Source organism: Stenotrophomonas sp. FR012 (assembly GCF_047520565.2).
In the GTDB taxonomy this organism is placed as follows: domain Bacteria; phylum Pseudomonadota; class Gammaproteobacteria; order Xanthomonadales; family Xanthomonadaceae; genus Stenotrophomonas; species Stenotrophomonas sepilia.
In genome coordinates this window covers 57,437-172,779 of sequence record NZ_JAXBQL020000003.1, presented here as the reverse complement: position 1 = coordinate 172,779, position 115,343 = coordinate 57,437, and the positions used below count along the sequence as shown (strand labels likewise).

Sequence of the window (115,343 nt, the reverse complement as noted above, 5' to 3'; positions counted from 1 at the left end):
CTCACGGCAGTACATGCGCTTGTGCTTGAGCAGGTGGCGCAGGTCCTCGCGGGCCAGCAGGCGCATCCAGCGCGAGCGCGGGTTGCCGATCACTGCCAGCTGGAAGTCGATCAATGCCGGGCGGCCGTCTTCGGTCACCAGCCAGTTGGCTTCCTTGGCCAGGTCGTTGTGGGCCACGCCGCGCCGATGCAGCTGCTGCAGCAGCCGACGCGCGGCGCGGAACCAGGCCAGGTCGCCACGCGGTGGGCGCTGGTACATGGCGTCGCCGGCCATGAAACTGCGGTCGAGATGATGCCCATTCCACGCCAGCAGCTGCGGCACGTCGGCCATGCCATGGATATGGCGCAGCGCGCGCGCTTCGCGGCGGGCCAGCCACCAGGCCGGCAGGCGCAACCACAGCGGCGTGGCGCCCAGGTCACGGCGTACGAAGGGGCCGGCAGGCCCTTCCACACGGAGGATGCGACCGAAGCTGTCGGCCTTCAAAGCATGTGGTGGCGTGTCTGGCGTATGCGGCATGGGCCCATTCTAGGCGATGGCGCCGGTTGCAAACGGTCACCAAGCGGCTGGGAACCAGTCACCTTCACGCCCCTATAATCGGGCAATGGACTCTTCATGGATCGACGCCACGCTTGCGTGGATTGCCGCTCACCCCGTGCTGGCGGGTGCCGTTATCTTCCTCATCGCCTTCTGCGATGCGGTGATCATTCTCGGCGCCATCGTGCCGGCGCTGCCGCTGCTGTTTGCGGTGGGCGTGTTCATCGGCCTGGGCCAGATCTCCGGACCGTACGCGGTGGCGGCGGCCGCACTGGGCGCATTCGCCGGCGATGGCATCAGTTACTGGATCGGGCGCCGCTGGGGCGACCGCCTGCGTGGCGTGTGGCCGTTCAGCCGTTACCCGCAGCTGCTCGACCGCGGCGAGAACCTGTTCCGCCGCAACGCGTTCAAGAGCATTCTGGTGGCACGCTACGTCGGCGCGATCCGGCCGTTCGTGCCGGCCATCGCGGGCATGATGAAGATGCCAGCCAGCCGCTATGTACAGGCCAGTGGTATCGCCAGCATTTCATGGGCGGTGCTGTTCCTGGCCCCCGGCTGGATTCTTGGCGAGGCCTATGACGCGGTGGCCGCAGTAGCCGGTCGGCTGGTGGTGGTGGTCGGCCTGCTGGCGGTGATCCTTGGCCTGGTCTGGGCCATCGTGCTGTACGGCTACCGCTGGTCGGCCGCGCGCATGGACAACTGGCTGGCACGCCTGCTCGACTGGTCCAACCGCCATCCGACGCTGGGCCGCTACACCGTCGGCGTGCTGGACCCGAAGCGGCGCGAGTCGGTGCCGCTGGCGATGCTGGCGCTGATGCTGCTGGTGCTGGGCTGGGGCTGGTTCGCGCTGCTGACCGTGGTGGTCGCGCATGGCGAGCCACTGGCGATCGACCTGCTGGTACACCAGGCAATGCTGGCCCTGCGCAACCCGCTGGCCGATTACCCGATGGCCGCGCTGGCGTCGCTGGGCGCCTGGCAGGTCCTGCTGCCGGCCACGGCGGCAGCGATGGGCTACCTGATCTGGCGCCGGCGCTGGATGGCGGCCGCGCACTGGCTGGCCGCCCTCGCCTTCGGCCTGGCACTGACCATGCTGCTGGGTGCCACCGTGGATGTGGTGCGCCCGCTCGATGCCAGCAGCGGCTTCGGCTTCCCGTCGGTGTCGGTGACGATGGCCACCATCACCTTCGGCTTCTTCGCGGTGCTGATCGCCCGCGAGATGCCCGGCCGTACCCGCGTCTGGCCGTACCTGGTGTCGGGCATCGTGGTCAGCCTGATCGGTTTCTCGCGCCTGTACCTGGGCGCGCATTGGCTGAGCGATGTGATCGGCGGCATGCTGTTCGGCACGTTCTGGCTGCTGGTGCTGGGCATCGCCTACCGCCGCCGCTTCAACCGCTCGTTCTGGGTGAAGCCGGTGGCATGGCTGTTCTACGGCGTGTTCGCCGTCGCCGCGATGTGGTACGCACCGCGCAACATCCCGGTGAAGCTGGAACGCTTCGAGCCGACCTTGCCGGCCCCGCAGGCAATGGACACGCAGGCCTGGTGGCAGCACGACTGGGCGACACTGCCGGCGCGCCGCAACGAGTTCGATGACGACCAGCGCTGGCCGTTGGACGTGCAGGTGGCCGGTCCGCTGGCACCGCTGCAGGCGCAACTGGAAGCGCGCGGCTGGAAGCGGCAGGAGCAGGCCGGCTGGCAGCAGGCGCTGCTAATGCTGGACAAGAACACCGGCGCCGATGAACTGCCGGTGCTGCCGGCGACGCTGGAAACCCGCGTGGAAGCGCTGTTGATGGTACGCCCGGGTACACACCGTGATGAGCGCTACGTACTGCGCCTGTGGCCGGCCCCTGCGCAGTTGCAGCCGGGCAACACGCCGCTGTGGCTGGGCAGTGCACAGACCCTGCGCTACGAACGCCATTTCGAGTGGATCGGCATGTGGCACCCGCTGCGTGGCGTCGACCCGGCATTGAATGCCGTGAAGGACGCCGTGCAGGACCTGCCGCAGCGCGAGGACGTGCACAGCGAAACCGGGTTGCCGGTGCTGCGGTTGAAGACCACCACGCCCTGACCGGTACCGGTCGCGATCACCCAGTGTAGAGCCGAGCCCATGCTCGGCTGCTCTTCGCGGGATCCATCAAGCCGAGCATGGGCTCGGCTCTACAGCAGATCCACGCCCTACGTGGATGGCTTCTACGGCATCCAGCCCAGCAGCTGCTGCAATCGCTGGTGCGGATCGTCCATCTGCAGCAGCTGAAGGCGCTGCTGCTCGCTCAGCGGCAGCAGCTCGGCCAGCCGCCAGCCGACCCAGCTGGCCTGGTCCAGCAGCGCCGGATTGGCCGGCGCATAGGCCTCGCCGGCCTGCTCGATGATGTGCCCCAGCACCGTGGCCAGCAGTGCATGCTGCGGCCGCAGTTCGTCATCGGGGTCTTCCTCGCACCAGCGCACATCAGCCACCACCAGGCCGTTGTCGCGCACGCGGGTGCGCTCGACATGGAAGCGACGGGTACCGCGCAGGCGCAGCTGCAGCACGCCGTCGGCGCCGACATCGAAGTCTTCGATGCGTACCTGCACGCCAAAGGCGGCCGGTGTCGCCGGTGCGCCCACCTCCTCGCCCTCGAGGATCAGGCAGACGCCAAATCCCTCACCACTGCGGCCGCTGTCGCGGACCAGGTCCAGATAGCGCCGCTCGAACACGCGCAGGCCTACCGCTGCACCCGGTACCAGCGCGGTGTGCAGCGGGAACAGCGGCAGCGAGCCGTCGCCGCTCATCGGGCCTGCAGCGCGGCGAGGAAGCGGCGCGGGGCACCGTCGAAGCCACCGTTGGACATGAATACCACGTGGTCGCCGCTGCGCGCGCTGGCCTGCAGCTGCGCCAGCAATGCGTCGGTATCGGGCACCGCGTGGGCTTCGCCACGCACCGCGGCAATCACCGCCGCAGCATCCCAGGCCAGTTCCGGGCGATGCAGGAACACCACTTCATCGGCCAGCGCCAGCGAGGGAGCCAGCGCCTGCGCATGTGCGCCCAGCCGCATCGAGTTGCTGCGCGGCTCCATCGCGACCACGATGCGCGCATCACCCACCTTGGAACGCAGGCCCTCCAGCGTGGTGGCGATCGCAGTCGGATGGTGGGCGAAATCGTCGTAGACGGTGATGCCGTCATGGCTGCCGATCACTTCCATGCGGCGCTTGACGCTGCGGAAGCGTGCCAGCGCCGGAATAACCTGGGCAGGTGCCACGCCCACTGCATGCGCGGCGGCCAGCGCGGCCAATCCATTGAGCACGTTGTGGCGGCCCAGCAGCGACCACTGCACATCACCCAGCGCCTGCCCACGATGGTGCACGCGGAAGGCGCTGCCATCAGCGGCCAGCAGCTCGGCATGCCATTCCAGCGACGGATCGAATCCGAAGCGCTCGACCGGGGTCCAGCAGCCCATCGCCAGCACTTCGGCAAGGTACTGATCCTCGCCGTTGACGATCAGACGCCCACGTGCGGGTACGGTACGCACCAGATGGTGGAACTGGCGCTGGATCGCGGCCACGTCCGGGAAGATGTCGGCGTGGTCGTACTCAAGGTTGTTGAGGATGGCCACCAGCGGCCGGTAGTGCACGAACTTGCTGCGCTTGTCGAAGAAGGCCGTGTCGTACTCATCGGCTTCGACCACGAACTCGCGCCCCTGGCCCAGGCGGGCGGAGACACCGAAATCCTCGGCGACACCGCCGATCAGGAAGCCCGGCGAGCGCCCTGCACTTTCCAGCAGCCAGGTGAGGATGGTGGTGGTGGTGGTCTTGCCGTGGGTACCGGCCACGGCCAGCGTGTCGCGGCCCGGCAGCACCTGCTCGGACAGCCACTGCGCGCCGGAGATATAGCGCTGGCCGGCATCGAGCACGGCTTCCACGGCGGCATTGCCGCGCGACAGCGCGTTGCCGATCACCACCTCGTCGGTACCGGCCGGCACGCTGTCGGCACGGTAGCCCTGGTCCAGTGTGATGCCCAGCTGTTCGAGCTGGGTCGACATCGGCGGGTAGATGGCCTGGTCGCTGCCGCTGACGGAATGCCCAAGTTCCCGCGCCAGGGCGGCCACGCCGCCCATGAAGGTGCCGGCAATTGCAAGGATATGTACGCTGCTCATGACCGAGGATTGTGACCGATGACGGCTGTATAGGGCCAATGTCCGCTATCGGGTAAGACAACCCCTACACGGGATGTGAGAAAACTCCAATCAGCTGTCAGGGAATTCCCGATAGCGATGTTCTGTGAACCCGGACACAATTCGAACTGCCAGCCGCAGTACCCGAACCGGTCCTACTCCCCAAGAGGCCATCCCCAAGGGAGCTCATGCTGCGGGGCCCTGAGCAAGCCCTTCGCTGGCGCCTATCAAACGACACAGGCCTGATCCTCGCGGACCAGGCCTGTGTTTTTTGCGCCTGAAGGACCGGACGCATGCCGGCCCCGCCGGATCAGGCCTTGATCGCTGCCAGGATGCGGGCTTCGATCTCGTCCAGCTCACCGACGCCATCGACGCGGGCCAGGGTGCCACGGCCGGCGTAGAAATCGACCACCGGGGCGGTCTGGTCGTTGTAGACCTGCAGGCGCTGGCGCACCGCTTCCGGGTTGTCATCGGCGCGGCCCTGCTCCTTGGCGCGGCCGGCGATGCGGTCCACCAACAGCTCGGTGGGCACATCCAGCTGCACCACCGCGTCCAGCGGCTGGCCGATCTTGGCCAGCAGGCCATCCATCGCATTGGCCTGGGCCACATTGCGCGGGTAGCCATCGAGGATGAAGCCCTTGGCGACATCAGCCTGGGTCAGGCGCGACTCCAGCATGCCCAGCAGGATGTCGTCCGACACCAGGTTGCCGGCATCCATCACCGTCTTGGCCTGCTTGCCCAGCTCCGTGCCGGCGGCGATTTCCGCGCGCAGCATGTCACCGGTCGAAATGTGGGCGATCCCCAGCTTTTCCTTCAGGCGCGTCGCCTGTGTCCCCTTGCCCGAACCGGGCGGTCCCAACAGAACCAATCGCATTGACCTGACTCCAACGTGTTGAAAACAAAGAAGGTTCGCGTCCCGGACGGTCCGGTATCGCTGCACCGCAATAGCGCCACTTTACCGCATCCGGGTAATGTCCCTGCAATGTCCCCTCCCCCGAGCAGGTAGAAGCATGCGCAACGGTACTCTCCTTTATGCCCAGTCCGGCGGTGTCACCGCCGTCATCAATGCCACGGCGGCAGCGGTGATCGAGCAGGCCCGGGCCAAGGGCATCAAGGTCCTGGCGGCCCGCAACGGCATCCTCGGCGCGCTGCGCGAGGAGCTGATCGACACCAGCAGGGAGAGTACCGCCGCGATCCGCGCCCTCGCCCATACCCCGGGCGGCGCCTTCGGATCGTGCCGGGTCAAGCTGAAATCGCTGGATGCCGACCGCGCCCGCTATGACCGCCTGCTGGAGGTGCTGCAGGCCCACGACGTGCGCTGGTTTCTCTACAACGGCGGCAACGACTCGGCCGACACCGCACTGAAGGTCTCGCAGCTGGCCAAGGCCTCCGGCTACGACCTGACCTGTATCGGCGTGCCCAAGACCATCGACAACGACCTTGCCGTTACCGATACCTGCCCCGGCTTCGGGTCAGCGGCCAAGTACACCGCGGTCTCGGTGCGCGAAGCAGCACTGGACGTGGCGGCGATGGCCGAAACGTCCACCCGTGTCTTCATCTACGAAGCGATGGGCCGCCACGCCGGCTGGCTGGCCGCCGCCGCCGGCCTGGCCGGCAACGGTGATGACGAAGCGCCGCACATCATCCTGCTGCCCGAGCGCGCCTACGACGAGGCCACGTTCCTGGCCAAGGTGAAAGCCGTGGTCGAGCGCGTCGGCTACTGCGTGGTGGTGGCGTCGGAAGGCATTGCAACCGCCGATGGCCGCTTCGTTGCCGATGCAGGCGGTGGCAAGGACTCGTTCGGTCATTCGCAGCTCGGCGGCGTGGCGGCGCACCTGGCCGGCCGGGTCAAGGATCAGCTGGGCCTGAAGGTGCACTGGGCACTGCCCGATTACCTGCAGCGCTCGGCCCGCCACCTGGCCAGCAGGACCGACTGGGAGCAGGCGCAGGCGGTGGGCAAGGCCGCGGTGCAGCTGGCCCTGAAGGGCCAGAATGGCGTGATGCCGGTGATCGTGCGCAGCAGCGATGCGCCCTATCGCTGGAAGATCGAAGCGGCGCCGCTGTCGAAGATCGCCAACCACGAGAAGAAAATGCCGGCCGGCTTCATCCGCCGCGATGGCTTCGGCATCACGCCCAGGGCGCGCGCCTACCTGTCGCCATTGATCAAGGGCGAAGCACCGCTTCCCTATGGCACCGATGGCCTGCCGAAGTACGTCACCCTGAAGAACGTAGCGGTGAAGCAGAAACTGCCGGCCTTCGAAGGCTGACCTGAAAAAGGGGACGGAGGGGATTAAGTCGCATACGCCCCTCTGTCATCTCCAACAGCATCAGCAGTGGATCGGATACGACTTAATCCCCTCCGTCCCCTTTTCATGGAGATCAGCATGGCACTGCGTGTTGTCCGACTCGGTACGCCGCGCCAACCCGGCGAGGGACTGCGCATCGGGACCGTTCGGCGCCCACCGCGCGGCGTGCCGCGCAGCGAGTTCGCCCGACAGGACTGGTACGACGTCTGGTTTCCTACGCTGTCACCCAGCGCGGAGCTGGTGAAGCGGGCACATGAGGCAACGACGGCGGCCGATTGGACCGCCTTCTTCCGCCATTACAAGGCCGAGATGAAGGCGCCCGATGCCGCCCACGCGCTGGACCTTCTGGCCGCGATGTCGCAACACAGCGACATCAGCGTGGGCTGCTACTGCGAGGATGAAGCGCACTGCCACCGCAGGGCATTGCGCGAGCTGCTGGTGGCGCGCGGGGCAATGCTGGCGGATTGATCAGCCGGATGTCGGCCGTGGATGACGGCACGGGTGCACCAGCCACGCGACTTCAATTGCAGGCCTTGCCTTCCATCTGCAGCTGCGCGGCGAACATCGTCACCTGCGGAATCTGGCCGGCGGCGGCCTGCTTCTTCGCCTCCTCCAGGTAAATGCGCGATTGGCCCTGCCCGTCCAGCTCGACCTTGTGGCTCGACGGCAGGCGCCACACCCGCACCACCGCCTGCTGCGCCGGGCACGCGGCGTTGGGCACGCGGATCACATCATTGAGCTTCCAGCCCTTGTCGGCACTCGGCTGCGCCTTGGTGTAATCGACGAAGCGCGCGCGTGGCTGGCATTGCTCGCTGGTCCGGACGGCGGAGAAGCGATATGGCGCGGCGGCATCACCGGTGAACGCACCTTCCAGCCGCGCGCAGGCCTCGGGGATCTGCCGCAGCGTATGCACCGCGCCCACCGCCTGCGGCGCACCGACCGCACGCTGCAGTTCCGGCGTTTCCGCAGCGAAGGCCGGTGCGGCCGGGACCAGGGCGGCAAGCATCAACAGGGACAGGCGCATGGGGAATCTCCTACGGGGCTGTGCGCAGGCTTGCAGAGGCTGCCTTAACGGGGTGCAAAGGCCGTTGGCTCGCCAATCATGCCCAGGGCCCGACGGCATGCGCCGCGGCTCCCACGAGCCAGTCGAGCATGGCTCGACTCTACAAGTGGCGGCACGCATACTGCGGGCACCAGGGAATGCTGAACACCGCCATACGTCGGACGACCACCAAGGTCGGTACGGGTTGGTTCCAGGCTGCAGCCCGTCGTCCCCCTCGTGGTGCCGTTCATCGCCACTGGATGCCTACATCCATTCTGCGGAGGGGTCTAATGCTGGAACGTCACGGGCTGTCACTGGCGCTGGGCTGCGCCATTCTCGCGATCCTGTTCGGAATCGTCTCGGCGCGCTGGATCCTGCGCCAACCCACCGGCAATGCGCGCATGATCGCGATCGCCACCGCGATCCAGGAAGGTGCGCGTGCCTATCTCAACCGCCAGTACCTGACCATCGGCATCGCCGGCGTGGTGCTGTTCGTGCTGGTCGGCATCTTCCTCAGCTGGTACACCGCGATTGGTTTTGCAGTCGGCGCGGTGCTGTCCGGCGCCGCCGGCTACATCGGCATGAACGTGTCGGTACGCGCCAACGTGCGTACCGCAGAGGCGGCGCGCAACGGCATCAGCGCGGCGATGGACGTCGCCTTCCGCGGCGGCGCGATCACCGGCATGCTGGTGGTCGGGCTGGGCCTGCTGGGCGTGGCCGGCTACTACGCACTGCTGTTGCAGATGGGCCTGCCGATGGAACAGGCGCTGCACGCGCTGGTCGGCCTGGCCTTCGGCTCCTCGCTGATCTCGATCTTCGCGCGCCTGGGCGGCGGCATCTTCACCAAGGGCGCCGACGTCGGCGCCGACCTGGTCGGCAAGGTCGAAGCCGGCATTCCCGAGGACGATCCGCGCAACCCGGCGGTGATCGCCGACAACGTCGGTGACAACGTCGGCGACTGCGCCGGCATGGCGGCCGACCTGTTCGAGACCTACGCGGTGACCGTGATCGCCACCATGCTGCTGGGCAGCCTGATGCTGGCCGAAGCCGGTGCCAACGCGGTGCTGTATCCGCTGGTACTGGGCGGCGTGTCGATCATCGCTTCGATCATCGGCGCGCTGTTCGTCAAGGTGAAGCCAGGCGGCTCGATCATGGGCGCGCTGTACAAGGGCGTGATCGTTTCCGGCGTGCTGGCCGCCATCGCCTTCTACCCGATCACCACCGGACTGATGTCCGACAACGTGCATGGACCGATGGCGCTGTATGGCTGCGCGCTGATCGGCCTGGTCCTGACCGGCCTGATCGTGTGGATCACCGAGTACTACACCGGCACCCAGTACAAGCCGGTGCAGCACGTGGCGCAGGCGTCGACCACCGGCCACGGCACCAACATCATCGCCGGACTCGGCATCTCGATGAAATCCACCGCGCTGCCGGTGGTGGCGGTGTGTGCGGCGATCTGGGGTGCGTTCGCGCTGGGCGGCCTGTACGGAATCGCCATTGCCGCCACCGCGATGCTGTCGATGGCAGGGATGATCGTCGCCCTCGATGCCTACGGCCCGATCACCGACAACGCCGGTGGCATCGCCGAAATGGCCGAGCTGCCTTCGGAGATCCGCGACATCACCGACCCGCTGGATGCGGTGGGCAACACCACCAAGGCCGTGACCAAGGGCTATGCGATCGGCTCGGCGGCGCTGGCGGCACTGGTGCTGTTCGCCGACTACACCCACAACCTGCAGGCAGCCAATCCCGGCCAGGAGTTCCGCTTCGATCTCAGCGACCACACGGTGATCATCGGCCTGTTGATCGGCGGCCTGATTCCCTACCTGTTCGGTGCGATGGCGATGGAAGCGGTCGGCCGCGCGGCGGGCGCAGTGGTGGAAGAAGTGCGCCGCCAGTTCCGCGAGATTCCCGGCATCATGCAGGGCACCGGCAAGCCGCAGTACGACAAGGCGGTGGACATGCTGACCCGCTCGGCGATCCGCGAAATGATCGTGCCCTCGCTGTTGCCGGTCGCCGTGCCGGTGGTGGTCGGCCTGCTGCTGGGGCCGCGCGCACTGGGCGGCCTGCTGATCGGCACGATCGTCACCGGCCTGTTCGTGGCCATTTCGATGACCACCGGCGGCGGCGCCTGGGACAATGCCAAGAAATACATCGAGGATGGCCACTTCGGTGGCAAGGGCAGCGAAGCGCACAAGGCCGCAGTGACCGGCGACACTGTTGGTGACCCGTACAAGGACACCGCCGGCCCGGCGATCAACCCGCTGATCAAGATCATCAACATCGTGGCGCTGCTGCTGGTGCCGCTGCTGTAGATCCACGCGACGCGTGGATGGCAGGCTCGACGGGGTCAGAACCCTTTCCTGCGGAAAGGGATCCGACCCCGATGGCGGTCACCGCCCGCGCAGGAAGAACCACACGGGCACCATCACGTTCACCGGGTCGCCGGCCACCTCGGGCGGCGGCGGGCCGCGCGAGGATCGTTGGCGTCGTCCACTTCCACGACCGGATGGGGCTCCGGTCGCGGTGCCGGCCGGCTGAGCACGTAACCGGCGCTGACGGCAAAGAACAGGCCCACGCCGAGCAACAGGCGCCACGACGGATGCGCGCCCCAGCAGAACAGGGCAAAGCCCGCCGCCATGCCTGCGCTGGCAAACGCCTTGCCCTTGCCCGACACGGCACCCTGCTCGCGCCACAGCCGCAGCGACGGGCCGTAGCGTGGATGCGCCAGCAGGCGCTGCTCGAACTTCGGCGAGCTGCGCGCGAAGCAGCCCACCGCGAGGATCAGGAAGATGGTGGTCGGCATGACTGGCAGCAATGCGCCGATCACCCCGAGGCCGACCATCAGCCAGCCCAGCGCGAACCAGAGCCAGCGCATCAGCGCTGCACCTGCGGGCGCGCGCCGCGCATCAGGCGAATTCCACTTCGACGTGGCGGTACACGCTGCGGAACGCAGCGTCGGCTGCATCGATCACCTGCTGGTCCTGCTCGGCACTCAGCGGCACCGCGTCCAGCACAGCGGTGAACTCGCGCCAGTGGCGCGCTGCGCCATCGGGATGGGCGGCCAGGTGGCGGGCGCCGAAATCACGGTGCAGGCCGAGCCTGGCCGCCATCTTGTACAGAAGGGTGCCACCGAGATTGGAGCCTTCGGCCACGTACAGCCAACCCAACGCAGTCGGCAGCGCGAGGTCCGAGGGCAGCGCGTCGATGTCCGCGCCAGGCAGGGCCTGCTCCAGGTCCTGCAGGTCGCGTGCGACCTGTGTCAGGCGCCGGCGCTCTCCGAGATCGGGCAGCAATGCGCCCAGGGCAGGGTTGGCATACAGCGCATCGATGCTGCGGTGGAAGCGATACTGCACGCGCAGGAAACGGGCGAAGTTGCTGCGGTCGGCGAAGATGTCACCGGCCATGATGCGCTTGTCCAGCGCACCGTGGCTGTCGCGGGTGGCGGCCTTGAGCCGCAGGCTGCGGCTGTCTTCGGGAGCGATGTGTGCGTTCATGGGGGAATGCCAGGAGGGTCGTCCTGCTGTAGACGTCTGCCACGGGGCTTTCCCCAAGGCCGTCTACACCGATAATGGGCCATCCCCTTGTCCATCCGGAACCGACGATGATCACCACCGAACCGCGCATGACCAACCTGTTCCTGCAGCTGGGCCTGGATGCCAGCGCCGAGGGTATCGCCCGCTTCATCCGCGAACACCAGCTGGCCACCGACGTCGAAGTCGTCGAGGCGCCCTACTGGAACGATGCCCAGCGCCAGTTCCTGGCCGAGTCGCTGCAGGCCGATGCGGCATGGACTACCGTGGTGGACGAGTTGAACGAGTCGCTGCACGAAGATGCGGTGAAGGCGTCGACCGGGCTGTAAGCAGACGCCGGGCGTGACCAGACGCTGGCGATTGCACGGCAGAAGCGGTGCGGACCGAGGTCCGCACCCACCAAAGGCGCTCTGCGCTGGCGGTCAGTACGTCCAGGTCAACGCCAACCGCGCGGTGCGGCCCGGTGCCGGCATCACGCCCAGGGCCAGCGGGTCCAGGTAGTAACGGTCGGTCAGGTTGTCGACGCCGGCTTCCACCGACAGCTGGTCGTTGAAGCTCCAGCTGGCGAACAGGTCGACCAAGGTGTTCGGCCGGTACAGCTGCTGGATCGCCGACAGGCCCACGTTCCAGTCCTTGTCCAACTTGCTGATCGGGCCAGCGTTGTGGACCATGCGGGTGCCGAAGGTCAGGCGCTCGTCGAACAGGCGCGAGCCCAGGATCAGGTTGACTGTGTAGCGCGGCGGGTTCTGGGTGTTCGTGTACGAGCCCTCGAAGCCACCGTCCACGCAGTTGGGTGTATTGGCCAGCTCGTCGTTCCTGCGCTGCGCACCATAGGCACGACGCTCGGCGGCGATGTCCGGCGCGCAGGTCTTGGCCTTGAAATAGTAATGCGCGGACAGGTCGGCGAAGACCTTGCCGCTGTCATAGCTGGACTGGAATTCCATGCCCGAGACCTTGAACTGATCGACGTTGCGGATCAGGCCGGCCGAAAGCGTGCGGTAGTCACGGGTGATCAGGTCGTCGATGCGGGTATCGAAGTACGCCAGCTTCAGCGCCAGGCGGTCGCCAGCGGTAAACAGGTCGTAGCGGAGGGTGCTGGCACCGATTTCCCAGCTGCGCGCGCGCTCCGGCTTCAGCTCACCGACCGGCTTGGCAGCGGTGAACAGGCCCAGCGTGGTCTCGAACAGGCTCGGCAGCTTGGTGCCTTCGGCGTACTTCACGTAGACCAGGGTGTCTTCGCTGAAACGGTAGGCCACGCTGGCGGTAGGCGAGAACGCGGTGTCGCGACGGCGGATCGGCTGCGACCAGCTCCAGCTGACCGGCACTTCCAGATCCTGCGGCTTGCCGGCGTCGTAGAAGTTCCAGCCGGCGATGTCGCCCACCGTACCCTTCTTGTACGGCGAGGCCAGCAGCGAGGCCTGGGTGAAGTTGCCGTTGGCATCCGGATACCAGTTCAGCAACGCGATGCGCTTGGCGCGCCACGAGGGCAGTGCCGGGTTGCCGTTGAGCAGCTCGGTGTAGCGGTACTGGCCCTGCACCTCGTAGGCATCGGGCGTGGCCAGCCGGTTGCGGTCGTGCACGTCCACCCGGTTCCAGCGGCCACCGGCCAGCAGCTCCCAGTGTTCGTCGGGCTGCCACTTCAGCGCGGCCACGGCGCTGTATTCCTTGCGCTCGGCATTACGCAGGAAGCGGTTGTTGACCAGGTCATCGTGCATGATCGGGCCCGAGCTGCCCGGGGCGATGTCTTCGTCGCTGTAGGACAGGCCGTAGTCGAGCGTGAACGCACCGGCGCGGGTGTCGAACCTGGAGGTATTGCTGGCATCCAGGCCGAAGCGCTTCTGCCGCAACGGATTGCGGTAGGCATCCTTGTAACCGGGATCGCCACTGAAGCTGGGTGCGTCATACCACTCTGTGCGGCGGTCGAAGTACCACGGGGTGATGCCGGTCAGGCTGTTGTACATCACGCTGTCGGTGTCGGTGTACGCAGCGTTGACGCGCAGGTCGATCAGCCCGCTGTCCGGATTGAAGCGATAGCGCAGGGTGTAGCTGTCCATGTCGACGTGGCCCGGGTCCCACTGCGGGATGCGGTCACGGTCGACGCGGATGATCTGCGAGGCCATGATCTCGCCGGCCGTGCCTTCATAGCGGCGGTAGCCGGCTTCCAGGCTCTGCGTGTCATCGATGCGCCAGGTGCCCTTGAGCAGCGCCGACTTCGAACGCGAGGAGGTATTGAACACTTCGGTACGCGGCGGATTCAGCGGCGCCAGCGTGCGCCGCGTCTGCGGGAAATCATCGTAGCCATGCTTGCCGGAGAAGTAGTTGCCGTTGTCCCGGTACGCGTAGGCCGCAACCAGGTCGAAGCGGTCCCAGTGACCGGCACCGGCCACGTTGAAGAACTGGCTGCCGGTAGCGCTGCGATCGCTGCGCGGCGCCGCACTGTATGACGGCAGGTTGTTGGCACTGCCATTGGCCAGGCCACCGCGCACGCGCACGCCGAAGTCGCGGCCCTCGCGCAGCACGTCACCGATCTTCAACGTCTCCATCTCGACCACGCCGCCGATGCCGCCGGACGCGTTGGCCTGCAGGCTCGGGCCCTTGGTGATGGTCAGGCTGGAGATCAGGTCGGGGTCGAGGTAGGTGCGCTGTGACTGGCCCGCATAGCCGCGGTAGGTGTCCATGCTGGACTGGCCACCGTCGATGATCACCGGTACGCGGCCCTGGCCCTGGATGCCACGGATGTTGACGTCGAAGCCGTTGCCCACGCGCGGATCACCGGCGGTGACACCGGCCACCCCCTTGACGATGTCACCGTTGGAGGTGCCGCGGAAACGCTCCAGATGCGTGCGGTCGAGCGTGGTGGTCGAACCCACGCTGCGATAGCTGTCGAGCAGGCGCGCTTCGTCGTTGTTCGCACCGCTGTCGACGCGGTCGCCGGCCACACTCAGCGTGTCGGTGACGATCACACCGCTATCGGCCGGCACCGGCGTTGCTGCCCCCAGAGTGGCCGCATCGGCGCTGACCCGGCGCACCGCCACGCCACTGCCCTGCAGCAGGCGCTGCAACGCCTGGTCGGCCGACAGGCTGCCGCTGACCGCGTGGGAGGTTACGCCGTGTGCCAGCGATGCGGGGTACACCACCTGCACGCCGGATTGGCGCATGTAGCTGCGCAGGGCCTCATCCAGCGGTTGTGCAGGAATATCAAAGCGCAGTACGGCCGCGTGCTCGCTGCGGGCGCTCTGCGCCAGTGCGGGTGGCGTCGTACTGGCCAGCCCGGCGGCAAGCAACGCAATGCACAGACGGGACGGGCGCAGTACGCGGCCCGAGCGGTGGGAGTCGAACATGGAAGAACCTGTCAGGTAATCGGTGCCGCGAACGCGGCGTCATCCGCAACACGGGCGGACACGGCGACGTACGTGGCGACGGCGGGTACGTTCGCCGGGTAAGACGGCTGGGCGCGCGACAACCCCAAGAGCAATTTGCGGTCGTGGGGGATGCCGACGGGGCGCGGCGGGTGCCGACCGTTGGTTGGCCGGTGGTAGCGGTGGGTGCCGACCGATGGTCGGCACAGGGACGCTCATCCACGCGTGGCGTGGAGCTACTGCACGATGGCGACGCCGAATGGAAGACGAGTAACCTGAAGACCTGCCGTTGCCGCCAGTGCATCCAATGCCTGCTCCGGGCGGTCGATGCGCAACGCAGCACTCACTGCAGGCAGACGTGACAGATCACCGCGCACGAAGGTCGGCCCCGCGCGATAGCGCCCCACCCACTGCACGGCATCGGCGACGCTGGCCTGCTCCAGCAGCAGCTCGCCCTGGCGCCAGGCGCCGACGCTGTCGGCGGTCACGTCAGCCCGTCGCATGACCCCGCCACGTTCAGTGTAGACGGCACGCTGCCCCTGCTGCAGGTAGGTCCAGCCACCGTCGGCCGGGCTGGCCACGCGCACCCTGCCCTGCCCAACCTGGGTTTCCACCCCCTCGTCTCCACGCGCCACGGTGAACGCGGTCGAGATGTCCTCGACCAGGCCATTGCCGGCGCGCACGCTGAAACGCCGCTGTGCATCCGGGCTGACCTCGAACCAGGCGCGCCCGCGCAGCAGCTCGACCTCGCGGGCGTTCGCATCGAAGCGCACGGCAATCGCACTGTCCGCATCCAGCACCGCCCGACTGCCATCGGGGAGCCGCACGTGCTGCACCTGATGCGTGCTGCGATGATCGGACTGCAGGCGCAGCCACGCCTCCGGCCATGCCACCAGCATCGCCAGCATTGCCGCCACAGCCATCGCCCAGCGCAGTCGATGCGGCCCACGCCATCGGCTGGCCCCGGCGGCCTGTGGGCGCGGCCCGACACTGCGCCACAACGCGCGCTCGTGTTCGAAGGCCCTGCGGTGCCCCGGCTGTTGCAGCCAGTGCTCGAACGCCTGCATGCGTGCATCGCTGATGTCACCCGAGGCCAGCCACGCGATCCAGTCCCGGGCCTGTTCGGCCAGGGCATCGTCATTGGCAGCGGGCAGCATGTTCGGCGGGCTCATCGGCTGGCGGACAGGCGCATTCAAGCGCAGGCGGGGGAACTAGACCGCATCCACGGTCCAGTGATCAAGACGTCTGCGCGAAGGCCAGCCCCAAGCCGGCGCGCTCATCGACCGCTGCGCGCCCAGGCCAGGCGCTGCAGCGCGGAGCGCACATGATTCTCGACGGTGGTCACCGACACCCCCAAGCGGCGTGCGATCTCGGCCTGGGTGAGGCCCTGCAGGCGGTTGAGCCGGAAGATGGTGCGGGTCGGCTCCGGCAGGTGACCCGCCGCATCGAGCACCCGCTGCAGCTCATCCTGTGCCATAGCCTGCTCCTCGGTGGAGATCACCTCGTCGGCCCCCCACAGGTAGTGGTCGGCCAGCAGCCGGTTGCGGCGGCTCGATTCGCGGCCGTGGTCAGTGGCCAGATTGGCGGCCAGCCGATACAGATAGGCCCGCGGATTGTCGAGGGCCTGGCTGTCATCGACCCCACGGGCCTTGAACCAGACCGCCTGGATCACGTCCTCGGCGCCGTTGTCGCCCCCGAGGATGCGCTGCACCCGGCGCAGCAGCGCGGGCCGCTCGCGGATCAGCAGCTCAGTGAGGGAGGCAGCATTGGAGGACATGCGCGGAGCCGGGACGACAGACGGGAGGCGCCGCGCATGCTACTCCGGTAATGCGAATAAGTCACATTCGTATCGTTGCCGGGGCTACAGGCAATCAACCAGTGCGTCGTACGTATTGGCAGTCGTGCCGGGCAGCGGCGCGTGCAACGCATCGAACCCGTCCCCCGTTTCCCACACCTGCAACAGGGTTTCCAGGCGTGTTCCTGTTGCCAGCGGCAGCACGCAGGCATAGCGTCCGCGGTTGACCGTGATCAGGCCGCTGGGCTTTACCCTGGTGTTGCTACCAGCGAAGGTCCATACACACTGGGCAACCACCCCCGTGGCCTGTTCCACGGAACAGCGCAGGCGCATGGCCCACAGATTGATGTACTCGCCCTCGCAGAAGGTATCGCCACATACCTCATCGAAGCCACGCACCAGTTGCCGCTCGGCAGCAAGGAAACGCTCGTGGCCGCCCCCCGGGCCGGCGTAATCCCGCGCATCGACGAACGCAGGCGCAGCCTGCGCGACACCGGCGCACGGCAGGCTGACAGACAGCACGCCACACAACAGCCAGCATCTACGGAAGCTCCCCATCAGCCCACCCTCCCCTGCGTGCGCAGGCATTCAGGCAACCCATCGAAGATGCCGTGGTCAAGCCCAGGCAAAGGCGCGGTCAGGCCGCCCGGCGCTTCCAGGGAGGCGTAGAACGCGTCGACGGGCACCCCGGGCTGCATTTCGACCGGACAGACCCAGCTCCCGTTGTCGATCCGCACGTGTCCCGTGTCGGGCTCAACCTCCAGCTCGCTGGCGGCCACCACCCAGACACAGCGCTGCACGGTGCCGCGGTGGGCGAGCACGGCGCAGCGGAACTCCATCACCCGGTAGTTGCTGTAATCACCTTCACACAAGGTGTCGGCACACCATGCGGCGAATTCGCCGGCGACCGCGTCCTCCAGCGCAAAGGCACGGTCCCATCCGGCCTCGTCGGAGGGATAGTCAATCAGGTTGACATGCAACCCGCGCGCGAGCGCGGGCAGCGGCGCCAGCAGCAGCAAGGCACAACAGCCCAAGCGGTTCCAGTTCATGGCAAGTCTCCTTGGCAAGGACGTCCAGCCTGCCGCGGGGACCGGGTCGAACCCATCGGGAAAGCCCGCTCTGGCTCCTCCGCCATGGCCGAGCGCCCAGGTCGGCCCTGCCCTACCCTGCACAGCGCCCGGCAAAGGCATAAAATGGTGAGCTATCCGTCTATATCCCCACCTGGAGCACACCATGGGCCTGGAACTCGTCTCGCCCGGCAAGAACCCGCCGGAAGAAATCAACGTCATCATCGAGATCCCGAAGGACTCGGAACCGGTGAAGTACGAAGTGGACAAGGAAACCGGCGCGATCTTCGTCGACCGCATCCTGTCCACCCCGATGCGCTATCCGTGCAACTACGGCTACGTGCCGAGCACCCTGTGTGGCGACGGCGATCCGGCCGACGTGCTGGTGGTGCTGCCGCTGCCGCTGGTGCCCGGCTCGGTCGTGCGCTGCCGTCCGGTCGGCGTGCTGAAGATGAGCGATGAGGCAGGCAGCGACGAGAAGATCCTGGCCGTGCCGGTCTCGAAGATCTTCAGCGGCTACGCCCACGTCGAAGACATCGCCCAGGTCTCGAGCCACTGGCTGGAGCGCATTGGCCACTTCTTCGAGCATTACAAGGACCTGGAGAAGGGCAAGTGGGTCAAGCTGGACGGTTGGGGTGGCGCCGCTGAGGCCAAGCAGATCCTGATCGAGGCGCACCAGCGCCATCTCGACAGCAAGGCCTGAGCCTGAACCGCATCGCTCCGGCGATACCCTGCCGGAGCGATGCGGGTCACGTTTCATGACGACGGCACATCACTCTTGCTGCCGTATTAGGTAAATTGCGTCACTTCACACGTCATCGACATCCATCGTCGAGACAGCCAGGGGAACGTGTCGTGCGTATTCTGCTTGTTGGGGATGCAGCCAGCCTGCCGGCTGAGCTGACCGAATTCATTGCCGATCTTGGGGAAGACTGGCAGCCGCTGACCGCCGCCGATGGCCAAACCGCGATGACCGCGGTGGCCACGCAGGGCGTGGACGCGGTGATCGTCTGCCCGCAGTTGCCCGATCTCAATGCCACCACGCTGCTGGGCCAGATCCGGACACTGCGCCCGGAAACCATCCGCATCGCGCTGGTCGATGCGCACCATGGCAACCGCCCGCCGCCGGCGCGCCTGATCGGTGTCGCCCACCGCTTCCTGCCGCTGCCGCTGGCGCCGGAAGTGCTGCTGGAGGCATTGACCAGCCTGGAAGAACTGCGCGAAGTGCTGGACAGCCCGCGCCTGCGCGATGCCATCGGCCGTATCGAGAAACTGCCATCGCCACCGCACCTGTACCTGAGCCTGACCCAGGCCCTGGAACATGACGACGATACCGACAGTGCCGATGTGGCCAAGCTGGTCGCCGCCGATCCGGCCATCGCGGCCAAGGTGCTGCAACTGTCGAACTCGGCTTTCTTCAGCCAGGGCCGCACCATTGCCGACCTGCGCACCGCGGTCACCCGGCTGGGCCTGGCCACGCTGCGTGACCTGGTGCTGGCCAGCGAAGTGTTCTCCGCGCCGACGCTGTCGGCTGCCGAGCGCAACTCACTGCAGCAGCGCGCACTGCTCGCCTCCCGGCTGGCCGCACGCCTGCTGCCCGAGTCCAGCGCCGAACTGGGGGCGACCGCCGCACTGCTGGCCGACATCGGCCTGCTGCTGCCCGGCGTGCGCAACGAGCGCAGCGAGCCCGCGCTGGCCGGCGATGCCCGCCCAGGCCATGCCGAGGCCGGCGCCTACCTGCTGGGCCTGTGGGGCCTGCCGATGCCGATCATCGAAGCGGTGGCCTTCCACCTGCAGCCGCAGCGCGCCAACACCCGCAGCTTCTGGGTGACCGGCGCGGTGCACGTGGCCCTGGCGCTGGTCAATGGCGACCCGGTGGACGAGGACTACCTGCAGCGTGCAGGCGTGCTGAACAAACTGCCGCAATGGCGCGAGCACGCCAATGCACTGATGGGACTGACACCCACTGACGCCTGAGCGGCACGCGGGCGCCTGCCTCCGCCTCGCATGAGGGCGCGTCCAACGGACGCGCCCTTTTTCCTGTCTCAGCGCTGCGGACAGGCGTCCAGCACGCACAGACGCCATTGGCGCTCGCACAGGGCCGGGGCGTTGCCCTTGGCCAGGCACTCCAGCCGGAATTGCTCGCAGTAGACACCGCCGCCGCAGACGATGATGTTCTGTGCGGACAGCGAGCCCACCAGCGTTGCATAGATCAGGACCGCGGCCGATACCTGGCGGAAAAGCGTGCGCTTCATATCCATCTCCCAGTGTCCGGTATTGGACGCGCCCACTGTGCTGAATGTGACAAGAGCAGACAGTGACTGCACTCACCTTCTCGACATGATCAGAATTTCCTTACAGAAATGAAAAGGGCGGACCCTGCGGTCCGCCCTCCTCGTTCTGCTACCGCACTTCGATGGATCAGAAGCGCTGGGTGTACTTCATATACAGGAAGCGACCCACGTCGAAGCCGCCGTAGTAGGCGAAGCTCGAGTTCGGCTGGGTGAACATGATCGGACCCTTATGGTCGAACACGTTGTTGGCGCCCAGCGCGATGGTGGCATCCCACGGTGCCTTCCAGCTGACCTGCAGGTCGTGGAAGGTGTTGGAGCCGGTCTTGCGCAGCGGCGACTTCTCACCGTTCTGGTAGCGGTCGGCGTCGTCGCACGGACGGTTGGCCACGCAGGCTTCGTTCATGCCCGAGTAGTAACGCGCGGTGTACGCCACGCCGAAGTCACCCTTCGACCAGGTCAGGCCCAGGTTCGAACGCACGCGGAACAGGCCCGGCTCACCCACACGGCCGATGGTGATGTTGTCACCGTCAGCGTTCTGGCCCTGCTCGTCGTACTTGGCCAGGTAGCTCGTCTGCCAGTCGATCGCGAACTGGCCGATGGCCAGCTCCGGCAGGCGGTACTTGATGCCCAGGTCGTAGCCCTGGGTTTCCATCTGGCCGAGGTTGGCCAGGCCGTAGGTCATGCCGTTGATGTGGCCATCGCCTGCACGGGTGTGTGCGGCGCAACGCGAAGCATCGCCCAACACGTAGCAGTCACGCAGGATGCGGTCGACGCTGTCAGCGATGATCATGTCGCTGATTTCGTACTTGTACCAGTCCAGCGAGATGTCCAGGCCCTGCACCCAGCGCGGGCTCCAGACCAGGCCGATGGTGGTGCTCTTGGAGGTTTCCGGGGTCAGGTTCGGGTTGGCACCCGAGATGAACTGGTCCGGCGTCGCACACGGGGTCGAGGTGCACGGAATCAGGCCCTGGCCCAGCTGGGTGTAACCGACCGGGACGCCCGCCGCCGAGCAGGCCGCGTTGCCGTTGACCGAACCCGGCGCGGTGATGCCGCACGGATCGGTGTACGACTCGAAGCTGCTGCTCAGGCCACCGTACAGGTTGTCGATGGTCGGAGCACGGAAGCCCTCAGCCCAGGTACCGCGAACCAGCAGCTCGTCCAGCGGACGCCAGGTGAAGCCGAACTTCGAATTCAGGGTGTCGCCGAAGTTGCTGTAATCCGAGTAACGGGTCGCAGCATTCAGGGTCAGTTCCTTGGCAAACGGCATGTCCGCCAGGACCGGCACGTTCAGTTCCAGGTAGACCTCGTCCAGCGAGTACTCACCCTGAGTGGTCTGCGCGCCCAGGCCGGTGGACTGGCCCGACTGCGCGAAGGCGTCCGGCGAGAAGCGGCCTTCTTCCTTACGGTGCTCGACGCCCACGGCGAAGCCCAGGTCACCGGCCGGCAGGGTCACGATCGAACCCGACAGGTTGGCGGTGAAGCTGGTGGTCTTGGTCAGACCGGTATCGGTGAAGTACGGGAACAGGAAGTCCTGGGTGGCCTGGTCGGCCAGCGAACCGGCACCGGCAACGCCGAACGGCAGCAGCGGGTTCCACGGACGGCAGCCGCTGGTGGCGAGCGGATCGGACATGCTGGTGCCGCAGCGGGCGACGCCATCAGCACCGATGAACGAAGCGCCCAGCGCCTGTTCCGATGCGATCAGGCTCATGTCGCCGTGACCACGCTTGGTGGTTTCGTTGCGGTTCCACAGCGCGCCGACGTCCCAGTCGAAGGTCTTGCCGGCGAAGTCGAAGAAGCCGCTGATGCTCGGGGCGAAGCGCAGGGTCTTGACCTGGCTTTCGGTGGTGCGCGGCACTTCCCACAGACGGCGTCGGAAGGTCAGGTCTTCACCGGTCGGGTTGAACGCGCTGTCGGCCGACAGCGGGGTGCCGAAGGACGCCGACTGGTACGGATAGCCCGCGATCTGCTGGGTGGTGTTGCGCTCGTTGTAGAGCACGTCAGCGTTGAACGAGATCGCGTCGGTGAAGTCGTAGTTGCCGTTGACGTACAGCGACTTACGCTCGATACCGGTCTGCACCATCATCTGCTCGTTGGCATTGACGGCGTCAGCAGAGGTTTCCAGACGGTAGTCGGCGCGGTTGGACGGGTTGCCGCCGTCACGCAGGGTGTACCAGCGCTGGTCGCTCGGGCCGACATAGCCCGGCTCGCCCTGCTTCAAGTTCGGGGTGACGCACGGGTCGCAGAAGCCACCCTTCTGGTTGATCGGGCTGGCGCCCGAACGCGGGTAGTTCGGGCCGGCGTTGCCGTCACGGCTGAACCAACGATCCTTCGCCCACACCGGATCCTGCTTGGAATACTCGGCGGACATGGTGACACCGCCGCGCTCGCCCATGCTGCCGAGGGTGAACGAATAGGTTTCGGTGTCGCCGTCGCCCTTGCCGTACTGACCGACATAGACGCTGGCTTCAGCGCCGTCGAAGCGCTTGCGGGTGATCACGTTGACCACGGCCGCGATGGCGTCCGAACCGTAGATGGCCGAGGCGCCATCCTTCAGGATCTCAATGCGCTCGATGGCCGCCATCGGGATCTGGCTCAGATCCTGGTAACCGGCGGTGGTTGCGCCCAGGCGCTTGCCGTTCATCAGCACCAGGGTGCGCTGGGCGCCCAGGTTGCGGATGTCGACGTAGTAGCCGCCCACGTTCTCGCCCGAAGCCAGCGACTCCGAACGCGAAATGGCCGGGGAACCGGCCGAGGTCAGGTTCTGCAGGACGTCAGCAACCGAGGTGTAGCCCTGCTTTTCCAGGTTCTCACGGCTGAGGGTGACGATCGGCTGCTGGGTTTCAACGGCAGCGCCGCGGATGCGCGAGCCGGTGACCGAAATGCGGTCCAGGTCGGTGGTGCCCTTTGCTTCCTGCGCCGAAGCAAAGGCCGGCGCCAGCGCCAGCGCAATGCCGGCCGGCAGCAAGCCGAACCGCACTGCGGGATTACGAACGTTCATCTATCTCTCCAAGGTACGTGTTAGCAGCGTGTTAAAACACCCCAGCACGTTACGATTGCGTTGCAGCGCTGTATTTGCGCGAACCAACCGGAGACTTTGCGGATTGTGGCGGGAGCAAGCCGCCGTTCTCCCTGAAGCGCGATGCGGACTGGCCGTAGCGGGCGCGGAACGCACGCGCGAAGCTGCAGCAGTTGTCGAAACCGCTGGCGGCAGCGACCTCGCCCACCATCATGTCGGTGTCACGCAGCAGATCAGCGGCGCGTTCGAGGCGCAGCCGTGCCGAAAGCGACTGCGGGCTTTCCTCGTACAGGCTCTGGAAGGTCTTGGACAGGTACCAGCTGGAGAAGTTGGTCAGCTCGGCCAGTTCGCCGATGCGCACCACCCGGTGGCTGTTGCCTTCCAGATAGAGGCGCGCGCGCTGCATGCGGCCGAACACCTGGCGCTTGCGGCTGCGCGAGCGGCCCGGGCAGCGCTGCACGTTGTCGGCCAGGCCGCGCTGCAGGCCCGCGAGGTGCAGCAGCAGCGGGCGCAGGGCCTGCGCCGGCTGGCCGCTGGCCAGCGCGTCGCGCCACAGGCGCAGCGCCACGCGCGCATCAGTGCGGTTCATCCGGCCACGACCTGCATACAGGCCGCAGTCGGCCATCTCGGTCAGCACGCGAAGCGCTTCGATGTTCAGGTTCAGGCCAACGCACAACCCGTTGCGACCGGCCTGCACCAGCGGCCGCGATTCCTTCTCGAACGCGATCCACTCGCCCTGGCGCAGGCGGAAGCGCCCTTCCTTGGCCTCGACCCACGAGCTGCCACGCACCTGCATCCAGACAGTGAAGCTGGAGCCGGCGGTCTGCAGGCTGCCCAGCCGGGCCACGCCCAGGCAGGTCGGTGCGACGTCGTCGAGCGACCGGTCCAGGGAAACAGTTTGGCCGCGATCGGCCAGCGAGAGTTGACGCATGGGGGCACCACGGATTTGCCTAGTACAGGACTCCGTTTTGCCAAATCAGGCGGCACTGCGTCAGGAAGGTCCGACGAGATCGCCACGAATTCGCGACGAGATCCCGACGAAGAAATTACGAAGGCCCATTTCCCTTGAACAACAACAACTTGGAGAATGCGGGGAACAGTGCAGGCGGGCGTTCGGGCAACCGCATCACGCCGATGTCAGCGCCATCGCTGACCGCCATCGCCACGAACAGGTCCTTTCCGTCGGCGCTGGCACTGAGCCCGTTGCCGGCGCTGAGCCGTTCTGCGTCCAGGCAACGTTCCGGCTCCTCGCGGCCGGGCTGGATGCGCACGAAGGTGGTGCCACACGTGGTCGAGGTACCGAGGTAGCCGATGCCGCTGTTGCCGGTCACGGTCCAGGCCCGGTATCGCCAGCGGCTGGGCCGGTCATCGCTGATCTGCTGCACGCTGGCCGGGGACAACGCGGCATCCGCCGACCACAGGCCACCGGCGGCCAAGCGGGTGAACAACACGCGGCCACTGCTCCGGTCAAAGCGCGCCTGCGACACCCCATCGATGCTGGCCAATCGGCGCCAGGGCTGGACGCTGCGATCGAACAGGCTCAACCGCGTGCGCTGGTCGGCATCGCGCTCGACCACAAACAGCTGCTGCGGCGAGGCGCCATACAGTGCCTGCAACGGCTGTTCGGCCGGAACCGGCAAGGGTTGCAGGCGTTCATCGCGTGGCGCGATTTCATAGAGCACCGTGCGCCCATGCGCATCGCGGCCAACCACGAGCAACTGCCGGCTGTCGGCCGACCAGTCAGGCGCCTGCCGCGCTTCCGGCCGCAGCCCTTCGATGGGACGCAGCGAATCCGGTCGCTGCATGTCCGCCCACCACAGGGCGAAGCTGCCGGAACGATCGGAGGTGAAGACCAGCTGGCGGCCATCAGGCGCTGCCATCGGCTGCCCATCGCGGCCACTGGAGGCGAACAGTCGCTCGGGCGTGCCGCTGCCCTGCATCGGCACCTTGAACACGCCGAACTGCGCGCGCCGGTGGACGAACGCCAGCATGCCACCGCGTCGCGACACCGCTGGCCACTGCGCATCATCCAGGCCGGCATCGCGCAACGTGTGCCGCTCGACGTCCAGGTAATAGAGCCGCGCCTCGCTATCGACACGGCGACCGAAGACGATGGTTCGGCCATCGTCCAGCCAGGCCCAGCCGCGCAGCTCTGCCGCTTCGTTGGTCAACTGCTCGGGCGTACCGCCTGCGGCTGGCACCCGCCACAGATCACCCAGCTGCGGGTTGCGCACGAACACCAGCCATTGCCCATCAGGCGAATAACGCGGTGCGTAGTCGAAGTCATCCTGGTCGACGCTGTAGGCCAGCGCGCGCCACTGGCCACTGGCCAGGTCCAGCACGCGGATGCCACGGTGCGCGTAGCGACCGACCATGCTCCCGAACACCAGGCCACGCCCATCTGGCGTCCAGTCGAAACTGAGCAGCTCCGTCCCATCGCAGCGTGTGGCCTGGCGCAGTGCGCCACCGGTGGCGCTGGCGATCAGTACCTGGCAGCCGCCGTCGGCGGAGAACCGCGCGAAGGCGATTTCGCGACCATCCGGCGACCAGTTCGGGAAGCGATCGACGGCACCGGCCGGTGGCGCCAGCAACTGGCGCGCCGGTGCGTTGCCGGAGGTCTGCAGCTTGATCGCGCCACCGCCGTTGCCATCCTCGTTGGCGCCCTCATAGGCCACCAGCGAACCGTCCGGTGACAGCGTGGGGTAGGTTTCAAAGCCGCTGGTTGCGGTGATCAACCGATACGGTCGCTGCGGGCTGCCGATCACCCGCGTACCGTTCTCCACGGCAGCCTCCACCGGCGAGCTGCCGGCCGGTGCACGACGCAGCAGCAGCGTGGTCAACACCAGCAGCGTGGCCAGCATCAACACGCCCAGCACCAGCAGCACGCGCCGACGGATATGGCGCCAGCGGCGGCGCGCTGCCTGTGGATGCGCAGGCAACGCAGCAGTGGTCACCGGCTGCGCGGCCATGCCTTCGTCGTCGGGGACGCCTGCGGCCACGGGCTCGGCATCGTCCAGCACCTGCACCGGGACCAGAAGCCGATAGCCTGTCTTGGCGATGGTTTCGATGTAGGCCTGGCCGTTGTCGTCGTCGTTGCTGAACGCCTTGCGCAGCTGGGTGACGGCCTGGGTCAGCACATCGTTGGTCGGCAGCGTGTCCGGCCATACCTCGGCGAACAACTCGTCGCGGGTGACAACGCGACCCGGCTGCCGCAGCAGCACGCGCAGCACGCCCAGCGCCTTCGGCGTCAGCCGGCGCGGGCGACGCGCGCCGACGACCTCGACTTCGCGCGAGGACAGAGTGACGGTGCACTCTCCTATCCGGATCCGATCGGATACCGGGAACTGGATTTCGCTGCTGTTCATTTTCTGCTACACAGTAGAGACAGGTCCCGGGCAGTGTTTGCCTTCGATACCGCCCCGTCCTGGGAACAGCGAAAAGCCAGACTCCGCACAAAGCATCGGCGCATACCGCAAAAACAATCGAGCGCGCGAATACTAGCCTATGCAAGTTACCTCGCCTATCGCGTGGTCGACATCAGGCTCTCTCTCGCCGACGAATTCACATAATTTGCGACATCATTCGCGCCCTTTCGGGCGCGAAATTTTTATCTGGCGTTCATTTTCACATGCGCCGCAACATGGTCAATCCGACCAGCCGCGAAACCACCAAAGCCACGTACATCACGCCGGAAAACTGCTCCAGCATGACCAGTGCGCGTGCCTGTGGATGCAACGGCACGACGTCACTCAAGCCGACTCCAGACAGCAAGCTGAAGCTGAGATAAAGCAGCTCCATCCAACTGCGCTGCGAGCCTCCGCCGGTGCCCTGGAAGCTGCCCGGGTACCACTGCTGGCATACCGCGAATGCGAACGCAAATGCCCATGCAAGCAAGGTGAATGTCGCGCCTGCGGCGAACAGTTCGTCGCGGGTGACCTTGTGGTCCTGGAGCATGTAGGCAATCAGGGCGCCGGCCGTATAGAAGTACAGCAGGCTCTCCAGCAACTGTGCGGTGGTCAGCAGTGCGCTGCGGTCGAGCAATGCGCCAGCCAGCGAGAACACCACCGACGGGATGGCCAGCAGCAGTGCCAGCCAGGTGCCCAGTGGGCTGCGCTGGACCACCCACAGCGCCAGGCCCAGTACCGCCATGCCGAACATGCCCAGCGCCGCGCGGCCGGCAGCGGTGTCATCCAGCGCGGGGTACAGCAGCACCGCGATCAACTGGGCACCCAGCAGCCAGGCCGAAGGATGACGGCGGGCAATGGCCAGCCAACGGGTGGTCATGGCAACGGGCATGGTGTCCTTCCCCCAGGGTGATGCGCGGAGCATAGCGGGGAGCGGCGTGATGAGCGGTGGTGCCGGCCGCTGGCCAGCACTCCTCCCGGCCCCTGCACAACCGGCCGCCGGCCAGCAGCCGGCACCCGGCTACTCGTCATCCCTGGTGGTAGACCTCTGCGCCAGCCGCGCGGAACTCCTCCGACTTCTCCTTCATGCCGGCTTCGGCGTAGTCACGCACATCCTGGGTGATCTTCATCGAACAGAAGTGCGGGCCGCACATCGAGCAGAAGTGGGCCAGCTTGTGCGCATCCTTCGGCAGCGTCTCGTCATGGAACTCCTTGGCCTTCTCCGGATCCAGGCCAAGGTGGAACTGGTCTTCCCAGCGGAACTCGAAGCGCGCCTTGCTCAATGCGTTGTCGCGAACCTGCGCACCCGGATGGCCCTTGGCCAGGTCGGCTGCATGCGCGGCAATGCGATAGGCCATGATGCCGTCGCGCACGTCCTGGCGATTGGGCAGGCCGAGATGCTCCTTCGGCGTCACGTAACAGAGCATGGCCGTGCCGAACCATCCGATCATCGCCGCGCCGATCGCGCTGGTGATGTGGTCGTAGCCCGGTGCGATATCGGTGGTCAACGGCCCCAGCGTATAGAACGGCGCCTCGCCGCACTCACGCAGTTGCTTGTCCATGTTCTCCTTGATCAGCTGCATCGGCACGTGGCCGGGGCCCTCGATCATGGTCTGCACATCATGCTTCCAGGCAGTCTTCGTCAGCTCGCCCAGCGTTTCCAGCTCACCGAACTGCGCGGCGTCATTGGCATCGGCGATGCAGCCCGGGCGCAGGCCGTCACCCAGCGAGAAGGTCACGTCATAGGCCTTCATGATTTCGCAGATCTCTTCGAAATGCGTGTACAGGAAATTCTCCTTGTGGTGCGCCAGGCACCACTTGGCCATGATCGAGCCCCCGCGGCTGACGATGCCGGTCACCCGCTTGGCGGTGAGTGGCACGTAGCGCAGCAGCACGCCGGCGTGGATGGTGAAGTAGTCCACGCCCTGCTCGGCCTGCTCGATCAGTGTGTCGCGGAAGATCTCCCAGGTCAGTGCTTCGGCGCGGCCGTCGACCTTCTCCAGCGCCTGGTAGATCGGCACCGTACCGATCGCCACCGGCGAGTTGCGGATGATCCACTCGCGGGTTTCATGGATGTGCTTGCCGGTGGACAGGTCCATCACGGTGTCACCGCCCCAGCGGATCGCCCACACCAGTTTCTCTACCTCCTCGGCGATTCCCGAGGAAACGGCGCTGTTGCCGATGTTGGCATTGATCTTGGTCAGGAAGTTGCGGCCGATGATCATCGGCTCGCTTTCCGGATGGTTGATGTTGTTGGGCAGCACCGCGCGGCCGCGCGCGATTTCATCCCGCACGAACTCCGGGGTGATGATCTTCTGGATCGAAGCGCCGAACGCCTCGCCCGGATGCTGCTGCAGCAGGCCCGCATCGCGGATCGCTTCCAGCCGCTGGTTCTCGCGGATGGCAACGAATTCCATTTCCGGGGTGATGATGCCGCGGCGCGCGTAGTGCATCTGGGTGACGTTCGCGCCTGCCCGTGCACGACGCGGCAGGCTGCGCGCGGGGAAGCGCACGGCATCAAGCTTCGGGTCGTGCTCGCGATCACGCCCGAACGACGAACTCAGGCCTTCGAGCTGCTCGGTATCGCCACGTTCCTCCACCCAGCCGCGACGCAGTGCCGGCAGCCCGGCGGACAGATCGATACGCGCGTCCGGATCGGTGTAGGGGCCGGACGTGTCGTAGACCGTGACCGGTGCATTCTCTTCGCCGCCGAACAGCGTCGGGGTGCGGGTCAACGCGATCTCCCGCATCGGCACCTGCAGATCCGGGCGCGAACCGGGCACGTGGATCTTTCGCGAGCCGGGAATGGGCCGGGTCACGGATTCGGAGAGTTGCTGGGCCTGTTGCTGCAGGGCGGAGAGCTGTGCGTTCATCGGGCATCGTCCAGGAAGGTCAGGGACGAAGCGGCGGCGCACGGCACCCGCGCACGGACGGTCCTTGGGCGGAGTCCGGGCACGGCTGCATTGCAAAGCTTCCCTACGCCGGTATGAGCCGGATCAGGTTCCAAGGGACTGTCTCAACCGTGGCCACATGGCCCGGTACCCCCGCTTCTTGGTGTGCATTAGAGCATAGACCGCCCGCCTCCGGATCTGACCCCAATCGCTATTCGTTAACAGAACCATGACGTCGCGTTCAGTAACGTGCACGTCCGTCGCGCTCCCGCGACCGATGCTTCCTTCGCCGCCGACGCGGCCCCTGCCCGGTTCGCGCCGCATGCCGCCGGCCCTTCGCTGCAAGCTCTGCTCGCTCCCCTCAATCCCTTGATCGGAGAAGCTCCTTCATGGTGTTTCGTGTTTCCATCGCACTGGTTCTGATGCTGGTGCTGCTTGCCGGTATTGCACCCGGCCCCTTCAATACCGTGGTGCAGAGCATCCTCGGCGAACTCATCCGCGGTATCGGCTGGCTGTACCTGCTGGTGGTGTTCCTGGCCCTGGTGTTCCTGATGTACCTGGCCTTCGGTCGCTTCGGCAACCTGCGCATCGGCGGCGAAGACGCCGAGCCGGAGTTCTCGCGGGCCAGCTGGATGTCGATGCTGTTCGCCGCCGGCATGGGCATCGGCCTGGTTTTCTGGGGCGCAGCCGAGCCGATCTCGCATTTCAGCAAGCCGCCCGAAGGATTGGCGCCAGAGAGCATGGACGCCGCGCGTGCTGCCATGCGCTATGTGTTCTTCCATTGGGGCCTGCACCCGTGGGCCATCTATGCGCTGATCGGCCTGGCAATGGCCTGGTTCCAGTTCAACCGCAACGGCCGTGGCCAGATCAGCGATATGTTGCAACCGATCATCGGCCGTCACCATCGTGGCTGGATCGGGCATATGGTCAACATCTCCGCGGTCGTCGCCACCGCGGTTGGCGTGGCTACAGCACTGGGCTTCGGCACGATACAGATCGCGGCCGGCGTGGAACGCGTGTTCGGCGTGCAGGCGGGCGTGCCGCTGCAGCTGACCATCATCGCAGTGGCTTTCGTACTGTACATGGCGTCCACGCTCAGCGGCGTCGGCCGCGGCATGAAATGGCTGTCCAACTTCAACCTTGCATTGGCTGCACTGCTGCTCGCGCTGGTGCTGGTACTCGGCCCGACTGGCGCGATCTTCAACACCTTCACGACGACGTTGGGCTCCTATCTCAATCAGCTGGTGACGATGAGCCTGCGCATGTCACCGTTCTCGTCCAGCACCTGGGTCGCGGACTGGACGATCTTCTACTGGGCCTGGTGGATCTCCTGGGCACCGTTCGTGGGTTCGTTCATCGCGCGCATCTCGCGCGGGCGCAGCGTGCGCGAGTTCGTGATCGGCGTGGTGCTGGCACCGACGCTGCTGGGCTTCTTCTGGTTCTCGGTGTTCGGTGGCACCGCGATCTGGATGCAGATCTTCGGCCAGGCCGACCTGCTGCAGGCACTGGGCAACGGCTATGAAACGGTGCTGTTCACCATGTTCGACAGCATGCCGCTGCCGTTGCTGCTGTCGTGCATTGCGCTGGTGCTACTGATGATCTTCTTCGTGACCTCGGCTGATTCTGCGGTACTTGTGCTGGCCAGCATGTCCACGGACGACGCGGGCGAGCCATTGCGCAAGCACAAAGTGGCGTGGGGTGTCGGCATTGCGCTCGTGGCGGGTTCCTTGCTGTTGGCAGGGGGACTGGAGGCGCTGCAGGGCATGATCACCATCGCTGCGCTGCCGTTCGCGCTGCTGATGCTTCTTGTGATGGTGTCCCTGTACCGGGTGCTGGACCAGGAGTACACCCGCGAGCGACGGCAGGCGCAGCGCCAGCGGCACATGATCGATGCGTGGATCGCACGCGAGATGGCGGCGCAGGAGGAGACGCAGGCCGAGGCAGCGCGCGCGCACGATCAGGATTGAGGGTGTTTTGCAGCCTGCGGCTGCACCGCTTTTTCAAGCAAGTGCAAGTGCAAGTGCAGAAGCCAAGGCGGCTCTGGGCTTCTGCTTGCTTGGCGGGGAGGGGGCAGATGGCGGGACACGCCGCAAGTACGTCCCTGTAGGCTCGGCCACGGCATCCATGCCGTGGACGGTCCCGCCATCTGCCCCCTCCCCGCCTCCGACGATCTCCCAGTGACGGTAGTAGATCCACGCCATGCGTGGATCAGGTGTATCGGAAAACAAGAAGGGGTCGGATCCGTTTTCCTTCGGAAAACGGATCCGACCCCAACCCACAGCGCGCGGCTGTCGCTGTTGCCTTTGCTCTTGATCTTCTTCCTTCTCTTCCGTGGCTGACGCGCACGGAAATTTTCGGGGGGCGTGCGGGTGGGAGTGGCGGGGGTATCCGCGCCATGGATGGCGCGGCTAAGCCTACAAGGACGTATTTACGGCGTCCCCCGACACTCCCACCCGCACGCCCCAGCGCATGAACCTGCTCCAGCGCTCAGCCGCGAGGGGGCTCAGCCCGGTGGCCGGGAAACCTCAGTACCCCGCCGCCTGCCCGTCCTTGCGGCTCTCCGAAGCCCCGTAGTACACCCCGGTCTCGGGATCGCGCATGATCGCCTGGTACCCGCCGTACGGACCGTCGGCGAACACGATGCGATGCCCCTTGCGCATCAGCGCGCGCACGGTCTCGTACGGGAAGCCGGTTTCCAGATTCACTTCACCACCGTCGGTCATCGCCGTGGCCTGACCCGTCGGTTCAGTCGAGCCTTCGTGCTGGATGCGCGGCGCATCACCGGCTTCCTGCAGGTTCATACCGAAGTCCACCAGGTTCATCACGATCTGCGCATGGCCCTGCGGTTGCATCGCGCCGCCCATCACGCCGAAGCTGGCATACGGCTTGCCCCCCTTGGTGATGAACGCCGGAATGATCGTCTGGAAGGGGCGCTTGCCCGGTGCGTATCCGTTGGGATGGTTCTTCTGCAGCACGAACATCTCGCCGCGGTCCTGCAGGATGAAGCCCAACCCCGGCGGCGCCATGCCGCTGCCCATGCCGCGGTAATTGGACTGGATCAACGAGACCATCATGCCGTCGGCGTCGGCCACCGTCATGTAGATCGTGTCGCCTTCCTCCAGCTGCTTCGGTGTGCCCGGCTGCACTTCCTTCAAGGCCTTGTCCATCGAGATCAGCGCGCGGCGCTGCGCGGCGTACTCCTTGGAGATCAGCTTCTGCACCGGCGCCGGCTGGAATGCCATGTCGGCGTAGAAGCGCGCACGGTCGGCGAAGGCCAGCTTCTTCGCCTCAACGAACAGGTGCACATGCTCGGGTGAGCCGAACGGGATCTTCGAGAAATCGTAGCCTTCCAGCACGTTGAGGATCTGAAGCGCAGCGATGCCCTGGCCGTTGGGTGGCAGCTCCCAGACATCGTAGCCACGGTAGTTGCTGCTGACCGGCTCGACCCATTCACCGTGGTGGTCGGCCATGTCCTGGTAGCTCAGGTAGCCACCGTTGGCCTTGAAGTAGTCACCGATGGTGCGCGCGATCTCGCCCTTGTAGAAGGCGTCGCGCCCGCCGTCGGCGATCTTCTGCAGGGTGCTGGCCAGGTTCGGGTTCTTCCACATCTCGCCCTTGCGCGGGGCGTGGCCGTTGATCGTGAACTGCTCCTTGAAGCCCGGGTACTGCGACAGCTTGGGCACCGAACGGTCCCAGTAGTAGGCGATCACCTCGGCCACCGGGTGGCCCTCGCGGGCGTAGCGGATGGCCGGCGCCAGGTTATCGGCCATCGGCTTGCGACCGAAACGGTCGTGCAGGGCGAACCAGCCGTCGACCGCACCGGGCACCGACACCGGCAACGGGCCGGTGGCCGGGATGTCCTTCAGGCCACGACGCTGGAACTCGGCCAGGGTGAGCGACTTCGGCGAGCGGCCCGAGCCGTTGTAGCCGTAGAGCTTCTGCGTCTTTGGGTCCCAGACGATGGCGAACAGGTCGCCACCGATGCCGTTGCCGGTCGGCTCCATCAAGCCGAGCGCGGCATTGGCCGCGATCGCCGCGTCGACCGCCGAGCCGCCGCCCTTCATCACGTCCAGCGCGATCTGGGTGGCCAGCGGCTGCGAGGTAGCCGCCATCGCATGCGGGGCGATCACCTCCGAACGGGTGGCGAAGGTGTGGCCGGTGATGCGGTCGGCGGCGATGGACAGTGCAGGCACGGCAGCCAGCACGGCGGCGGCGAGCAGGGAGCGGGCAAGGCGTCGGGACACGGTCGGGTTCCGGTGGAAGGTGGTTCCGCGATCTTCGCCGCTGCGGCCTTCATGCGGTATCGGGCAGAGGTCATGGGCGATGGCCTTTCGGTGGGTGCCGACCAGGGTCCGCCCCAGCATGGCGAACAGCGACCCGGAATCCGCGCAAAAAGCGTGTTGAAAGGAGTGAATTCGGGTTCACTGAAACACTTTCAGTGGCAACCATCCTTGCGGCGCAAGCGATTTCGCTGGACTCACTGGAAACCGATAAAAAAACTGTCGTGAGGGTTGACACCGCCAAAACGCCTGTGTTTCTCTCGATCGCATGTTGCATCACAACACGCCACCGCGAACCCACATCGAAGCCGCCGCCATCGGCGCCGCCTCGCTGCGTTCGATTCTTGTGCTCGTACTTATTACCCAACCCACAGGTGCGGGACGAGCCAGCGTGTAAGCAACAGACACACCGGAACTCTTCAAAAACCCGCACCCGCCCCGGTGCGGGTTTTTTCATTTCAGAACCTGGTTTCAGACGCAACCACCATGACCAACGCTCATCGCACAACCCGGACCTGCAGCACCACGCCTCGTGGTGGCTGTGCCTGTGCGATGCGCGGCGCCCCCTCCACCGCTTTCCCCTGACCGGCCGGCACGTCACCTCGACGACCGGCCGTTCTTTTTTCTTCCCACCGCAAGGAACCTCCCCCATGAGCACCAACGACCTGCCCCAGACCAAGATCGCCGTCATCGGCTACGGCAGCCAGGGCCGCGCCCACGCACTGAACCTGCGCGAATCCGGCTTCGACGTGGTGGTAGGCCTGCGTCCGGGCGGTCCGACCGAAGCCAAGGCCCAGGCCGATGGATTCACCGTGGTCGCGCCCGCCGATGCGGTGAAGGACGCCGATCTGGTCGCCGTGCTGACCCCCGACATGGTGCAGAAGAAGCTCTACAACGATGTGCTGGCGCCGAACATGAAGCAGGGGGCGTGCCTGCTGTTCGCTCACGGACTGAACGTGCACTACGGCATGATCGAGCCGCGCGCCGATCTGGACGTGGTGCTGGTCGCGCCGAAGGGCCCGGGTGCGCTGGTGCGCCGTGAGTACGAGATCGGCCGTGGCGTGCCGTGCATCTGGGCGGTCTACCAGGACGTCAGCGGCAAGGCCGCGCAGCATGCCCAGGCCTATGCGGCCGGCCTCGGCGGTGCCCGCGCCAACCTGATCCAGACCACCTTCAAGGAAGAGACCGAGACCGATCTGTTCGGCGAGCAGGCGGTGCTGTGTGGTGGTGCGTCGGCGCTGGTGCAGGCCGGTTTCGAGACCCTGGTGGAAGCTGGCTACCAGCCGGAGATCGCCTACTACGAAGTACTGCACGAGCTGAAGCTGATCGTCGACCTGTTCTACGAAGGCGGCATCTCGCGCATGCTGGAATTCATCTCCGAGACCGCGCAGTACGGCGACTACGTCAGCGGCCCGCGCGTGATCGACGCCGGCACCAAGGCACGCATGAAGGAAGTACTGAAGGACATCCAGGACGGCACCTTCACCAAGAACTGGGTGGCCGAGTACGAAGCGGGCCTGCCGAACTACAACAGGTTCAAGCAGGCCGACCTGGAGCACCCGATCGAAAAGGTGGGCAAGGAACTGCGCGCCAAGATGGTCTGGTTGCAAGGACAGGCCGCGTAACCGCGCGGCCCTCCCCCACCCGCTTTGCAAGGTTCCCCCATGAACTCTTCCACACACCGCAGCGCGCCGCCCAACGGCGCGCGCTGGCTGACCCAGGCGCTGGAGGCCGAAGGCGTCCGCACGCTGTTCGGCTATCCCGGTGGCACCATCATGCCGTTCTACGACGCGCTGGTGGACTCGTCGCTGAAGCACATCCTGGTGCGCCACGAGCAGGGTGCCGCCCTGGCCGCCAATGGTTTCGCCCGCGCCAGCAACCAGGTGGGCGTCTGCGTGGCCACCTCCGGGCCGGGCGCGTCGAACCTGGTCACCGGCATCGCCGATGCGATGCTGGACTCGGTACCGATGGTCTGCATCACCGGCCAGGTCGGCACGCCGCTGCTGGGCACCGACGCCTTCCAGGAACTGGATGTGTTCGGCCTGACGATGCCGATCGTCAAGCACAGTTGGCTGGTGCGCAGCGTCGATGACCTGCCGCGCGTGGTGGCCGATGCGTTCCGGATCGCCCGCGAAGGTCGCCCTGGCCCGGTGCTGATCGACCTGCCCAAGGACGTGCAGCTGGCCGACGCCAGCCATCTGCCGGCCCATGCCCCCAGCAGCGTCGAACCACCGCCGGCGCCGGCCGAGGCCGCCATTGCCGAAGCCATTGCCGCGCTGGCCGCGGCCGAGAAGCCGGTGGTCTACGCCGGCGGTGGCATCGCGCTGGGTGACGCGGTGCAGGACCTGCGCGATTTCGTCGAGGCCAGTGCCATCCCCACCGTGATGACGCTGCGCGGCCTGGGCGCACTGCCAGCCAGCCATCCGCAGTCGCTGGGCATGCTGGGCATGCACGGGACCCGCGCGGCCAACATGGCGGTGCAGGAAAGCGACCTGCTGCTGGTGCTGGGCGCACGCTTCGACGACCGTGCCACCGGCAAGCTGGCGGAGTTCGCACCGTTCGCCCGCGTCGTTCACATCGATGCGGACGCATATGAGATCTCCAAGCTGCGCAGCGCCGATGTCGCTGTGCCTGGCAATGTCGGCCATGCCATCCGCGCCCTGCGTGCGGCCTTCCCCTCCCCCAAGGCCAACCAGGACGCATGGCGCAAGCGCTGTGCACAGCATCGCGATCGTTTCGCAGCGCGCTACGACGCACCGGGCCAGCACATCTACGCCCCGGCGCTGCTGAAGCGCCTGAGCGAACTGGCCCCGGCCGATGCGGTGATCGCCTGCGACGTCGGCCAGCACCAGATGTGGGTGGCGCAGCACTGCCGCTTCAACCACCCGCGCAACCACCTGACCAGTGGCGCGCTGGGGACCATGGGCTTCGGCCTGCCGGCAGCGATGGGTGCGCAGTTCGCCTGCCCCGATCGCACCGTGGTGCTGGTGTCCGGCGACGGCAGCTTCATGATGAACGTGCAGGAGCTGGCGACCATCGCGCGTTGCCGCCTGCCGGTGAAGATCGTGCTGCTGGACAACAGTTCGCTGGGCATGGTGCGGCAATGGCAGGAGCTGTTCTTCGCCGAGCGCTACAGCGAGATCGACCTGTCCGACAACCCGGACTTCGTGGCGCTGGCGCAGGTGTTCGGCATTTCCGCCACCCGCATCGACGCGCGGGATGACGTCGAGGGTGGCCTGGCCGCGCTGCTGGCCGAACCCGGCCCGGCACTGCTGCACGTGGCCATCGATGCACGCGCCAACGTATGGCCGCTGGTGCCACCGAACACCGCCAACAGCACGATGCTGGAAAGCAACCCCGCCCATGCCCGCCAGGAGATCCCCAATGCACTACCGGCTTGACCTGGTGCTGCACCCGGCCGAAGGCGCGCTGTTGCGCGTGATCGGCATGGCCGAGCGCCGTGGCTTCGCGCCGCGTGCGATCAGCGGTGCGCCGGTGGCCGCCGACGATGGCCGCTGGCACCTGCAACTGGTGGTGGATGGCCAGCGCCCGGCGGAAACACTGTGCCGGCAGATCGAGAAGATCTACGACTGCGTGTCCGTGCAGGTCACCGCCGTGGAAGGAGCATCCGTATGAACACCCGTACCGTAGTGACCACGGTGCCGGTACGGAGGCGTCTTCTTCGCCGCCCGTGCCCGCATGCGGCGGTCGCCTGCACCCCGCTGGTGGCCCATGCCGGCCGCTGATGCCAGCCAGGAAAGCGATGTCGGCGACGTAAGCGTCGCCGACGTACTGGCGGCGCAGGCCCGGCTGCGCCGCTTCCTGCCGCCTACCCCGCTGCACCATGCCGAGCGCTTCGGCACCTGGCTGAAGCTGGAGAACCTGCAGCGCACCGGGTCCTACAAAGTGCGCGGCGCGTTGAACGCGCTGCTGGCCGGCCGCGAGCGCGGCGATACCCGGCCGGTGATCTGCGCCTCGGCCGGCAACCATGCCCAGGGCGTGGCGTGGGCGGCCTACCGCCTGGACGTTCCGGCCATCACCGTGATGCCACATGGCGCGCCGGCCACCAAGATCGCCGGCGTCGCTCACTGGGGCGCCACCGTGCGCCAGCATGGCACCAGCTATGACGAGGCCTACGCCTTCGCGGTTGAACTGGCACAACGCCACGGCTACCGCTTCCTTTCCGCGTTCGACGACGCCGATGTGATTGCCGGCCAGGGTACGGTCGGCATCGAGCTGGCCGCGCACGCACCGGACGTGGTGATCGTGCCGATCGGCGGCGGTGGCCTGGCCTCCGGCGTTGCACTGGCGCTGAAATCACAGGGCGTGCGCGTGATCGGTGCCCAGGTGGAAGGCGTTGACTCAATGGCGCGCGCCATCCGCGGCGACGTACGCGAGATCGCCCCCGTCGCCTCGCTGGCCGACGGCGTGCGGGTGAAGATCCCCGGTTTCCTGACCCGACGCCTGTGCACCTCGCTGCTGGACGACGTAGTGATCGTGCGCGAAGCCGAACTGCGTGAAACCCTGGTCCGGCTGGCACTGGAAGAACACATCATCGCCGAGGGCGCCGGTGCGCTGGCGCTGGCAGCAGGCCGCCGTGTCGCTGGCCGCCGCAAGTGCGCGGTGGTGTCCGGCGGGAATATCGATGCGGGTGTCCTGGCCGGCCTGCTCACCGACATCCGGCCGCGCCCGCCGCGCAAACCACGGCGACGGCGTAGTGAAACCCCGCGCTCGCCCGGCAAGGCCAGCGCCCTCGCGTCCCCCACCTCTTCCCCTTCCCCCCTGCAAGCCGCCGCACCCGCTGTCGAGGAGATTTCCCTGTGACCACCATCGAACGAATTACCACCCCGCGCATCCGCATCTTCGACACCACCCTGCGTGACGGCGAGCAGTCCCCCGGCTGCAGCATGAGCCCGCCGCAGAAGCTGGTGATGGCGCGTGCGCTGGACGAACTGGGCGTGGACATCATCGAGACCGGCTTCCCGGCCAGCTCGCAGTCCGACCGCGAGGCGATGGCGCTGATCGGCCGCGAACTGCGCCGCCCGAGCCTGAGCCTGGCCGTGCTGTCGCGCTGCCTGCAGGCCGACATCGAGACCTCGGCACGTGCCCTAGAGGCCGCAGCCAACCCGCGCCTACACGTGTTCCTGTCCACCAGCCCGCTGCACCGCGAGCACAAGCTGCGGATGACCCGCGAGCAGGTACTGGAATCGGTACGCAAGCACGTCTCGCTGGCTCGCTCCTACATCGACGATGTCGAGTTCTCGGCCGAGGATGCCACCCGTACCGAGCTGGACTACCTGATCGAAGTCTCGCGCGTGGCCATTGCCGCCGGCGCCACCACCATCAACCTGCCCGACACCGTCGGCTTCACCACGCCGGAAGAGATCCGCGCGATGTTCCAGCAGGTCATCGCCGGCGTCGCCGATGTGCCGAATGCCGCCAACGTGATCTTCAGCGCGCACTGCCACAATGACCTGGGCCTGGCCGTGGCCAACTCGCTGGCCGCCATCGAGGGCGGTGCACGCCAGGTCGAGTGCACCGTCAACGGCATCGGCGAGCGCGCCGGCAACTGTTCACTGGAAGAGATCGCGATGGTGCTGAAAGTCCGCCAGGCCTTCTACGAGCAGGACAGTTCGATCAACACCCCGCGTATCGTCGGCACCTCGCAGCTGCTGCAGCGCCTGGTCGGCATGCCGGTGCAGCGCAACAAGGCCATCGTCGGCGCCAACGCCTTCGCCCACGAATCGGGTATCCACCAGCACGGCATGCTGCGTCATCGCGGCACCTACGAAATCATGCGCCCGGAAGACGTGGGCTGGGAGGATTCGCAGATGGTGCTGGGCCGCCACAGTGGCCGTGCCGCCGTTGAAGCGCGCCTGCGTGCGCTGGGCTTCTGGCTGGAGGAAGACGAACTGAAGCTGGTGTTCGAGCAGTTCAAGGGCCTGTGCGAACAGCAGCGCGTGGTCACCGATGCCGATCTGCAGACGCTGATGCAGGGCGGTTCCAACGCACAGGGCTACCGCCTGGCCTCGATGACCATCAGCGATGTCGGCAGCCGCGCCAACGCACTGGTCGAACTGTCCGACCCGGACGGCAACCGCGTGGCCGAGACCGCGCAGGGCGACGGCCCGGTCGATGCGCTGTTCGGCGCGCTGTCGGCTGCCACCGGCGTGCAGCTGATGCTGGACAGCTACCAGGTGCACAGCGTCGGCATCGGCGCCGATGCGCGCGGTGAAGCCAATCTGAGCGTGCGCCACGACGGCGTGGAGTACGACGGCACCGGCACCAGCAAGGACATCATCGAAGCCTCCGCGCTGGCCTGGCTGGATGTGGCCAACCGCCTGCTGCGCCAGCGCCAGGCCACCGCCCACAGCAGCACCGACGTTCCCACCCCTGCCACCGCCTGAGGAACCCGAGATGAGCGCCTTCGACACTCCTACCGCAGCCGCTGGCCAGCAGTGGAACGCCCAGGACTATGCGATCGATGCCGGCTTCGTACCGTTGCTCGGTGGCGCGGTCGCGCGCCTGCTCGATCCGCGCGCCGGTGAGCGCATCCTCGACCTGGGCTGTGGCGATGGCGTGCTCAGCACCGAGCTGGCCCTGAGCGGCGCGTGCATCCACGGCGTGGACGCGTCGCCGGAACTGGTGATCGCCGCCCGTGCACGTGGCGTCGACGCGCAGGTGATGGACGGCCACGCGCTGTCGTTCGACAGCGAGTTCGATGCGGTCTTCAGCAATGCCGCATTGCATTGGATGGGCAACCCGGACCGCGTGCTGGAAGGCGTGCGTCGCGCGCTGCGCCCCGGTGGCCGCTTCGTCGCCGAGTTCGGCGGCCATGGCAACGTGGCCACGATCGTCGCGGCGGTACAGGCCGCACGCGTGGCCCACGGCCATGGCGCCAGCACCTTCCAGTGGTACTTCCCGACCGCCGATGCCTATGCCGACCGCCTGCGCCAGCATGGCTTCCAGGTGCAACTGATCGAATGCACGCCGCGCCCGACCCCACTGCCGACCGGCGTGGCCGGCTGGCTGCGGGTATTCGCCGCGCCGCTGCTGGATGACCTGCCCGCCGAGGCCCGCGCCACCGTGCGCGAGGCTGCCACCGCGTTGCTGGCCGACCTGCCACGCAATGCCGCCGGCCAGGCGCTGGCCGACTACGTGCGCCTGCGTGTGCTCGCCCGCCGTCGCTGACTTGACCGTTCCGCTTTCTTTACTGATGTTCGCTATCTCGTACTTCTGCCAGGCATACGCATGACTTCCGCACCCCGCACCCTGTACGACAAACTGTGGGACGCCCACGTGGTGGTTCCCGAATCCGACAGCGCACCCGCCGTGCTGTACATCGACCTGCACCTGATCCATGAGGTCACCTCGCCGCAGGCGTTCACTGAACTGCGCGAGCGCGGCCTGTCGCCGCGCCGGCCGGACCGCACCAAGGCGACGATGGACCATTCCACGCCGACCCTGCCGGCTGCGGCGGACGGCACGTTGCCCTACGCCAGCGCCGCTTCCGAGGCACAGGTCGCCACCCTGGCGCGAAACTGCGCCGAGCACGGCATCGAACTGTTCGACATGGCCTCGGACAACCGCGGCATCGTCCATGTCATTGCGCCGGAACAGGGCTTCACCCAGCCGGGCATGACCATCGTCTGCGGTGACAGCCACACCTCCACCCACGGTGCATTCGGCTCGCTGGCCTTCGGCATCGGCACCAGCGAGGTCGGCCACGTGCTGGCCACGCAGTGCCTGCTGCAGCGCAAAGCCAAGACCTTCGCGATCACCGTTGACGGTGCGCTGGCACCCGGCGTCGGCGCCAAGGATGTGGTCCTGCACATCATCGGCGTGATCGGCGTCAACGGCGGCACCGGCCACGTGATCGAGTTCCGTGGCAGCACCATCGAAGCGATGGACATGGAACAGCGCATGACCCTGTGCAACATGTCGATCGAGGCCGGTGCACGCGCCGGCATGGTCGCGCCCGACAAGGTCACCTTCGACTTCGTCGCCGCTACGCCGCGCGGCCCCAAGGGCGCCGACTTCGACGCTGCCGTGGCGCGCTGGCAACAGCTGCGCAGCGATGACGGCGCGCGCTTCGACAGCGAAGTGCACATCGAAGCCGCCGACATCCGCCCGACCCTGACCTGGGGTACGCATCCGGGTACCGCGATCGCCGTGGATGCGCCGATTCCCGTCGCCAACGATGCCGCCGCACAGAAGGGCCTGGACTACATGCACTTCCAGGCCGGCAAGGCGCTGGCGGGCACACCGGTGGACGTAGTGTTCGTTGGTTCGTGCACCAACGGCCGCCTGAGCGACATGCGCGAAGTCGCACAGGTGCTGCGCGGCCGTCGTGTTGCCGAGCGCGTACGCATGCTGGTGGTACCGGGCTCGGAGATCGTCAAGCGCGAGGCCGAGGCCGAGGGCATCCATGAGATCGTGCGCGCGGCCGGTGCCGAATGGCGCGAGCCGGGCTGCTCGATGTGCATCGCGATGAACGGCGATCTGGTCGCCCCCGGCCAGCTGGCCGTGAGTACCAGCAACCGCAATTTTGAAGGCCGGCAGGGCCCCGGTTCGCGCACGCTGCTGGCCTCGCCGATGAGCGCCGCATGGGCGGCGGTGAACGGGCACGTTGCCGATACCCGCGAACTGTTCGCACAGGAGGGGGCGTGATGGCCGGTTTCCGTACCCTGACCTCGGCCAGCGTGGTGCTGCGCCAGACCAACATCGACACCGACCAGATCATCCCGGCGCGGTTCCTGTCCACCACCGAGCGTGCCGGGCTGGGTCGCAACGCGTTCAACGACTGGCGCTGGCAAGCTGATGGTTCGCCGGTGGCCGACTTCGCCTTCAACCAACCGCACAACGCCGGCCGCAGCATCCTGCTGGCGGGCCGCAACTTCGGCTGCGGCTCCTCGCGCGAACACGCGCCATGGGCGCTGACCGACCTGGGCCTGCGCGCCATCGTCAGCAGCGAGATCGCGGACATCTTCCGCGGCAACGCGCTGAAGAACGGCCTGCTGCCGATCGTGCTGGACGAGGCCGACGTGCAGGCGCTGATGCAGCGCCCGGACGATGCGCTGACCATCGACGTGGCTGCGCGCGAACTGCGCACCCCCGATGGCCGCGTCTATTCCTTCCCGCTGGATGGCTTCTCGCAGACCTGCCTGCTGGAAGGCGTCGACCAGTTGGGGTATCTGCTGGGCCGTGTCCCTGAAATCGAACGTTACGAGAGTGAGCATGCACGCTGAAATTGTTGTCCTGCCCGGTGATGGCATCGGCCCGGAAGTGGCCGCCGCGGCAGTTGCCGTCCTGAAGGCGGTCGCCGGACGCTTCAACCACACCTTCACCTTCAGCGAGCACGACATCGGTGGCATTGCCATCGACCGCCACGGTGAACCGCTGCCGGCGTCGACCCTCGCCGCCTGCCAGGCCGCCAATGCGGTGCTGCTGGGCGCGGTCGGCGGCCCGAAGTGGTCCGACCCGAACGCCAAGGTGCGCCCGGAACAGGGCCTGCTGGCGATCCGCAAGGCGCTGGGCCTGTATGCGAACCTGCGCCCGGTGCGTACCCACGAGGCCGCGCTGCACGCCTCGCCGATCAAGGCCGAGCTGCTGCAGGGCGTGGACTTCGTGGTGGTGCGTGAACTGACCGGCGGCATCTACTTCGGCGACAAGACCCGCGACGCCGACAGCGCCAGCGACCTGTGCCGCTACACCGTGGCCGAAATCGAGCGCGTGCTGCGCAGCGCCTTCCGCCTGGCCCAGCAGCGTCGCGGCAAGGTCACTTCGGTGGACAAGGCCAATGTGCTGGAAACCTCGCGCCTGTGGCGCGACGTGGCCGCACGCATCGGCCGCGAGGAGTTCCCGGACGTGGCGCTGGAGCACCAGTTGGTCGACTCGATGGCCATGCACCTGCTGGCCAAGCCACGCGAGTACGACGTGATCGTCACCGAGAACATGTTCGGCGACATCCTCACCGATGAGGCCTCGATGCTGGCCGGTTCGCTGGGCCTGCTGCCGTCGGCCTCGCTGGGCGAGCCGGGTGCGGTGGGCATTTACGAGCCCATCCACGGTTCGGCCCCGGACATCGCCGGCAAGGGCATTGCCAATCCGTACGCGACAATCTTCAGCGCCGCGATGCTGCTGCGCCATTCGCTGGGGCTGGAGGCCGAAGCGGCAGCCGTGGAAGCCGCCGTGCATGCGGTGCTGGATGACGGCGTGTTCACTGCCGACCTTGCGGCCAAGGGCCAGGCCGTCAGCACCGCCGCGGCAACCGACGCGGTGCTGGCGAAGCTGGGCTGATCCATCGGGCAACACCTGTAGAGTCGAGCATGGCACGGCTCTACAGGTGGCCCGTGGCCACTGCCCGACTCCGTGCCAACCAAGGTTGGCACCTACCACAGCGGTAGATCCACGCCATGCGTGGATGATTCGGTTCCCGCGCGGTAGGGCCACGCCATGCATGGCTTTGCTTACTTGGTGGTGTACCCACCATTGACCAGAATCGTCTGCCCGGTCATCCACCAGCCATCCGTCACCAGGAAGCGGATCCACGGCACGATATCGGCGATGTCGGTCAGCCCGGTGCGGGTGAACGCCGACAACGCCGCCGCAGTCTTGTGATACGCCTGCGCATCGGCGCTCTCGGCCGGATAGAAGAACGGCGTGTCCATCGGACCGGGACCGATCGCGGTCACCGAAATGCCGCGCTCGCCGAACTCCTTCGACGCCGCGCGGGTGAAGTGCTCGACCGGCGCCTTGGTGCCGGCGTAGCTGGAATAGAACGGCGTGAACGCACCCAGCAGCGAGGTGACCAGGGTGCAGATGCGGCCACCGTCATTGACGTGGCGACCTGCCTCCTTCAGGAAGAAGAACGCGGCCTTGGCATTGACCGCGCTCATCTCGTCGTACTCCACTTCGCTGATGTCCAGCAGCGGTTTCTTCAATACCTTGCCGACCGTATTGATGGCGATGTCGGGACGGCCGACTGCGGCCACGGCATCGGCGAACAAGCGCTCCATCGCTGCCGCCGAGGTCAGGTCGCCCTGCAGGGCCACCGCCTTGCTGCCGGCGGCCTGCACCGCGGCTACCGTCGCTTCTGCATCGGACTGGGTAGCGGCACTGTTGTAGTGGATGACGATGGCTTTGGCGCCCTGTGCGGCGAAGTCGCGGGCGATCAGGCCACCCAGGTTCTTGGCGCCACCGGCGATCAGCACGGTCTTGCCCTTGAGGGAATGCTCGGTCATGGCTTCGGTCTCGGGAGGGGGCTGCCCGGGGTGGCAACCCTGCCCTGACGACGATATCGTGCAGAAAATGCGGATAAAGCCCGCCACTTTGACTTAACTTTCCAGAGCCAGCGAACAATGGACCGGATCGATCGCTTCCGCATCTTCACCCGGGTCGTGGAGTGCGCCAGCTTCACGCGCGCCGCCGACCAGCTGGGCCTGCCCCGTTCCACGGTCTCGGCAGCCATTGCGGAGCTGGAGCAGCGGCTCGGCACCCGCCTGCTGCAGCGCTCGACCCGCCGGGTGTCCACCACCCACGACGGCGACGTGTTCCATGCGCGCTGCCTGCGCCTGATCGCCGAGGTCGAGGACGCCGAATCGCTGTTCCTCCAGGTCGACGCCCAGCCGTCGGGCCTGCTGAAGATCGACGTACCCAGCCGCATCGGCCGCCGCATCATCGCACCGGCGCTGCCCGGGTTCTTCGCGCAGTATCCGCAGGTGGAAGTCGACCTGGGCATGACCGACCGCGCGGTGAACCTGATCGAAGACGGTTGCGATGCGGTGCTGCGGGTCGGCCAACTGGGCGATTCCAGCCTGGTGGCGCGCACGCTGGGCCAACTGGATTTTGTCAACGTTGCGGCGCCGGCCTACCTGCGCGAACACGGCGTGCCGCAGCATCCTGCCGACCTGCCGCAGCACCGCGCGGTGAACTACGCGTCGCCGACCACGGCACGGGTGGAACCGTGGGAGTGGCAGGACGGCGGCCAACTGCGCACGCTGCCGATGCCTGGCTGGGTGCGTGTGAACAGCGCCGAGGCATCGATTGCGTGCTGTGTGGCGGGGTTGGGTCTTTTGCAGATTCCGCGCTACGACGTACAGGCCGAGCTGCAATCCGGCGCGCTGGTGGAAGTGATGCCACAGCACGTCGCACAGCCATTGCCGGTCACCCTGCTGCAGCCGCATCGGCAGCACCGTGCGCTGCGCGTGCAGGTGTTCATCGAATGGTTGCTGCCGGTGCTACGGATCGGTCTGCAGCTGCGGTAGATCCACGCCATGCGTGGATGCATGCATCCGTGCCAACCAAGGTTGGCACCTACCGAGCGATGGCGAATCGCGGTAGATCCACGCCATGCGTGGATGACGGAGCCTGGAAATCCGCAGCCACCCATGGGGTGGCTCTACTGGAAGATGTGCCAGCCAGGGTTGGCACCTACCAGGGGCCGCGGCCGCAGAACCCGGGGCATCACGCCCCGGATTCATCGGGCTTCACCCGGAACCACGCCGCGTACAAGGCCGGCAGGAACACCAGGGTCAGCACCGTACCGACGATCAGGCCGCCCATGATCGAGATCGCCATCGATCCGTAGAACGCGCTGCGCGACAGCGGAATCATCGCCAGCACGGCTGCCAGTGCGGTCAGCACGATCGGGCGGAAGCGGCGCACCGTGGCGTCGATGATCGAATGCCAACGGTCATGCCCGGCATCGATGTCCTGCTGGATCTGGTCGATCAGGATCACCGAGTTGCGCATGATCATGCCGGCCAGTGCGATCGTGCCCAGCAGCGCGACGAAGCCGAACGGCGCCCGGAACAGCAGCAGGAACAGGGTCGCGCCGATGATGCCCAGCGGCGCGGTCACCAGCACCATCGCTGCGCGCGAGAAGCTGCGCAGCTGCAGCATCAGCAGCGTGGCCACCACCACCAGGAACAGCGGCATGCCCGCCTTGATCGAGTTCTGGCCACGCGCCGAATCCTCCACGGTACCGCCGGTTTCCAGCAGGTAACCACTGGGCAGCTCGGCACGGATGCCGTCCAGTGTGGGCAGGATCTGATGCACCACGTCCAGCGCCTGCATGCCATCACTGATGTCGGCGCGCACAGTCACCGTCGGCAACCGGTTACGGTGCCAGATGATGCCGTCCTCGAAGCCGTACTCCATCGTCGCCACCTGCGACAGCGTGATGCTGCCACCGTTGGCGGTGGGCATCGACAGGCTGGACAGCAGCTCCAGCTGGTTGCGCTCATCGGCCGGCCCGCGCAGCAGCATCTCGATCTGGCGATTGCCCTCGCGATACACGCTGACCGATTGCCCGGCCAACGAACTGGACAGGAACTGGCTGACCTGGGCGCTGCTCACGCCCAGCGCGCGGGCGCGCTCCTGGTCGACCACCAGGCGCACCACCTTGCTCGGCTCGCTCCAGTCCAGGTTGACGTTCATCACGTGCGGGTTCTCCCGCACCTTGGCCTCGACCTGGCGCGCGATCGCCTGCACCTTCTCGATGTGCTCGCCGGAGATGCGCATCTGCACCGGATAGCCGACCGGCGGGCCGTTCTCCAGGCGGGTCACGCGCATCTGCACGTCCGGGAACTTCGGGATCACCTCGTGCAGCAGCCAGTCGCGGGTGCTTTCGCGTGACCTGATGTCCTTGGCCAGCACCACGAACTGGGCGAAGTTGGTCGCCGGCAGCTGCTGGTCCAGCGGCAGGTAGAAGCGCGGCGAACCGGTGCCCACATAGGACACGTAGTTGGCAATGCCCTCGCGGCTGGACAGCAGCTTCTCCAGCTTCTCGGCCTGGGCCTGGGTCGAGCGCAGCGAGGCGCCCTCGGCCAGCTCGATGTCCACCATCAGTTCCGGCCGGGTCGAGTCCGGGAAGAACTGCTGCGGCACGAAGCGGAACATCATCAGCGAGAACACGAACAGGCCGATGGTCGCCGCGATCACCCACCAGCGATGCCGCAGGCAGGTATCGAGGAAGCGACGGAAACTACGATAGAACGGGCGCTGGTACGGATCGTGGTCGTGCCCGTGCTGCGGCGGCGCGATCAGGTTGGCCAGCGCCGGATAGCGGTCGGCCCACTGCTGGCGCTTGGCGTGCCAGCGCGCGGACAGGCTGCCCGGCTTCGGCGGCTGCGGATTGAACAGGTCCGGCAGCATCTTGTCGCCCAGGTAAGGGATGAACAGCACCGCTGCGATCCACGACACCACCAGCGCGATGGTCACCACCTGGAACAGCGAGCGGGTGTATTCACCGGTACTCGATGCCGCAGTGGCAATGGGCAGGAAGCCGGCCGCGGTGATCAGGGTGCCGGTCAGCATCGGGAAAGCGGTCGACTCCCAGGCGAAACTGGCGGCGCGCAGGCGGTCGTAGCCCTGCTCCATCTTGGTGGCCATCATCTCCACCGCGATGATCGCATCATCCACCAGCAGGCCCAGCGCCAGCACCAATGCACCCAGCGAGATCTTGTGCAGGCCGATGTCGAAGTAGTGCATGACGAAGAAGGTCATCGCCAGCACCAGCGGGATGGTCACGCCCACCACCAGGCCGGTGCGCAGGCCCAGCGAGAAGAAGCTGACCAGCAGCACGATCACCACCGCCTCGGTCAGCACCTGCACGAACTCGCCGACCGACTCTTCCACCGATTGCGGCTGGTCGGACACCTTGCGCAGCTGCATGCCGGCCGGCAGGGTCTTCTGCAGGCGTTCGAACTCGGCATCGAGGTTGGCGCCGAGCTTGAGGATGTCACCGCCATCCTTCATCGCCACCGCCAGGCCGATCGCCTCTTCGCCCATGAAGCGCATCTTCGGCGACGCCGGATCGGCGAAGCCACGCTTGACCTCGGCGATGTCGCCCAGGTGCACGGTGCGGTCGCCGGCGCGGATCGGGAACTGGCGGATCGCTTCGATGTCGTTGAACTGGCCGGTCACCCGCAGCTGCACGCGATCGGTGGCGGTCTCGAAGAAGCTGGTGCCGGTCACTGCGTTCTGGTCGGCCAGCGCCTGCTGCACCTGCTGCATCGACACGCCCAGCGTGGCCAGCCGGGTGTTGGACAGTTCGATCCACACCTTCTCGTCCTGCAGGCCGACCAGGTCGATCTTGCCGACGTCGGGCACCCGCTGCAGTTCCAGCTGGATGCGGTCGGCGTAGTCGCGCATCACCGCGTAGTCGAAGCCCTTGCCGGTCAACGCATAGATGTTGCCGTAGGTGTCGCCGAACTCATCGTTGAAGAACGGACCGACGATCTCGCGCGGCAGCGTCGGGCGGATGTCGCCCACGCGCTTGCGCACCTGGTACCACAGGTCCGGGATCTGCCTGGAACGCAGGCTGTCGCGCGCCATGAAGATGATCTGCGATTCGCCCGGGCGCGAGTACGAGCGGATGAACTCGTACTCGCCGGTATTCATCAGCGCCTTCTCAAGCGGCTCGGTCACCTGCCGCGAGACCTGCTCGGCGGTCGCCCCCGGCCACAATGTGCGCACCACCATCGCCTTGAAGGTGAACGGCGGGTCCTCGGACTGGCCCAGATGCTTGTACGACCATGCGCCGATCAGCGCGAAAGCCAGCATCGCAAACAGCACCAGCGGGCGGTTGGACAACGCCCACTCGGAAAGATTGAAGCGGCGCACCGGCTTACTCCCTGGCCTTGGCGGCAGCGGCCGGCGTAGCCGGCTTCAGCACGGGACGGTTCTGCCGGTCCACGGCGATCACCGGCTGGCCGGCCCGCAGCAGGTGGCCACCCGCAGCAACTACCCAGTCGCCCCCGCTCACGCCCGACAGTACCGGTACCGTCTCGCTGCCAAACGCACCGGTGGTAACCGTTGCGGCCTTCAGCGTGCTGTTGGCCGGATCGACCACCCATACGCTGGCGGCACCGTTGGCACCACGCTGCAGCGCGCCCAGCGGCAGCTGCAGGGTGCCGTGGCGACCGGCGCTGCTGTAGACGCGTGCACTCTGGCCCAGTTCGACGTCGGCCAGCGCATCGGCGGGCAGGCTGACCCGGGTCGCATAGGTACGTGCCTGCGGATCGGCAGCGGCGGCGATCTCCCGGATCGTGCCCGGCAGGCGCTGGCCGGGGCGATTCCACAACTCCACCTCGACCGGTTGGCCCACAGCATAGTCGCGGATGGTGGCCTCGGGCAGGTCGATCAGCACTTCGCGGCCACCGTCGGCGGCCAGGTTGAAGATGGTCTGCCCGGCGGACACTACCTGCCCGGCCTCGGCCTCGCGGCTGGCGATCACACCGTCGGCCGGCGCACGCAGCTGTGCGTAGCCGGCCTGGTTGCGGAGCACATCGAGGTTGGCGCGGGCGGCGTTGGCCTGGCCCTGCGCGGCCTTGAACGCGGCGGACTGCTGGTCCAGCTGCGAGCGGCTGACCAGCTGCTGGTCGGCCAGCACCTGGTAACGCTTGAGGTCATCGCGGGCGCGCACCAGATCGGCTTCGGCTGCCGCCAGCTGCGCCTGCGAGGCACGGGCCTGCAGCGCGAAGTCGGCCACGTCCAGCTCGGCCAGCACGTCGCCCTTCTTCACCCGTTGCCCGGCATCGACGTGGCGCTTGACCAGGTTGCCGCCAACGCGGAACGACAGCGGGCTTTCCTGTCGCGCACGCACCGTGCCCGGGAACGCCGCCGGCGCCTGCCCGGCCTGCTCGCCGGGGTGAACCACCAGCACCGGTACGGCCGCCGGTGGCGCCTGTTCCTGCCCCGAACAGGCTGCCAGCGCAGCCATCCACACCATACCGCCCATCCAGCGCACGATCTTCATCGGTCAACGTCCTGAAAACGCAGGGTTGCAACTAAGGGAGGAGCCGCGACTGCCGGCCCAATTTAATAAACCGGCCGGTATAGTATAAATATCGAACCGCTTGGTCTAGTATTGTCGCGATGAGTTCCCACATTTCCCGCAAGCCGTCGGCCAAGCCCGCTGCCAAGGCCGCCGGACCCGGGCGCCCCAAGGACCTCGGCAAGCGCGCGGCGATCCTTGAAGCAGCCAAGGCACTGTTCATCGAACAGGGCTATACCGGCGTGAGCATGGACACCATCGCCGCTCAGGCCGGCGTCTCGAAGCTGACTGTGTACAGCCACTTCGGCGACAAGGAGACGCTGTTCTCCGAGGCGGTGCAGTCAAAGTGCATTGAAATGCTGCCCGACGCGCTGTTCGTAGCCGACGCGGACGGCCCGCTGCGCGACCAGCTGATCGGTATCGGCCTGGCCTTCTTCGAGCTGATCACCTCCGACGCGGCGATCTCGATCCAGCGCATGATGATGGCGCCGGAGACCGACGAACGCCTGCGCGCGCTGTTCTGGAAAGCCGGCCCCGAGCGTACCTGCGAGGCCCTGGCCGATTTCCTGCGTGCCCGCGCCGAACGTGGCGAACTGGATATCCCCGACTGTGCTCTGGCCGGCGAGCAGTTCCTGACCCTGGTCAAGGGCGAAGTGCACATGCATATGATGTGCGGCATGCCACTGTCACCCGTGGGATGCGACCCTCTTGCCCACGTGACCGCCAGCATCGACTTCTTCCTGCGCGCCTACGCGCCGCGAGGGGCCGGAACGGCTGAATAACCAAAACTGAACGAACCGGAGGTCGCGATGACTTCCGGCACTGCGACCCCGGCCCCCGGCAGCTGATGCTCTGGGCGCGCCGCCGGCCTCCGGCACCGGTAAAATGGCCGGCCCACTGCGCTGGATTTGAACCTCATGACGATTGATTACGCCCACGCCCGCGAACTGATGGTGGAACAGCAGATCCGTCCCTGGGACGTGCTGGACATCAAGGTGCTCGACGTCCTGGCCCGCCTGCCGCGCGAGGCCTTTGTCGCCGACGCGCACCGGGCACTGGCCTACGCCGATGTCGAACTGCCGATCGGCCACGGCCAGAAGATGATGAAGCCGGTCATCGAGGGCCGTACCCTGCAGGCACTGGACCTGCAGCCGGGTGACGAAGTGCTGGAAATCGGCACGGGCAGCGGCTTCCTGTCGGCCTGCATCGGCGCGCTGGCGCGCGATGTGCTGAGCCTGGAAATCGACCCGGAGCTGGCCGCCGCTGCGCGTGCCCGCCTGGACGCCTCCGGCCTGGGCAGCAACGTCCGCGTGGAAGTGGCCGATGCCCTGTCCTGGCAGACCGAACGCCGCTTTGACGTGATCTGTGTCACTGGTGCGGTCGACGTGGTGCCGTCACAGTTCGCCTCGTGGCTGCGTCCGGGTGGCCGCCTGTTCGTGATCCACGGCCGCTCGCCGGCGATGGAGGCCCTGCTGGTCAAGGCCGACGGTAGCTCCGAGTCCCTGTTCGAGACCGATATCGATTACCTGCGTGGTGCCGCCCCGGCCCCCCAGTTCCACCTCTGAGTCCAAGGAAGCCGCAATGATCCGCCGATCCCTCGCTGTTGCGCTGGCCACTGCCCTGCTGCCGTTGTCCGCCCATGCCGCCGACCTGCTGCAGGTCTACGAAATGGCCCGCAACGGCGATCCGCAGCTGTCGGCCGCCGAATCGACCCGGCTGTACGACAAGGAAGGCGCCGTGCAGGCGCGTGCCGCCCTGCTGCCGCAGATCAATGGCCAGGCCGCGCTGAACCGCACGCGCAGCGAGCCGAACGCCGACGCCAACTCCGGCTCGTTCACCAACAAGCGCCGCACCTACACGATCGACGGCAGCCAGACGCTGTTCAACTGGACCCAGATCAACAACCTGCGCTCGCAGCGTGAGCTGAGCAAGGCGGCGGACTTCACCCTCGAATCGGCCAACGACAACCTGATCGTGCGCACCTCGGCGGCCTACTTCAATGTGCTGGTGGCGATCGAATCGCTGAACGCCGCACAGACCAATGAAGCGGCCGCGAAGAAGCAGTTCGACTTCGCCGACAAGCGCCTGGAAGTGGGCCTGGCGCCGATCACCGACGTGCACGAAGCACGCGCCCAGTACGACCAGGCGCGCGCCAACACCATCATCGCGCAGAACACCCTGGCCGATAACTACCAGGCCCTGACCGAACTGACCGGCCAGCCGGTGACCAACCTGCGTGGCCTGCCGGCGGACTTCCGCCCGGAAGTGCCGGCCAACCGCGGCAACATCGACGAGCTGGTGCAGCAGGCCACCACCCAGAATCCGGCGCTGAAGGCGCAGGAGCTGAAGGTCAGTGCCGCCGAAGCCGGCGTGCAGGCTGCCCGTGGTGGTCATTACCCGACCCTGTCGCTGGGCGGCAGCTGGGGCAAGAGCGCCACCTGGGGCGACAGCACCGGTGCCGGCTCGCTGTCGCCGGATGCGCGCACCAACAGCATCGGCCTGACCCTGAGCGTGCCGATCTTCTCCGGTGGTGCCACCCAGTCCGGCGTGCGCCAGGCGCTGGCGCAGCGTGACATCGCCCAGGACGGCTACGAGCAGCAGAAGCGTGCCCTGGATCGCAATACCCGCAATGCCTACCAGACCCTGGTTCAGGGCATCAGCGAAGTGGAAGCCCGCCGCCTGGCGGTGGTCTCGGCGCAGAGCGCGTACGACGCTTCGCAGGTCGGCCTGGAAGTCGGTACCCGTACCGTGCTGGATGTGATCCAGAACCAGCGCATCCTGTTCTCGGCACAGCTGGACTATGCCCAGGCCCGCTACACCTTCCTGCAGAACCGCCTGCTGCTGAGCCAGTCGCTGGGTGCGCTGGACGTGGCCGAACTGCAGGACGTCAATCGGCTGCTGACCCAGGACGCGGGCAACCCGGCCACGACCACGCACTGAGTCGTCGCCCCTGCAACGAAAAAGCCACCCGCGAGGGTGGCTTTTTTGCAGATGCTGCATCCACACGCGCGCGCCCCGGCGTGGCCCCACGAACCGTCAGCCCGGCCATGCGCGCAGGCGTTCCAACGCCGCGAGCGCGCACAGCACGGCTGCCAAGGGGGCCAGCATCGACATCATCAGCCCGCAGCCGGCTGCGCCTTGCCGGGTGTCATCCCAACGCCGCAGCACCGCCAGGCACAGCGCTGCCATGACCACCAGCGTTGCCGGACCCGGCAGCGCCGGCAAGGTGCCCTGCGGCAGCCCCAGCACCAGCATCACCGCCGGCAGCGCAACCACCATTGCGCTCAGGCGCGTGCGGGATCGTCCCGCCGCGTCAGCTGCGCGGGGCCACAACGATGTGGCCAACCGGAGGGCCAGCATCAGCAGCACCAACTGCAGGGCGGCCAGGCCCGCTGCCCCGGCCAGGGGCAACAATGGCAGCATCCACTGCAGCTGGGGGTGCACCTGCAGCGCAACCGCCAGTGGCCGGGTACTGGCGAGCGCGGAAAACTCGACCAGCCCGGCCTGCAATGCTGCCAGCACGATCAGCAGCAGCATCGCCAGCAACGAGACCAGCGCCAGCACCGCCGGCTGCCACATCGCGCCCTGGCGGCGCAGCGCAGGAAAGCCCAGTGCCAGGCCCACGCTGGCAAATATGCCCAGCAGCGGCACCGCAGTCGCCAGCACGCCCCCCAGCCCGAAACGATACGGTGCGGTCGCCGGAGGCAGCCAGGGAATCCAATGCCCGTAGTGCACGTGACGCGCCGCCAGCGCCAGCAGCAACACCCCCACACCGATCTTCACCGTCAGCAGCGCACAGGCCGCCAGAGCCACACCCCGCGGCGGCAGCAACGCGAGCGCGCTCAACATCAGCAGACCCATGGCCGCCGCTACCTGCACGGGCAGCCAGTCGTTGGCATGGACGCCTCCGGTAGCCAGCACGGCATGTACATGGCGGGCCATGGACTGTGCCGCGCCCGCCGTGGTCGCCGTCAGCTCAAGCAACAGGATCGCGCCCAGAACGATGGCCACCCGTGGCCCCCAGCTGGCGGCCAACAGTCCGTACAGGCCATCGGCCGCCGGCAGTCGCAGCACCAGATCCTGCAGGCAGCACAGCACCAGGCCAGCCCCCAGTGCGGCCAGCAACAGGCTCAGTACGATGGCCGGGCCAGCCTGTGCCGCCGTGTGCTGGCCCACCAGCGCGATCACGCTGCCGCCCACCAGCAGCGTCAGTGCCACCACAGCCAGGTGGTCCATCCCCAAGCGCGCCCCACCGGTGCCGTCCCTGCCCCTGTCGCCGTCCATCGCAAGTTCCCTTGATATCCGCCCAAGCGCGGTCGACAGCAGGCTGGCAGCCTGCGTCGTCCTGCGGAATCGGAATCGGTGCTGCGTGCGCCACGATGTGATGGCAGGCACGCTGCCATCGGCAGGGTCGGTCCAGCAACGACAGAAAAATCGTCGCTAAGCAGAATTGATGAAGTTGATCACGACAACGCAGCGCAGCGCCGCCGACGCCGCGCTGCCGGGATCACTCGCGCGGTGGTGGCAGGTGCGGTGCGACCAGCGCAAGCGTGCGCTGCAGCGCGCCACGGCCATTGCTGACCAACGTGCAGCCCGCACGCGCCATGTCTTCGCGGGCCTGCGCATCTTCAAGCAGATGCTGCAGCAGGTCGCCCACCGCCTGCGCATCTTCGCCGATCAGCAGCGCACCGGCCTCGCGCATGCGCCGGGAGATTTCCGCGAAGTTGTGCAGGTGCGGGCCGGTCACCGCCGCGGTTCCCATCGCAGCGGGCTCCAGCAGGTTGTGGCCACCGATGGCCTGCAGGCTGCCGCCGACGAAGGCGACCTGGGCGCAGGCGTAGAACGGCATCAGCTCGCCGAGGGTGTCGATGACGAACACGTCTGTGGCGGCGTGCGGCCACTGGTCCACGCGGCGGGTCGCCACGCTCCAGCCCTGTTCGCGCGCCAGCGCTTCCACCTTCGGGAAACGTTCGGGATGGCGCGGTGCCCACAGCAGCAGCAGATCCGGATGCTGCTGGCGCAGGCGGCGGTGCAGGTCGATCACCGCCTGCTCTTCGCCATCATGGGTACTGGCGGCGATCCATACCGGGCGCGCGCCCGGCACCCGTGCATGGAACTGTTCGACGAAGCCCTGCACGTCCGGCGTGGTGATGTCGAACTTCAGGTTGCCCAGTGCCTGCACCTGGCCGGGCTCCGCCCCCAGCTGCACGAAGCGCTCGGCATCGTCCTGCGACTGCGCGGCCACGCAGGTGACGGTGCGCAGGGCGCGGCGGATCAATGCGGCCAGCAGCCGGTAGCCGCGCAGCGAACGCGCCGACAACCGGGCATTGAGGATGTAGACCGGAACGCCACGGTCACGGCAGCCGAACAGCATGTTCGGCCACAACTCGGTTTCCAGGATCAGCGCCAGGCTGGGCTGGAAATGGCCGAGGAAGCGGTTGACGCTGCCCGGCACGTCGTACGGCAGGTAGACATGGTCCAGCGCGTCGCCCCAGAGCGCACGCACGCGCTCGGAGCCGGTCGGAGTGATGGTGGTGATGACCCAGCGGATGTCCGGGCGCTGCTGGCGCAGGGCGTTGACCAGCGGCGCGGCGGCATTGACCTCGCCCACCGAGACCGCGTGCAGCCACACCCGTGGCTGGCCGGTCGGCTGCGGATAGGAGGCGTAGCGTTCGTCCCAGCGCCGGAAGTACTCACGGACCCGGAAGCCGCGCCAGACCAGGTGGTACACGGTGATCGGCAGCAGGATGTAGAGCACGACCGAGTACAGGCCGCGCAGGATCCATTCGACAGGGTCTTTACGCATGCGGCAAGGATACGGGAGCCCCCCGGGAAAGACACGCGGCCGCCTTGGTAGAATGGCCCCATGTCAGATGCCTCCACCGCCGTCCGCCCATCGCTGCGCGATCCGCGCAACTGGCCGATGTTCGCCGCCATGTTCGGCGCCTTCGCCATCGCCCGCCTGCCATGGATGCTGCAGCGCGCGCTGGGCCGGGGCGTCGGCTGGATCACCTGGCGCCTGCTCGGCAGCCGCCGCCGCGCCGCCGAGGTCAACCTGCAGCTGTGCTTCCCCGAGAAGGACGAGGCGTGGCGGCAGCGCCTGGTGCGCGACAGTTTCGATGCGCTGGGCGTCGGCGTGTTCGAGTGCATCCGCGCTTGGTGGGGCAGCATCGACAGCATCCGCCCGCAGGTACGGATCGAAGGCCTGGAACACCTGCGGCAGATGCAGGCCGAAGGCCGCGGCGTCCTGCTGGTCTCCGGCCACTTCATGACCCTGGAAATGTGCGGCCGCCTGCTGTGCGACTACGTCGATCTTTCCGGCATGTACCGCAAGCACAAGAACCCGGTGTACGAGTGGGCGGTGAAGTTCGGCCGCCTGCGCTATGCCAAGGCGATGTTCGCCAACGAGGACATCCGCGCGACCGTGCGCCACCTGAAGAAGGGCGGCTTCCTCTGGTACGCGCCAGACCAGGACATGCGGGGCAAGGACACCGTGTTCGTGCCATTCTTCGGCCACACCGCTTCGACCATCACCGCCACCCATCAGCTGGCGCGCATGACCGGCTGTGCGGTGATTCCGTACTTCCACCGGCGCGAAGGCGGAAAGTACTTCCTGAAGATCGGCGCGCCGCTGGAGAACTTCCCCAGCGAGGATGTGGAAGCCGATACCACGCGGGTCAACCAGGCCATCGAAGCGATGGTGCGCGAGGCTCCCGACCAGTACCTGTGGATCCACCGCCGCTTCAAGCGCCAGCCCGGCGGCCGGAGTGATTTCTACAAATAAAGGTGGGGCGGGAGGGTTTCGTCCACGCATGGCGTGAATTTGATGACGCGGAGCATTCTGAAGTAGATCCACGCCATGCGTGGATGCTCTACATCCGGGTGCCGGCACCTACAACGGCCAACGGCACCATGCGTGCGGGTACTCACCCAACGTGCCGGCCAGGCCCGCACGGACCGGATTGGCCAGGATGTACATCGCCTTCTCATGAAGGGATTCATCGCTGCGTACGGCATGATCGTGGTAACCGTGCTGCCACAGCGCCCCTCGTCGCTCCAATCGCCGGTTCAGCAGTCGGCTGCTGCGTGATTTGAGCAGGGCCATACACTCGGCCAGGGTTCCTCCGCGCAGCTCCATCAGCCAGTGCAGATGGTCGGGCATGACCACCCAGGCGAGGCTGTGGCTGAAGCCCTTGCGCTCTACGAAGCGCAGGGTGTCGATAAGGATCGCCACGTTTGCCGCATCGGCGAACAACGGTTCGCGGCCGAGGGTTGCTGTGGTCAATGAATAAACGTTGCCGGATCGGGAATACCGACCGTAGCGAAGTCTGGGGCTGGCCATGCCTCCAGCGTGCGCGAACTGCCGGGGCACCGATAGTGGAGATGTCACCGTGTTCAGGTCGGGAAAGCCTCATCCACGCATGGCGTGGATCTACTGATCGACTCCATGGTTGATCCCTACCATGCGCGGATGCGCGGTCACTTCACCGGCGGGGAATCATCTGCGTCGCGCGCCAGCAGGCTGCCGGCGAACAGGGCTGCCAGCAGCACCGTCAGGCCACCCCAGAAAGCGGAATAGAACGCCAGGTGCGTATTGAGCGGGAACACCGTAACCGCCAGCGCCAGCATCGCCGGTCGGGCGCGATCACGCGCAGCCGCCGGGGCATAGCGCCAGGCCCGCCAGGCCTGCGCCACCGCCGCCAACCACAGCAGCAGGCCCAGAACGCCGGTCTCGGCAAGGATTTCCAGCACGATCTGGTGGGCGTGCAACGCCGGTTGGTTACCCCACACGGCGGGCCCCTCATCTGACACGCAGGCCGGATACGCATCGCGGAAGCCGCGCGCACCGACACCGTTGACCGGATGCTCCTCGATCATGCACACCGCTGCGGTCCAGATGCGCGCGCGCCCCGAAAGCGCCTCGTCAACGCCCTGCCCGTCTTCGTTCCATGCCTGCGCCGTGCGCGCGACACGCTCGCGCAGCTGCGGCACGCCCGCTGTCAGTGCGGCCGTACCCAGCGCTGCCACCAGGGCCAGCAGCAGCAGCCGCTTCCAGCCGAACTGGCGCACGCCGCTGTAGGCCAGCACCAGCACAAAGGTGATCCACGAGGCGCGCGAACCTGCCAGCAGCAGCACGCACCCCAGTGTTGCAGCGGCCAGCAGCCACCCTGCATTGCCGAAACGCTGCGCCATCGGCAGCAGCAGGAACGGTGACAGGCTGGCCAGCACCTGGCCGAATTTCAGATTGCAGGGCCCAAGCGCGCCACTGAGGCGGTCGGCCAGTGCGGCTTCGTCGGCCGGGCACAACGCGTGGCCACTCACGGCCAGCTTCAGGTGTTCCAGCGACCAGAACCACGGGCTGGTGCCAGCCAGCGCCTGCACCAGCGCGTCCAGCGTCCACACGCCGGTGATCAGCGCCAGGCCACCGAAGGTCAAGCGCCGCCGTTCCGGCGTGGCCACCGCGATCGCCACCAGCCACATGAAGGGCAGGTAGCGCAGTCCGGCGGCCGCCTTGGTCCACGAGGCCGAAGGGTCGATCGCATCGATGGCCGAAAACGCCTGCGGCAGCCAGTAGCCGAGGAACAGGATCGAGGTCAGCGCCCACGCCGCCGTGCTCAACAGGTGCGGACGGCGCTGCAGCCGGCGCATCACCATGCGCGCGGCAGCATAGACCGCGCCAAGGCCCAGCACGGTTTCGGCAATGCCCGGCAGCGGCCACATCGCCACGTACGCCAGCACCCACCAGGGCGCCCAGCGCCCGGCACGGTCGTCGCGCACGATGGCAGCGGGGTCAGCCGGCGAAATCGGCATAGAGGCGGAGGGTATCGCGCTGCATGGCCTGCAGGGTAAACGGGATGCGGGTCGGCAGGGACGGCGGCTGCGCCAGCAGGGCCAGCGCACGTTCACCCAGCGCGCGCGCGTCGCCGAGCGGCACCGCACCGCTGGGCTGCAGCTGCAGCAGCAGTTCGCCGACGCCACCGTGGTCCCAGCCCAGCACCGGGCGACCGACCGACAGCGCCTCGACCACGGTGCGGCCAAAGGCTTCCGGCTTGTCTGACAGCTGCAGCACCAGATCGCTGGCGGCGTAGGCCTGGGCGATGCGGACGGTAGGCGTGCTGATCTGTACGGCCTCGGCCACGCCCAGTGCCGCGGCCTGGCGGCGCAGGTCAGCCACGTAGGCCTCGCGCCCGGGTTCGTCGGTGCCCAGCATCCACAGCTGGGCAGGCACGCCGGCGGCACGCACGTCGGCCAGCAGCTGCAGCGCGTGGGTGTGGCCCTTCAGCCGGGTGCCGCGCCCCGGCAGCAGCAGCAGCGGGCCTTCGACCTGGGCCAGCCACGGGTAGTCGGCCGCCAGCGCCAGCCGCGGGCGGCGGTCGGCGCGCGCCACGCGCGGGAACTGGTTGACGTCGACACCTCTCGGTATGACCCGCAGTTTTTCTTCCGGCACCGTCGGGTAATGGCGTTGCACGTAGGCGCGCACGGTGTTGGACACGCAGATCACGCGTTCGCCACTGGTCATCACCGCGCTGTAGCGGCTGGGCGAGTTCAACCCGTGCACGGTGGTCACCCAATGCGGGCGCTGTGCGGCGGGCATGGCGCGGATCGCGTACAGGCCCAACCAGGCCGGCAGCCGCGAACGGGCATGCACGATGTCCGCACCAACTTCGGCAAACAGCCGGCGCAGGGTCGGCAGATGGCGCAGGGTCAGCAGCGACTTGCGGCCGATATCCAGGGTGAGGTGCTCGGCACCACTGTCCAGCAGCGGCTGCACCAGGCGGCCACCGGCAGACACCACCAGCGCGCGATGGCCGGCGGCAACCAGGGCCGCAGCGATTTCCAGGGTCGAGCGCTCGACACCACCGGAGTGCAGCGCCGGCAGCAACTGCACCACGGTCAATCGGCGCATCGAAGGGGCCGCCGTTTAGTCGGCCAGCACGAACACGGAACCGCAGTACGGGCACTGCGCTTCGCCGTTGGGCTCGTCTTCGATCGGCAGGTACACGCGCGGATGCGAGTTCCACAGCGCCATTTCCGGGGTCGGGCAGCTCAACGGCAGATCGCTGCGGTGCACGGTGTAGCGCTTCTCGGCGTTGGCGGGCGCGGTGGCGGTATGGCTCATGGCGGATTCGGTGAACGGGTTGCGAGGCCCGTGATTCTAGCATCTGGGCCGCAACGACATTGCCCCGCAACGGGCCTTTGCACGCCGCCGCCGATGCCTCGCATCTCCCCACCGCGCGCCGGGCGGCGGCGATTCCGGGGATTTCGCGGTCGTTCCGGCAGGTTCGCTCGCCAGAATCGACTCCAGCGATATTTCCCGCATTTGGATCGAACTAAATGGCACTTGCCAGCGCGCGGCGGCTGTTGCAGGATCGGGCCAGGTCGCACCTCGACCCACCCAACCCAACCCGATCGCATGGCCCGCCCCCACCGGACCGGCATCGCCTCTTCCACTGCCAGCCTGGCGGGCGGAGCGATGCTGTCCGTGGTGTCCGCCGATGCGGGTTCGCCCGCCGCCAGCCCTTCCGGGAGACCCTTGCATGACCCTGTCCGATCCGCGCCGCGCCCTGCTTCCGCTCGCCCTGGCCCTGGCCTGTGCGACCACTGCGATGCCGGCGCGGGCGCAGGGGCTGCAGACCTCGTTCGAACCGGGCGAACCTGTACCGGCGCAGGCCACCGGTGCGCTTCAGGTCACGATCGGCAATGGACCGGCCGCGCCCTACGCCGCCAAGCGCAACGCCGGCTACAGCGGCCTGCATGCGCTGCGCTACAGCAGCGAAGGCGGCAGCGCGCGGCGCGAACTGTTCAAGGCCGACCTGCCCATCGAGGCCGATACCACGCTGTCGTGGCTGGTGCTGCCGGAAATCGTCGGCAAGGACACCGTCGCCTCGACCTATGTATCGCTGGACCTGCTGCTGGACGATGGCAGCCGCGTTTCGGCCGGTGCGGCACGCGACCAGCATGGCGTGGCGATCGGCGCACGCGCGCAGGGCGAATCGAAGACGCTGTACCCGCAACAATGGGCCCGCAAGGCAGTGCGGCTGGGCGACGTGCCCACGCTGAAGGGCCGCCGCGTGGTGGCGATCGAGCTGGAGGTAGCCAGTGCCGAGGGCGCGCCGGTCTCTGGCTGGATTGATGACGTGCGCCTGGATGCCCAACCGCGGCAGCGGCCGCAGCGCGTCTCCGATTGGGTGCTGACCACCCGCGGCACCCAGGCCAACGGCACCTTCTCGCGCGGCAACAATTTCCCGGCCACGGCGGTGCCGCACGGGTTCAACTTCTGGACCCCGGTGACCGACGCCGGCGCACTGAACTGGCTGTACCGCTGGAACGAACAGAACGATGCGCAGAACCGCCCGCAGCTGCAGGCACTGGCACTGAGCCACCAGCCCAGCCCGTGGATGGGCGACCGCCAGACCTTCCAGGTGATGCCCTCGGCCAGCCGTGGCGTGCCGGACGCCGACCGCCGCAAGCGCGCGCTGTCGTTCGACCGCCGTCATGAAAGCGCGCGCCCCTACCGCTACGACGTGCGCTTCGACAATGGCATCGCTGCTGCCATCGCACCGACCGACCATGCCGCGCTGTTCCGCTTCGAGTTCCCCGAGGGCGGCGACGCCAACCTGCTGTTCGACAATGTCGATGCGCGTGGTGGCCTGACCCTGGACACGGCCACGCAGACCCTCAGCGGCTACACCGATACGCGCAGTGGCCTGTCCAACGGCGCCAGCCGCATGTACGTGGTGGCCAGCTTCGACAAGCCGTGGCGCAGCAGTGGCCGCCTCGACACCGGCCGCCCGACCGGTTACATCAAGTTCGATGCTGGCAGCGACCGGCAGGTGACGATGCGCATCGCGACCTCGCTGATCTCGGTGGAACAGGCGCGTCACAACCTGGCGCTGGAAATCTCCGCCGCCGACACGCTGGAAAGCGTGGCGGGCCGTGCGCAGGATGCATGGGACGCGCGCCTGGCCCGCTTCGACATCGGCGATGCCACTGACGACCAGAAGACCACCTTGTATTCCAGCCTGTACAGGCTGTACCTGTATCCCAACTCCGGCCACGAGAATGCCGGCAGCGCGGCCGCGCCTGACTGGCGCTACGCCAACCAGGCCAGCGCCAGCGACGACAACACCGAAGGCAGCGCGAACCGCAGCTTCACCGGCGTGCGCGATGGCAAGGTGTTCGTCAACAACGGCTTCTGGGACACCTTCCGCACCACCTGGCCAGCCTATGCGCTGTTCACGCCCGACGATGCCGGGCAGATGGTGCAGGGCTTCATCGAGCAGTACCGTGCCGGTGGCTGGATCGCACGCTGGTCGTCGCCGGGCTACGCCGACCTGATGGTCGGCACCAGTTCGGACGTTGCCTTCGCCGATGCGTGGCTGAAGGGCATCGGCGGCTTCGATCCGGCCGAGGCCTACGCCGCCGCGCTGAAGAACGCGACCGTGGTCCCCCCCGACCGCCATGTCGGCCGCAAGGGCATGGACCGTTCGACCTTCCGTGGCTACGCCAGCGCGGACGTGCACGAAGGCATGTCGTGGACGATGGAAGGCGCACTGAATGACTTCGGCATCGCCAACATGGCCGACGCTCTGGCCAAGCGCGCGACCACGCCGGCCGCACGCGAGCGCTACAGCACCGAGGCCGACTACTTCCGCCATCGCGCCGCCAGCTACGCGACGATGTTCGATCCGGCCGCCGGCTTCTTCCAGGGCCGCAACGCCGATGGCCAGTGGCGCGTGGACGCCAAGGCCTACGACCCGCGCGTGTGGGGCCACGACTACACCGAATCCAATGGCTGGACCTTCGCCTTCACCGCCGCCCACGATGGCGAAGGACTCGCCGCGCTCTATGGTGGCCGTGACAAGCTGGCAGCGAAGCTGGATGCCTTCTTCTCCACGCCGGAAACCGCCGACCCCGCGTTTGCCGGATCCTACGGCGGCACCATCCATGAGATGACCGAAGCGCGCGATGTGCGCATGGGCATGTACGCACACAGCAACCAGCCGGCGCACCACATCCCATGGATGTACCTGTACGCCGGGCAGCCGTGGAAGACCCAGCAGCACGTGCGCGAGATCCTGTCGCGGCTGTATGTGGGCAGCGAGATCGGGCAGGGCTATCCGGGCGACGAGGACAACGGCGAGACCTCCGCGTGGTACGTGCTGGCTTCGCTGGGCGTGTATCCGCTGCGCATGGGCGCCCCGGAGTACGTGATCGGTTCACCGGCGTTCGAACATGCGAGGGTGGAACTGCAGGGCGGTGCGGTGCTGACCGTGAACGCGGCCAACAACTCACGCGAGAACGTCTACGTGCAGTCGCTGAAGATCAATGGCAAGCCGTGGACGAAGACCTGGGTGCCGCACGAGCTGATCGCCAAGGGCGCGACGCTGGACTTCGTGATGGGGCCGCAGCCGTCGCGCTGGGGCAGCGGCGTGGACGATGTGCCGCGCTCGCTGACCGCGCGGGGCCAGCGCCCGCAGCTGCTGCACGACCTGCTCGGCAGTGGCGCCAAGGCGACGCTGGCCGATGGTCGCGCCCTGCCAGCGCTGGTCGACGACGATGCCGCCACGGCCGTCGGCCTGGGCGGCGGCGCAACCATCGCACTGACCGGCCTGGGCGACGGCGTGCCGACCATGTACACGCTCACCAGCGGTGACGGCCGCATCCAGGGCGGCGAATGGACGCTGGAAGCGCGCAGCGGCAACGGCCGCTGGATCGTGCTCGACCAGCGCAGCGGCGAAGCCTTCGAGTCTGCCCGCCAGACCCGACCGTTCCGCATCGCCAAACCCGGTCGTTACAGCGAGTATCGGCTGCGCCTGGCCGCACCGGGCCGGCTGCCGCTGGCGGAGATCGAACTGTTGGCGCCCAGCGCCGTACAATGAGCCCCATGCGCTACCGTCTGCTGCCTCTGGCCCTTGTTGCCCTTTCCTTCTCCAGCTTCGGCCAGACCCAGGCCTTTGATGCGCAGCTGACCCGCGATGGCGTGACGCTGAACTACCAGGACGCCCGTGGCGCCCTGGCCGCGCCGCAGCGAAAGCGGGTGATCGATACGTTCTACTTCGCCTACCTGCGCGAACGTGCGGACTTCCACCCGGCCGCGCCGTCGATGGTGCGCATCGTGATCGACCCGGCCTACACCGGGATCGCCTTCGTCGGTGACAAGGACCAGGCCGCAACGATCACCATCAACCCGGGTTGGCTGGCGCAGCACCCCAACGACATCGACCTGGTCACCCATGAGGCCATGCACATCGTGCAGGGCTATCCGGGCTATGGCGACGCACGGGTGCCGGGTTGGCTGGTGGAGGGCATCGCCGACTACGCACGCGACCGCTACGGCATGGACAATGCCGCCGCGGGCTGGGCACTGCCGGGCAAGGTCGAGAAGGGGCAGAACTTCGACAGCGGCTACCGTGTCACCGGTGCGTTCCTGAAATGGGCCGACGCCGAACATCCGGGCCTGGTGCTGGCACTGGACAAGGCCCTGCGCGACGGCCGCTATGCACCGGCGCTGTGGCAGAAGCACACCGGCAAGGCACTGCCGGCGCTGTGGGCGCAGTACGCCAAGCCGCGTTCCGACGCTCCGCCGCCGGCCCCTGCACGCCGCGGCAAGCGGCGCTGACTGGGCGATCAACTGGGTACAGCCGCGACTGGATAGAGTCGACTGGGTAGAGTCGACTGTTAGTCGACTGACTTTCGTCCAGCCCCCGAAAACCCCGCGCTTCGCGCGATAGTCGACCGACGGTCGACTCTACCTCGCTGGCGTCTACGCCTCAGCGCGACTGCACGAAACCGGCGTACAGCGCGAACAGCTGCTGGAAGTACCGCCGCGTCACTCGATTGCGCATGACACCCTCGCCGATGGGAAGTTGGTCGGGCCCAGGGTGGGAAGGCCGGGCCGGTCCCTTCCCACGGCCGGGCCGCGTGGGCGTATTGGGCCGCAGCGGCGTTGCAGGGAAATGACCGGGCGGCGTAGCGCATGTGGCAGGTTTGGCGGCCGTTGCGGCAAATGAAAACACCGGGCAATGCCCGGTGTTTTCATTTACCCCGCCGTCCCACCGCGCCAGCGCCATCCTTGTTCCGACCAGGAGCCCCTTCTTGTTGAAGGGGCGCGCCGAAGGCGGGGGTAGAGGAAGAATGCGTGGGCAGCGGAAGTGGGAAAGAAGGCTTATGCCTTCTTTTCCGCTTCCAGCTGCTTCCTGATCTGCGCATCGACCGCCGCAATCGCGGTCATGTTCAGGATCCGGCGCGAGGTCGCGCTGGTGGTCAGGATGTGCACCGGCTTGTTCACGCCCATCAGGATCGGGCCGATCGCCACGCCGTCGGTGAACACCCGCACCAGGTTGTAGGCGATGTTGGCCGCTTCCAGGTTCGGCAGCACGAACAGGTTGGCGCGGCCCTGCAGGGTCGAGCCCGGCAGCAGCTTCTGGCGCAGCGCTTCATCCCATGCGGTGTCGCCCTGCATTTCGCCATCCACGTTCAGGCGCGGGTTGCGCTTGAGCAGCAGCTCGCGCACCTGGCGCATCTTCAGCGCATCCTTCGAATCATGGCTGCCAAAGTTGGAGTGCGACAGCAGCGCCACCTTCGGCTCGATGCCGAACAGCTTCATGCGATAGGCCGCCTGCAGGGTCGCTTCGCACAGCTGCTCGGCGGTCGGGTCTTCCTGCACGTGGGTGTCCACGAAGAAGAACACGCCCTGCTGGTTGATCACGCCGGTCATCGCCGAGGTCGAGGTGACCTTCGGCTCCAGCGGCAGCACGCTGCGCACGTAGCCCAGCTTCTTGTGGAAGCGGCCGACGATGCCGGTCAGCATCGCATCGGCTTCGCCACGGGCCACCATCACCGCTGCGATCAGGGTCGGGCGCGAACGCATCAGGTTCTTCGCCGCGGCCACGGTCACGCCACGACGGCCGGTCAGGCCGTGGTAGTACTGCCAGTATTCGTTGAAGCGCGGGTCGTCGTTGATGTTGGTGACTTCAACGTTCTCGCCGATCTTCAGGCGCAGGCCGAGGCGCTCGATGCGCGACTCGATCACTTCCGGGCGGCCGATCAGGATCGGATGCGCCAGGCCGTCATCGACCACGTTCTGCACCGCCTGCAGCACCACTTCCTCTTCGCCCTCGGCGTACACCACGCGCTGCTTGTCGCTGCGCGCGCGGTCGTACACCGGCTTCATCATCAGGCTGGTGCGGTAGACGAACTGGGCCAGCTTGTCGCGGTAGGCGCCCATGTCCTCGATCGGGCGCGAGGCCACGCCCGAATCCATCGCGGCCTGGGCCACGGCGGCCGACAGTTCCACCAGCAGGCGGCGGTCGAACGGGCGCGGGATCAGGTATTCACGGCCGAAGCTCGGGGTCTCGCCGCCGTAGGCCGAACCCATGTCGGTGGCTGCACGGCGTGCCAGTGCAGCGATGGCACGCACGCAGGCGATCTTCATTTCCTCGTTGATCGCGGTGGCGCCCACGTCCAGCGCACCACGGAACAGGTACGGGAAGCACAGCACGTTGTTGACCTGGTTCGGGTAGTCCGAACGGCCGGTGCCGATGATCGCGTCCGGACGCGCAGCGCGCGCCACCTCCGGCATGATTTCCGGGGTCGGGTTGGCCAGCGCGAAGATCACCGGATCCGGCGCCATGGTCTTGACCATGTCGGCGGTCAGGATGCCCGGTGCCGACAGGCCCAGGAAAATGTCCGCGCCGTCGACGATCTCGGCCAGGGTGCGCTTGTCGGTGTCACGCGCATAGCGCTGCTTTTCCGGGTCCAGGTCGGTACGACCGGTGTGGATCACGCCCTCGCGATCGAAGGCCAGGATGTTCTCCGGCTTCAGGCCCAGCTGCACCAGCATGTTCACGCAGGAAATGCCGGCCGCGCCCATGCCCGTGGTCGCCAGCTTCACTTCCTCGATCTTCTTGCCGGTGATCGCCATCGCGTTGAGCACGGCCGCGCCGACGATGATCGCCGTGCCGTGCTGGTCGTCATGGAACACCGGGATCTTCATGCGCTCGCGCAGCTTGCGCTCGACCACGAAGCATTCCGGCGCCTTGATGTCCTCCAGGTTGATGCCGCCGAAGGTCGGTTCCAGCGAGGCGATGATGTCGACCAGCTTGTCCGGGTCGGTCTCATCCACTTCGATGTCGAACACATCGATACCGGCGAACTTCTGGAACAGCACGCCCTTGCCTTCCATCACCGGCTTGCCGGCCAGCGCGCCGATGTTGCCCAGGCCCAGCACCGCGGTGCCGTTGGAGATCACCGCCACCAGGTTGCCGCGGGCGGTCAGCTCGCTGGCCTGCTGCGGGTCGGCCTTGATCGCTTCACAGGCGTACGCCACGCCCGGCGAATACGCCAGCGACAGGTCGCGCTGGGTCAGCATGGGCTTGGTAGCGGAAACCTTGATCTTTCCCGGCGGGGACATCCGGTGGTAATCGAGGGCGGCCTGTTTGAAATCTTCGTTGGACATCGATGTGGGTTACATGAATGGGCAGAAGGGACAGGGGATGATACCCCCGTTGGAGCGTCCGGACCTGTCGCTATCCTGTCGCAACCATGCTGCGACCGCACAATTCCGTGCCGTATGCGACGGTACCGCGATACCAGCTTCGGCGCTGCCCATGACAGCCATGGGACGCCCTGAAACGCCGCGGGGCCGTACCACTGACGTGATCGGCCCCGCGGTACCACACACCTGGATCAGCCCTTGGCCGGCAGCGCCTCGGGCAGCGCATCGACCGGCGGCGGCAGTTCGCTCTCGCGGCCATCCAGCGCCAGCTGCAGGCGGTTGCGGTCCAGCGCGCCTTCCCAGCGCGAGACCACCACGGTGGCCACCGCATTGCCGATGAAATTGGTCAGCGAGCGGCATTCGCTCATGAACCGGTCCACGCCCAGGATCAGCGCCATGCCAGCCACCGGCACCTCCGGCACCACGGCCAGGGTAGCGGCCAGGGTGATGAAACCGGCGCCGGTGACACCCGCCGCGCCCTTGGAGCTGAGCATGGCGACCAGCAGCAGGGCGATCTGGTGGCCCAGGGTCAGTTCGGTGTTGGTGGCCTGGGCGATGAACAGTGCCGCCAGGGTCATGTAGATGTTGGTGCCGTCCAGGTTGAACGAGTAGCCGGTCGGGACCACCAGGCCCACCACCGACTTGCTGCAGCCGGCGCGTTCCATCTTCTCCATCAGCGACGGCAGCGCCGACTCCGACGAGGAGGTGCCGAGCACCAGCAGCAGTTCGGCCTTCAGGTAGCGCGCCAGCTTGAACACCGAGAACCCGCACAGGCGGCAGACCACACCGAGGATCACCGCCACGAACAGGAACGCGGTGAGGTAGAACGAGCCCACCAGCCAGGCCAGGTTGATCAGCGAGCCGACGCCGTACTTGCCGATGGTGAAGGCGATCGCACCGAAGGCACCGATCGGGGCGGCCTTCATCAAGATGTGCACCAGCTTGAACACCGGGGCGACCAGCGCCTCCAGGAAGTTCAGCACCGGCTTGCCCTTGTCGCCCACCATCGCCAGCGCGATGCCGAACAGCACGGCCACGAACAGCACCTGCAGGATGTTGCCATCGACAAAAGCGCTGAGCAGCGTCTTCGGGATGATGTCCATCAGGAAGCCGACCAGGGTCAGGTCATGCGACTTCTCGACGTAGCTGTGCACTGCGGTCTGGTCCAGCTCGGCCGGATTGATGTTCATGCCGGCGCCGGGCTGCACCACGTGCGCCACGATCATGCCGACAATCAGCGCCAGCGTGGAGAAGAACAGGAAGTACGCCATCGCCTTGGCGAACACCCGGCCCACCGTGCGCAGGTGGGTCATGCTGGCGATGCCGGTGACGATGGTGAGGAAGATCACCGGCGCGATGATCATCTTCACCAGGTTGATGAAGGCATCGCCGAGCGGCTTCATCTTCTCGCCGACCAGCGGTTCGTAGTGGCCGAGGATGGCACCCAGGACGATCGCCACGATCACCTGGAAGTACAGCTGGCGATAGATCGGCAACGGCTTTGCAGGCACCGGTGCTGCGGTCGGGATGTGCATGGCGGACTCCGGAAGGGGCGTTTTCAGGCACGTACGGCCCCGGGACTGCACGGGAGCCGTTACCGTGGAAACTGACCGCAGGCCCTGTACTGCACGCACAGGGGGTGCGACCAATGGACGCCTTTGTACGCGCCAGGCACGCCGGCGCAGATAACCTATTGGTACTAGCCCCCCGGTTCAGGTGGCACAGGTGCCTACACTGGCGCCGCACCGCCCAGAAACGGGAAGGCCGGTGGCCCGGGCTGAACGGCTGGGCATGTCCCTGCGAAAGTTTCGGCCCCTGCGGCCGTTGATGTCCTGTCCACACGCAATCTGAGAGAGCCGCACCCAACATGCGCCCGAATCCCACCTTGCTGGCCCTGTCGCTGGCCGCCCTACCCGCCCTCGCTTCGGCTGCGGATTTCGACAACTGGCCGACCAAGTACACCTTCGGCGACGGCACCGAGTTGGCCGCTACCGCCAACATCGCCTACGACTACAACGACTTTTCCTCGGCCAGTGGCCTCGAGGACGACGACGCCGTGCGCCGCAAGGAATTCGGTGCGACGCTGAAGAAGAAGGGCGTGTACGACGCGATGGTCTACTACGACTTCCAGGCCGATACCTGGCTGGACGTGTTCGTGCGCTTCGAGAGCAAGGCCTTCTTCGGCCGTGACGTCGGCCGCTTCCGCTTCGGCTACATGAAGACCCCGGTCGGCCTGGATGCGAACACCTCTTCGCGTGCCGGCAGCTTCCTGGAAACCTCGCTGCCGGTGCAGGCCTTCTACGAAGGCCGCCGTACCGGTGTGGAATGGGTGCTGGAGCGCCCGCAGTACCTGCTGCAGGCAGGCGCCTATGGCGGCAAGGACCTGCAGGGCGACAACCCCGGCACCACCCAGGCGGTGCGTGCGGTGTGGACGCCGGTGAAGGCACCAGGTGACGTTATCCACCTGGGCCTGGCCTACTCGCAGGAGAACCCACGCGGCTACAGCGATGGCCGCGACGTGCACCACGAGGCCAGCGCCCGCCTGCGCGCGCGCCCGGAAGCCGGCCTGACCGACATCCGCTACGTCGATTCCGGCGCGCTGGTCACCGCCGACCAGATCCGCCGCACCGGCCTGGAAGGCATCTGGATCCGCGGCCCGTTCTCGCTGCAGGCCGAAGCGCTGCGCGCCACGGTCACCCGCCATGACGGCAAGCCCGACTTCACCGGCAGCGGCCAGTACGCGATGGCCAGCTGGGTGCTGACCGGCGAATCGCGGCCGTACAACGCCGGCGCGGTGGCCAACATCAAGCCGGCGCACAACTACGGTGCGGTCGAACTGGTGGCGCGTTACAGCCGCCTGGACCTCGACGATGGTGACATCCTGGGTGGCCGCCAGCACGACCTGACGTTGGGTGCGAACTGGTACCTGACCAGCCACTTCAAGTTCCAGGCCAACTACGTGAAGGTCGACGCCAGCCGTCGTGGCGTGCACAGCACGCCGGAGATCTTCGAACTGCGCGCGCAGATGCACTTCTGACCCCTTCCACGTCAGACCCCGGCGGGCGTGCACGCCACGCCCGCCGGCCCTGCGTAGACTGCCGCCATGTACTGGCTCAGCCGCCACCGGATGCTGTTGCTGACGATCCTGGTGATGGTCGGTGGCACCGTGCTGTGCGCGGTCGTCGCTGGCCATTACGCCTGGCGGCGCGCGCTCGGCGACGAAAGCAGCCAGGTGCAACGCCAGCTGCAGCTGTATGGCCAGGGCCTGCAACAGCGCATCGACCGCTTCGGCACCTTGCCGCAGGTCATGGCGCTGGATCCGGATCTGCTGCACGCACTGCGTGTGCCGCCCTCGCCCGGCGAACGGCAGCGACTGAACCTGAAGCTGCAACGTGCCAATGAAGTCACCCGGGCCTCGACCCTGACCCTGGTCGGCCACGATGGTGTGGCGGTGGCGGCCAGCAACTGGGACCAACCGACCAGCAACGTCGGCGAGAACTACAGCTACCGCCCCTACTACCGCCAGGCGCTGGCGCAGGGCCGTGGCCGCTTCTACGGCATCGGCATGACTACCGGCGTGCCCGGCTATTACCTTTCGCAGGCCATCGAGGATGACGGCAAACGGCTCGGCGTGGTGGTGATCAAGGTCGAGCTGTCCGCGCTGGAACAGGAATGGTTGAGCAGCCCGGACGTGGTGCTGGCCAGCGACGACCATGACGTCGTGTTCCTGTCCAACCGGGACAGCTGGCGCTACCGGCTGCTGCGTCCGCTGCGTGCCGGTGAGCGCCGCGAAATGCTCGATGCACGTCAGTACGCCGACCGTGCCCTGCAGCCCTTGCGTGCACGTACCGAAGACGTGCTGTCCGATGGCGGCCGCATGGTGCGGCTGCTGGATCCTGCGCTGCCGCAGCCGATGCTGTGGCAAAGCCTGGCGCTGCCCGCCGAGGGCTGGAACCTGCACCTGCTGCACGACGCCGGCGCCGCTACTGCTGCCGGTCGCGCGGCCGCCCTGACCGGCGGTGCCGCGTGGCTGGCCTTGGGCTTCCTGGTGCTGTTCGTGCAGCAGCGCAGGCGCTTGGCCAAGCATCGCCTGCGCAGCCGCCGCGAACTGGAAACCCTGCTCAAGCAGCACGCACAGGAGCTGCGCACCGCACAGGATGGCCTGCTGCAGGCCGCCACCGACGCCGACAGTGGTCTCAGCCGCAGCCTCGAACACCTGCCGCAGGGTGTGGTGGTGATCGACCGCGACCTGCGCCTGGTCGCGTGGAATTCGCGCTATCTGGAACTGTTCCGGTTCCCGGCAGACCTGGTGCGCGTGGGCCGGCCGATCGAGGAACTGTTCCGTTTCAATGCCCGTCGTGGCCTGCTCGGTCCCGGCCCGGTGGACGAGGCCATCGAGCGCCGCCTGAACCACCTGCGCAGTGGCCGCCCGCACATGCGCGAGAGCGAAAAGGACGACGGCACGGTGCTGGAGATCCGCGGCAATCCCCTGCCTGATGGCGGCTTCGTCACCAGCTACGCCGACATCACCAGCTACAAGAATGCCGCGCGCGAACTGCGCTCGCTGGCCGATGCGCTGGAACACCGCATCGCCGAACGCACCCGTGACTTGGACGAGGCGCGGCGCGAGGCCGAGCAGGCCAACCGCTACAAGACCCGCTTCGTCGCCTCGGCGGTGCACGACCTGCTGCAGCCGCTCAACGCTGCGCGCATGTTCGTCTCGGTGCTGCGCGGCAAGCTGGGCGACCCGGCGCAGCAGCAGACTGCCGATCATATCGATGCCGCGCTGGCGGCGCAGGACGCGATCCTCAACAGCCTGCTGGATATAGCGCGCTTGGAGTCGGGCAGTCTGCCGACCCGTGTGCAGGCGTTCCGGCTCGGACCTTTGCTGCAGACGCTGGCGCGCGAGTTCGGCATCGCCGCACAGTCGCGTGGCCTGGTGGTCGACTGGGTCGATACCGATGCGGTGGTGGTCAGCGATGAAGCCCTGTTGCGCCGCATCCTGCAGAACTTCCTGTCCAACGCGCTGCGCTATAGTGAACGCGGCCGCGTGCTGCTCGGCTGCCGTCGCCGTGAAGGCATGCTGTGGATCGAGGTGCACGACCAGGGCCCCGGCATTCCCGACGCGTTGCAGGGCGAGATCTTCGAGGAGTTCCGCCGCCTGCACGACGGCCAGCAGCGCGGCGCTGGCCTTGGCCTGGCCATCGTCGATCGCATCGGTCGCCTGCTCGGGCATCCGATCCGGCTGCGCTCGCAGCTGGGCCAGGGCAGTGTGTTCGCGGTAGGCGTTCCGTTCGGTGAAGCCAGCGCGATTCCCGCCACGGCACCCGCGCCGGTGCTGGTGCAGGAACCGGCCGCGGACAATCCGCTGCGCGGGCGCCGGGTGTGGGTGATCGACGACGATCCACACGTCTGCGCGGCCAGCCGCGCGCTGCTGGAGCGCTGGGGCTGCGAGGTGGCGCTGGCCGATGGTCCACAGGCGGCGCTGCAGGTGGCAGCAACAGGCGCGGTACCGGAGCTGGTGCTGCTGGATGTGCGCATGGGCGATCACCACGGGCCGGTGCTGTACGAGACGTTGGCCGAATTGTGGCAGGCCCGCCCGCCGGTGGTGCTGGTCACTGCCGAGCGCGATGCGGGATTGCGTGAGATGGCCGTCGAACGCGGCTGGGGAATGATCGCCAAGCCGGTTAAGCCACCGGCGCTGCGGGCGCTGATGAGTCAGTTGTTGATCCGGCATCGCGGGTAGTTTCCAGCCAACGGCGCAGCCCCTCGTGGGTGGTGTCTGGTTGGTCGTGGAAAGCAAAAGCCGTGGGTGGGCCGGTCGGGCTGGGTGCGCGGGGGACGCCGTGAATCCGTCCCTGGAGGCTTGGCAGCCGCATCCATGCGGCTGACACCCCCGCGCACCCGACCCGACCGGCCTCCGACAGATTTCGGTGGCCTGCACCCACGAAGAAGAAAGTAAGATCAAAAGCGGGTCGCGCGCTGCGCTTGCTCGTGTAGAGCCGAGCCCATGCTCGGCTTCACGGACCGTCCAGAAAGCAGCCGAGCGTGGGCTCGGCTCTACAAAAAGCAGCCTGTCAGGCTGTCTTTGCTTTTGATCTTCTTTTCTCTTCCGCGGGTGGACGCGCACGGAACCTGTCCGTGGCCGGGCAGGTGGGCTGCGCAGGGGCGTGAGCCGCATGGATGCGGCGACCGAGCTTACATGGACGTACTTGCAGCGGCCCCTGCGCAGTCCACCTGCCCGGCCTCACCCATGAACTGCTCTACGTGTCCACCCACGAGGGGCTGCGCCGTTGGCTGGAAACTACAACCCGATGCCGGCGTCGCCCTCGGGCTCCAGCGCCTTCACCAGCACCGCTGCCTGCGTTCGGCTATGGCACTCGAGTTTTTTCAGGATGGCGGTGACATGCACCTTCACCGTGTTCTCGGCCAACCCCAGCGTATAGGCGATCTGCTTGTTGAGCAGGCCATCGGCCAGGCACAGCAGCACGCGGAACTGCTGCGGGGTCAGCTGGGCCAGACGGCTGGCCAGCAGCGCATCGGCCTCCGAGCGCTCGGCGGCCATTGCCGGGAACCACAGGCCGCCGTCGAGCACCGCCTGCACGGCCTCGCCGATGGTCTCGGCCGGGGCCGACTTCGGGATGAAACCGGCCGCGCCGAACTGCTGGGCACGGCGGATCACCCGCGGATGGTCGTTGGAGGAGAGGATCACCACCGGAATGTCGGGATGCGAGCCACGCACGTGCAGCAGCGCGGAAAAGCCGTGCGCGCCAGGCATGGTCAGGTCGAGCAGCACCAGGTCCACGTCCGGCTGCGCGTCGAGCGTCTCGGCCAATGCCTCGGCGCTCGCAACCTCGCGCACCTGTGCCAACGGCAGGCTCTGCCGCAAGGACTGCACCACCGCCGAACGCAGCAGCGGGTGGTCATCGGCGATCAGGATGGTGTATTCGCTCATACCGCCATTGTACGGGCAGGTCGCCGCCTCAGCGCCCGGCCGGCTCGACGCTGCTGCGCCAGGCATCGAGAAACTGGCGACGCTTGAGCGCGTCCAGATACACCAGCAGGCCCGGACCCAGCTGGATCGGGCGGCGGCTGCGGCCCGGCGCATCATCGCCGCGCGCGTTGCCGGTCACGATCGGCATCAGCCGTGCCTCGCGCGACAGCACCTGCTGGCCGCGTGGCGACAGCAGGTAGTCGAGGAAGCGCCGGGCCTCTTCCGGATGTGGGCCGGTACGTGGAATCACCGCGGTGCGCAGCACCACCAGCGTGTAGTCCTCGGGCTCCACAATCGCCAGCGGAGCACCCGCGTCGATGCGTGCCTGCGCGTAGGAGCCAAGCACGTTGTAGACCAGTGACAGCTGGCCGCTGGCGACCTGGTCCAGCAGCACGCCGGTGCGCTCCTCGCGCACCACGTCGTTGTCGCCGAGCGCGCCCAGCAGCGCGCCGGCAATGCTGCCGCGCTGCGCGTCCTGGGTCGCCAACAGGTAGCCGACGCTGCTGCGCTCGATGTCATAGGTGCCGACCCTGCCGCGCAGGGGTGCACCTTCAGCACGCAGCCGGTCCAGCAGCTGGCGGCGCGTGTGCGGCACCTTGGCCGAAGGAATCGCGCGGGTGTTGTAGACCATCACCACCGGCTCGTAGCTGATGCCGAACGCCTCGTTGCGCCACTGTGCCCAGGCCGGCAGCGCGGCGGTCTGCGCCGAACGGTGTGGCAGCGCGTGACCGTCATTGACCAGTTTGGTCTGCAGGTCCATGCCGCTGGAGATCAGCAGGTCTGGTGATGCCGGGCCGCCGCGGTCGTGCAGGTAACGTGCGTACAGGTCCTGGGTGATGATGTCCTCGTACACCACCTCGGTGCCGGGGTGCAGGCGCTGGTAGTCGGCGATGACCACCGCGAACACTTCGATATCGGTGGTGCCGTGGATGCGCAGCTGAGCGGTGGCCGCTCCCTGTGCGGGAAAACGGCGCACATCGCCGGGCGCGGCCAACACCGGCAGGGCCAGCAGCAGCGCAACAGTCGTGGCGAACAAGCGGATCATGGACTGCTCCGGGGCAGGCGGATGGTGGCGACCAGCCCGCCCTGCGGGCGGTTGCTCAGGTCAATGCGGCCGCCATGGCTGTCGACCACGCGCTTGACGATGGCCAGGCCCAGCCCGGCACCACCTGAGGGCGCGCCTTCGCCACGGGCGAAACGCTCGAATACGCGCTCGGCATCGGCCGGGGCGATGCCCGCGCCGTGGTCGGCGATGGTCAGCACGGCCTGCTCGCCTTCCACGGTAAGGGCAATCTGCAAGTCGCCGTCACCGCCGTACTTCAGTGCGTTGTCGACCAGGTTCTTGATCGCCTCGCGCAGCAGCAGCGCATCGCCGTGCACCAATGCCGGTTCGGCGGTCATCGCCAACTGCACGCGCGGCGCCGGACCGGCCTGCGGCAGCGCTTCATGCAGGGCCTGGTGCACGGTCTCGGCCAGGTCCACCGCTGCAAAGCGCTGCAGATGCGAACGATGGATCACGCTGGCATCGCTGAGCAGCTGGTTCAGCAGCCGGCTCATATGGGTGGCGTTGCGCTCGATCGCCTGCAGGCTGCGCCGCATGTCCTCCGGATCGTCATCATCCAGCGCCAGCTGTGCCTGTGCGCGCAATGCCGCCAGCGGCGTGCGCATCTGGTGCGCAGCCTCGGCCATGAACGCGCGCAGTGTCTCGTTGCTGCTGGACAGGCGTTCCATGAAGCGGTTCAGCGCCGCCACCATCTGGTCCATCTCGCGCGGAACGCGGGCATCCAGCGGCTTCAGGTCGGACGGCTCCCGTCGCGACAGCTCGCGCTCCACCCGCACCAGCGGCCGGAATGCGCGATGCACGCCGAACGCCACCAGTGCCAGCAGCAGCCCGGACAGCACGCCGATCGCCAGCAACGCGCGATTGACCATGTCCTGCGCGACCGCTTCACGCGCACGCCGGGTCTGGCCGACCTGGACCTGCACCTCGCCCTGCGCCGAGGCAGCGGCGAAGCTGCGGCCGACCACCACGAAGCGCACGGTCTCGCCGCTGTAGGTGGCATCGAACAGCTGCGGCTGGGTACCGGGCCGGCGCGGCGCTGCCGGCAGGTCATCGTAGCCGGTGATCAGCGTGCCGCGGCTGTCGGCCACGCGATAGAACACGCGGTCCTCCGGCGCCATCGCCAGCAGGTCCAGCGCCGCATACGGCAGATCGACCTGCCACTGCCCATCGACCAGCGCCACCGAATCGGCGATGGACAGCGCCGAGGACACCAGCAGGTGATCGTAGGAACGGTTGGCGGCACGCTGGCCGTAATCGCGTGCGGCGAACAGCAGGGCCACCGCGAACACCGCCAGCAGCACGCCGAGATAGAGCAGCAGCGTGCGCCGCAGCGAACCCGGCGCCGCAGTCGCAGCGCGCGCGTCAGCCATCGGCGTCTGCATGGGTATCGCTGGCCTCCAGCAGATAGCCGACACCGCGCACCGTGGTGATGCGCAGCGGTGCGCCCGCCAGCTTCTTTCTCAGGCGGCCAACATACAACTCGATGGCATTCGGGCCCGCTTCGTCATCGAAACCGAACAGGCCGTTGCCGATCTCATCCTTGCCGACCACTTGGCCGAGGCGCCCGACCAGGATCTCCAGCAGGCGGTACTCGCGGTTGGGTAGTTCGATCGGTTCGCCGTCGAGGCTGACCCGGTGCGCAGCGTTGTCGAACTGGAAGCCGCCGATCTGCACCACTTCGCTGGCCTGGCCACGCGCACGCCGCAGCAGCACGCGGCAGCGCGCTTCGAACTCGCGGAAATCGAACGGTTTGCCCAGGTAATCGTCGGCACCGACATCCAGCGCCTGCACGCGATCCTCGATGCCATCGCGCGCGGTCAGCATCAGCACCGGCGTGCTGTCACCGCGCTCGCGCATGCCGGCCAGCACGCGCAGGCCATCGAGCTTGGGCAGGCCGATGTCCAGCACCACCAGGTCGAAGCTCTGGTAACGCAGCACGCTGGCGGCGGCCAGGCCATCGGCCTGCCAGTCCACGGCGTGCCCGCTGCGGCGCATACGGCGGATGATCGCATCGGCCAGATCCGGGTTGTCTTCGACCAGCAGCAGGCGCATGGGCACACGGGTGGGAGGGGAACCGAATGCTACCGCATGCCGCCGCCGCGCTCGCCGGGTGTGGCCCAGTGAGCGCAGCGGCCGGATTTACGATGCACCGCACAAACCACTGACAGGACGATGACAGCTTGCCCGACCCAGACTGCGGCCGCGCACCGTCCGGTGCCCACGATTGCCGCGCGCCTGGCGCGCACCTGGGAGGGTTTGTGGAATTCACGTTTGCCTGGCGGCGTCCTGCCGCCATGATGGCGCTGGCTGCCCTGTCGGCGCCGGCCTTCGCTGCCGAAGACAACCGCCCGGTCACCGCCACCCTCGGTGGCCGCCTGCACCTGGACTTCGCCACCTTCGACAACGACAACCGCGGCACCCCGAACAAGGACGACACCGAGATCCGTCGCGCCTGGCTGGACGTGTCCGGCAAATTCTTCGTGGTCGACTACAAGCTGGAAGCCGACTTCTCCGGCGACCGCGTCGAGGCCAAGGATGTCTACCTGGCACGCAGCTTCGGCGAGGCCGGCAAGCTGACCGTCGGCCAGTTCAAGCAGTACTTCTCGCTGGATGACCGTACCAGCTCCAACTACGGCAGCTTCCTGGAGCGCGGCAACGCCGGCACCACGCTGGCGCCGCTGTACCGCCTGGGTGCGTCTTGGCAGGCCAATCCGGGGGATTTCACCTGGGCGGCCAGCCTCTACAGCCTGGAGAGCATCGACGCCTGGCAGGTGAAGGGCCGCGCGGCGGGTGGTCGCGTCACCTGGGCGCCCTCGCCCAGCGACGGTGACGTGCTGCACCTGGGCCTGTCGCTGGCCCGCGAGGCCTACGACAACCCGGGGGCCAACGGCGTGCCCGGCCTGCGCATCCGTCCGCGCCCGGCCGGCCACCTGTCCGACAACAGCCGCCTGACCCTGGTCGACTTCTCTGCCGGCCGCGATACCGACGTCAACAAGTGGTCGCTGGAATACGCGCAGGTGCGCGGCCCGCTGTCATGGCAGGGCGAGTTCAGTGGCGCCACCTTCGATGATGGCGCCCAACGCGGCGACGTGATGGCGGCCTACGGCATGCTCAGCTGGTTCGTCACCGGCGAAAGTCGTGCCTACGACCGCAGGACCGGCCGCTTCGCACGGGTCAAGGACATCCGCCACAAGGCTGGGGCCTTCGAAGTGGCGCTGCGTTACGACCAGATGTGGGGCGCGCAGCACCTCGATGGCGCGCCGGACCTGCGCCGTGGCAGCACCGAAGCCTGGACGCTGGGTGGCAACTGGTACCTGCGCGACAACCTGCGCTTCATGCTCAACGTGATCGAAAGCCGCAACCGCGACCGCCTGGCCGGGGTCACGGTGGACCGCACGCGCGCGGTCACCGGCCGCCTGCAGTACGACTTCTAAGCCAGCTGTGCCGGGCAAACCACCCGGCCCCCTTCCACTCCCCCACATCCTGTTTTCGCAAGGAGTCCGCAGATGATGCTGAGCATCCTCGGCTTTGGCATGGTCATTACATTCATGTACTTGATCATGAGCAAGCGGTTGTCGCCGCTGGTGGCCCTGATCACCATTCCCATCCTGTTCGCGCTGATCGGCGGCTTCGGTGCCGGCATCGACGAGATGATGCTGGAGGGCATCAAGAAGATCGCGCCGACCGGCGTGATGCTGATGTTCGCCATCCTCTACTTCGGGGTGATGATCGACGCCGGCCTGTTCGATCCGCTGGTAAGGGTGATCCTGCGCTTCGTCAAGGGCGACCCGATGAAGATCGTGCTGGGCACTGCGGTGCTGGCGATGCTGATCTCGCTCGATGGCGACGGTTCGACCACCTACATGATCACCGTCTCGGCGATGCTGCCGCTGTACCAGCGCCTCGGCATGAACGCGCTGAACATGACCTGCGTGACCATCCTGGCCGGCGGCGTGATGAACCTGACTCCGTGGGGCGGCCCGACCGCACGCGCGGCCACCGCGCTGCACGTGGACCCGGCCGATGTGTTCGTGCCGCTGATCCCGTCGATGGTAATCGCCTGTGCCGGCGTGCTGCTGCTGGCCTGGTACCTGGGGCTGAAGGAACGCCGTCGCCTTGGCGTGGTGACCCTGCCCAAGGGCGGCAGCTGGATGGACAACAGCGTGTCCGATGACAGCAATCCGCTGCCGACCGTGGAAGACGCCGAGGACATCAAACGTCCGAAGCTGCTGTGGGTCAACCTGGCCCTGACCGTGGCGCTGATGGCCGCGCTGATCATCGGCGTGCTGCCGATGCCGGTGCTGTTCATGGTCGGCTTCGCCATCGCCCTGGTGATCAACTACCCGAACCTGGCCGAACAGCGCCGCCGCGTGGTCAACCATGCCGGCAACGTGCTGTCGGTGGTGTCGCTGATCTTCGCCGCGGGCATCTTCACCGGCATCCTCAACAACACCGGCATGGTCGAGGCGATGTCACACAGCTTCCTGGCGGTGATTCCGGAGTCGTGGGGCCCGTACCTGGCGGTGATCACCGCCGTGGCGTCGATGCCGTTCACCTTCTTCATGTCCAACGACGCGTTCTACTTCGGCGTGCTGCCGATCCTGTCCGAGGCCGCCGGCAACTACGGCATCACCCCGGTGGAAATGGCGCGCGCCTCGCTGGCCGGCCAGCCGGTGCACCTGCTCAGCCCGCTGGTGCCGTCCACCTACCTGCTGGTGGGCCTGGCCAAGGTCGAATTCGCCGACCACCAGAAGTTCACCCTGAAGTGGGCCATCGCCATCTCGATGCTGCTGATGATCGGCAGCCTGCTGTTCGGCCTGTATCCCCTCGCCGCCTGACCCTTTACCAAGGAGCCTTCTGCAATGACGCTTCGAATCGCTTACGTCACCAGTGGAATGGGCAGTGTCGGCACTGCCATCTGCCAGAGCCTGGCCCGCAGCGGCCACACCGTGGTCGCCGGCTGCGCGCCCAACTCGCCGCGCAAGGCCAACTGGCTGCGCGAGCAGCGCGAACAGGGCTTCGACTTCATCGCCTCCGAAGGCAACGCCACCGACTGGGCCTCGACCAGCGCCGCGTTCGCCAAGGTCCGTGCAGAAGTCGGTGAAGTGGACGTGCTGGTCAACAACTCCGGCGGCAGCCGCGACCTTCTTTTCCGGCAGATGACGGTGGAAGACTGGAACGCGGTGATCGCCTCCAACCTCAATGCGCTGTTCAACCTGACCAAGCAGGTGGTCGATGGCATGGCCACGCGCGGCTGGGGCCGCATCATCAACATCGGTTCGGTCAGCGCCCACAAGGGCCAGATCGGCCAGGTGAACTACGCCACCGCCAAGGCCGCGATGCACGGTTTCAGCCGTGCACTGGCCGCCGAAGTGGCCTCGCGCGGGGTCACCGTCAACACGCTGTCGCCGGGTTACATCGCCAGCCAGGCAATCAGCAGCTTCCCGCCGGATGTACTGGATCGGCTGGCCGCCTCGGTGCCGGTGCGCCGGCTGGGTCGGCCCGAGGAAGTGGCCGGCCTGTGCGCGTGGCTGGCCTCGGATGAAGCCTCGTACGTGACCGGTGCCGACTATCCGGTCAACGGTGGCCTGTACATGGGTTGAGCCCTCCCCCACGGAGTGCGCGGGGCCGGTGAACCGTCGTTCGCGAGGGGGATCCGGCCCCATTTTCTATCGGGTTGCAGGACACGCACGGGGGCCTGCGTCGTTCGTTGGTTTCTCGTAAAGAAGGTTTCATGTTCCGTTCGCATAGTGGCCATGCACCGCGCACGTGTGCCGGTGACCACCCCCCATGCAACGGACCACCATGCAGACCCGACACCTGACGATCGCCGTGGCGATCGCGCTCTCCGCCGCCACCAGCGCCCATGCCGCCACCGCCGCCGATACCGGCGCCAGCACCGATGCCGCGCTGAGCGCGCAGACGCTGGACACCGTCTCCGTGATCGGCCAGGGCGAGACCCGCCAAGTGCAGCGCATCACCACCGTCGACAAGCAGGTGCTGCCGCCGGGTACCAGTGGCCAGAAGATCCTCGACCGCCTGCCGGGCGTGTCGGTGCAGTCCAACGATGCCTTCGGTGCCAATGAGGAATCGCAGACCATCAGCCTGCGTGGCTTCGACAAGAGCCGCCTCGGCTATACGCTGGACGGCATTCCGCTGGGTGACAACAGCTACGGCAACTACAACGGCCTGAGCATTGCCCGCGCGATCATTGCCGAGAACCTGGCCGGTGCCGAGCTGTCGCAGGGCATCGGTTCGCTGGGCGTGGCTTCGACCAGCAACCTGGGCGGCACCATCCAGTATTTCTCGATGGACCCGTCCACTGAATTCGGTGGCCGCGCCAGCGTCACCGTCGGCGACAACAACCAGCGCCGTGGCTACCTGCGCGTGGACACCGGCGACCTCAACGGCTTCTCGGCCTATGTGTCCGGCGTGCACCAGGACCAGGACATGTGGGCCGCGCCGTACCAGAACCAGACCACCCGCCAGTTCAACGCCAAGGCCGTGTGGAATATCGGCGACCACCGTTTCGGTGCGTTCGTGGCGACCTCGCGCGCCAGCCAGGCCAACTACGCCTACCTGTCCAAGGACATGCTGGCCCGCGGCCTGGGCTATGACTGGAACATCTACGCACCGGACTGGGACCGCGCCGTCGCTGCTGCGTACTGCGCGCCGGGCACCTACAACAAGGCGCGCTGCAGGTTCAGCGGCGGCGTCAACAGCATCGACGATGCGTACTACCAGAGCCGTGCACTTCGCGACGACAACCTCTATTCGGTCGATGCCGACCTGCGCCTGGGCGAGCAGGGTCGCCTGAAGCTGCTGGCCTACCACCACGACAACCGTGGCCAGGGCCACTGGTGGGCACCGGGCCAGCCGTCCTACCCGGGCACCGACAGGATGCTGCCGATTTCGATCCGCAGCACCAACTACACGATCAACCGCGATGGTGTGACCGCCGCGCTGTCGTGGACGGTGGGCATCCACGAACTGGAGGCCGGCCTGTGGTACGAGCAGAACGACCATAACGTGTCGCGCAACTTCTACTACATCAGCGGCCCGTTCCTGGACGACCTGTACCTGAAGAACCCGGACCGCCTGCTGTTCAACCAGGATTTCGACATCCGCACGCGCCAGTTCTACGTGCAGGACCGCATGCGCTTCCTCGACCAGCGCCTGACCGTGGACGTGGGCATCAAGAGCCCGAACACCCGCATGCGCGCCACCGCCCAGCCGGGCGTGGAAACCAGCATCGCTTCGGGCACGCTGACCGCCAAGAAGTCGGTGCTGCCGCAGGTGGGCCTGGGCTTCAAGCTCAACGCCAACAATGAACTGTTCGCCTCGTACGCCGAGAACATCGCCGCCTTCGTCGGTGGCGGCAGCGGTGGCCCGTTGCAGGTGTCGCCGGAATCGTTCGCAGCCAGCGCCGGGCTGGAACCGGAGAAGTCCAAGAGCCTGGAAGCCGGCTTCCGTACCTTCGGCGAGAAGTACCAGGCCTCGATCGCGGCCTACAACGTGAAGTTCGACAACCGCCTGCTGTCGCTGAACCCGTGTTCCAGCATCGAAGTCGGCACGCGTCCGGAGTGCGTAACGCGCTTCATCAATGTCGGTTCGGTGAAGAGCCACGGCGCGGAACTGACCTTCATCCTCAAGCCGATCGACGGCCTGCAGTGGTACAACGCGCTGTCCTGGAACAAGACCACCTACGAGGATGACTACACCTCGGGCGGCGCGATCGTGCCGGTGGCCGGCAAGATCACGGTGGATACGCCGCAGCGCATGGCCTCCAGCGAGATCAGCTGGAACCGCGATGGCTTCTTCGCCAGCCTGCGTGCCAAGTACACCGGCAAGCGCTACTACACCTACACCAACGACCAGTCGGTGCCGGGGGTGACCACCTTCGACGCCGGTGCAGGCTACGACTTCGGCCCGGGCCTGGGCCTGCGCAACGTTCGGGTGTCGTTGAATGCGACCAACCTGACCAACAAGCGCTACGCCGGCCAGCTGAGCTCGTTCGCACCGACCGATCCGAAGGGCACGCGCTATGCGATCCACGCGAGCGCACCGCGGCAGCTGTTCATGACGGTGGCGGCGGAGTTCTAAGTCAAAAGCGGGCGCTGCGGCGCGTTGATTGTTCCTGCATGGCGTGGGTAGGCAGGCCCATGCAGGACACGCCGTAAACCCATCCATGGGGGCTCGATGGCGCCATCCATGGCGCCAACGGTCCTGCGCCGGCCCATCCGACCCTGCTCGACGGTTTCCCGCGCCACGGTGCGGAGGACAAAGAAGAGCAAGAGCAAAGAGCCGGGCATTGCCCGGCTCTTTGCTTTTCAAGATTTTCAAGCGCAATCCCTTCGGCGCGCTGATGTGCTGCCGCCCGCGCGGGAAACTGTCTGGCGGCGGTGGCGTACCCTGGCCAGGACCGTGAGGCGCATGGATGCGCCGATCGAGCCCCCATGGATGGGTTTACGGCGTGTCCTGGCCAGGGTGCGCCACCGCCGCCCAGCGATATCAATCGAGGCGCCAGCGCATCATCCCGCCAACGCATTTCATTCCGGCGCCAGCTGGTCCATCCGTATCCGGTTGGCAAACAGCGAAAACGCCAGCATGCCGGCCAGCCCATTCGCCCGGCTCACCCAATGCGGCAGCCAGCGCGGTGGCTTCAGCCCCCCCGCCTCGAACAACGGTGCGAACGCGATCGCATCGGCCAGGCTCATCTTGCCGGCGAACAACCAGCGGCAGACCTGCAGGCGGTCCTCGGCCAGCATGTGGCGGAAGAAGGTATGCACCGACACCAGGCCGCGCAGGTACACCGTGTCCTTGGTGAAGGCCAGGCCGCCACTCGGCGGCACCCCACGGAACACGCGCTGTGCCGACGCAAAGCTCTCTTCGGCGTTCTGCCCGGCATCGCAGAAGTAGCGGAACACCTCGATGAAGTCGGCGCCTTCGCGGGCCATCGCGATCGCTTCAGTGCGCAGACTGATTCGCTTCAGGCGCTCGATGTCGATGCTGCCGGTGATCTGTTCGGCGAAGGTAGCCAGCCCTTCCTGGGTGGCCGTCACCCGCGGCGAGGACAACGCCAGGCTGGGCAGCACCGGTTGTTCGCGGCCATTCAAGGCGGTCAGCGAATGCACCAGCGCTTCGTGGTGGAACAGCTGCGCGCGGTCGTAGGCACTGAAGCGCGCACTGGTGCGCAGGCGGATGCGGGTCGGTCCGGCAGCGGCCTTGGACACCAGCTCTGGATCGAGCTGCACCTGGATGATGCGCGATTCGAAGAACGCATCCAGGTCATTCTGCAGCTGCAGCTGCAGGGCAATGGCCGAGACCGGCACCTGCTCTTCCGGCGCCAGCAGTTCGTGATCGAGTTCGGCAGCAATCTGGATGAAGTGACGCGCCGCTTCGCGCGTGCTCGGGCCATTGCCTGGCAACGGCTGCTCGGGCGCGCCGAACAGCTGCACCGAACAGGTATCGACGGCGGCAGTGCCCAGCCCCTCAAGCAGCTGCGCGGCCAGGTCCCAGCTCTGTGCCGACTGCCGCACGTAGTGGCCCAGCGGATGAGTATCATCGCAGTCGGCGGCGATCGCAGCCAATGCGCGGCGCTCCTCGCTGAAATCCAGCCTCGGGTAATCCACCTTCGGCAGCACCGGCTGGCCACGTGCCACGCTGTCCAGGAACGGGGCCTGCAGCGTGGCCGGCCAGCTGGTCAGCCCCAGCAGGCGGATGCCTCCCACGGCCTCGACCAGGCGCGCATCGAGCGCTGCATGGTGGGCCACCTCACGGTCCAGCGTCGCGGTCGGTTCCATGGGCGGACTATAGCGCCCTGCCCTTGCTTTGGTAGGTGCCAACCTTGGTTGGCATGCGCCGACGGCGGGCTGCGGACAGATTCGTGCCAACCAAGGTTGGCACCCACCCGAAGCAGGCAGACGCGGGTTCAATACAGGGGTCGGAGCCCATTGCGAGGCAATGGGATCCGACCCCGACACCCATCAGCGCCGGCGCGGCTTGGCGGCCGGGCGGAACTGCTGGCCCTTGCCCTTCCTGCCGCCACGTTCCTGCGCGGTCTCGGCCTGGCGCACCGCCAGCTTGGCGGCAGCGGCGGCCACTTCTTCCTTCAGCTTGAAATAGTTCAGCAGCCGGCTCTCTTCGATCTCGCCAGCGTCGATCGCTGCGCGGACAGCACAGCCCGGTTCCTGCTGGTGCTTGCAGTCGTTGAAACGGCACTGCGTGGCCAGCGCTTCGATGTCGGCGAAGCCACCTTCGGACAGCGTTTCTTCGCCGGTCGGTTTCAGCTCGCGCATGCCGGGGGTGTCGATCAGGCAGGCGCCGGTCGGAAGCGGCATCAACGCGCGATGGGTGGTGGTGTGGCGGCCGCGCGAATCGTTGGCACGCACCGCGTTGGTCTTCATCCGCTGCTCGCCGAGCAGGGTGTTGGTCAGCGTGGATTTGCCGGCACCGGAGGAGCCCACCAGCACCACCGTGCGCCCCGGGCCCAGCCACGGTTGCAGCACCGCCACACTGTCGGCATCCAGGCCGTTGATCGCATGCAACGCGATGCCCTGCATCTCCAGTTCTTCCAGCACCGCCAGCGCATCCTCGCTGTACTCGGTCTGGTCGGCCTTGGTCAGCACCACCACCGGTTCGGCGCCGCCACCGCCGACCAGCAGCAGGTAGCGCTCGATGCGGCGCGGATTGAAGTCGGCATCCAGGCCACAAACGATGAACACCGTATCGATGTTCGCTGCGATCACCTGCTGGTGGTAGTGCTCGCCCGCCGCGCCACGCTTGATCGCGGTGCGACGCGGCAGCAGCGCAACGATGCGGATGCCGTCCAGCAGCACCCAGTCGCCCACTGCAGGCCGCTCGTGGCTGGGGAAGCGCGGGCGCTGCCATTCCGGCAGTGACTCCGCTTTGATCGCCGCATCCGGGCCATCGGCCACCACGTAATGGGTCCGGTGCTGCTCGATCACCCGCGCCGGGCGGGCCTGCGGGTGCGCGGCCATCATGGCCTGCCAGTCGGCCTGCTGCGCCGGGCCCGGCCAGGGCCAGCCGATGGTCTGCAGGGCGATGAAATCGGGGGTCTGGGTCATCGCCGCCATTCTACCTGTGACGGCCCCCGGCCAGCCCAGCAATGGCAGGCGCGGAGCCGTTGCCATGCACTGCAGCAATTCCGGTAGGATGGAATCCCCATGCCTTTTGACGGCCCAGCCCCCATGTCCACCCTTTCGCCCAAGCCCCTGGCCATCCGCGAGCGCCTTTCCGAAGTGCGCTACGAGATCCGCGGAGAACTGGCCCGGCGAGCGCGGGAGCTGGAGGCGCAGGGCCGCAAGCTGATCAAGCTCAACATCGGCAACCCGGGCAACTTCGGTTTCCGCGCACCCGAGCACCTGCAGCGCGCGATCGCCGACGACATGGGCCGCACCGACCCGTACACCCACCAGCAGGGCCTGCCGGTGGCGCGTGAAGCCATCGCCGATTACTACGTCCGCCGCGGCGCACCGGATGCACACCCAGACCGCGTGTTCGTCGGCAACGGTGTCAGCGAGCTGATCGACCTGTCGCTGCGCGCACTGCTCAATCCGGGCGATGAGGTGCTGGTGCCGTCGCCGGACTACCCGCTGTGGTCGGCCTCCACCATCCTCAACGATGGCCGACCGGTGTACTACCGCTGCGCCGCCGAAAACGGCTTCCAGCCGGACCCGAGCGAGATCGAGACGCTGGTGTCGTCACGCACCCGCGCCATCGTGCTGATCAACCCGAACAACCCCAGCGGCGCCAGCTACCCGCGTGAACTGCTGGAGCGCGTGGTCGAGATCGCACGACGCCACAACCTGCTGTTGCTGGTCGATGAGATCTACGACCAGATCCTGTACGACGATGCGGTGTTCCAGCCGGTCGCGCCGCTGGCCGGCGACCATCCGTGCCTGACCTTCAGCGGCCTGAGCAAGGTGCACCGTGCCTGCGGCTGGCGCGTGGGCTGGGCCCACCTCAGCGGCGACGACGCGCGCCTGGGCGACTTCCGCGCCGCGCTGGACCTGCTGGGCGCGCTGCGCCTGTGCGCCAACGTACCGGGCCAGTACGCCATCGAGGCCGCAGTGAACGGCCCGGACACCATCTCCGAACTGTGCACCCCGGGTGGCCGCCTGTATGAAACCCGCCGTGCGGTGATCGACGCCTGCGAAGCCAGCGAGCACCTGTCGCTGGTCGCGCCGGCCGGTGCGCTGTATGCGTTCCCGGCCGTGGTCGGTGCCGCTGCCAAGGGCTTTGACGACCACAACTTCGCGCTGGACCTGATGAACAACGAAGGCGTGCTGGTGGTACCGGGTTCCAGCTTCAACGTGCCCTACCGCCATCATTTCCGCGTGACCCTGTTGCCGGAAGCCTCGGTGATGCGCGATGTGTTCGCCCGCATCGACCGCGTGCTGGCCCGGCGTGCCGAGGACGCGACCAAGGTCGTGCCGCTGAAGCCGCGCCGTTCGGTGGCCTGAGCGGTGGCGCTGTCCTACCTGGCGCTGGGCGACTCGTACACCGTCGGAGAAGCCGTTGCCGTCGAAGGCCGCTGGCCGCACCAGCTGGCCGCCGCCCTGCGTGCGCAGGATGTGGCGCTGGCCGACCCTCAGACCATCGCCACCACCGGCTGGACCACCGACGAGCTGGACGCCGGCATCGATGCGGCCGCACCCCAGGGTCCGTTCGATTTCGTCAGCCTGCTGATCGGCGTCAACAACCAGTACCGCGGCCGGCCGCTGGACGAGTACCGCGTACAGTTCCAGGCCCTGCTTCAGCGGGCGATCGGCTTTGCCGGGGGCCGCCCCGGGCGTGTGCTGGTGCTGTCCTTCCCCGACTGGGGCGCGACGCCGTTCGGTGCCGGCAGCGGCCGCGACCTGGCCACCATCGAGATCGAGACCGACGAGTTCAACGCAGCGGCCGAGGTGATCAGCACCCAGCAGGACGTGGCCTTCGTCGACATCACCGACATCAGCCGTGACCAGGGTGACAACCCGGCAATGATCGCCGAAGACGGCCTGCACCCGTCGGCGCGGATGTACGCACTGTGGAGCGCGCGCGCGCTGCCGGTCGCCGCACACCTGCTCGGTGGCACGGACTGACACGATGGATGGTACGCCACGGAACGGCCCGCCCCTGCCCTGCACACCGCTGACCGCCCCGCAGGCCCGCGCGATCGCCGAAGCGTTCCGCCCGGCACGGGCCTGGGGCAGCCGCCGTGACTACTACTACACCCGCGGCAAGCTCGGCAGCGACCCGCTGTATGACGGCGTGCTGCAGCATCTGCCCGACGACGGGCAACCCTTACTGGACCTGGGGTGCGGGCTGGGCCTGTTCGCCCACGTGCTGCGCCAGCGCAGCGGCACCCACCCCTACCTCGGCGTGGACGTGGATGCCGGCAAGATCACCCGTGCCCAGCGTGCCGCCGCCGGCCTGCACGCTGTGCGCTTCGACTGCCTGGACGTGCAGGCGCCACTGCCGGCGCAGCCTGGACACGTCCTGTTGCTGGATGTGCTGCAGTACCTGGACGCGGGCCCACAACTGGCATTGCTGCGTGCGGCCAGCGCGCGGGTGGCCGCCGGCGGCCGCCTGCTGCTGCGCACGCCGCTGGCCACCGGCGATGGTCGCGACCGCACCACGCGGGTGGCGGACCGGTTGGCCTGGCTGGTCGGCTGGATGGGCACGCGGCCGCGCCACTACCCCGACCCGCACGTGCTGCAAGCGACACTGGCCGAGGCCGGATTGCAGGTGACGGCGCCGCGTCCCCTGCATGGGCGCACGCCATTCAACAGCTGGTTGCTGGTGGCCGAACGCCCCGCGCTGTAGAGCCGCGCTGCGACGTTTTTCCGGTGCTTCACACCGCCGCCCGAGCATCGGCTCGGGCGCTACAGCAGCGCCCCCTTGTAGAGCCGAGCCCATGCCCGGCTGCTCTACATCACCAGGGCCGGCGTTACGGGACCGGCAGCCGCGCTTTCAGCCCGCGCTCGTCCAGTGCCTGCAGCACGCCCTCGATGATCGCCAGGTTGTGGCCGTGGGCGGCCCCCTCATGCAGCAGCACGATGGCCCCCGGGCGCAGATCCGGCAGCAGGCGGTCGAGCACCCCCTGCGCCGTGCAACCGATGCCGTCGAAGCCGCGCGCGCTCCAGCCGACCCGGACCAGGCCCAGCCGCTGCAGTACCGGCGCCACGAACGGATTGGTCATGCCCACCACCGAGCGGTACCAGCGCACCGGGCGACCGCTTACCGCCTGCAGCGCGTGCTGGCAGCCCTCGATCTCGGCGCGCATCGCCGCCGGGCCCAGCCGCCAGAAGCGCGCCTGCGGGTGGCTGTGGCTGTGGTTGCCCAGGTCGTGGCCGCGGTGCAGGATCTCCTGCACCAGCTCCGGCTGCGCCAGCGCGCGCTCGCCCACCAGGAAAAAGGTGGCATGGGCCTGGTGGCGGTCCAGCAGGTCGAGCACGGCACGGGTTTCCGGGCCAGGACCGTCATCAATGGTCAACCAGACGCTGTTGCCGACATCCGGCAACCGGCTCAGCACCGGCGCATAGAAGCGACTGTTGGGCAGGAACACCGGCACCATGAACAGTGCGTGGCTGGCCACCATCAGCGGCAGCCCCCAGTGCCAGCCCGCCAGGGCCCAGACCAGGATCACCAGCAGCTGCGACGCCACCAGCCAGGGCAGCCAGCGCCAAGGCCGGGTCGGAATGCGATGCAATGTTCCTGCGTTGCTCATCCCCCATGATGCCATGAGGGGTAGAATTGATGGTTCGAATTCCCGGAACCCCGACGTCCATGTCCCTCGATCCCGCCCTGCGTTCGCGCATCGAATCCATCCTCAACGCCAACCGCGTCGTGCTGTTCATGAAGGGCCAGCCGTCGATGCCGCAGTGCGGTTTCTCGGCCAAGGCCGTGGGCGCCCTGCAGGACCTGGGTGTCGAGTTCGCCCACGTCAACGTGCTGGCCGACCAGGAAATCCGTGAAGGCATCAAGGCCTATGGCGACTGGCCGACCATCCCGCAGCTGTACATCGACGGCGAACTGGTCGGCGGCAGCGACATCGTGCTGCAGATGGCCGCCAGCGGCGAGCTGAGCAGCGTGCTGGGGCTGCCGGCACCGGACCGTACCCCGCCGAGCATCACCGTCACCCCGGCGGCCGTGGAAATGCTCAAGGGCGCGCTGGCCGACGCCCCGGGCGCGGCCCTGCAGCTGACCATCGACGCCGGCTTCCAGCCGAACTTCCAGCTGGCCCCGCACGACGAAGGCGCCATCGCTGCCGAGTCCAATGGCCTGCGCGTGCAGTTCGACCTGGCCAGCGCCCGTCGCGCCAACGGCATCACCATCGACTGGGTGGACGACATCCGCGGCAAGGGCCTGGCCATCGACAATCCGAATGCGCCCAAGCCGGTGCAGGAAATCAGCGTGCGCGATGCCGACGACCTGGTGCGTGCCGGCAACATCACCCTGGTGGACGTGCGCCCGGCCGACGAACGTGAAATCGCCGCTGTGGGCGTACCGTTCAAGACCTTCGACGGCAACGGCCGCGCCGCGCTGGAAGCCCTGCCGAAGGACACCGCACTGGCCTTCATGTGCCACCACGGTGGCCGCAGCGCGCAGGCTGCCGAGCAGTTCCGCGCCCTGGGCTTCACCAAGGTGTTCAACGTGACCGGCGGCATCAACGCCTGGTCGGAAGACGTCGACAACGGCGTGCCGAAGTACTGATTGACGGCGCGGGGTCAGCGCCCTTTCCTGCGGGAAGCGGATCTGGCCCCCGAAAAAAAAGGGGACGGAGGGGATTAAGTCGTTTATGCCACAAACGACTTAATCCCCTCCGTCCCCTTTTTTCAGCCGGCGAATCCGCCTTCGGCCAGGTAGTCCAGTTCTTCCGGCGAGGGAATGCGCCCCAGCACGGCGTTGCGGTGCGGGAAACGGCCGAAGCGGCGGATGATGTCGCGGTGCAGCTCGGCGTACTGCAGGTATTCCTTGTCGCCCAGCACATCGAACATCGCCACCGAACGGTCCTGGTCCAACGGGTCCTCGGAGTGCTCGAACGGCAGGTAGATGAAGGCGCGCAGCTTCGGCACCAGCTGCAGGTCCAGGCCTTCCTCGATGGCGCGCATGGCGTAGTGCCGGGCCAGGCCATCGGTAGCATAGGAATGGGCAGTACCGCGGAAGCAGTTGCGCGGGAACTGGTCCAGCAGCAGCATCAGCGCCAGTGCGCCCTCGGCACTGCCCAGCCAGTGTTCACGCCCACGCGAAGCGGCGGCGAAATGCTCATCCAGGAACAACTGGCGGAACTGCGCGTCGAACGCATCGTCGCGGGCGAACCACTTCGCAGGGCCCGCTTCTTTCCAGAAATCCACCACTTGCGCGGCAACGTCCATCACCTACTCCCCAGGGCCGGCGCGCCGCGCCAGGCCATCATCATCATTCGTCGAAGCGCAGGTGGCGGACCGACTTGCCGTTGCGCCGGATAAGCTTAAGCGCCTCGATACCGATCTGGATATGGTTTTCCACGAACTGGGAGCTGACCTTGGCATCGGAGGCCTCGGTCTTGACCCCGTCGGGGATCATCGGCTGGTCCGAGACCAGCAGCAGCGCGCCACTGGGAATGTGGTTGGCGAAACCGGCTGCGAACACGGTGGCGGTTTCCATGTCGATGGCCATGCAGCGCATCGCCCGCAGCCGCTCCTTGAAGGCCTCGTCGTGCTCCCAGACCCGGCGGTTGGTGGTGTAGACGGTGCCGGTCCAGTAGTCGTGGCCGAGGTCGCGGATCATGGTCGAGACTGCACGCTGCAGCGCAAACGCCGGCAAGGCTGGCACTTCCGGCGGCAGGTAGTCGCCCGACGTACCCTCGCCGCGGATCGCCGCGATCGGCAGCACCAGGTCACCCAGCTGGTTCTTGCGCTTGAGGCCACCGCACTTGCCCAGGAACAGTACCGCCTTGGGCATCACTGCCGACAGCAGGTCCATGATGATCGCGGCATTGGGGCTGCCCATGCCGAAGTTGATCATGGTGATGCCGTCGATGGTGGCACTGGCCATCGGCCGGTCCAGGCCGATGATGGGCGCACCGGTCAGCTCGGAAAAGGTGTGCAGGTAGCCGCCGAAGTTGGTCAGCAGGATGTGCTGGCCGAACTGGTCCAGCGGCACGCCGGTGTAGCGCGGCAGCCAGTTGTCGACGATTTCCTGCTTGCTCTTCATGGGCGGTCCGGTACGGCGTGGGGGCCGCCATTGTAGGCGTGCACGGGCCAACCCACACCTGGGTCGGCAACGAAGAAGGGCGGCCCTGCGGCCGCCCTCCTGGTTTACCTGCGGTAACCGGCGGCTTAGAAGCGCACCGACCAGCGCAGGTTGGCACTGTGGTCACGGCTTTCGTCGCCATACTGGCCGCTATAGCCCAGCTCCAGCTGCTGGCGTGCGGTCAACCATGCCGACAGCCCCAGTTCGGCCACCACCGTCCTGTCAGCCATCGGGGCACCGCTGACCACGAAGCTGTCGCTGCCGGTGGCAAAGGCGAAGCGGGCCGCCGGGTCGCGATCCCCGCTGGCATGGCGGTACCCGACGCCACCGCGCAGGTGCAGCCAGCTGTCCTGCTGGAACGAAGCCTTCAGGCCCTTGTCAAAACGCAGGCCGGCCGTGGCCACGGTGATACGGAGATCGTCCACCTCACCCTGCAGTGCAGCCGCGCCGCCGCGTTCGTTGACGCGCTTCATGTCCACTTCCACACGTGCGAGCTGCAGGTAAGGTTCCAGCCCCGCCTCGGGGCCGCCGAAGCGATAGCTCGCCTCGACGAACGCCTGGCGGGTGCGGCCGTCATAGCGTGCCGCCAGCGTATCGCTGTAACCGGAGAAGGCCAGCTCGCGGGTGCTCTTCACCTCATGCTCGCTCCAGGCCAGGCCACCCCGCAGGCCGAAGGCGCCCCAGTCGTGACTGGCATAGGCCCCCAGGTGCGTATTGTCGACCTTGGCACGCGCACGGCGTCCTTCCTGCTGCTTGGCATCGGTACGGCCGGTACCGGCCAGCATGCCCACCTGCCAGCCGTTGATCTCGCGGTCCACGCCTACCAGCAGGCCGCTGCTGTTGGCTTCGGTGCGTGCGGTGTTGCCATTGCCGTCCAGCGTGGTGCTGCCACCGATGGCCTGTACCCAGACCCCCGTGGCGGCGTCGCCGTCTGCTCCCGGCGCGCGTGCACCGACGCGGCGCGACAGTGCGGCATCACGCACGTAGCGGCTGCCCTCGACCAGGGCCATCGCGGTGGCCGCATGCAGCTCGCCGCTGAGGCCGTCCAGTGCAGCGCCTACCTGTTGAGGGAACAGCAGGGTCAGTGGGCGCGGCAGGCCCTGGTTGACCGCCAGCCGGTCGGCCACAGTGGCCACCGCGCGCTGGTTGTCGGTACTGGCGGCACTGGCGAGCGGATTGCCACGGGTGACTTCAATGCGCGCGCCACCGGTGCCATAGGACAGCCCGAATTTCAGGAACGGCGAGAACGCACTGAAGTCGGTGGTGGCGAACTGGCCACGGATTCCGCCGTCGGCACGGATGAAGTTGAACTGCTCACCCAGGTAATAGGTGCCCGCTTCCGGCAGGGCGATCAGGGTGCCGTCCAGGGTGGCGGTACCGGTGACGCGCAACTGGTCACTGTGCCCGCCCGGGGCCAGCTCGGCCTGGTACACACCGGTGGCGGTCTGCACGTAGTCGCCGTTGATGGTCAGCGTGCCGATCGAGTTGCCCGGTGCAACGATACCGGCCACGGTGGTATCGCCCAGCTGGCCGATGCCCTTCAGCGTGCCGTTGCGGCCAACGAGGGTGTGACCACCGCTCTGCGTGCCGTTGAACGACAGCACGCCACCGTTGACGGTCAGGTCGGAGCCTGCGAGTACCCCGCCTGCATTCACACGGCTGTTGCCCAGGCTGGTCAACGCGCTGTTTTCCAGCCTTCCGTTCAATTCGAACGTCCCCTGCGCGGCCACCGAGGTGTGGGCGCCGCGCTGCACACCGTCGAAGATGACCACGCCACCGTTGACGTTCAGGTCGGAGCCATCCAGCACACCGCGTGCGTTGATATGGCTGGAGCCCCCCTGACTGTTCAGCGCAGTGTTCTTCAACGTGCCATTGAGCAGGAAGCTACCGCCGGCCACGTCCACCGCTCCGGTGAGCGTATTGACGCCATCCAGTTCCAGCACGCCCTCGCGCACCAGCGCACCGTTGAAGCTGTTGTCGCCGCTCAAGCGCAGCCAGCCGATGCCGCTCTTGGTCAGCTTGCCGGGGCCGCCGATGTCGTTGGTCCAGTTGTCCCAGGCATCGCCTTCCCACACTTTCAGGCCACCGGCACGCTGGTTCATCACCACGTTGGTGTCCACGCGCAGCGAACCGTAACCCTCGATGGCCTTGGCCAGGTTCAACAGGCCCCAACCGTAGATGTCGTCGATGCCGGGCGCGCCCAGATCGGTGGTCGTGGTCAGCAGCACATCGCGCACCTGCGCGCTGTCCAGATAGGGGAAGCGTTCAAACAGCAGGCCCAGCGCGCCGGTGACGTGGGGCGCGGCCATGGAGGTTCCACTCAGCAGCGCATAGCCATAGGTAGGCACGCGCTGCTGGATGTCCAGGCTGACATTGCCGTTGGCGTCGATGCCGACGCTGCCGGCCAGGCTGGAATCATCACCATAGGCGGTCGATACGATGTCCGAACCCGGTGCGGCAAGGCACCAGTTGGCACTCAGGCCGCACTTGTTGGAGCGATTGCTCAGGGTCAGGTTGGTACCGACGTTGACCACGCTCAACCAGTACGGCTCGATGTCGGCGAATGCGCGCGGCAGCGTGGCGTAGAGGCCGGCGATGGGGCTCTGCGCCGGCGTCGGAATGAGCGAACTGGTATTGCCGGCCGCCCACACCTGGATCATCCCGCGCGCACGCGATCCGTCGGCAAAGGTGTTCAGGTACTGGCGGTCGTCCGGGTCGTTGTAGATCGCGTCCATGTCCGTCGCTGTCGTCGGTTCCGTGACCAGGCCCCAGCTATGGTTGATGGCACGCACGCCCTGCGCGTTCATCTGGGCATACAGGTCCTGGAAGGCGCTGACTTTCGGGCCGATCGCGCCCAGCGTCGCGACCGAGTAGCCAGTCGCCGTACGCTGCCACTCGCGGATGCTGTCGGAGAACAGCCGGCCAACGGTCAGGTCCGAACCGAAGGACACACCGTGCATGCCGCTTCCGTCCCGGTTCGCCGCGATGGTGCCGGCAACGTGCGTACCATGGATCTCGAACTGCATCCCCGGCTGCACATAGGGGCCCGACTCGATGATCCTGCGGATGTTGTCGGGCACGTTGGCGTTGTACCCGACATAGCTGATCTGGACGTCATCGCCATCACTGGCGAAGCAGGCCGCCGGCCCACGCACTGCGGTGGTGTTGGTGCAGCGCGTGCCGTCAGCCATCAGATCGGCGATGCGGACGCTGCGGTTGTCCTTGCCGGCGAATTCCGGATGGTCCAGACCCGTGCCACTGTCGAACACGCCCAGGCGGATGCCGGCACCGGTCAGCCCGCGCGCATAGGCCACGTCGGCATTGATCGCAGCCAGGCCCCAGTCGAGTTCGAATTCACTGGTGCGCCAGCTCGCAGCATCGCCGGGCCTGCCCATGACCGGCTCCGCGGAAGCATTGACGCTGGGAGCCAGCGCCGCCACCGGAATCGCTACCGAGGGAGCGATCATCGCGGGAGCGGAGGCGCTCACTCCGCCTTGCGCGGCGAACGCCGACTGCAGGCTGCGCTGCAGCTGGTAACGGGCCAGGGCGTCGTCACTGTCCTGGGCCAGGACCGGCAGTGCGGTGGCCACCAGCAAGGAACCGACAATGGCCGACGCCAGCGGCGAGGGCAGGAAGGAACGGCGCGAAACGGTCGAACGGCGGAGCTTTGCAGCAGTCATCGGTTGCGTCCTTGATTCCATGAAAGGTACGGGCCCGGCTCCGTCGTTGGAGCAGGTGCGTAAGCTGGTGATACAGGTCAGCGCAAGACGTAATCAGCCCATTGCTTCATCCAACGTTAATATTTCCTTCACAAATCCTCCATCAGAAAATTCCTACCCCCCCCCACGCCCCTGTCCAAGGTCACTTGGCAAGCCACATCGGCCCCGGCTAGCGTCCGTGGATTCATGTTTCTGGTGAGGGGAACTGCATGGCATCGACGTTGTTGCGCACCGGGGTGGCACTGGCGCTGCTTTCATTGAGCACGGCACCGGCGGTGGGCGCCTCGCGCTTCGTCGCCGATCCCTACCCCAGCACCTACCAGGCACACCCCGATGCACCGGTGCTGATCCAGAACGCGACCGTGCTGACCGGCACCGGCCAGCGCCTGGACAACGCCGACGTGCTGCTGCGCGAGGGCCGCATCGTTGCCGTCGGCCGCCAGTTGCAGGCCGATGCTGGTGTCACCCGCATCGATGCGCAGGGCAAGTGGGTCACACCGGGCCTGATCGACGTGCACTCGCACCTGGGCGTGTACCCCAGCCCGGGCGTCGGCGCGCACAGCGACGGCAACGAGATGACCGCGCCGGTCACCGCCAACGTCTGGGCCGAGCACTCGGTGTGGCCGCAGGACCCGGGTTTCGCCACCGCACTGGCCGGCGGCGTGACCAGCATGCAGGTGCTGCCGGGCTCGGCCAACCTGGTCGGTGGTCGTGGTGTGACCCTGAAGAACGTCCCCGCCATCACCTACCAGGCGATGAAGTTCCCCGGCGCGCCGTGGGGGCTGAAAATGGCCTGCGGCGAGAACCCGAAGCGGGTCTACGGCGGAGGCAAGGGCGTCGCTCCGGCCACGCGGATGGGCAACGTTGCCGGTTACCGCGCCGCCTTCATCGATGCCGCCGACTACATCGCCAAGAACAAACCGAAGCCGGCCAAGCGCAAGGGCTGGTTCGGCAGCGACAAGGGCGACAGCGCCGGTGATGCCGGCGGCAAGCGCGATCTCAAGCTGGACACGCTGGCCGGCGCGATCGAAGGCGACATCCGCGTGCACATCCATTGCTACCGCGCCGACGAGATGGCCACCATGCTCGACCTGGCCAAGGAATTCGGCTTCAAGGTGGCCGCCTTCCACCACGGCGTGGAGGCCTACAAGCTGGCCGACCGGCTGGCCGCCGACGGCGTCTGCGGCGCGCTGTGGGCCGACTGGTGGGGCTTCAAGATGGAAGCCTTCGACGGCATTCCGGAGAACATCGCACTGGTCGATCGGCCGAAGAACAGCTGCGCCATCGTCCATTCCGACTCCCCCGAAGGCATCCAGCGCCTGAACCAGGAAGCGGCCAAGGTGATCGCCGCCGCGCGCCGCGCACGCATGCCGGAGATCCCCCCCGAACACGCCATCACCTGGATGACCGCCAACGCCGCCAGGGCGCTGGGGATTGAAGGCCAGACCGGCACCCTGGAGGCCGGCAAGATGGCCGACGTGGTGGTGTGGAACGGCAACCCCTTCAGCTCGTACGCGCTGGCCGAGCAGGTCTTCATCGACGGCCGCCGCCTGTACGACCGCAGCGCACCTGCGGCCACGCCACGTTCCGACTTCCAGCTTGGCCAGGAGGTGCACTGATGGGCGCGTTGAACAAGCGTCGCCGGGCATGGCTCGGCGCTACGGTCATGGTGCTGGCCTGCCTCTCCGCATCCGTGCAGGCGCAGGACCTGCTGGTGCGCAACGCGACCGTACATACGGCCAGCGCGCGCGGCAGCCTGCAGCACGCCGATGTGCTGGTGCAGGACGGGATCATCCGCGCCGTCGGCAGCGGGCTGTCCGCCCCGGCCGGGGCCAGCGTGGTCGAGGCCGATGGCCGTCCGCTGACACCGGCGCTGTTCGGGGGCATCACCGAGATCGGCATCGAAGAGGTCTCCGGTGAAGCGAGCACGGTCGACAGCACGTTGAAGATCGGCGAACAACCGTTGCGCCCCGAGTTCGATGTCACCCTGGCGTACAACCCGGCCTCGGTGCTGATCCCGGTGGCGCGCCTGGACGGCATCGGCTTCACCGCCCTGGGGGCGGCCACCGGTGGCGGCTTCGTTGCAGGCCAGGGTGGCGTGATGCGGCTGGACGGCAGCGCCGATCCCCTCGGGCCGCGCGCGCTGTTCCTGCGCCTGGGGTCGGCCGCAGTGGAGCTGACCGGGCATTCGCGTGCGGCGCAATGGATGCTGCTGCAGCAGATGGTGGACGAGGCGCGTGGCCAGGTTGCCGCGGACTCACCGCATGCGCTGCTGACGCCGGCCGGGCGCCGCACGCTGGGCCGCTACCTGGCCGGCCAGGGCCGCATCGTGGTAGAGGTGGACCGCGCGGCGGACATCCGCCAGCTGCTGCGCTGGGCCGTCCGCGAAAAGGTGAAGATCGCCATCGCCGGAGGCACCGAAGCCTGGCAGCTGGCGCCGGAGCTGGCCGCCGCACAGGTACCGGTGTTCGTCGATGTGTTGTCCAACCTGCCGGCCAGCTTCGACCAGATCGGTGCCACGCTGGAAAATGCGGCACGCCTGCAGCGTTCCGGCGTGGCGGTCTCGTTCGTGCAGCGAGGCGACGCCTCGCACAACGCCCGCAAGATGCGCCAGCTGGCCGGCAATGCCGTGGCCAATGGCCTGCCCTGGGCCGACGGCCTGGCCGGCCTGACCCGGGTGCCGGCGCAGGCGTTCGGCGTGGCCGACCAGATCGGCAGCATCGAGCCGGGCAAGCGTGCCGACCTGGTGCTGTGGGAGGGCGACCCGCTGGACGTGGCGCACTATGCCGAACAGGTCTGGCTGGGCGGCCGGGCGATGCCGATGCGCTCGCGCCAGACCGAACTGCGCGACCGCTACCTGCAGCGCAACGCGCAGCCCTGACCTCCAGTTATCCAAGGAAACCCACATGGCCACCCTGCGCTGGTACTTCGACTTCGTCTCGCCCTATTCCTACCTGCACTGGCAGAAGCTGAAGCAGCTGCCCCAGTTCGCACAGATCCAGACCGTGCCGATCGCCTTCGGTGCCGTGCTGCATCACCTGGGCAACCTCGGGCCGGCCGAGATTCCGGCCAAGCGCCGCTTCATGTACCGCCAGCTGCTGTGGACTGCGCAGGCCGAAGGAACACCGCTGCGGTTCCCGCCGGGCCACCCGTTCAACCCGTTGTCTGCCCTGCGGCTGTGCCTGGCCGCCGGTGGCAGCGTGCAGGCGGTAGACGTGCTGTTCGACTGGATCTGGCGCGACGGCAATGCCGCCGATAGCGCCGAGGCCCTGCGCGAACCGGCTGCGCGGCTGGGGATCGAGGATGTCGCCAGCGCCACCGCGGCCCCCGCGGTCAAGGAGCAGCTGCGGAGGAACACCGAGGCCGCCATTGCTGCCGGCGTGTTCGGCGTACCGACCCTGGCCATCGATGACGAACTGTTCTGGGGCAACGACGCCCATCCGTTGATGGCCGCCGTGCTGGCCGATCCCGCCCTGCTGCAGCAGCCCGAATGGCAGCGCCTGGCCGAACTTCCGGTGGCCGTGCAGCGCAGTCGCTGAACAGGGCCTGGCGCGTTTCCCTCGCGCGCCACGCCAGAATTTGAGATAGATTTCACGTTTCCGAACCTACAACCGCCCTGGAGGGGGAGCCGCGGATGCGCATCGGAATCGTCGTCGACTCGGCCTGCGACCTGCCGCAGGACTTCATTGCCGAGCACAACATCGTGCTGCTGCCGATCACCGTACGAATCGGTGAAGCGGTTCTGGCCGATCATCGCGATGAGCAGGCCACGCTGAGTTTCCTGCATGCACACGTGGCCGAGCACGGTGCCGAGGCGGAGACCATCCCCTTCAGTGTCAACCAGATCCGCGACCTGTTCCTGCAGCAGCTGGTGATCGATTACGACCACGTGTTCTGCATGACCATCACCAAGACCCGCAGCCCGATCCACGACAATGCGCTGCAGGCCAGCTTCGCCATCCTCAACGATTACAAGCCGGTGCGGCAGGCAGCGGGCTACAACTCGCCGTTCGCCCTGCGCGTGCTCGATACCCAGAACCTGTTCGCTGCGCAGGCCGTGACCGCAGTGGAGGCGGTTCGCCTGCGTGACACTGGTGCCAGCGTGCAGCAGATCCGCGAACGGCTGGAAGAACTGGCTGGCAACGTGCACGGCTACATGGTCACCCGTGATCTGTACTACATGCGTGCGCGCGCCCGGCACAAGGGCGACCGCAGCGTCGGCCTGCTCAGTGCGGCGCTGGGCAGCGCACTGGACATCAAGCCGGTGCTGCACGGCTACCGCGGCGAAACCGGGCCGGTCGCCAAGATCAAGGGCTTCGACAGCGCCGTGCAGAAGCTGTTCGCGGTGGTCGGCCAGCGCGTACGTGCCGGGCTGATGACGCCGACGGTATGCGTCAGCTACGGCGGTGAGCTGGATGAGCTGCGCAGCCTGCCCGGCTATGTACAGATGAAGGAGGTCTGCGCCGGCCATGGCGTGACCGTGTACGAATCGGTGATGAGCCTGACCGGCATGGTCAATGTCGGCAAGGGCGCGGTCACCGTGGGCTTTGCCGATGGGCCACATCGGTTCGAGTGATGCCCCGACGCGGCGCGAATCTGCACACCGATTCCACCGTGGTTGTGCCAGCCTTGCCGCACTTCAAGGAGAACTTCATGCCTGCGCAGTACCACATCAGCCTGCCCGACCCGTCCAAGGCCCGCGGCAACGACCCTGACCTGTCCTTCCATTCGCAGGGCGCCGCCGGTTTCGCCGAAGAGCTGCAGGACGCCCTGCGCAGCGGCACGCTGTTCGAACGGTGGAAGGCCAAGCAACCCGACCCGGATGCGGTGGAACCGCAGTGGGGCGTGACCGATCCGGACGCCACCGTGACCGGCGAGCAGAAGGACCTGCGCATCAACCTGGTCGCCACCACCCGTATCGACAGTGACGTGTTCAAGCAGCGCCTGCGCCTGCTGGCCGGCCACCACTGGGAACTGCGCGACGTGCGTTGAGGCCACGCCGTGGTAGTGCCGGCCGCTGGCCGGCAACCGAGGAGATGCCGGCCACCGGCCGGCACTACCCAGTGCGATGTCCCTGGATGGGCGGCACGCCATGGGCTGGTCCGCTCAACAGTCCATGGTGCCGTGCGCGTTGCCCTCGTCATCCAGCACGCGCGCATGCAGGACCACCCGGTTGCGGCCGGCACGCTTTGCGGCATACAGGCCGGCATCGGCATCGGCCAGCAGCTGGTCGGCACTGGCCAGCGCCGGTGGGTGCAGGTAGCCCACGCCGACGCTGATGCTGACCGGGCCTTCCGGCAATGGCAGCGCTTCGACCGCTTCGCGCAGGCGCTCGGCCAGCGCCAGCACGCCCGACAGTGGGCTTCCAGGCACGATGACAGCGAATTCTTCACCGCCATAACGCGCAACGCTGTCACTGCCGCGACCTGCGACGCCCTTCAGCACCCCGGCCACCGCCTGCAGGCAACGATCACCGGCCGGATGGCCGTGCCGGTCGTTGAAGGCCTTGAAGTGGTCAATATCCACCAGCAGCAGGCCCAGCTCGGTGCCGCTGCGCCGCGCGCGATTCCACTCGGAGGTCAGCCGCGCGTCGAACTCGCGGCGATTGGCCACGCCGGTGAGGCCATCCTGCCGCGCCAGTTGATCCAGCGCCGCCTGACGCTCCAGCAGATCGGTCTGCAGCAGGACGCTGCGCAGGCCGAAACCAAGGGTGGCTACGACGAAGCCCGCGACGGCCAACGGCCGCGCATGATCGACCACCAGCGTGCCGACCACCAGCAGCAGCAACGGCAGGATGATCGGACCGGCGGCCTGCACCGTCCTCGCCAGCCGCGGGTGTGCCGTGGTGCCTGTGTCCGGCGCCGTGTCCAGCGCCATGCAGGCGATCAGCAGAAAAGGTACGTCGATCAGCAGGTCGTTGAACGCACCGAATGCATCATCGGAGGTGTAGTGGTTGATGTAGTAGGCCACCAGCAGATAGGCCAGTGCGTACAACGCCAGTGCACGGAAGAACCTGCGCCGTTCGGGCACGTCGCCGGCCAGCCATCGCACCACGGCGAACGCGGCGATACACAGGTTCTGGATGTCGAACATGCGCTGCATGTTGGACATGGCATGGGCGTCGACCTCGACACGGGCGGCGAACGATGCGGTGTGCACGAAGAACAGCACACCCAGCAGCGCCGCCATCGCCGCATCGATCAGGCTGATGCTCGGGCGCTCGCGGCGTGCCCGGGCCAGGATGAACACCAGCGGCACGCCATACAGCACGTACAACAACAGGCTGACGCGTGGGGTGAAGTCAGCCCGGCCGGCGCCCAGCGCATCCACCATGTTGAACGTCATGCCACCGGCCCACAGCAGCAGTGCCATCGCGGTAGAACGCCAGCCCAGAGCGGCGCGGTCACGTTGCGCCCGCACCAGGCACGCGGCGGCGGCCAGCAGCGGTGCGCCGGTCAGGAACAGGAAAGAGCCCACGCCCGCCGGGCTCGGCCAGAACGCCACGGCCAGCCCATGGCAGAGCACGTACAGCAGCGCCAGCACTACCGGCATGCATCCCCCCGATCCGCAAGGCCGTCTGAGCGCACGATAGCGCGCCGGCACGCCACAGCGGCGTGATCCACTGCGGCAAAACGACACTCCGCGTGCATCACCATGGTAGTGCCGTCCGCTGGCCGGCAATCCCAGGGAATTGCAGGGCTGCGGGTTGCCGGCCAGCGGCCGGCACTACCGGAAAGCCCTCAGGCGTGCAGGGCGCGAGCGTGGTGGGCGACGTGCTCGCCGATGAAGCTGGCGATGAAATAGTAGCTGTGGTCGTAGCCCGGCTGCAGGCGCAGGGTCAGCGGATGGCCGGCTGCGGCGCAGGCCTCCTGCAGGCGCTGCGGCTGCAGCTGGGTCTGCAGGAACTCGTCCGCCTCGCCCTGGTCGACCAGCAACGGCAGGCGCTCGCTGGCCGTCGCCAGCAACGCACACGCGTCCCACTGCGCCCAGTCGGCTGGGTTGTCGCCCAGATAAGCCGTGAACGCCTTCTGCCCCCACGGTACGTGGCTGGGCGCGACGATCGGCGAGAACGCCGACACACTGCGGTAGCGCCCCGGGTTGCGCAGCGCGATCACCAGCGCACCATGGCCACCCATCGAGTGGCCGCTGATGCCACGCGCCCCGGTGACCGGGAAGTTCGCCTCGATCAGCGCCGGCAGTTCCTGCGCCACATAGTCATGCATGCGGTAGTGCTTCGCCCACGGTGCACGGGTGGCGTTGAGGTAGAACCCCGCCCCCTTGCCCAGGTCATAGCCCTCGGCATCGGCCACGTCATCACCGCGCGGGCTGGTATCCGGCGCGACGATGATTACGCCGTGCTCGGCTGCATAGCGCTGCGCACCGGCCTTGGTGATGAAATTCTGCTCGGTGCAGGTCAGCCCGCTCAGCCAATACAGCACCGGCAGCTTCTGCGTTTCCGCCTGCGGCGGCAGGTACACGGCGAACTGCATGTCGCAGCCCAGCGTGGTCGAACGATGGCGGTAAACATCCTGCCAACCGCCGAAACAGGCGCGGTGTTCAATACGTTCCATGGAACTCTCCTGCGTGCCGGCGTCAGCCGTCACGTGTGTTGATCAACTCATCCAGCTGCGACAGCAGGCGCAGCAGCGGTTCGACACCAGGCTGGCCGTCCAGGTTGCGGTACGCTGCGACCGCCACGTCACTGCGCGGTGGCCATTGGCCATCGGCGCGGGCTTCGTGCAGGCGCGGCAGGAACACCTGCGCCAGCCAGTGCTCGAACGGCATTTCGTCAATGCCGAAGGGTGAGTCCACTGCGCGCGGCGGACCCACGACGCCTTCGACCCAACCCAGCACGCGCAACGCCTGCTCGATCGGATCAACCAGGGCCGCGCGCGGATCTTCCGCACGCGGCCTGCGCAAGGCATCGAACCAGCCCACGCTGCGGCTCAGTAATGGACCACCGAACGGATCGACTTGCCTTCATGCATCAGGTCGAAGGCATCGTTGATCTTGTCCAGGCCCATGGTGTGGGTGACGAACGGGGCCAGTTCGATGTCGCCCTTCATCGCGTCCTCGACCATGCCCGGCAGCTGGCTGCGGCCCTTCACGCCACCGAAGGCAGTGCCCATCCACTTGCGGCCGGTCACCAGCTGGAACGGGCGGGTGGAGATCTCCTGCCCGGCACCGGCCACGCCGATCACCACGCTCTGGCCCCAGCCACGGTGCGCGCATTCCAGCGCCGCACGCATCACGTTGACGTTGCCGATGCACTCGAAGCTGTGGTCCACACCCCAGGTGGTCATTTCAACGATGACCTGCTGGATCGGCTTGTCGAAATCCTTCGGGTTGATGCAGTCGGTGGCACCGAACTCGCGCGCCAGCTCAAACTTGGACGGGTTGGTGTCCACCGCGATGATGCGGCCGGCCTTGGCCTGGCGCGCACCCTGGATCACCGCCAGGCCGATGCCACCCAGGCCGAACACCGCCACGCTGTCGCCTTCCTGCACCTTGGCGGTGTTGTGCACCGCGCCGATGCCGGTGGTGACACCGCAGCCGAGCAGGCAGACGTGTTCCGGGTTGGCGTCCGGATTGATCTTCGCCAGCGAGACTTCGGCCACAACGGTGTATTCGCTGAAGGTCGAGCAGCCCATGTAGTGATACAGCGGCTCGCCGTTGTAGCTGAAGCGGCTGGTGCCGTCGGGCATCACCCCCTTGCCCTGGGTGGCACGCACCGATACGCACAGGTTGGTCTTGCCGCTCTTGCAGAACAGGCACTCGCCGCACTCGGCGGTATACAGCGGAATCACGTGGTCGCCCGGCTTGACGCTGGTCACGCCCTCGCCCACTTCCACCACGATGCCGGCGCCTTCATGGCCCAGCACCACCGGGAACAGGCCTTCCGGGTCATCGCCGGACAGGGTGAACGCATCGGTGTGGCAGACACCGGTATGGGTGATTTTCACCAGCACTTCGCCCTTCTTCGGCGGGGCGACGTCGATCTCGACGATCTGCAGCGGCTGGCCGGGACCAAAGGCGACGGCGGCACGGGACTTCATGATGGCTTCTCCAGGGACAGGCAATGACAGGATGGGCGGCGCCATGTTGCGCCGTCGTTTATTTCAGGTACGAGCGGATCAACGCGCTCATGTCGCGCACGCGTTCGGCGCGTTGCTCGTCGGAGGCAGCGGGCTGGCCGAATTCCTCGCGCAGATGGGCCTCCATCACCTCGGACATCAGGCCGTTGACCGCGCCACGGATGGCGGCGATCTGCTGCAGCACCGGCCCGCAGTCGGCGCCGGCTTCCAGCGCGCGGTCAAGCGCATCGCACTGGCCGCGGATGCGGCGCACGCGGGCCAGGACCTTCTTCTTCTCTTCGGGGGAGTGCGGCATGGCGAACCACCCAGGAACTATACTGGGGGATAGTATACAAGCAGCCAGCAGGAACTCAATCGTGGCCAGCTCAATCGAACAATCCCTCACCCGCCAACCGCGCCAGCTCATCCACCACGTAGCGCACCTTCGGCCGCAGGTGGCGGGTCGGTGGCCACAGCGCATGGATGTCGATATGCCGCTGCATGTGCGCATCCAGCACCGATTGCAGCGCGCCGGATTCCAGATGACGGCGGACCAGTGAAACGGGCATCTGGCAGATGCCCAGCCCAGCGATGGCCGCATCGATCACCGCGTCACCATCGTTGAGCTGGTAGGTCGCATTCGGGATGAACGTTCCCTCGGCATCATCCCTGCCGATCCGCCACGCCACCGGCTGGCCGTGGCGGAAACCAACGATGCTGCGGTGCTGCGACAGTTCCTCCACGCTGCTCGGCACGCCATGCGCCCGCAGGTACTCCGGCGATGCGCAGGTGACCAGTCGTTGGCGACCCAGCCGGCGCGCGACCAGATGTTCGGCCTGGTGCAATCCGCCGAAGCGGATCAGCAGGTCGATGCCCTCTTCGACCGGATCGACGAAGTGATCGGTGAAGGTCATCGTCAGTTGCAGGTCCGGGTATTGCCGGCACAGGCGCAGCAGCACCGGCAGCACCACCAGGCGCCCGAACGAGGATGGCATGTCGATGCGCAGCCGTCCGCTGGGCAGGCCGGCCGACCCCAGGCAGGCCTCGGCGGCGGAGATTTCTTCCAGCGCCGCCGCACACGATGCGTAGTACGCTTCGCCGTCGGTGGTCAGCGCGATGCGCCGCGTGGTGCGGTGGAACAGGCGCACGCCCAGCCGCGCTTCCAGCCGGGCGATGGCCTTGCCCACCGCCGAGCGCGAGATGCCCAGCGCGTCGGCAGCCTCGGTGAAGCTGCCTGAGCGGGCCGTGGTAACGAACGTGACCAGGCCATTCAATGATTCCAGCGGCAGCATCTATCGCGCTCCATTGGGGACAAATCGTCCCGCATCTAGGGAGATCGAAGCGCTTTATGCGCCTGCATGTCAACTCCATCCTGTGTGCATCGCGCCGCTGGCGCCTCCCCCCGTACCGAGATGACCGACATGACCGCCGCCCTGTTCCGCCCCTTCGATCTGGCAGGCACCGCCCTGCGCAACCGCATCGTGATGGCCCCGATGACCCGTGCCCGCAACCCCGGCGCGGTGGCCAATGAACTCACCGCGCAGTACTACCGGCAGCGCGCCAGCGCCGGCCTGATCATCAGTGAAGGCACCCCGGTCTCGCCGCAGGGCCAGGGTTACATCGACGTGCCGGGTATCTGGTCGGCCGAGCAGGTCGCCGGGTGGAAGCTCGTCACCGAGGCGGTGCATGCCGCACAGGGCACGATCTTCGCCCAGCTCTGGCACGTCGGCCGCATGTCGCATTCCTCGCTGCAGCCCGACGGTGGCCAACCGGTAAGCGCCGGTACCCGGCCGGTCGCCAGTGCACCGAAGAACACCTCGTTCGTCTATCTGGACGACGGCAGCCGCGGCCACGCCGATCCCACCCCGGCACGTGCGCTGGCCACCGAAGAGATCCCCGGCATCGTCGACGACTTCGCGCGCGGCGCCGACAACGCCATCGCCGCCGGTTTCGATGGCATCGAACTGCATGCCGCCAACGGCTACCTGTTCGAACAGTTCCTCAACCCACTCATCAACCAGCGCGAGGACCGCCATGGCGGCTCGCTGCCCAATCGTGCGCGCTTGATCCTGGAGACCGTCGATGCGATGGCCCAGCGCATCGGTGCGCAGCGCATCGGCGTGCGCCTGGCGCCGAACAACCTCACCTTCGACATGCCGTTCTACCCCGACAACGAGGCCACCTACCTGTACCTGGCCGAGGAACTGGGCAAGCGCGGCCTGGCCTATGTGCATCTCAACGACAACCTGCAGGCGGGCCAGTCGGTACTGGGCGAGGTGTTCCTGCGGCAGTTCAGGCAGGCCTACGGCGGCACCGTCATCCTGGCAGGTGGCATGACCCGCGAACGCGCCCTGCAGCTGGTCGAAGCGGGCACCATCGACCTGGCCGCGTTCGGCCAGCCGTTCATCGCCAACCCGGATCTGGTCGAACGCCTGCAGCGCAACATCGCGTTGGCCACGCCCGACCGCAGCACCTATTACGGTGGCGGCGAAGCAGGCTACCTCGATTACCCGGCCGCAGGCTGATCCCGCACGGGATCGGATCCCCACCACAGGTGGGGCTCCGACCCTTGGCTCAAACTTCCTCGCGCACGTAAGCGAACGACTCGTCCAACCGCTCGAAGCCGATCACTTCAACGACGATGGCCTGTGCGTCGTCTTCGCTGATGTTTCCTTCTTCAATATCGTCAACGCGGGCGAACAACCGCTGCAACGCCGCGAACTGGTCGCCGCGCAGGAACGACTGGTGGCTCTGCAGCCAGCGCTGCAGATTGCCGGCCAGCTCGCCGTGCGACAGCAGCGTATACGGCGCTTGGTAGTCGGCAACGGCTTCGACCATCTTGCGGAACAGGAAATCCTGGTAGTTGGCGGCCAGCACATCGGCACGATCATCGTCATGCCACACGAGCACGACGGGCGGCTCGGCAGAATCGGGCGCGTTGCTCCAGAAGCAGTAGCTGTCGCCGCCGCCGGTCCGCGCAAACGGCAGGAGCTGCAGGTCGGGACGCAGGGGATTGTAGTGGTCCTCGGCGGTCAGCTCCTGCCACGCCTCCAGCAGCTCATCGTGTTCCAACGGCTCGTAATCCTGGGCGTATAGCAACACCGGTGGATCCGCCTGCAGCGTCGGGAACACCACCTCGGACCAATCCGGATGGGGAGTGCCCCAGCTCAACCGACCCGCTGCATGCAACTGCTTGAACAGGGGCGGGAAGGCCTGGCCGGTGGCCTGTTCGATGTCGGATAGCACGCTCATGGATGTCCTTGTCGATGGAGGCCGCCCAGCTTGCCCGAATCCGCGCAGGAGATGAACCGGCAGCAGCAGGTGGCGAGACTAGACTGCAACCACCGGATGCTGGAAATCACTGCCGTGAACGCCACTGCCCGCAACTTCATCGTCAACATCGACGTGCCCGACCTGGCCGCGGCCGAAGCGTTCTACCTGGCCGCGTTCGGGTTGCGCATCGGTCGTCGGCTCGGTACCGGCGCGGTGGAACTGCTCGGTGGGCCAACACCGCTCTACCTGCTGCAGAACGAGGCTGGCAGCGCCGCCACCGAAGACGGCGATGTGCGTGACTACGAGCGCCACTGGACCCCGCTGCACCTGGACTGGGTGGTGGAAGACATCGATGCCGCGTTGATGCGTGCGGTCGCGGCCGGAGCGATGCTCGAGCAACCGGTGCGCGAGCGCCGCTGGGGCCGTATCGCCGTGCTGGCCGATCCGTTCGGGCACGGCTTCTGCCTGATCCAGTTCAGTGGCGAAGGCTACGACGCGCTGGTCGAATGAATTGCTGGCTGCGTCGCGGGCGCCAATCCACGCATGGCGCGGATCTACTGATCCGCTTCAAGCAACGCGTGGAGGCTGTCGTTCGGCAGTGGATCCACGCCATGCGTGGATACGCACCACCGCACGTCACTCCCGCAGCATGTCGACGAACGCGCGCAGCGCTCCGGGCATCTGCCGCTGCTTCGGGTAGTACAGCGCGAACCCGGCGAACGGCTCGCTCCAGTCTTCCAGTACCGCCACCATCTGCCTCGATTCGATATACGGCCGCGCGGTGTCTTCCAGCACGTAGGCCAGGCCGATGCCATCAAGCACTGCACCGACCACGGTGCCCTGCTCGCTCAACGTCAGCCGGCCCGGCACGTCGATCTCCAGCGCTTGCCCGCTACGCTCGAACTGCCATTTGTACAGATGCCCGCTGGCAAAGCGGAAGCGGATGCATTCATGCGCGGCCAGGTCGCGCGGATGCTGCGGCGCCGGATGTCGCCGCAGGTAATCCGGCGAGCCAACGATCAGCCCACGCAGAGGCGGCCCCATCGGCACCGCCACCATGTCCTCGGGCACGAATTCGTGCAGGCGCACGCCCGCGTCGTAGCCCTCGGCGACGATATCGACCAGCCCATCATTTTCGGTCAGCTCGACGCGTACATCGGGGTGAGCGTGCAGGAAGCGCGCAAGCCGAGGCCGCAGCTGGGTCGCCACCGCCGCCCGGGTGGCGTTGATGCGCAGCAGGCCGGCCGGGGCGGCACGGAAGTGGTTCATTTCTTCCAGCGCGTCATGCACCTGCCCCAGCGCCGGCTGAAGGCGCTCCAGCAGGCGCTGCCCGGCCTCGGTCAGGGCCACGCTGCGCGTGGTGCGGTGGAACAGGCCCACGCCCAGTCGTTCTTCCAGCGCGCGGATCGCATAGCTCACCGCCGAGGTCGACAGCGCCAGCTCGGCGCCGGCGCGGCGGAAGCTGCGGTGGCGGGCAACCGCCGCGAACGCGGCCAGGTGGGAAAGGTTGTCAGTGGCCATGATTGTGCAGTTTCACTTGATGAATCATGCCGATATCCACGCTTCTTGCCATTGGGAACGCGGCGTATTGTAAAGCGCCTTTCGATAAACCCTGCCAAGGATTCCCCATGTCCCTCGCCCGTGGTTACGCCGCCCATTCCCATACCGCTCCGCTGGTCCCCTATGAGTTCGAACGCCGTGCGGTCGGTCCCGACGATGTGCGCATCGAGATCCTCTACAGCGGCATCTGCCACTCCGACCTGCACCAGGCCCGCGATGACTGGGGTGGCTCGATCTACCCGATGGTGCCGGGCCACGAGATCATCGGCCGCGTCACCGAGGTCGGCAGCAACGTTACCCGCTTCAAGGTCGGCGACCACGCCGGCGTGGGTTGCATGGTCGACTCCTGCCGCCACTGCGACGCCTGCCAGCACGACCTGGAGCAGTACTGTGCCGAGGGCGCGACCTGGACCTACAACGGCCGTGAACGCGAAAGCGGCGCACCGACCTACGGCGGCTATTCCGACCACGTGGTGGTAGAGCAGCGCTTCGTGGTGAAGGTCTCCGATACCCTCGACCTGAAGGCGGCCGCACCGCTGCTGTGCGCCGGGATTACCACGTGGTCGCCGCTGCGCCATTGGAAGGTCGGCCCGGGCCAGAAGGTCGGCGTGATCGGCCTCGGCGGCCTCGGCCACATGGGCGTGAAGTTCGCCAAGGCACTCGGCGCGCACGTGGTGATGATCACCACCACCCCGGAAAAGGGCGCCGATGCCAAGCGCCTGGGCGCCGATGAGGTGCTGGTCTCGCGCGATGCGGCGCAGATGAAGGCGCACGCCGGCAGCTTCGACTTCCTGCTCAATACCATCCCGGTCAGCCATGACACCAATCCGTACATGGGCCTGCTCAAGCGCGAAGCCACCATGTGCCTGGTGGGCGTGCTGACCGAACTGGACCCGCCGCTGACCGGCGGCAGCGTGATCTTCGGCCGCAAGCACCTGACCGGCTCGGCGATCGGTGGCATGGCCGAAACCCAGGAAATGATGGACTTCTGCGCCGAGCACGGCATCGTCAGCGACGTCGAGATGATCGACATCAGGAACGTCAACGAAGCCTGGGAGCGCATGGCGAAGAACGATGTGCGCTACCGCTTCGTGATCGACATGGCGACGTTGAAGAACGCGGCCTGAACCAGGACGGATCTGGAAATGAAAAACCCCGGCAATGCCGGGGTTTTTCTTCTGGTAGTGCCGGCCGCTGGCCGGCGACCCTGCCAGGCTGCCGGCCAGCGGCCGGCACTACCGCAATCCACTCAGTACGCGAACTCGCGGAACACCGGATCGACGTCACCATGCCAGCGGCCATGGAACAGCGCCAGCTTGCGCTCGGCCGGGGTCAGGCCGGATTCGACGATCTCCTGCAGCACGTCCAGGAACTTGCTCTCGTCCTGGCCGTCGGCATTGCGCGCCGCACGGCGCTTGAGGCCTTCCACGGAAATCCTGACCGCTTCCCGGGCCAGGTCGCGCACCGTGCCGTTGCGGAACGGCAGGTTCATTGCATGCTTCGGCACGCCGTCACGCAGCGCATGGCGCTCGGCCAGGGTGAAGTCACGCACCAGGTCCCAGGCAGCGTCCAGCGCAGTGTCGTCGTACAGCAGGCCCACCCAGAACGCCGGCAGCGCACACAGGCGGCTCCACGGGCCACCATCGGCGCCGCGCATTTCCAGATACTTCTTCAGGCGCACTTCCGGAAACGCGGTGGTCATGTGGTCCGACCAGTCGCGCAGGGTCGGCAACGCGCCCGGCAGCACCGGCAGCTTGCCCTGCATGAAGTCGCGGAAACTCTGCCCGCTGGCGTCGTGGTAGGTGCCGTCGCGATAGGAGAAGTACATCGGCACGTCGAGCAGGTAATCGACATAGCGCTCGTAGCCGAATCCATCCTCGAACACGAAGTCGAGCATGCCGGTGCGGTCGGCGTCGGTGTCGGTCCAGATGTGCGAGCGATAGCTCAGGTAGCCGTTCGGCTTGCCTTCGGTGAACGGCGAATCGGCGAACAGCGCGGTGGCGATCGGCTGCAGCGCCAGGGACACGCGGAACTTCTTCACCATGTCCGCTTCGGTGGCGTAGTCCAGGTTCACCTGCACCGTGCAGGTACGGGTCATCATGTCCAGGCCCAGCGAACCGACCTTGGGCATGTACGCGCGCATGATCTTGTAGCGGCCCTTCGGCATCCACGGCATTTCATCGCGCTTCCACTTCGGCTGGAAGCCCATGCCGAGGAAGCCCAGCTGCAGTTCGCCGGCCACCTGCGCCACTTCGTTGAGGTGGGTGCCGGTCTCCACGCAGGTCTGGTGGATGGTCTCCAGCGCCGCACCGGACAGCTCCAGCTGGCCGGCCGGTTCCAGCGTCACCGAGGCCCCATCGCGCAGCAGGGCGATGGTGCGGCCATTCTCCTGTACCGGCTCCCAGCCGAAGCGGACCAGGCCGTTGAGCAGTGCTTCAATGCCGCGCTCCCCCTCGAAGGTCGGCGGGCGCAGGTCGTCCAGGCGGAACCCGAACTTCTCGTGCTCGGTGCCGATGCGCCACTGCGCGCGAGGCTTCTCGCCGGAGGCGATCACCTCCACCAGCTGCGAGCGGTCGGTAATGGGGGTATCGGCGACGTGGCTGGGGCTCGACAAGGGGAGGGCTCGCTGGACGGTGGCGGGGGATGTGGGGCTCGCGGCCTTCCATCGCAAGGGCGCACTATAGCGTGGCACCTCGTTGCGTCATGCGACGGTGACGGGTTTCAGCATCCTACCGACGCCCTCTTGACCCTCGTACACTCAACGACATGAGCCGCCATTCACGACATCCCGAACTGCACCGCTCCGAGCGCGTCGGCTGGCTGCGTGCCGCCGTGCTGGGCGCCAATGATGGCATCGTCTCGGTGGCCGGCCTGGTGGTCGGCGTGGCCGCCGGCGGCGCCTCCGCTACCACCATCCTCGCCACCGGCGTGGCCGGCACCGTGGCCGGCGCGATGTCGATGGCCGCCGGCGAGTACGTCTCGGTACAGACCCAGGCCGACACCGAGGACGCAGACCTGGCAATGGAAAAGCGCGAGCTGCGCGAAAATCCGCACAGCGAGCTGGAGGAGCTGGCCGCGATCTACCGCCACCGCGGCCTGGAGCCTGCGCTGGCACGGCAGGTGGCCGAACAGCTCACCGCCCATGATGCGCTGGGTGCCCACGCCCGCGACGAACTGGGCATCACCGATACCCTGCGCGCCCGCCCGCTGCAGGCAGCGCTGGCCTCGGCCGGTGCGTTCACCTGTGGCGCGGCGCTGCCGGTGCTGACCGCCCTGCTCGCGCCGGTCGACAGGGTCGCACTGATGACCACGGCCAGTACCCTGCTCGGCCTGTGCCTGACCGGCGCAGTGGCGGCCAGGGCCGGCGGCGCACCGCCGGTTCGCGGCGCGATCCGGGTGATGTTCTGGGGCGCATTGGCGATGGCCGCGGCGGCCGGCGTCGGTCGCCTGTTCGGTGCCCACGTGTCATGACCGCCATGCTGCCACCGGCCACCGCACTGCTGGCCGAGATGGCCAGCCTGGCCGGCTGCGCACGCGCCGAAGGTTATGCGTGCATCACCGCTCGGCGCGAACATGGCGCCAGCTCGGTGGAGATTCCACAACCACAGTTCGCGATCCTGCTGGAAGGACGCAAGCAAGTGCGTACCGCGCACCAGTCGCTGGAGTTCATGCCCGGCGACATCCTGCTGCTGACCCAGCGCTGCCGCATCGATGTGGTCAACACCCCCGACCCACGCAGTGGCCGCTACCTCAGCGCCATCGTGCCGCTGTGTGCCGAAGTGCTGGCGGCCGCACGCACGCTGTGGAGCGGGGAGCTTCCCGCCGCCGGTCATGCGATGGCGCGGCTGCCGTTGATCGATCATGGCGCGGTGCTGCGCCAGTGGCGGCAATCTCTGCAGGACGGCCGTTACAGCGAAGCGCGGCTGGCCCTGGCCTCGTTGGTACTGACCCTGTGCCGGCAGGGCCACGGCAACCTGCTGCTGCCGCAGGCGCCGAGCCTGGGCGAACAGATCCGCGACCGCATCGCCGCCGAACCCGCTCGCGACTGGCAATCGCGCGATGTGGAAGCGCTGTTCGCGCTGAGCGGCGCGACCCTGCGCCGTCGGCTCGCCGCCGAGGACACCAGCCTGCGCCAGCTGCTCACCGAGGCCCGGCTGGCGCATGGCATGCAGCTGCTCTACACCACCGACCTGCCGCTGAAGACCGTGGCCGCACGCGCGGGCTACCGCTCTGCGGCCAGTTTCAGCAAGCGCTTTGCCGAGCAGTACGGGCTGGCTCCCACAGACATTTGAGGGGTTCGGCAGGGCTGCGCCCTGCACCCGCCAAAGCAAGTGCAAGAGCCGAAGCAACAGCCAAAGCAACAGCAACAGCGGCTATCCGTGGGAGGGCGGGGCGGTGTGGGTGGGCAGGACACGCCGTAAACCCATCCATGGGGGCTCGATGGCGCCATCCATGGCGCCAACGGTCCTG

The 115,343-nt window shown here is 67.2% G+C and carries 93 protein-coding genes and 1 riboswitch (1 of these 94 cut by a window edge); of the genes, 44 read left to right on the top strand and 49 right to left on the bottom strand.

Annotated elements, in window-relative coordinates; translation table 11 throughout:
* On the bottom strand, window positions 1–516 hold the 5' portion of the coding sequence (locus tag ACM0O9_RS06985) for a serine/threonine-protein kinase (protein WP_049413709.1). 147 nt of this gene lie to the left of the window's left edge; 516 of the gene's 663 nt are visible here — the first part of the coding sequence; the start codon lies at window positions 514–516; its stop codon lies beyond the left edge, outside the window.
* Between the two features lie 85 nt (window positions 517–601).
* On the opposite strand from ACM0O9_RS06985, the gene ACM0O9_RS06980 reads away from it, so the two are divergent.
* Window positions 602–2,599, top strand: coding sequence for a bifunctional DedA family/phosphatase PAP2 family protein (locus ACM0O9_RS06980; protein ID WP_235649118.1), 1,998 nt, complete (start codon window positions 602–604; stop codon window positions 2,597–2,599).
* A gap of 122 nt (window positions 2,600–2,721) precedes the next feature.
* Here the strand turns inward: ACM0O9_RS06980 and ACM0O9_RS06975 are convergent, their stop codons facing one another.
* The 3 genes from ACM0O9_RS06975 to ACM0O9_RS06965 form a co-directional block, all read right to left on the bottom strand.
* Window positions 2,722–3,300, bottom strand: coding sequence for an LON peptidase substrate-binding domain-containing protein (locus ACM0O9_RS06975; protein WP_005419042.1), 579 nt, complete (start codon window positions 3,298–3,300; stop codon window positions 2,722–2,724).
* On the bottom strand, window positions 3,297–4,661 hold the full coding sequence (mpl, locus tag ACM0O9_RS06970) for a UDP-N-acetylmuramate:L-alanyl-gamma-D-glutamyl-meso-diaminopimelate ligase (RefSeq protein ID WP_005419043.1): 1,365 nt from the start codon (window positions 4,659–4,661) through the stop codon (window positions 3,297–3,299). The genes ACM0O9_RS06975 and mpl overlap by 4 nt, the downstream gene beginning before the upstream one ends.
* A 328-nt stretch (window positions 4,662–4,989) precedes the next feature.
* Window positions 4,990–5,553 carry an adenylate kinase gene (locus ACM0O9_RS06965; RefSeq protein ID WP_005419045.1) on the bottom strand — a complete coding sequence of 188 codons (564 nt, stop codon included), beginning with the start codon at window positions 5,551–5,553 and terminating at the stop codon, window positions 4,990–4,992.
* Window positions 5,554–5,689: 136 nt separating this feature from the next.
* On the opposite strand from ACM0O9_RS06965, the gene ACM0O9_RS06960 reads away from it, so the two are divergent.
* Together ACM0O9_RS06960 and ACM0O9_RS06955 are read left to right on the top strand one after the other, a co-directional pair.
* Window positions 5,690–6,946 (top strand): 6-phosphofructokinase, encoded by a 1,257-nt coding sequence (locus ACM0O9_RS06960; protein ID WP_235649117.1) that lies wholly within the window; start codon window positions 5,690–5,692, stop codon window positions 6,944–6,946.
* Window positions 6,947–7,063: 117 nt separating this feature from the next.
* Window positions 7,064–7,453 (top strand): DUF488 domain-containing protein, encoded by a 390-nt coding sequence (locus ACM0O9_RS06955; protein ID WP_005419050.1) that lies wholly within the window; start codon window positions 7,064–7,066, stop codon window positions 7,451–7,453.
* Between the two features lie 52 nt (window positions 7,454–7,505).
* Here ACM0O9_RS06955 and ACM0O9_RS06950 read toward each other — a convergent pair whose 3' ends face one another.
* Window positions 7,506–8,009, bottom strand: a complete 504-nt coding sequence (locus ACM0O9_RS06950; protein WP_061480501.1) for a hypothetical protein — start codon at window positions 8,007–8,009, stop codon at window positions 7,506–7,508.
* 308 nt (window positions 8,010–8,317) lie between these two features.
* On the opposite strand from ACM0O9_RS06950, the gene ACM0O9_RS06945 reads away from it, so the two are divergent.
* Window positions 8,318–10,345 carry a sodium-translocating pyrophosphatase gene (locus ACM0O9_RS06945; protein ID WP_005419062.1) on the top strand — a complete coding sequence of 676 codons (2,028 nt, stop codon included), beginning with the start codon at window positions 8,318–8,320 and terminating at the stop codon, window positions 10,343–10,345.
* 119 nt (window positions 10,346–10,464) lie between these two features.
* Here ACM0O9_RS06945 and ACM0O9_RS06940 read toward each other — a convergent pair whose 3' ends face one another.
* Together ACM0O9_RS06940 and ACM0O9_RS06935 are read right to left on the bottom strand one after the other, a co-directional pair.
* Entirely contained in the window at window positions 10,465–10,908 is a 444-nt protein-coding gene (locus ACM0O9_RS06940; RefSeq protein ID WP_188239653.1) for a YbaN family protein, read from the bottom strand.
* Window positions 10,909–10,939: 31 nt separating this feature from the next.
* Window positions 10,940–11,527: a biliverdin-producing heme oxygenase gene (locus tag ACM0O9_RS06935; RefSeq protein WP_164262099.1), complete on the bottom strand. Its 588-nt coding sequence runs from the start codon at window positions 11,525–11,527 to the stop codon at window positions 10,940–10,942.
* Window positions 11,528–11,634: 107 nt separating this feature from the next.
* On the opposite strand from ACM0O9_RS06935, the gene ACM0O9_RS06930 reads away from it, so the two are divergent.
* Window positions 11,635–11,892, top strand: coding sequence for a DUF2789 domain-containing protein (locus ACM0O9_RS06930; protein WP_065185344.1), 258 nt, complete (start codon window positions 11,635–11,637; stop codon window positions 11,890–11,892).
* A gap of 93 nt (window positions 11,893–11,985) precedes the next feature.
* Here the strand turns inward: ACM0O9_RS06930 and ACM0O9_RS06925 are convergent, their stop codons facing one another.
* The 5 genes from ACM0O9_RS06925 to ACM0O9_RS06905 form a co-directional block, all read right to left on the bottom strand.
* Entirely contained in the window at window positions 11,986–14,904 is a 2,919-nt protein-coding gene (locus ACM0O9_RS06925) for a TonB-dependent receptor (RefSeq protein WP_235649116.1), read from the bottom strand.
* Between the two features lie 254 nt (window positions 14,905–15,158).
* A complete protein-coding gene (locus ACM0O9_RS06920) occupies window positions 15,159–16,094 on the bottom strand; it encodes a FecR family protein (protein ID WP_235649115.1) in 936 nt (311 codons plus the stop codon).
* A gap of 104 nt (window positions 16,095–16,198) precedes the next feature.
* On the bottom strand, window positions 16,199–16,699 hold the full coding sequence (locus ACM0O9_RS06915; protein ID WP_235649114.1) for an RNA polymerase sigma factor: 501 nt from the start codon (window positions 16,697–16,699) through the stop codon (window positions 16,199–16,201).
* An 84-nt stretch (window positions 16,700–16,783) separates the two neighbouring features.
* Window positions 16,784–17,239: a hypothetical protein gene (locus ACM0O9_RS06910; RefSeq protein WP_235649113.1), complete on the bottom strand. Its 456-nt coding sequence runs from the start codon at window positions 17,237–17,239 to the stop codon at window positions 16,784–16,786.
* Between the two features lie 35 nt (window positions 17,240–17,274).
* Window positions 17,275–17,766, bottom strand: coding sequence for a hypothetical protein (locus tag ACM0O9_RS06905; protein WP_005419076.1), 492 nt, complete (start codon window positions 17,764–17,766; stop codon window positions 17,275–17,277).
* Between the two features lie 184 nt (window positions 17,767–17,950).
* Between ACM0O9_RS06905 and ppa the strand changes: the two genes are divergently transcribed.
* Both ppa and ACM0O9_RS06895 read left to right on the top strand, forming a co-directional pair.
* Window positions 17,951–18,487, top strand: coding sequence for an inorganic diphosphatase (ppa, locus tag ACM0O9_RS06900; RefSeq protein WP_005410935.1), 537 nt, complete (start codon window positions 17,951–17,953; stop codon window positions 18,485–18,487).
* 152 nt (window positions 18,488–18,639) lie between these two features.
* Entirely contained in the window at window positions 18,640–19,761 is a 1,122-nt protein-coding gene (locus ACM0O9_RS06895; protein ID WP_262220353.1) for an HDOD domain-containing protein, read from the top strand.
* A 68-nt stretch (window positions 19,762–19,829) separates the two neighbouring features.
* Here the strand turns inward: ACM0O9_RS06895 and ACM0O9_RS06890 are convergent, their stop codons facing one another.
* From ACM0O9_RS06890 to thiC, 6 genes are all read right to left on the bottom strand, one after another.
* The gene (locus tag ACM0O9_RS06890; protein ID WP_032954496.1) at window positions 19,830–20,039 is read right to left on the bottom strand and encodes a hypothetical protein; all 210 of its coding nucleotides are present in this window, start codon (window positions 20,037–20,039) and stop codon (window positions 19,830–19,832) included.
* Between the two features lie 166 nt (window positions 20,040–20,205).
* The gene (locus ACM0O9_RS06885) at window positions 20,206–23,076 is read right to left on the bottom strand and encodes a TonB-dependent receptor plug domain-containing protein (RefSeq protein WP_235649112.1); all 2,871 of its coding nucleotides are present in this window, start codon (window positions 23,074–23,076) and stop codon (window positions 20,206–20,208) included.
* A 49-nt stretch (window positions 23,077–23,125) separates the two neighbouring features.
* Complete coding sequence (locus tag ACM0O9_RS06880) at window positions 23,126–24,025, bottom strand: helix-turn-helix transcriptional regulator (RefSeq protein WP_053497516.1); 900 nt, start codon at window positions 24,023–24,025, stop codon at window positions 23,126–23,128.
* A 115-nt stretch (window positions 24,026–24,140) separates the two neighbouring features.
* Window positions 24,141–26,459 carry a winged helix-turn-helix domain-containing protein gene (locus ACM0O9_RS06875; protein ID WP_414603963.1) on the bottom strand — a complete coding sequence of 773 codons (2,319 nt, stop codon included), beginning with the start codon at window positions 26,457–26,459 and terminating at the stop codon, window positions 24,141–24,143.
* A gap of 259 nt (window positions 26,460–26,718) precedes the next feature.
* On the bottom strand, window positions 26,719–27,390 hold the full coding sequence (locus tag ACM0O9_RS06870; RefSeq protein ID WP_050562719.1) for an ion channel: 672 nt from the start codon (window positions 27,388–27,390) through the stop codon (window positions 26,719–26,721).
* Between the two features lie 136 nt (window positions 27,391–27,526).
* Window positions 27,527–29,371, bottom strand: coding sequence for a phosphomethylpyrimidine synthase ThiC (gene thiC / locus ACM0O9_RS06865; RefSeq protein WP_065185349.1), 1,845 nt, complete (start codon window positions 29,369–29,371; stop codon window positions 27,527–27,529).
* 82 nt (window positions 29,372–29,453) lie between these two features.
* Window positions 29,454–29,554, bottom strand: a riboswitch (TPP riboswitch).
* 224 nt (window positions 29,555–29,778) lie between these two features.
* Here thiC and ACM0O9_RS06860 point away from each other — a divergent pair.
* Entirely contained in the window at window positions 29,779–31,356 is a 1,578-nt protein-coding gene (locus ACM0O9_RS06860) for a BCCT family transporter (protein WP_065178347.1), read from the top strand.
* Between the two features lie 558 nt (window positions 31,357–31,914).
* Here the strand turns inward: ACM0O9_RS06860 and ggt are convergent.
* Window positions 31,915–33,633: a gamma-glutamyltransferase gene (gene ggt / locus ACM0O9_RS06855; RefSeq protein WP_414604000.1), complete on the bottom strand. Its 1,719-nt coding sequence runs from the start codon at window positions 33,631–33,633 to the stop codon at window positions 31,915–31,917.
* 686 nt (window positions 33,634–34,319) lie between these two features.
* Here ggt and ilvC point away from each other — a divergent pair.
* The 9 genes from ilvC to leuB all read left to right on the top strand — a co-directional run bounded on the left by ilvC (window position 34,320) and on the right by leuB (window position 43,968).
* Window positions 34,320–35,294, top strand: a complete 975-nt coding sequence (gene ilvC, locus ACM0O9_RS06850; RefSeq protein ID WP_053499062.1) for a ketol-acid reductoisomerase — start codon at window positions 34,320–34,322, stop codon at window positions 35,292–35,294.
* A 39-nt stretch (window positions 35,295–35,333) separates the two neighbouring features.
* A complete protein-coding gene (ilvG, locus tag ACM0O9_RS06845; RefSeq protein WP_414604001.1) occupies window positions 35,334–37,070 on the top strand; it encodes an acetolactate synthase 2 catalytic subunit in 1,737 nt (578 codons plus the stop codon).
* On the top strand, window positions 37,054–37,305 hold the full coding sequence (locus ACM0O9_RS06840; protein WP_005419108.1) for an ACT domain-containing protein: 252 nt from the start codon (window positions 37,054–37,056) through the stop codon (window positions 37,303–37,305). Before ilvG ends, ACM0O9_RS06840 begins: the two co-directional genes overlap by 17 nt.
* A gap of 96 nt (window positions 37,306–37,401) precedes the next feature.
* Complete coding sequence (locus tag ACM0O9_RS06835) at window positions 37,402–38,493, top strand: threonine dehydratase (protein WP_053499063.1); 1,092 nt, start codon at window positions 37,402–37,404, stop codon at window positions 38,491–38,493.
* On the top strand, window positions 38,490–40,076 hold the full coding sequence (locus ACM0O9_RS06830; RefSeq protein WP_414604002.1) for a 2-isopropylmalate synthase: 1,587 nt from the start codon (window positions 38,490–38,492) through the stop codon (window positions 40,074–40,076). Before ACM0O9_RS06835 ends, ACM0O9_RS06830 begins: the two co-directional genes overlap by 4 nt.
* A 10-nt stretch (window positions 40,077–40,086) precedes the next feature.
* On the top strand, window positions 40,087–40,860 hold the full coding sequence (locus ACM0O9_RS06825; protein WP_053499067.1) for a class I SAM-dependent methyltransferase: 774 nt from the start codon (window positions 40,087–40,089) through the stop codon (window positions 40,858–40,860).
* A gap of 60 nt (window positions 40,861–40,920) precedes the next feature.
* A complete protein-coding gene (gene leuC / locus ACM0O9_RS06820) occupies window positions 40,921–42,339 on the top strand; it encodes a 3-isopropylmalate dehydratase large subunit (protein WP_414604003.1) in 1,419 nt (472 codons plus the stop codon).
* Window positions 42,339–42,917 carry a 3-isopropylmalate dehydratase small subunit gene (gene leuD, locus ACM0O9_RS06815; RefSeq protein WP_021202144.1) on the top strand — a complete coding sequence of 193 codons (579 nt, stop codon included), beginning with the start codon at window positions 42,339–42,341 and terminating at the stop codon, window positions 42,915–42,917. Before leuC ends, leuD begins: the two co-directional genes overlap by 1 nt.
* Complete coding sequence (gene leuB / locus ACM0O9_RS06810) at window positions 42,907–43,968, top strand: 3-isopropylmalate dehydrogenase (protein ID WP_053499071.1); 1,062 nt, start codon at window positions 42,907–42,909, stop codon at window positions 43,966–43,968. Before leuD ends, leuB begins: the two co-directional genes overlap by 11 nt.
* A 170-nt stretch (window positions 43,969–44,138) precedes the next feature.
* Here leuB and ACM0O9_RS06805 read toward each other — a convergent pair whose 3' ends face one another.
* Window positions 44,139–44,912, bottom strand: coding sequence for an SDR family oxidoreductase (locus tag ACM0O9_RS06805; RefSeq protein ID WP_111201714.1), 774 nt, complete (start codon window positions 44,910–44,912; stop codon window positions 44,139–44,141).
* Window positions 44,913–45,029: 117 nt separating this feature from the next.
* On the opposite strand from ACM0O9_RS06805, the gene ACM0O9_RS06800 reads away from it, so the two are divergent.
* Window positions 45,030–45,935 (top strand): LysR family transcriptional regulator, encoded by a 906-nt coding sequence (locus ACM0O9_RS06800; protein ID WP_180890587.1) that lies wholly within the window; start codon window positions 45,030–45,032, stop codon window positions 45,933–45,935.
* 199 nt (window positions 45,936–46,134) lie between these two features.
* Here the strand turns inward: ACM0O9_RS06800 and ACM0O9_RS06795 are convergent, their stop codons facing one another.
* Window positions 46,135–49,296, bottom strand: a complete 3,162-nt coding sequence (locus ACM0O9_RS06795; RefSeq protein ID WP_061479563.1) for an efflux RND transporter permease subunit — start codon at window positions 49,294–49,296, stop codon at window positions 46,135–46,137.
* 4 nt (window positions 49,297–49,300) lie between these two features.
* On the bottom strand, window positions 49,301–50,431 hold the full coding sequence (locus tag ACM0O9_RS06790; protein ID WP_235649110.1) for an efflux RND transporter periplasmic adaptor subunit: 1,131 nt from the start codon (window positions 50,429–50,431) through the stop codon (window positions 49,301–49,303).
* A 119-nt stretch (window positions 50,432–50,550) separates the two neighbouring features.
* Here ACM0O9_RS06790 and ACM0O9_RS06785 point away from each other — a divergent pair, with 119 nt between their 5' ends.
* The 3 genes from ACM0O9_RS06785 (at window position 50,551) to ACM0O9_RS06775 (ending at window position 53,389) form a co-directional block, all read left to right on the top strand.
* Window positions 50,551–51,231, top strand: a complete 681-nt coding sequence (locus ACM0O9_RS06785) for a TetR/AcrR family transcriptional regulator (RefSeq protein WP_235649109.1) — start codon at window positions 50,551–50,553, stop codon at window positions 51,229–51,231.
* Between the two features lie 135 nt (window positions 51,232–51,366).
* Window positions 51,367–52,014: a protein-L-isoaspartate O-methyltransferase family protein gene (locus ACM0O9_RS06780; protein WP_049416694.1), complete on the top strand. Its 648-nt coding sequence runs from the start codon at window positions 51,367–51,369 to the stop codon at window positions 52,012–52,014.
* 16 nt (window positions 52,015–52,030) lie between these two features.
* Window positions 52,031–53,389 (top strand): TolC family outer membrane protein, encoded by a 1,359-nt coding sequence (locus ACM0O9_RS06775; protein WP_005419128.1) that lies wholly within the window; start codon window positions 52,031–52,033, stop codon window positions 53,387–53,389.
* A 96-nt stretch (window positions 53,390–53,485) separates the two neighbouring features.
* On the opposite strand, the gene ACM0O9_RS06770 is transcribed toward ACM0O9_RS06775, so the two are convergent.
* Together ACM0O9_RS06770 and waaA are read right to left on the bottom strand one after the other, a co-directional pair.
* Window positions 53,486–54,685 (bottom strand): amino acid transporter, encoded by a 1,200-nt coding sequence (locus ACM0O9_RS06770; RefSeq protein WP_414604004.1) that lies wholly within the window; start codon window positions 54,683–54,685, stop codon window positions 53,486–53,488.
* Window positions 54,686–54,956: 271 nt separating this feature from the next.
* Window positions 54,957–56,255, bottom strand: coding sequence for a lipid IV(A) 3-deoxy-D-manno-octulosonic acid transferase (waaA, locus tag ACM0O9_RS06765; protein WP_065178339.1), 1,299 nt, complete (start codon window positions 56,253–56,255; stop codon window positions 54,957–54,959).
* Window positions 56,256–56,315: 60 nt separating this feature from the next.
* Between waaA and ACM0O9_RS06760 the strand changes: the two genes are divergently transcribed.
* Window positions 56,316–57,233, top strand: a complete 918-nt coding sequence (locus tag ACM0O9_RS06760) for an LpxL/LpxP family Kdo(2)-lipid IV(A) lauroyl/palmitoleoyl acyltransferase (RefSeq protein WP_005419134.1) — start codon at window positions 56,316–56,318, stop codon at window positions 57,231–57,233.
* Window positions 57,234–57,341: 108 nt separating this feature from the next.
* Here ACM0O9_RS06760 and ACM0O9_RS06755 read toward each other — a convergent pair whose 3' ends face one another.
* The 4 genes from ACM0O9_RS06755 to ACM0O9_RS06740 form a co-directional block, all read right to left on the bottom strand.
* Window positions 57,342–57,791 carry an REP-associated tyrosine transposase gene (locus tag ACM0O9_RS06755; RefSeq protein WP_032954504.1) on the bottom strand — a complete coding sequence of 150 codons (450 nt, stop codon included), beginning with the start codon at window positions 57,789–57,791 and terminating at the stop codon, window positions 57,342–57,344.
* A gap of 137 nt (window positions 57,792–57,928) precedes the next feature.
* Window positions 57,929–59,260, bottom strand: a complete 1,332-nt coding sequence (locus ACM0O9_RS06750; protein ID WP_065185356.1) for an O-antigen ligase family protein — start codon at window positions 59,258–59,260, stop codon at window positions 57,929–57,931.
* Window positions 59,241–60,356, bottom strand: coding sequence for a glycosyltransferase (locus ACM0O9_RS06745; RefSeq protein WP_139727636.1), 1,116 nt, complete (start codon window positions 60,354–60,356; stop codon window positions 59,241–59,243). Before ACM0O9_RS06745 ends, ACM0O9_RS06750 begins: the two co-directional genes overlap by 20 nt.
* 15 nt (window positions 60,357–60,371) lie before the next feature.
* Window positions 60,372–60,569: a zinc-finger domain-containing protein gene (locus ACM0O9_RS06740; RefSeq protein WP_005410967.1), complete on the bottom strand. Its 198-nt coding sequence runs from the start codon at window positions 60,567–60,569 to the stop codon at window positions 60,372–60,374.
* Between the two features lie 418 nt (window positions 60,570–60,987).
* Between ACM0O9_RS06740 and ACM0O9_RS06735 the strand changes: the two genes are divergently transcribed.
* A complete protein-coding gene (locus ACM0O9_RS06735) occupies window positions 60,988–64,332 on the top strand; it encodes a GH92 family glycosyl hydrolase (protein ID WP_414604005.1) in 3,345 nt (1,114 codons plus the stop codon).
* The gene (locus ACM0O9_RS06730; RefSeq protein ID WP_032954509.1) at window positions 64,329–65,072 is read left to right on the top strand and encodes a basic secretory protein-like protein; all 744 of its coding nucleotides are present in this window, start codon (window positions 64,329–64,331) and stop codon (window positions 65,070–65,072) included. Before ACM0O9_RS06735 ends, ACM0O9_RS06730 begins: the two co-directional genes overlap by 4 nt.
* Before the next feature lie 546 nt (window positions 65,073–65,618).
* Here the strand turns inward: ACM0O9_RS06730 and ACM0O9_RS06725 are convergent.
* The gene (locus ACM0O9_RS06725) at window positions 65,619–67,910 is read right to left on the bottom strand and encodes an NADP-dependent malic enzyme (protein ID WP_005419150.1); all 2,292 of its coding nucleotides are present in this window, start codon (window positions 67,908–67,910) and stop codon (window positions 65,619–65,621) included.
* A 230-nt stretch (window positions 67,911–68,140) separates the two neighbouring features.
* Complete coding sequence (locus ACM0O9_RS06720) at window positions 68,141–69,484, bottom strand: dicarboxylate/amino acid:cation symporter (protein ID WP_065178333.1); 1,344 nt, start codon at window positions 69,482–69,484, stop codon at window positions 68,141–68,143.
* A 332-nt stretch (window positions 69,485–69,816) separates the two neighbouring features.
* Between ACM0O9_RS06720 and ACM0O9_RS06715 the strand changes: the two genes are divergently transcribed.
* Together ACM0O9_RS06715 and ACM0O9_RS06710 are read left to right on the top strand one after the other, a co-directional pair.
* The gene (locus ACM0O9_RS06715) at window positions 69,817–70,986 is read left to right on the top strand and encodes an OprO/OprP family phosphate-selective porin (protein WP_005419152.1); all 1,170 of its coding nucleotides are present in this window, start codon (window positions 69,817–69,819) and stop codon (window positions 70,984–70,986) included.
* A 66-nt stretch (window positions 70,987–71,052) separates the two neighbouring features.
* Window positions 71,053–73,695, top strand: a complete 2,643-nt coding sequence (locus tag ACM0O9_RS06710; RefSeq protein ID WP_164093400.1) for a hybrid sensor histidine kinase/response regulator — start codon at window positions 71,053–71,055, stop codon at window positions 73,693–73,695.
* A gap of 558 nt (window positions 73,696–74,253) precedes the next feature.
* Here ACM0O9_RS06710 and ACM0O9_RS06705 read toward each other — a convergent pair.
* Genes ACM0O9_RS06705 through ACM0O9_RS06690 form a run of 4 tightly spaced genes read right to left on the bottom strand, consistent with a single transcriptional unit; the run spans window position 74,254 to window position 78,058 of the window.
* A complete protein-coding gene (locus tag ACM0O9_RS06705) occupies window positions 74,254–74,904 on the bottom strand; it encodes a response regulator (protein ID WP_065185360.1) in 651 nt (216 codons plus the stop codon).
* 28 nt (window positions 74,905–74,932) lie between these two features.
* A complete protein-coding gene (locus tag ACM0O9_RS06700) occupies window positions 74,933–75,988 on the bottom strand; it encodes an ABC transporter substrate-binding protein (protein WP_065185361.1) in 1,056 nt (351 codons plus the stop codon).
* The gene (locus tag ACM0O9_RS06695) at window positions 75,985–77,376 is read right to left on the bottom strand and encodes a sensor histidine kinase (protein WP_032954514.1); all 1,392 of its coding nucleotides are present in this window, start codon (window positions 77,374–77,376) and stop codon (window positions 75,985–75,987) included. Before ACM0O9_RS06695 ends, ACM0O9_RS06700 begins: the two co-directional genes overlap by 4 nt.
* Window positions 77,369–78,058 carry a response regulator transcription factor gene (locus ACM0O9_RS06690; protein WP_005419188.1) on the bottom strand — a complete coding sequence of 230 codons (690 nt, stop codon included), beginning with the start codon at window positions 78,056–78,058 and terminating at the stop codon, window positions 77,369–77,371. The genes ACM0O9_RS06695 and ACM0O9_RS06690 overlap by 8 nt, the downstream gene beginning before the upstream one ends.
* A 242-nt stretch (window positions 78,059–78,300) precedes the next feature.
* Between ACM0O9_RS06690 and ACM0O9_RS06685 the strand changes: the two genes are divergently transcribed.
* The 4 genes from ACM0O9_RS06685 to ACM0O9_RS06670 all read left to right on the top strand — a co-directional run bounded on the left by ACM0O9_RS06685 (window position 78,301) and on the right by ACM0O9_RS06670 (window position 84,109).
* Window positions 78,301–79,440: an OprO/OprP family phosphate-selective porin gene (locus ACM0O9_RS06685; protein WP_414604008.1), complete on the top strand. Its 1,140-nt coding sequence runs from the start codon at window positions 78,301–78,303 to the stop codon at window positions 79,438–79,440.
* A 75-nt stretch (window positions 79,441–79,515) separates the two neighbouring features.
* Window positions 79,516–80,844, top strand: coding sequence for a CitMHS family transporter (locus ACM0O9_RS06680; RefSeq protein WP_235649184.1), 1,329 nt, complete (start codon window positions 79,516–79,518; stop codon window positions 80,842–80,844).
* 24 nt (window positions 80,845–80,868) lie between these two features.
* Entirely contained in the window at window positions 80,869–81,609 is a 741-nt protein-coding gene (gene phbB / locus ACM0O9_RS06675) for an acetoacetyl-CoA reductase (RefSeq protein WP_005419193.1), read from the top strand.
* Between the two features lie 202 nt (window positions 81,610–81,811).
* Complete coding sequence (locus ACM0O9_RS06670; RefSeq protein ID WP_139727639.1) at window positions 81,812–84,109, top strand: TonB-dependent receptor; 2,298 nt, start codon at window positions 81,812–81,814, stop codon at window positions 84,107–84,109.
* Window positions 84,110–84,555: 446 nt separating this feature from the next.
* Here ACM0O9_RS06670 and ACM0O9_RS06665 read toward each other — a convergent pair whose 3' ends face one another.
* On the bottom strand, window positions 84,556–85,809 hold the full coding sequence (locus tag ACM0O9_RS06665) for a flavohemoglobin expression-modulating QEGLA motif protein (RefSeq protein WP_414604006.1): 1,254 nt from the start codon (window positions 85,807–85,809) through the stop codon (window positions 84,556–84,558).
* Between the two features lie 183 nt (window positions 85,810–85,992).
* On the bottom strand, window positions 85,993–87,102 hold the full coding sequence (gene rsgA / locus ACM0O9_RS06660; protein ID WP_065196455.1) for a ribosome small subunit-dependent GTPase A: 1,110 nt from the start codon (window positions 87,100–87,102) through the stop codon (window positions 85,993–85,995).
* Window positions 87,103–87,216: 114 nt separating this feature from the next.
* Here rsgA and ACM0O9_RS06655 point away from each other — a divergent pair, with 114 nt between their 5' ends.
* The 3 genes from ACM0O9_RS06655 to ACM0O9_RS06645 are packed head-to-tail and all read left to right on the top strand — an operon-like array spanning window position 87,217 to window position 89,836.
* A complete protein-coding gene (locus ACM0O9_RS06655) occupies window positions 87,217–88,491 on the top strand; it encodes a pyridoxal phosphate-dependent aminotransferase (RefSeq protein WP_065185367.1) in 1,275 nt (424 codons plus the stop codon).
* A 3-nt stretch (window positions 88,492–88,494) separates the two neighbouring features.
* Window positions 88,495–89,112 (top strand): SGNH/GDSL hydrolase family protein, encoded by a 618-nt coding sequence (locus ACM0O9_RS06650; RefSeq protein WP_005419202.1) that lies wholly within the window; start codon window positions 88,495–88,497, stop codon window positions 89,110–89,112.
* 4 nt (window positions 89,113–89,116) lie between these two features.
* Complete coding sequence (locus ACM0O9_RS06645; RefSeq protein ID WP_005419203.1) at window positions 89,117–89,836, top strand: methyltransferase domain-containing protein; 720 nt, start codon at window positions 89,117–89,119, stop codon at window positions 89,834–89,836.
* Between the two features lie 124 nt (window positions 89,837–89,960).
* Here ACM0O9_RS06645 and ACM0O9_RS06640 read toward each other — a convergent pair whose 3' ends face one another.
* Entirely contained in the window at window positions 89,961–90,740 is a 780-nt protein-coding gene (locus ACM0O9_RS06640) for a polysaccharide deacetylase family protein (protein ID WP_235646246.1), read from the bottom strand.
* Window positions 90,741–90,799: 59 nt separating this feature from the next.
* On the opposite strand from ACM0O9_RS06640, the gene grxD reads away from it, so the two are divergent.
* Window positions 90,800–91,726 (top strand): Grx4 family monothiol glutaredoxin, encoded by a 927-nt coding sequence (grxD, locus tag ACM0O9_RS06635; RefSeq protein WP_065185372.1) that lies wholly within the window; start codon window positions 90,800–90,802, stop codon window positions 91,724–91,726.
* Window positions 91,727–91,848: 122 nt separating this feature from the next.
* Here grxD and ACM0O9_RS06630 read toward each other — a convergent pair whose 3' ends face one another.
* From ACM0O9_RS06630 to ACM0O9_RS06620, 3 genes are all read right to left on the bottom strand, one after another.
* Window positions 91,849–92,388: a DUF924 family protein gene (locus ACM0O9_RS06630; protein ID WP_005419210.1), complete on the bottom strand. Its 540-nt coding sequence runs from the start codon at window positions 92,386–92,388 to the stop codon at window positions 91,849–91,851.
* Window positions 92,389–92,431: 43 nt separating this feature from the next.
* Window positions 92,432–93,208, bottom strand: coding sequence for an AMP nucleosidase (locus ACM0O9_RS06625; protein WP_049415280.1), 777 nt, complete (start codon window positions 93,206–93,208; stop codon window positions 92,432–92,434).
* A gap of 125 nt (window positions 93,209–93,333) precedes the next feature.
* Window positions 93,334–96,927, bottom strand: a complete 3,594-nt coding sequence (locus ACM0O9_RS06620) for an autotransporter domain-containing protein (protein WP_235649100.1) — start codon at window positions 96,925–96,927, stop codon at window positions 93,334–93,336.
* 248 nt (window positions 96,928–97,175) lie between these two features.
* Between ACM0O9_RS06620 and ACM0O9_RS06615 the strand changes: the two genes are divergently transcribed.
* The 5 genes from ACM0O9_RS06615 (at window position 97,176) to ACM0O9_RS06595 (ending at window position 101,958) form a co-directional block, all read left to right on the top strand.
* Window positions 97,176–98,585 carry an amidohydrolase gene (locus ACM0O9_RS06615; RefSeq protein ID WP_065185374.1) on the top strand — a complete coding sequence of 470 codons (1,410 nt, stop codon included), beginning with the start codon at window positions 97,176–97,178 and terminating at the stop codon, window positions 98,583–98,585.
* The gene (locus ACM0O9_RS06610) at window positions 98,585–99,847 is read left to right on the top strand and encodes an amidohydrolase family protein (RefSeq protein ID WP_235649099.1); all 1,263 of its coding nucleotides are present in this window, start codon (window positions 98,585–98,587) and stop codon (window positions 99,845–99,847) included. The genes ACM0O9_RS06615 and ACM0O9_RS06610 overlap by 1 nt, the downstream gene beginning before the upstream one ends.
* A gap of 25 nt (window positions 99,848–99,872) precedes the next feature.
* The gene (locus ACM0O9_RS06605) at window positions 99,873–100,505 is read left to right on the top strand and encodes a 2-hydroxychromene-2-carboxylate isomerase (RefSeq protein WP_005419225.1); all 633 of its coding nucleotides are present in this window, start codon (window positions 99,873–99,875) and stop codon (window positions 100,503–100,505) included.
* 95 nt (window positions 100,506–100,600) lie between these two features.
* The gene (locus tag ACM0O9_RS06600; protein ID WP_005419233.1) at window positions 100,601–101,542 is read left to right on the top strand and encodes a DegV family protein; all 942 of its coding nucleotides are present in this window, start codon (window positions 100,601–100,603) and stop codon (window positions 101,540–101,542) included.
* Window positions 101,543–101,619: 77 nt separating this feature from the next.
* A complete protein-coding gene (locus tag ACM0O9_RS06595; RefSeq protein WP_006469105.1) occupies window positions 101,620–101,958 on the top strand; it encodes a hypothetical protein in 339 nt (112 codons plus the stop codon).
* Window positions 101,959–102,072: 114 nt separating this feature from the next.
* Here ACM0O9_RS06595 and ACM0O9_RS06590 read toward each other — a convergent pair whose 3' ends face one another.
* The 6 genes from ACM0O9_RS06590 to ACM0O9_RS06565 all read right to left on the bottom strand — a co-directional run bounded on the left by ACM0O9_RS06590 (window position 102,073) and on the right by ACM0O9_RS06565 (window position 107,332).
* On the bottom strand, window positions 102,073–103,518 hold the full coding sequence (locus ACM0O9_RS06590; protein ID WP_065196463.1) for a GGDEF domain-containing protein: 1,446 nt from the start codon (window positions 103,516–103,518) through the stop codon (window positions 102,073–102,075).
* Window positions 103,519–103,706: 188 nt separating this feature from the next.
* Window positions 103,707–104,537 carry an S-formylglutathione hydrolase gene (gene fghA / locus ACM0O9_RS06585; RefSeq protein WP_005419242.1) on the bottom strand — a complete coding sequence of 277 codons (831 nt, stop codon included), beginning with the start codon at window positions 104,535–104,537 and terminating at the stop codon, window positions 103,707–103,709.
* Between the two features lie 22 nt (window positions 104,538–104,559).
* The gene (locus tag ACM0O9_RS06580; RefSeq protein ID WP_005419244.1) at window positions 104,560–104,904 is read right to left on the bottom strand and encodes a YqcC family protein; all 345 of its coding nucleotides are present in this window, start codon (window positions 104,902–104,904) and stop codon (window positions 104,560–104,562) included.
* 8 nt (window positions 104,905–104,912) lie between these two features.
* On the bottom strand, window positions 104,913–106,022 hold the full coding sequence (locus ACM0O9_RS06575) for an S-(hydroxymethyl)glutathione dehydrogenase/class III alcohol dehydrogenase (protein ID WP_053500575.1): 1,110 nt from the start codon (window positions 106,020–106,022) through the stop codon (window positions 104,913–104,915).
* Between the two features lie 58 nt (window positions 106,023–106,080).
* Window positions 106,081–106,356: a formaldehyde-responsive transcriptional repressor FrmR gene (gene frmR / locus ACM0O9_RS06570; RefSeq protein WP_005411009.1), complete on the bottom strand. Its 276-nt coding sequence runs from the start codon at window positions 106,354–106,356 to the stop codon at window positions 106,081–106,083.
* Window positions 106,357–106,426: 70 nt separating this feature from the next.
* Window positions 106,427–107,332: a LysR family transcriptional regulator gene (locus ACM0O9_RS06565; protein ID WP_065185379.1), complete on the bottom strand. Its 906-nt coding sequence runs from the start codon at window positions 107,330–107,332 to the stop codon at window positions 106,427–106,429.
* 129 nt (window positions 107,333–107,461) lie between these two features.
* Between ACM0O9_RS06565 and ACM0O9_RS06560 the strand changes: the two genes are divergently transcribed.
* A complete protein-coding gene (locus ACM0O9_RS06560) occupies window positions 107,462–108,565 on the top strand; it encodes an alkene reductase (protein ID WP_414604007.1) in 1,104 nt (367 codons plus the stop codon).
* Between the two features lie 49 nt (window positions 108,566–108,614).
* Here the strand turns inward: ACM0O9_RS06560 and ACM0O9_RS06555 are convergent, their stop codons facing one another.
* The gene (locus tag ACM0O9_RS06555; protein WP_065196465.1) at window positions 108,615–109,292 is read right to left on the bottom strand and encodes an SMI1/KNR4 family protein; all 678 of its coding nucleotides are present in this window, start codon (window positions 109,290–109,292) and stop codon (window positions 108,615–108,617) included.
* A 96-nt stretch (window positions 109,293–109,388) separates the two neighbouring features.
* On the opposite strand from ACM0O9_RS06555, the gene ACM0O9_RS06550 reads away from it, so the two are divergent.
* Window positions 109,389–109,823, top strand: a complete 435-nt coding sequence (locus tag ACM0O9_RS06550) for a VOC family protein (RefSeq protein ID WP_065185381.1) — start codon at window positions 109,389–109,391, stop codon at window positions 109,821–109,823.
* Window positions 109,824–109,949: 126 nt separating this feature from the next.
* Here ACM0O9_RS06550 and ACM0O9_RS06545 read toward each other — a convergent pair whose 3' ends face one another.
* Window positions 109,950–110,834, bottom strand: coding sequence for a LysR family transcriptional regulator (locus ACM0O9_RS06545; RefSeq protein WP_065185382.1), 885 nt, complete (start codon window positions 110,832–110,834; stop codon window positions 109,950–109,952).
* Window positions 110,835–110,941: 107 nt separating this feature from the next.
* On the opposite strand from ACM0O9_RS06545, the gene ACM0O9_RS06540 reads away from it, so the two are divergent.
* Window positions 110,942–112,000 (top strand): NAD(P)-dependent alcohol dehydrogenase, encoded by a 1,059-nt coding sequence (locus tag ACM0O9_RS06540; RefSeq protein WP_061479602.1) that lies wholly within the window; start codon window positions 110,942–110,944, stop codon window positions 111,998–112,000.
* A 122-nt stretch (window positions 112,001–112,122) separates the two neighbouring features.
* Here the strand turns inward: ACM0O9_RS06540 and ACM0O9_RS06535 are convergent, their stop codons facing one another.
* Window positions 112,123–113,487: a glutamate--cysteine ligase gene (locus tag ACM0O9_RS06535; protein WP_139727650.1), complete on the bottom strand. Its 1,365-nt coding sequence runs from the start codon at window positions 113,485–113,487 to the stop codon at window positions 112,123–112,125.
* A 152-nt stretch (window positions 113,488–113,639) separates the two neighbouring features.
* Between ACM0O9_RS06535 and ACM0O9_RS06530 the strand changes: the two genes are divergently transcribed.
* Window positions 113,640–114,344, top strand: coding sequence for a VIT1/CCC1 transporter family protein (locus ACM0O9_RS06530; RefSeq protein WP_005419279.1), 705 nt, complete (start codon window positions 113,640–113,642; stop codon window positions 114,342–114,344).
* Window positions 114,341–115,165 (top strand): helix-turn-helix transcriptional regulator, encoded by an 825-nt coding sequence (locus ACM0O9_RS06525; RefSeq protein WP_065185384.1) that lies wholly within the window; start codon window positions 114,341–114,343, stop codon window positions 115,163–115,165. Before ACM0O9_RS06530 ends, ACM0O9_RS06525 begins: the two co-directional genes overlap by 4 nt.
* Window positions 115,166–115,343: the final 178 nt, after the last annotated feature.

Bases quoted from the DNA above. Each gene is read 5' to 3' on its own strand.
- ACM0O9_RS06980 (WP_235649118.1), top strand. From the start codon at position 602: ATGGACTCTTCATGGATCGACGCCACGCTTGCGTGGATTGCCGCTCAC.
- ACM0O9_RS06975 (WP_005419042.1), bottom strand. From the start codon at position 3,300: ATGAGCGGCGACGGCTCGCTGCCGCTGTTCCCGCTGCACACCGCGCTG.
- mpl (WP_005419043.1), bottom strand. From the start codon at position 4,661: ATGAGCAGCGTACATATCCTTGCAATTGCCGGCACCTTCATGGGCGGC.
- ACM0O9_RS06965 (WP_005419045.1), bottom strand. From the start codon at position 5,553: ATGCGATTGGTTCTGTTGGGACCGCCCGGTTCGGGCAAGGGGACACAG.
- ACM0O9_RS06960 (WP_235649117.1), top strand. From the start codon at position 5,690: ATGCGCAACGGTACTCTCCTTTATGCCCAGTCCGGCGGTGTCACCGCC.
- ACM0O9_RS06955 (WP_005419050.1), top strand. From the start codon at position 7,064: ATGGCACTGCGTGTTGTCCGACTCGGTACGCCGCGCCAACCCGGCGAG.
- ACM0O9_RS06950 (WP_061480501.1), bottom strand. From the start codon at position 8,009: ATGCGCCTGTCCCTGTTGATGCTTGCCGCCCTGGTCCCGGCCGCACCG.
- ACM0O9_RS06945 (WP_005419062.1), top strand. From the start codon at position 8,318: ATGCTGGAACGTCACGGGCTGTCACTGGCGCTGGGCTGCGCCATTCTC.
- ACM0O9_RS06940 (WP_188239653.1), bottom strand. From the start codon at position 10,908: ATGCGCTGGCTCTGGTTCGCGCTGGGCTGGCTGATGGTCGGCCTCGGG.
- ACM0O9_RS06935 (WP_164262099.1), bottom strand. From the start codon at position 11,527: ATGAACGCACACATCGCTCCCGAAGACAGCCGCAGCCTGCGGCTCAAG.
- ACM0O9_RS06930 (WP_065185344.1), top strand. From the start codon at position 11,635: ATGATCACCACCGAACCGCGCATGACCAACCTGTTCCTGCAGCTGGGC.
- ACM0O9_RS06925 (WP_235649116.1), bottom strand. From the start codon at position 14,904: ATGTTCGACTCCCACCGCTCGGGCCGCGTACTGCGCCCGTCCCGTCTG.
- ACM0O9_RS06920 (WP_235649115.1), bottom strand. From the start codon at position 16,094: ATGAGCCCGCCGAACATGCTGCCCGCTGCCAATGACGATGCCCTGGCC.
- ACM0O9_RS06915 (WP_235649114.1), bottom strand. From the start codon at position 16,699: ATGTCCTCCAATGCTGCCTCCCTCACTGAGCTGCTGATCCGCGAGCGG.
- ACM0O9_RS06905 (WP_005419076.1), bottom strand. From the start codon at position 17,766: ATGAACTGGAACCGCTTGGGCTGTTGTGCCTTGCTGCTGCTGGCGCCG.
- ppa (WP_005410935.1), top strand. From the start codon at position 17,951: ATGGGCCTGGAACTCGTCTCGCCCGGCAAGAACCCGCCGGAAGAAATC.
- ACM0O9_RS06890 (WP_032954496.1), bottom strand. From the start codon at position 20,039: ATGAAGCGCACGCTTTTCCGCCAGGTATCGGCCGCGGTCCTGATCTAT.
- ACM0O9_RS06885 (WP_235649112.1), bottom strand. From the start codon at position 23,076: ATGAACGTTCGTAATCCCGCAGTGCGGTTCGGCTTGCTGCCGGCCGGC.
- ACM0O9_RS06880 (WP_053497516.1), bottom strand. From the start codon at position 24,025: ATGCGTCAACTCTCGCTGGCCGATCGCGGCCAAACTGTTTCCCTGGAC.
- ACM0O9_RS06875 (WP_414603963.1), bottom strand. From the start codon at position 26,459: ATGAACAGCAGCGAAATCCAGTTCCCGGTATCCGATCGGATCCGGATA.
- ACM0O9_RS06870 (WP_050562719.1), bottom strand. From the start codon at position 27,390: ATGCCCGTTGCCATGACCACCCGTTGGCTGGCCATTGCCCGCCGTCAT.
- thiC (WP_065185349.1), bottom strand. From the start codon at position 29,371: ATGAACGCACAGCTCTCCGCCCTGCAGCAACAGGCCCAGCAACTCTCC.
- ACM0O9_RS06860 (WP_065178347.1), top strand. From the start codon at position 29,779: ATGGTGTTTCGTGTTTCCATCGCACTGGTTCTGATGCTGGTGCTGCTT.
- ilvC (WP_053499062.1), top strand. From the start codon at position 34,320: ATGAGCACCAACGACCTGCCCCAGACCAAGATCGCCGTCATCGGCTAC.
- ilvG (WP_414604001.1), top strand. From the start codon at position 35,334: ATGAACTCTTCCACACACCGCAGCGCGCCGCCCAACGGCGCGCGCTGG.
- ACM0O9_RS06840 (WP_005419108.1), top strand. From the start codon at position 37,054: ATGCACTACCGGCTTGACCTGGTGCTGCACCCGGCCGAAGGCGCGCTG.
- ACM0O9_RS06835 (WP_053499063.1), top strand. From the start codon at position 37,402: ATGCCGGCCGCTGATGCCAGCCAGGAAAGCGATGTCGGCGACGTAAGC.
- ACM0O9_RS06825 (WP_053499067.1), top strand. From the start codon at position 40,087: ATGAGCGCCTTCGACACTCCTACCGCAGCCGCTGGCCAGCAGTGGAAC.
- leuC (WP_414604003.1), top strand. From the start codon at position 40,921: ATGACTTCCGCACCCCGCACCCTGTACGACAAACTGTGGGACGCCCAC.
- leuD (WP_021202144.1), top strand. From the start codon at position 42,339: ATGGCCGGTTTCCGTACCCTGACCTCGGCCAGCGTGGTGCTGCGCCAG.
- leuB (WP_053499071.1), top strand. From the start codon at position 42,907: ATGCACGCTGAAATTGTTGTCCTGCCCGGTGATGGCATCGGCCCGGAA.
- ACM0O9_RS06805 (WP_111201714.1), bottom strand. From the start codon at position 44,912: ATGACCGAGCATTCCCTCAAGGGCAAGACCGTGCTGATCGCCGGTGGC.
- ACM0O9_RS06800 (WP_180890587.1), top strand. From the start codon at position 45,030: ATGGACCGGATCGATCGCTTCCGCATCTTCACCCGGGTCGTGGAGTGC.
- ACM0O9_RS06790 (WP_235649110.1), bottom strand. From the start codon at position 50,431: ATGAAGATCGTGCGCTGGATGGGCGGTATGGTGTGGATGGCTGCGCTG.
- ACM0O9_RS06785 (WP_235649109.1), top strand. From the start codon at position 50,551: ATGAGTTCCCACATTTCCCGCAAGCCGTCGGCCAAGCCCGCTGCCAAG.
- ACM0O9_RS06780 (WP_049416694.1), top strand. From the start codon at position 51,367: ATGACGATTGATTACGCCCACGCCCGCGAACTGATGGTGGAACAGCAG.
- ACM0O9_RS06775 (WP_005419128.1), top strand. From the start codon at position 52,031: ATGATCCGCCGATCCCTCGCTGTTGCGCTGGCCACTGCCCTGCTGCCG.
- ACM0O9_RS06770 (WP_414604004.1), bottom strand. From the start codon at position 54,685: ATGGACCACCTGGCTGTGGTGGCACTGACGCTGCTGGTGGGCGGCAGC.
- waaA (WP_065178339.1), bottom strand. From the start codon at position 56,255: ATGCGTAAAGACCCTGTCGAATGGATCCTGCGCGGCCTGTACTCGGTC.
- ACM0O9_RS06760 (WP_005419134.1), top strand. From the start codon at position 56,316: ATGTCAGATGCCTCCACCGCCGTCCGCCCATCGCTGCGCGATCCGCGC.
- ACM0O9_RS06755 (WP_032954504.1), bottom strand. From the start codon at position 57,791: ATGGCCAGCCCCAGACTTCGCTACGGTCGGTATTCCCGATCCGGCAAC.
- ACM0O9_RS06750 (WP_065185356.1), bottom strand. From the start codon at position 59,260: ATGCCGATTTCGCCGGCTGACCCCGCTGCCATCGTGCGCGACGACCGT.
- ACM0O9_RS06745 (WP_139727636.1), bottom strand. From the start codon at position 60,356: ATGCGCCGATTGACCGTGGTGCAGTTGCTGCCGGCGCTGCACTCCGGT.
- ACM0O9_RS06740 (WP_005410967.1), bottom strand. From the start codon at position 60,569: ATGAGCCATACCGCCACCGCGCCCGCCAACGCCGAGAAGCGCTACACC.
- ACM0O9_RS06735 (WP_414604005.1), top strand. From the start codon at position 60,988: ATGACCCTGTCCGATCCGCGCCGCGCCCTGCTTCCGCTCGCCCTGGCC.
- ACM0O9_RS06730 (WP_032954509.1), top strand. From the start codon at position 64,329: ATGAGCCCCATGCGCTACCGTCTGCTGCCTCTGGCCCTTGTTGCCCTT.
- ACM0O9_RS06725 (WP_005419150.1), bottom strand. From the start codon at position 67,910: ATGTCCAACGAAGATTTCAAACAGGCCGCCCTCGATTACCACCGGATG.
- ACM0O9_RS06720 (WP_065178333.1), bottom strand. From the start codon at position 69,484: ATGCACATCCCGACCGCAGCACCGGTGCCTGCAAAGCCGTTGCCGATC.
- ACM0O9_RS06715 (WP_005419152.1), top strand. From the start codon at position 69,817: ATGCGCCCGAATCCCACCTTGCTGGCCCTGTCGCTGGCCGCCCTACCC.
- ACM0O9_RS06710 (WP_164093400.1), top strand. From the start codon at position 71,053: ATGTACTGGCTCAGCCGCCACCGGATGCTGTTGCTGACGATCCTGGTG.
- ACM0O9_RS06705 (WP_065185360.1), bottom strand. From the start codon at position 74,904: ATGAGCGAATACACCATCCTGATCGCCGATGACCACCCGCTGCTGCGT.
- ACM0O9_RS06700 (WP_065185361.1), bottom strand. From the start codon at position 75,988: ATGATCCGCTTGTTCGCCACGACTGTTGCGCTGCTGCTGGCCCTGCCG.
- ACM0O9_RS06695 (WP_032954514.1), bottom strand. From the start codon at position 77,376: ATGGCTGACGCGCGCGCTGCGACTGCGGCGCCGGGTTCGCTGCGGCGC.
- ACM0O9_RS06690 (WP_005419188.1), bottom strand. From the start codon at position 78,058: ATGCGCCTGCTGCTGGTCGAAGACAACCCGGATCTGGCCGATGCGATC.
- ACM0O9_RS06685 (WP_414604008.1), top strand. From the start codon at position 78,301: ATGATGGCGCTGGCTGCCCTGTCGGCGCCGGCCTTCGCTGCCGAAGAC.
- ACM0O9_RS06680 (WP_235649184.1), top strand. From the start codon at position 79,516: ATGCTGAGCATCCTCGGCTTTGGCATGGTCATTACATTCATGTACTTG.
- phbB (WP_005419193.1), top strand. From the start codon at position 80,869: ATGACGCTTCGAATCGCTTACGTCACCAGTGGAATGGGCAGTGTCGGC.
- ACM0O9_RS06670 (WP_139727639.1), top strand. From the start codon at position 81,812: ATGCAGACCCGACACCTGACGATCGCCGTGGCGATCGCGCTCTCCGCC.
- ACM0O9_RS06665 (WP_414604006.1), bottom strand. From the start codon at position 85,809: ATGGAACCGACCGCGACGCTGGACCGTGAGGTGGCCCACCATGCAGCG.
- rsgA (WP_065196455.1), bottom strand. From the start codon at position 87,102: ATGGCGGCGATGACCCAGACCCCCGATTTCATCGCCCTGCAGACCATC.
- ACM0O9_RS06655 (WP_065185367.1), top strand. From the start codon at position 87,217: ATGTCCACCCTTTCGCCCAAGCCCCTGGCCATCCGCGAGCGCCTTTCC.
- ACM0O9_RS06645 (WP_005419203.1), top strand. From the start codon at position 89,117: ATGGATGGTACGCCACGGAACGGCCCGCCCCTGCCCTGCACACCGCTG.
- ACM0O9_RS06640 (WP_235646246.1), bottom strand. From the start codon at position 90,740: ATGAGCAACGCAGGAACATTGCATCGCATTCCGACCCGGCCTTGGCGC.
- grxD (WP_065185372.1), top strand. From the start codon at position 90,800: ATGTCCCTCGATCCCGCCCTGCGTTCGCGCATCGAATCCATCCTCAAC.
- ACM0O9_RS06630 (WP_005419210.1), bottom strand. From the start codon at position 92,388: ATGGACGTTGCCGCGCAAGTGGTGGATTTCTGGAAAGAAGCGGGCCCT.
- ACM0O9_RS06625 (WP_049415280.1), bottom strand. From the start codon at position 93,208: ATGAAGAGCAAGCAGGAAATCGTCGACAACTGGCTGCCGCGCTACACC.
- ACM0O9_RS06620 (WP_235649100.1), bottom strand. From the start codon at position 96,927: ATGACTGCTGCAAAGCTCCGCCGTTCGACCGTTTCGCGCCGTTCCTTC.
- ACM0O9_RS06615 (WP_065185374.1), top strand. From the start codon at position 97,176: ATGGCATCGACGTTGTTGCGCACCGGGGTGGCACTGGCGCTGCTTTCA.
- ACM0O9_RS06610 (WP_235649099.1), top strand. From the start codon at position 98,585: ATGGGCGCGTTGAACAAGCGTCGCCGGGCATGGCTCGGCGCTACGGTC.
- ACM0O9_RS06605 (WP_005419225.1), top strand. From the start codon at position 99,873: ATGGCCACCCTGCGCTGGTACTTCGACTTCGTCTCGCCCTATTCCTAC.
- ACM0O9_RS06600 (WP_005419233.1), top strand. From the start codon at position 100,601: ATGCGCATCGGAATCGTCGTCGACTCGGCCTGCGACCTGCCGCAGGAC.
- ACM0O9_RS06595 (WP_006469105.1), top strand. From the start codon at position 101,620: ATGCCTGCGCAGTACCACATCAGCCTGCCCGACCCGTCCAAGGCCCGC.
- ACM0O9_RS06590 (WP_065196463.1), bottom strand. From the start codon at position 103,518: ATGCCGGTAGTGCTGGCGCTGCTGTACGTGCTCTGCCATGGGCTGGCC.
- fghA (WP_005419242.1), bottom strand. From the start codon at position 104,537: ATGGAACGTATTGAACACCGCGCCTGTTTCGGCGGTTGGCAGGATGTT.
- ACM0O9_RS06575 (WP_053500575.1), bottom strand. From the start codon at position 106,022: ATGAAGTCCCGTGCCGCCGTCGCCTTTGGTCCCGGCCAGCCGCTGCAG.
- frmR (WP_005411009.1), bottom strand. From the start codon at position 106,356: ATGCCGCACTCCCCCGAAGAGAAGAAGAAGGTCCTGGCCCGCGTGCGC.
- ACM0O9_RS06565 (WP_065185379.1), bottom strand. From the start codon at position 107,332: ATGCTGCCGCTGGAATCATTGAATGGCCTGGTCACGTTCGTTACCACG.
- ACM0O9_RS06560 (WP_414604007.1), top strand. From the start codon at position 107,462: ATGACCGCCGCCCTGTTCCGCCCCTTCGATCTGGCAGGCACCGCCCTG.
- ACM0O9_RS06555 (WP_065196465.1), bottom strand. From the start codon at position 109,292: ATGAGCGTGCTATCCGACATCGAACAGGCCACCGGCCAGGCCTTCCCG.
- ACM0O9_RS06550 (WP_065185381.1), top strand. From the start codon at position 109,389: ATGCTGGAAATCACTGCCGTGAACGCCACTGCCCGCAACTTCATCGTC.
- ACM0O9_RS06545 (WP_065185382.1), bottom strand. From the start codon at position 110,834: ATGGCCACTGACAACCTTTCCCACCTGGCCGCGTTCGCGGCGGTTGCC.
- ACM0O9_RS06540 (WP_061479602.1), top strand. From the start codon at position 110,942: ATGTCCCTCGCCCGTGGTTACGCCGCCCATTCCCATACCGCTCCGCTG.
- ACM0O9_RS06530 (WP_005419279.1), top strand. From the start codon at position 113,640: ATGAGCCGCCATTCACGACATCCCGAACTGCACCGCTCCGAGCGCGTC.
- ACM0O9_RS06525 (WP_065185384.1), top strand. From the start codon at position 114,341: ATGACCGCCATGCTGCCACCGGCCACCGCACTGCTGGCCGAGATGGCC.